This window comes from Variovorax sp. TLI9-5A (assembly GCF_056867935.1).
In genome coordinates, this window is record NZ_CP200310.1 from 169,140 (window position 1) to 281,416 (window position 112,277).

General features: G+C 67.9%; 97 protein-coding genes, 1 pseudogene and 1 riboswitch (1 of these 99 only partly in view). Of the genes and pseudogenes, 53 read left to right on the forward strand and 45 right to left on the reverse strand.

The features are described from left to right. Positions 1-20: 20 nt before the first annotated feature. The gene (locus tag AC1VNX_RS00865) at positions 21-503 is read left to right on the forward strand and encodes a GNAT family N-acetyltransferase (protein ID WP_483155047.1); all 483 of its coding nucleotides are present in this window, start codon (positions 21-23) and stop codon (positions 501-503) included. 15 nt (positions 504-518) lie between these two features. Here AC1VNX_RS00865 and AC1VNX_RS00870 read toward each other — a convergent pair whose 3' ends face one another. Next, on the reverse strand, positions 519-2,780 hold the full coding sequence (locus AC1VNX_RS00870; protein WP_483155048.1) for a heavy metal translocating P-type ATPase: 2,262 nt from the start codon (positions 2,778-2,780) through the stop codon (positions 519-521). Positions 2,781-2,936: 156 nt separating this feature from the next. On the opposite strand from AC1VNX_RS00870, the gene AC1VNX_RS00875 reads away from it, so the two are divergent. Further along, the gene (locus AC1VNX_RS00875) at positions 2,937-3,131 is read left to right on the forward strand and encodes a heavy-metal-associated domain-containing protein (protein WP_019653627.1); all 195 of its coding nucleotides are present in this window, start codon (positions 2,937-2,939) and stop codon (positions 3,129-3,131) included. After that, positions 3,128-3,529, forward strand: coding sequence for a Cu(I)-responsive transcriptional regulator (gene cueR / locus AC1VNX_RS00880; RefSeq protein WP_483155049.1), 402 nt, complete (start codon positions 3,128-3,130; stop codon positions 3,527-3,529). Before AC1VNX_RS00875 ends, cueR begins: the two co-directional genes overlap by 4 nt. A gap of 109 nt (positions 3,530-3,638) precedes the next feature. Here cueR and AC1VNX_RS00885 read toward each other — a convergent pair whose 3' ends face one another. Further along, complete coding sequence (locus AC1VNX_RS00885; protein WP_483155050.1) at positions 3,639-4,580, reverse strand: YcjF family protein; 942 nt, start codon at positions 4,578-4,580, stop codon at positions 3,639-3,641. Positions 4,581-5,147: 567 nt separating this feature from the next. Here AC1VNX_RS00885 and creB point away from each other — a divergent pair. Then, positions 5,148-5,942 (forward strand): two-component system response regulator CreB, encoded by a 795-nt coding sequence (gene creB, locus AC1VNX_RS00890; protein WP_483155051.1) that lies wholly within the window; start codon positions 5,148-5,150, stop codon positions 5,940-5,942. Next, positions 5,939-7,384 carry a two-component system sensor histidine kinase CreC gene (creC, locus tag AC1VNX_RS00895; RefSeq protein WP_483155052.1) on the forward strand — a complete coding sequence of 482 codons (1,446 nt, stop codon included), beginning with the start codon at positions 5,939-5,941 and terminating at the stop codon, positions 7,382-7,384. Before creB ends, creC begins: the two co-directional genes overlap by 4 nt. Here creC and AC1VNX_RS00900 read toward each other — a convergent pair. The 5 genes from AC1VNX_RS00900 to creD form a co-directional block, all read right to left on the reverse strand. Next, entirely contained in the window at positions 7,373-8,287 is a 915-nt protein-coding gene (locus tag AC1VNX_RS00900; RefSeq protein ID WP_483155053.1) for an acyl-CoA desaturase, read from the reverse strand. The genes creC and AC1VNX_RS00900 overlap by 12 nt on opposite strands. A 10-nt stretch (positions 8,288-8,297) precedes the next feature. Further along, positions 8,298-8,903 carry a hypothetical protein gene (locus tag AC1VNX_RS00905; protein ID WP_483155054.1) on the reverse strand — a complete coding sequence of 202 codons (606 nt, stop codon included), beginning with the start codon at positions 8,901-8,903 and terminating at the stop codon, positions 8,298-8,300. 104 nt (positions 8,904-9,007) lie between these two features. Beyond that, positions 9,008-11,416, reverse strand: coding sequence for a penicillin-binding protein 1A (locus AC1VNX_RS00910; RefSeq protein WP_483155055.1), 2,409 nt, complete (start codon positions 11,414-11,416; stop codon positions 9,008-9,010). A 17-nt stretch (positions 11,417-11,433) separates the two neighbouring features. After that, positions 11,434-12,729 carry a glycoside hydrolase family 3 N-terminal domain-containing protein gene (locus AC1VNX_RS00915; RefSeq protein ID WP_483155056.1) on the reverse strand — a complete coding sequence of 432 codons (1,296 nt, stop codon included), beginning with the start codon at positions 12,727-12,729 and terminating at the stop codon, positions 11,434-11,436. Then, positions 12,726-14,216, reverse strand: coding sequence for a cell envelope integrity protein CreD (creD, locus tag AC1VNX_RS00920; protein ID WP_483155057.1), 1,491 nt, complete (start codon positions 14,214-14,216; stop codon positions 12,726-12,728). The genes AC1VNX_RS00915 and creD overlap by 4 nt, the downstream gene beginning before the upstream one ends. Positions 14,217-14,421: 205 nt before the next feature. Between creD and AC1VNX_RS00925 the strand changes: the two genes are divergently transcribed. The 8 genes from AC1VNX_RS00925 to AC1VNX_RS00960 all read left to right on the forward strand — a co-directional run bounded on the left by AC1VNX_RS00925 (position 14,422) and on the right by AC1VNX_RS00960 (position 22,912). Then, a complete protein-coding gene (locus AC1VNX_RS00925; RefSeq protein ID WP_483155058.1) occupies positions 14,422-16,482 on the forward strand; it encodes a VIT and vWA domain-containing protein in 2,061 nt (686 codons plus the stop codon). A 25-nt stretch (positions 16,483-16,507) separates the two neighbouring features. Further along, complete coding sequence (gene xrtQ / locus AC1VNX_RS00930; RefSeq protein WP_483155059.1) at positions 16,508-17,437, forward strand: exosortase Q; 930 nt, start codon at positions 16,508-16,510, stop codon at positions 17,435-17,437. After that, the gene (locus AC1VNX_RS00935; protein WP_483155060.1) at positions 17,418-17,990 is read left to right on the forward strand and encodes a hypothetical protein; all 573 of its coding nucleotides are present in this window, start codon (positions 17,418-17,420) and stop codon (positions 17,988-17,990) included. Before xrtQ ends, AC1VNX_RS00935 begins: the two co-directional genes overlap by 20 nt. An 11-nt stretch (positions 17,991-18,001) precedes the next feature. Next, the gene (locus tag AC1VNX_RS00940) at positions 18,002-19,270 is read left to right on the forward strand and encodes a biosynthetic peptidoglycan transglycosylase (protein ID WP_483155061.1); all 1,269 of its coding nucleotides are present in this window, start codon (positions 18,002-18,004) and stop codon (positions 19,268-19,270) included. A 10-nt stretch (positions 19,271-19,280) separates the two neighbouring features. Beyond that, entirely contained in the window at positions 19,281-20,051 is a 771-nt protein-coding gene (locus AC1VNX_RS00945; protein WP_483155062.1) for a GNAT family N-acetyltransferase, read from the forward strand. A gap of 75 nt (positions 20,052-20,126) precedes the next feature. Then, entirely contained in the window at positions 20,127-21,023 is an 897-nt protein-coding gene (locus tag AC1VNX_RS00950) for a pirin family protein (protein WP_483155063.1), read from the forward strand. A 78-nt stretch (positions 21,024-21,101) separates the two neighbouring features. After that, positions 21,102-22,175 (forward strand): flavodoxin family protein, encoded by a 1,074-nt coding sequence (locus tag AC1VNX_RS00955; protein WP_483155064.1) that lies wholly within the window; start codon positions 21,102-21,104, stop codon positions 22,173-22,175. A 167-nt stretch (positions 22,176-22,342) separates the two neighbouring features. After that, positions 22,343-22,912: a Spy/CpxP family protein refolding chaperone gene (locus AC1VNX_RS00960; RefSeq protein WP_483155065.1), complete on the forward strand. Its 570-nt coding sequence runs from the start codon at positions 22,343-22,345 to the stop codon at positions 22,910-22,912. Positions 22,913-23,001: 89 nt separating this feature from the next. Here AC1VNX_RS00960 and AC1VNX_RS00965 read toward each other — a convergent pair whose 3' ends face one another. Then, positions 23,002-23,433 carry a serine/threonine protein kinase gene (locus tag AC1VNX_RS00965; RefSeq protein ID WP_483155066.1) on the reverse strand — a complete coding sequence of 144 codons (432 nt, stop codon included), beginning with the start codon at positions 23,431-23,433 and terminating at the stop codon, positions 23,002-23,004. Positions 23,434-23,662: 229 nt separating this feature from the next. Between AC1VNX_RS00965 and AC1VNX_RS00970 the strand changes: the two genes are divergently transcribed. Genes AC1VNX_RS00970 through AC1VNX_RS00980 form a run of 3 tightly spaced genes read left to right on the forward strand, consistent with a single transcriptional unit; the run spans position 23,663 to position 26,794 of the window. After that, positions 23,663-24,508: an endonuclease/exonuclease/phosphatase family protein gene (locus AC1VNX_RS00970; RefSeq protein ID WP_483161854.1), complete on the forward strand. Its 846-nt coding sequence runs from the start codon at positions 23,663-23,665 to the stop codon at positions 24,506-24,508. 11 nt (positions 24,509-24,519) lie between these two features. After that, a complete protein-coding gene (gene clsB / locus AC1VNX_RS00975) occupies positions 24,520-25,800 on the forward strand; it encodes a cardiolipin synthase ClsB (RefSeq protein ID WP_483155067.1) in 1,281 nt (426 codons plus the stop codon). A gap of 19 nt (positions 25,801-25,819) precedes the next feature. Further along, positions 25,820-26,794 (forward strand): lysylphosphatidylglycerol synthase domain-containing protein, encoded by a 975-nt coding sequence (locus AC1VNX_RS00980; protein WP_483155068.1) that lies wholly within the window; start codon positions 25,820-25,822, stop codon positions 26,792-26,794. On the opposite strand, the gene AC1VNX_RS00985 is transcribed toward AC1VNX_RS00980, so the two are convergent. Then, positions 26,791-27,369 carry an acyloxyacyl hydrolase gene (locus tag AC1VNX_RS00985; protein WP_483155069.1) on the reverse strand — a complete coding sequence of 193 codons (579 nt, stop codon included), beginning with the start codon at positions 27,367-27,369 and terminating at the stop codon, positions 26,791-26,793. The genes AC1VNX_RS00980 and AC1VNX_RS00985 overlap by 4 nt on opposite strands. Before the next feature lie 253 nt (positions 27,370-27,622). On the opposite strand from AC1VNX_RS00985, the gene AC1VNX_RS00990 reads away from it, so the two are divergent. Then, positions 27,623-28,084 carry a polyhydroxyalkanoate granule-associated phasin gene (locus AC1VNX_RS00990; RefSeq protein WP_483155070.1) on the forward strand — a complete coding sequence of 154 codons (462 nt, stop codon included), beginning with the start codon at positions 27,623-27,625 and terminating at the stop codon, positions 28,082-28,084. Positions 28,085-28,087: 3 nt separating this feature from the next. Here AC1VNX_RS00990 and AC1VNX_RS00995 read toward each other — a convergent pair whose 3' ends face one another. The 3 genes from AC1VNX_RS00995 to AC1VNX_RS01005 form a co-directional block, all read right to left on the reverse strand. Then, entirely contained in the window at positions 28,088-29,338 is a 1,251-nt protein-coding gene (locus AC1VNX_RS00995; RefSeq protein ID WP_483155071.1) for a metallophosphoesterase, read from the reverse strand. A gap of 153 nt (positions 29,339-29,491) precedes the next feature. Next, positions 29,492-29,986: a hypothetical protein gene (locus AC1VNX_RS01000; protein ID WP_483155072.1), complete on the reverse strand. Its 495-nt coding sequence runs from the start codon at positions 29,984-29,986 to the stop codon at positions 29,492-29,494. 120 nt (positions 29,987-30,106) lie between these two features. Next, complete coding sequence (locus AC1VNX_RS01005) at positions 30,107-30,625, reverse strand: hypothetical protein (RefSeq protein WP_483155073.1); 519 nt, start codon at positions 30,623-30,625, stop codon at positions 30,107-30,109. Positions 30,626-30,930: 305 nt separating this feature from the next. Between AC1VNX_RS01005 and AC1VNX_RS01010 the strand changes: the two genes are divergently transcribed. From AC1VNX_RS01010 to AC1VNX_RS01020, 3 genes are all read left to right on the forward strand, one after another. Continuing rightward, positions 30,931-31,236 carry a hypothetical protein gene (locus AC1VNX_RS01010; RefSeq protein ID WP_483155074.1) on the forward strand — a complete coding sequence of 102 codons (306 nt, stop codon included), beginning with the start codon at positions 30,931-30,933 and terminating at the stop codon, positions 31,234-31,236. Positions 31,237-31,417: 181 nt separating this feature from the next. Continuing rightward, a complete protein-coding gene (locus AC1VNX_RS01015; protein ID WP_483155075.1) occupies positions 31,418-32,017 on the forward strand; it encodes a cytochrome P460 family protein in 600 nt (199 codons plus the stop codon). A gap of 182 nt (positions 32,018-32,199) precedes the next feature. After that, positions 32,200-32,583 carry a helicase SNF2 gene (locus AC1VNX_RS01020; RefSeq protein ID WP_418119744.1) on the forward strand — a complete coding sequence of 128 codons (384 nt, stop codon included), beginning with the start codon at positions 32,200-32,202 and terminating at the stop codon, positions 32,581-32,583. Positions 32,584-32,711: 128 nt separating this feature from the next. On the opposite strand, the gene AC1VNX_RS01025 is transcribed toward AC1VNX_RS01020, so the two are convergent. After that, positions 32,712-35,573, reverse strand: a complete 2,862-nt coding sequence (locus AC1VNX_RS01025) for an ATP-binding protein (protein WP_483155076.1) — start codon at positions 35,571-35,573, stop codon at positions 32,712-32,714. Between the two features lie 298 nt (positions 35,574-35,871). Between AC1VNX_RS01025 and AC1VNX_RS01030 the strand changes: the two genes are divergently transcribed. Then, complete coding sequence (locus AC1VNX_RS01030; protein WP_483155077.1) at positions 35,872-37,173, forward strand: epoxide hydrolase family protein; 1,302 nt, start codon at positions 35,872-35,874, stop codon at positions 37,171-37,173. Positions 37,174-37,203: 30 nt separating this feature from the next. Here AC1VNX_RS01030 and AC1VNX_RS01035 read toward each other — a convergent pair whose 3' ends face one another. The 4 genes from AC1VNX_RS01035 to AC1VNX_RS01050 form a co-directional block, all read right to left on the reverse strand. Beyond that, a complete protein-coding gene (locus AC1VNX_RS01035) occupies positions 37,204-38,274 on the reverse strand; it encodes an ATP-binding protein (protein WP_483155078.1) in 1,071 nt (356 codons plus the stop codon). A 165-nt stretch (positions 38,275-38,439) separates the two neighbouring features. Next, on the reverse strand, positions 38,440-38,829 hold the full coding sequence (locus AC1VNX_RS01040; RefSeq protein WP_483155079.1) for a response regulator transcription factor: 390 nt from the start codon (positions 38,827-38,829) through the stop codon (positions 38,440-38,442). Between the two features lie 125 nt (positions 38,830-38,954). Beyond that, positions 38,955-39,602: a response regulator transcription factor gene (locus AC1VNX_RS01045; protein WP_483155080.1), complete on the reverse strand. Its 648-nt coding sequence runs from the start codon at positions 39,600-39,602 to the stop codon at positions 38,955-38,957. 41 nt (positions 39,603-39,643) lie between these two features. Next, entirely contained in the window at positions 39,644-44,827 is a 5,184-nt protein-coding gene (locus AC1VNX_RS01050) for a trifunctional serine/threonine-protein kinase/ATP-binding protein/sensor histidine kinase (protein ID WP_483155081.1), read from the reverse strand. A 348-nt stretch (positions 44,828-45,175) separates the two neighbouring features. Between AC1VNX_RS01050 and AC1VNX_RS01055 the strand changes: the two genes are divergently transcribed. Continuing rightward, on the forward strand, positions 45,176-45,988 hold the full coding sequence (locus AC1VNX_RS01055; protein ID WP_483155082.1) for an alpha/beta fold hydrolase: 813 nt from the start codon (positions 45,176-45,178) through the stop codon (positions 45,986-45,988). A 31-nt stretch (positions 45,989-46,019) separates the two neighbouring features. Here the strand turns inward: AC1VNX_RS01055 and AC1VNX_RS01060 are convergent. Next, positions 46,020-46,810: pseudogene (locus AC1VNX_RS01060) on the reverse strand (transporter substrate-binding domain-containing protein). Positions 46,811-47,113: 303 nt separating this feature from the next. Here AC1VNX_RS01060 and AC1VNX_RS01065 point away from each other — a divergent pair. After that, positions 47,114-47,335 (forward strand): hypothetical protein, encoded by a 222-nt coding sequence (locus tag AC1VNX_RS01065; protein WP_483155083.1) that lies wholly within the window; start codon positions 47,114-47,116, stop codon positions 47,333-47,335. Positions 47,336-47,353: 18 nt separating this feature from the next. Here the strand turns inward: AC1VNX_RS01065 and AC1VNX_RS01070 are convergent, their stop codons facing one another. Beyond that, on the reverse strand, positions 47,354-48,841 hold the full coding sequence (locus AC1VNX_RS01070; RefSeq protein ID WP_483155084.1) for an FAD-dependent monooxygenase: 1,488 nt from the start codon (positions 48,839-48,841) through the stop codon (positions 47,354-47,356). Beyond that, the gene (locus tag AC1VNX_RS01075; RefSeq protein WP_483155085.1) at positions 48,838-48,993 is read right to left on the reverse strand and encodes a hypothetical protein; all 156 of its coding nucleotides are present in this window, start codon (positions 48,991-48,993) and stop codon (positions 48,838-48,840) included. Before AC1VNX_RS01075 ends, AC1VNX_RS01070 begins: the two co-directional genes overlap by 4 nt. A gap of 78 nt (positions 48,994-49,071) precedes the next feature. Between AC1VNX_RS01075 and AC1VNX_RS01080 the strand changes: the two genes are divergently transcribed. Beyond that, positions 49,072-52,089, forward strand: coding sequence for a PAS domain-containing protein (locus tag AC1VNX_RS01080; RefSeq protein ID WP_483155086.1), 3,018 nt, complete (start codon positions 49,072-49,074; stop codon positions 52,087-52,089). 100 nt (positions 52,090-52,189) lie between these two features. Here the strand turns inward: AC1VNX_RS01080 and AC1VNX_RS01085 are convergent, their stop codons facing one another. From AC1VNX_RS01085 to AC1VNX_RS01105, 5 genes are all read right to left on the reverse strand, one after another. Next, positions 52,190-52,876: a GntR family transcriptional regulator gene (locus AC1VNX_RS01085; RefSeq protein WP_483155087.1), complete on the reverse strand. Its 687-nt coding sequence runs from the start codon at positions 52,874-52,876 to the stop codon at positions 52,190-52,192. A gap of 72 nt (positions 52,877-52,948) precedes the next feature. After that, complete coding sequence (gene hydA, locus AC1VNX_RS01090) at positions 52,949-54,403, reverse strand: dihydropyrimidinase (RefSeq protein ID WP_483155088.1); 1,455 nt, start codon at positions 54,401-54,403, stop codon at positions 52,949-52,951. Between the two features lie 16 nt (positions 54,404-54,419). Continuing rightward, on the reverse strand, positions 54,420-55,142 hold the full coding sequence (locus AC1VNX_RS01095; protein WP_483155089.1) for an amino acid ABC transporter permease: 723 nt from the start codon (positions 55,140-55,142) through the stop codon (positions 54,420-54,422). Positions 55,143-55,193: 51 nt separating this feature from the next. Then, positions 55,194-56,027, reverse strand: coding sequence for an ABC transporter substrate-binding protein (locus AC1VNX_RS01100; protein ID WP_483155090.1), 834 nt, complete (start codon positions 56,025-56,027; stop codon positions 55,194-55,196). 70 nt (positions 56,028-56,097) lie between these two features. Next, a complete protein-coding gene (locus tag AC1VNX_RS01105) occupies positions 56,098-56,994 on the reverse strand; it encodes a dihydrodipicolinate synthase family protein (RefSeq protein ID WP_301504725.1) in 897 nt (298 codons plus the stop codon). 108 nt (positions 56,995-57,102) lie between these two features. On the opposite strand from AC1VNX_RS01105, the gene AC1VNX_RS01110 reads away from it, so the two are divergent. The 3 genes from AC1VNX_RS01110 to AC1VNX_RS01120 are packed head-to-tail and all read left to right on the forward strand — an operon-like array spanning position 57,103 to position 62,077. Beyond that, positions 57,103-60,051, forward strand: a complete 2,949-nt coding sequence (locus tag AC1VNX_RS01110; protein WP_483155091.1) for an FAD-dependent oxidoreductase — start codon at positions 57,103-57,105, stop codon at positions 60,049-60,051. Between the two features lie 5 nt (positions 60,052-60,056). After that, on the forward strand, positions 60,057-61,304 hold the full coding sequence (locus tag AC1VNX_RS01115; protein ID WP_483155092.1) for a M20/M25/M40 family metallo-hydrolase: 1,248 nt from the start codon (positions 60,057-60,059) through the stop codon (positions 61,302-61,304). A gap of 38 nt (positions 61,305-61,342) precedes the next feature. Then, positions 61,343-62,077 (forward strand): amino acid ABC transporter ATP-binding protein, encoded by a 735-nt coding sequence (locus tag AC1VNX_RS01120; RefSeq protein ID WP_483155093.1) that lies wholly within the window; start codon positions 61,343-61,345, stop codon positions 62,075-62,077. A gap of 187 nt (positions 62,078-62,264) precedes the next feature. On the opposite strand, the gene AC1VNX_RS01125 is transcribed toward AC1VNX_RS01120, so the two are convergent. The 6 genes from AC1VNX_RS01125 to dnaA form a co-directional block, all read right to left on the reverse strand. After that, positions 62,265-62,474: an antitoxin VbhA family protein gene (locus tag AC1VNX_RS01125; protein WP_483155094.1), complete on the reverse strand. Its 210-nt coding sequence runs from the start codon at positions 62,472-62,474 to the stop codon at positions 62,265-62,267. Next, positions 62,474-62,731, reverse strand: a complete 258-nt coding sequence (locus AC1VNX_RS01130) for an AbrB/MazE/SpoVT family DNA-binding domain-containing protein (protein ID WP_483155095.1) — start codon at positions 62,729-62,731, stop codon at positions 62,474-62,476. The genes AC1VNX_RS01125 and AC1VNX_RS01130 overlap by 1 nt, the downstream gene beginning before the upstream one ends. Before the next feature lie 464 nt (positions 62,732-63,195). Then, complete coding sequence (locus AC1VNX_RS01135) at positions 63,196-63,726, reverse strand: helix-turn-helix domain-containing protein (protein ID WP_483155096.1); 531 nt, start codon at positions 63,724-63,726, stop codon at positions 63,196-63,198. Between the two features lie 260 nt (positions 63,727-63,986). Next, the gene (gene gyrB, locus AC1VNX_RS01140) at positions 63,987-66,608 is read right to left on the reverse strand and encodes a DNA topoisomerase (ATP-hydrolyzing) subunit B (protein ID WP_483155097.1); all 2,622 of its coding nucleotides are present in this window, start codon (positions 66,606-66,608) and stop codon (positions 63,987-63,989) included. Between the two features lie 134 nt (positions 66,609-66,742). Continuing rightward, positions 66,743-67,849 carry a DNA polymerase III subunit beta gene (dnaN, locus tag AC1VNX_RS01145; protein WP_125950241.1) on the reverse strand — a complete coding sequence of 369 codons (1,107 nt, stop codon included), beginning with the start codon at positions 67,847-67,849 and terminating at the stop codon, positions 66,743-66,745. A gap of 100 nt (positions 67,850-67,949) precedes the next feature. After that, positions 67,950-69,329 (reverse strand): chromosomal replication initiator protein DnaA, encoded by a 1,380-nt coding sequence (dnaA, locus tag AC1VNX_RS01150; RefSeq protein WP_483155098.1) that lies wholly within the window; start codon positions 69,327-69,329, stop codon positions 67,950-67,952. A 317-nt stretch (positions 69,330-69,646) separates the two neighbouring features. Here dnaA and rpmH point away from each other — a divergent pair, with 317 nt between their 5' ends. The 7 genes from rpmH (at position 69,647) to AC1VNX_RS01185 (ending at position 75,388) form a co-directional block, all read left to right on the forward strand. Then, the gene (rpmH, locus tag AC1VNX_RS01155) at positions 69,647-69,781 is read left to right on the forward strand and encodes a 50S ribosomal protein L34 (protein WP_007834827.1); all 135 of its coding nucleotides are present in this window, start codon (positions 69,647-69,649) and stop codon (positions 69,779-69,781) included. Between the two features lie 101 nt (positions 69,782-69,882). Continuing rightward, positions 69,883-70,296, forward strand: a complete 414-nt coding sequence (locus tag AC1VNX_RS01160) for a ribonuclease P protein component (RefSeq protein WP_483155099.1) — start codon at positions 69,883-69,885, stop codon at positions 70,294-70,296. Beyond that, positions 70,293-70,580, forward strand: a complete 288-nt coding sequence (gene yidD, locus AC1VNX_RS01165) for a membrane protein insertion efficiency factor YidD (protein WP_483155100.1) — start codon at positions 70,293-70,295, stop codon at positions 70,578-70,580. Before AC1VNX_RS01160 ends, yidD begins: the two co-directional genes overlap by 4 nt. Continuing rightward, positions 70,577-72,271, forward strand: coding sequence for a membrane protein insertase YidC (gene yidC, locus AC1VNX_RS01170; RefSeq protein ID WP_483155101.1), 1,695 nt, complete (start codon positions 70,577-70,579; stop codon positions 72,269-72,271). Before yidD ends, yidC begins: the two co-directional genes overlap by 4 nt. 75 nt (positions 72,272-72,346) lie before the next feature. Further along, a complete protein-coding gene (gene mnmE, locus AC1VNX_RS01175; protein ID WP_483155102.1) occupies positions 72,347-73,753 on the forward strand; it encodes a tRNA uridine-5-carboxymethylaminomethyl(34) synthesis GTPase MnmE in 1,407 nt (468 codons plus the stop codon). A gap of 101 nt (positions 73,754-73,854) precedes the next feature. After that, complete coding sequence (locus AC1VNX_RS01180; RefSeq protein ID WP_483155103.1) at positions 73,855-74,316, forward strand: Crp/Fnr family transcriptional regulator; 462 nt, start codon at positions 73,855-73,857, stop codon at positions 74,314-74,316. Positions 74,317-74,422: 106 nt separating this feature from the next. After that, positions 74,423-75,388 carry a zinc ribbon domain-containing protein gene (locus tag AC1VNX_RS01185; protein WP_483155104.1) on the forward strand — a complete coding sequence of 322 codons (966 nt, stop codon included), beginning with the start codon at positions 74,423-74,425 and terminating at the stop codon, positions 75,386-75,388. Between the two features lie 30 nt (positions 75,389-75,418). Here the strand turns inward: AC1VNX_RS01185 and AC1VNX_RS01190 are convergent, their stop codons facing one another. Then, the gene (locus tag AC1VNX_RS01190) at positions 75,419-77,407 is read right to left on the reverse strand and encodes a monovalent cation:proton antiporter family protein (RefSeq protein ID WP_483155105.1); all 1,989 of its coding nucleotides are present in this window, start codon (positions 77,405-77,407) and stop codon (positions 75,419-75,421) included. 130 nt (positions 77,408-77,537) lie between these two features. Here AC1VNX_RS01190 and AC1VNX_RS01195 point away from each other — a divergent pair, with 130 nt between their 5' ends. Genes AC1VNX_RS01195 through AC1VNX_RS01210 form a run of 4 tightly spaced genes read left to right on the forward strand, consistent with a single transcriptional unit; the run spans position 77,538 to position 80,549 of the window. Continuing rightward, a complete protein-coding gene (locus AC1VNX_RS01195; RefSeq protein ID WP_483155106.1) occupies positions 77,538-78,539 on the forward strand; it encodes a KpsF/GutQ family sugar-phosphate isomerase in 1,002 nt (333 codons plus the stop codon). After that, entirely contained in the window at positions 78,539-79,087 is a 549-nt protein-coding gene (locus tag AC1VNX_RS01200; protein WP_483155107.1) for a KdsC family phosphatase, read from the forward strand. Before AC1VNX_RS01195 ends, AC1VNX_RS01200 begins: the two co-directional genes overlap by 1 nt. Further along, positions 79,084-79,749 carry an LPS export ABC transporter periplasmic protein LptC gene (lptC, locus tag AC1VNX_RS01205; RefSeq protein ID WP_483155108.1) on the forward strand — a complete coding sequence of 222 codons (666 nt, stop codon included), beginning with the start codon at positions 79,084-79,086 and terminating at the stop codon, positions 79,747-79,749. Before AC1VNX_RS01200 ends, lptC begins: the two co-directional genes overlap by 4 nt. Positions 79,750-79,763: 14 nt before the next feature. After that, the gene (locus AC1VNX_RS01210) at positions 79,764-80,549 is read left to right on the forward strand and encodes an SDR family oxidoreductase (protein ID WP_483155109.1); all 786 of its coding nucleotides are present in this window, start codon (positions 79,764-79,766) and stop codon (positions 80,547-80,549) included. Between the two features lie 89 nt (positions 80,550-80,638). Here AC1VNX_RS01210 and AC1VNX_RS01215 read toward each other — a convergent pair whose 3' ends face one another. Beyond that, the gene (locus AC1VNX_RS01215) at positions 80,639-81,169 is read right to left on the reverse strand and encodes an RNA recognition motif domain-containing protein (RefSeq protein WP_483155110.1); all 531 of its coding nucleotides are present in this window, start codon (positions 81,167-81,169) and stop codon (positions 80,639-80,641) included. A gap of 272 nt (positions 81,170-81,441) precedes the next feature. Beyond that, positions 81,442-81,628, forward strand: a riboswitch (yybP-ykoY riboswitch). A gap of 8 nt (positions 81,629-81,636) precedes the next feature. Between AC1VNX_RS01215 and AC1VNX_RS01220 the strand changes: the two genes are divergently transcribed. The 4 genes from AC1VNX_RS01220 to AC1VNX_RS01235 all read left to right on the forward strand — a co-directional run bounded on the left by AC1VNX_RS01220 (position 81,637) and on the right by AC1VNX_RS01235 (position 84,794). Further along, a complete protein-coding gene (locus AC1VNX_RS01220) occupies positions 81,637-82,200 on the forward strand; it encodes a TMEM165/GDT1 family protein (protein ID WP_483155111.1) in 564 nt (187 codons plus the stop codon). Between the two features lie 236 nt (positions 82,201-82,436). Further along, positions 82,437-83,597, forward strand: a complete 1,161-nt coding sequence (gene metX / locus AC1VNX_RS01225) for a homoserine O-succinyltransferase MetX (protein WP_483155112.1) — start codon at positions 82,437-82,439, stop codon at positions 83,595-83,597. After that, on the forward strand, positions 83,594-84,184 hold the full coding sequence (gene metW / locus AC1VNX_RS01230; RefSeq protein ID WP_019653681.1) for a methionine biosynthesis protein MetW: 591 nt from the start codon (positions 83,594-83,596) through the stop codon (positions 84,182-84,184). The genes metX and metW overlap by 4 nt, the downstream gene beginning before the upstream one ends. Positions 84,185-84,206: 22 nt before the next feature. Further along, positions 84,207-84,794 carry an IMPACT family protein gene (locus tag AC1VNX_RS01235; protein WP_483155113.1) on the forward strand — a complete coding sequence of 196 codons (588 nt, stop codon included), beginning with the start codon at positions 84,207-84,209 and terminating at the stop codon, positions 84,792-84,794. On the opposite strand, the gene AC1VNX_RS01240 is transcribed toward AC1VNX_RS01235, so the two are convergent. After that, a complete protein-coding gene (locus AC1VNX_RS01240) occupies positions 84,739-85,671 on the reverse strand; it encodes an ion transporter (RefSeq protein ID WP_483155114.1) in 933 nt (310 codons plus the stop codon). The genes AC1VNX_RS01235 and AC1VNX_RS01240 overlap by 56 nt on opposite strands. A 114-nt stretch (positions 85,672-85,785) precedes the next feature. Between AC1VNX_RS01240 and AC1VNX_RS01245 the strand changes: the two genes are divergently transcribed. Next, the gene (locus tag AC1VNX_RS01245) at positions 85,786-86,307 is read left to right on the forward strand and encodes a bactofilin family protein (protein WP_483155115.1); all 522 of its coding nucleotides are present in this window, start codon (positions 85,786-85,788) and stop codon (positions 86,305-86,307) included. A 23-nt stretch (positions 86,308-86,330) separates the two neighbouring features. On the opposite strand, the gene AC1VNX_RS01250 is transcribed toward AC1VNX_RS01245, so the two are convergent. Continuing rightward, positions 86,331-87,101, reverse strand: a complete 771-nt coding sequence (locus AC1VNX_RS01250) for a DUF72 domain-containing protein (protein WP_483155116.1) — start codon at positions 87,099-87,101, stop codon at positions 86,331-86,333. A gap of 95 nt (positions 87,102-87,196) precedes the next feature. Here AC1VNX_RS01250 and AC1VNX_RS01255 point away from each other — a divergent pair, with 95 nt between their 5' ends. Together AC1VNX_RS01255 and AC1VNX_RS01260 are read left to right on the forward strand one after the other, a co-directional pair. Continuing rightward, on the forward strand, positions 87,197-88,708 hold the full coding sequence (locus AC1VNX_RS01255; protein WP_483155117.1) for a M20 family metallopeptidase: 1,512 nt from the start codon (positions 87,197-87,199) through the stop codon (positions 88,706-88,708). After that, on the forward strand, positions 88,705-89,562 hold the full coding sequence (locus tag AC1VNX_RS01260) for a lysophospholipase (RefSeq protein WP_483155118.1): 858 nt from the start codon (positions 88,705-88,707) through the stop codon (positions 89,560-89,562). The genes AC1VNX_RS01255 and AC1VNX_RS01260 overlap by 4 nt, the downstream gene beginning before the upstream one ends. On the opposite strand, the gene AC1VNX_RS01265 is transcribed toward AC1VNX_RS01260, so the two are convergent. From AC1VNX_RS01265 to AC1VNX_RS01290, 6 genes are all read right to left on the reverse strand, one after another. After that, positions 89,534-90,718, reverse strand: a complete 1,185-nt coding sequence (locus tag AC1VNX_RS01265; protein WP_483155119.1) for an MFS transporter — start codon at positions 90,716-90,718, stop codon at positions 89,534-89,536. The two genes, AC1VNX_RS01260 and AC1VNX_RS01265, sit on opposite strands and share 29 nt — an antisense overlap. Then, positions 90,715-93,654: a DUF4132 domain-containing protein gene (locus AC1VNX_RS01270; RefSeq protein ID WP_483155120.1), complete on the reverse strand. Its 2,940-nt coding sequence runs from the start codon at positions 93,652-93,654 to the stop codon at positions 90,715-90,717. The genes AC1VNX_RS01265 and AC1VNX_RS01270 overlap by 4 nt, the downstream gene beginning before the upstream one ends. Before the next feature lie 102 nt (positions 93,655-93,756). Continuing rightward, positions 93,757-94,218: a YidB family protein gene (locus AC1VNX_RS01275; RefSeq protein ID WP_483155121.1), complete on the reverse strand. Its 462-nt coding sequence runs from the start codon at positions 94,216-94,218 to the stop codon at positions 93,757-93,759. A 101-nt stretch (positions 94,219-94,319) separates the two neighbouring features. Beyond that, the gene (locus AC1VNX_RS01280; protein WP_483155122.1) at positions 94,320-95,678 is read right to left on the reverse strand and encodes a M20/M25/M40 family metallo-hydrolase; all 1,359 of its coding nucleotides are present in this window, start codon (positions 95,676-95,678) and stop codon (positions 94,320-94,322) included. Between the two features lie 116 nt (positions 95,679-95,794). Continuing rightward, a complete protein-coding gene (locus tag AC1VNX_RS01285; protein ID WP_483155123.1) occupies positions 95,795-96,508 on the reverse strand; it encodes a 16S rRNA (uracil(1498)-N(3))-methyltransferase in 714 nt (237 codons plus the stop codon). Between the two features lie 69 nt (positions 96,509-96,577). Continuing rightward, on the reverse strand, positions 96,578-97,678 hold the full coding sequence (locus AC1VNX_RS01290) for an aminoglycoside phosphotransferase family protein (RefSeq protein WP_483155124.1): 1,101 nt from the start codon (positions 97,676-97,678) through the stop codon (positions 96,578-96,580). 234 nt (positions 97,679-97,912) lie between these two features. Between AC1VNX_RS01290 and AC1VNX_RS01295 the strand changes: the two genes are divergently transcribed. Genes AC1VNX_RS01295 through rsmA form a run of 3 tightly spaced genes read left to right on the forward strand, consistent with a single transcriptional unit; the run spans position 97,913 to position 102,710 of the window. Then, complete coding sequence (locus tag AC1VNX_RS01295; protein ID WP_483155125.1) at positions 97,913-100,507, forward strand: LPS-assembly protein LptD; 2,595 nt, start codon at positions 97,913-97,915, stop codon at positions 100,505-100,507. Positions 100,508-100,528: 21 nt separating this feature from the next. Further along, entirely contained in the window at positions 100,529-101,935 is a 1,407-nt protein-coding gene (locus tag AC1VNX_RS01300) for a peptidylprolyl isomerase (RefSeq protein ID WP_483155126.1), read from the forward strand. A gap of 4 nt (positions 101,936-101,939) precedes the next feature. Next, positions 101,940-102,710, forward strand: coding sequence for a 16S rRNA (adenine(1518)-N(6)/adenine(1519)-N(6))-dimethyltransferase RsmA (rsmA, locus tag AC1VNX_RS01305; protein ID WP_483155127.1), 771 nt, complete (start codon positions 101,940-101,942; stop codon positions 102,708-102,710). Positions 102,711-102,776: 66 nt separating this feature from the next. Here the strand turns inward: rsmA and AC1VNX_RS01310 are convergent, their stop codons facing one another. The 4 genes from AC1VNX_RS01310 to AC1VNX_RS01325 form a co-directional block, all read right to left on the reverse strand. Further along, entirely contained in the window at positions 102,777-102,926 is a 150-nt protein-coding gene (locus tag AC1VNX_RS01310) for a hypothetical protein (protein ID WP_483155128.1), read from the reverse strand. A 77-nt stretch (positions 102,927-103,003) separates the two neighbouring features. Beyond that, positions 103,004-103,429, reverse strand: coding sequence for a barstar family protein (locus AC1VNX_RS01315; RefSeq protein ID WP_086011111.1), 426 nt, complete (start codon positions 103,427-103,429; stop codon positions 103,004-103,006). Positions 103,430-103,479: 50 nt separating this feature from the next. Continuing rightward, complete coding sequence (locus AC1VNX_RS01320) at positions 103,480-103,893, reverse strand: guanyl-specific ribonuclease (protein WP_483155129.1); 414 nt, start codon at positions 103,891-103,893, stop codon at positions 103,480-103,482. A 180-nt stretch (positions 103,894-104,073) separates the two neighbouring features. Further along, positions 104,074-106,422 (reverse strand): NADP-dependent malic enzyme, encoded by a 2,349-nt coding sequence (locus AC1VNX_RS01325; protein WP_483155130.1) that lies wholly within the window; start codon positions 106,420-106,422, stop codon positions 104,074-104,076. 176 nt (positions 106,423-106,598) lie between these two features. Here AC1VNX_RS01325 and AC1VNX_RS01330 point away from each other — a divergent pair, with 176 nt between their 5' ends. The 5 genes from AC1VNX_RS01330 to AC1VNX_RS01350 form a co-directional block, all read left to right on the forward strand. Beyond that, positions 106,599-107,651, forward strand: a complete 1,053-nt coding sequence (locus AC1VNX_RS01330; protein WP_093195849.1) for an SPFH domain-containing protein — start codon at positions 106,599-106,601, stop codon at positions 107,649-107,651. A gap of 123 nt (positions 107,652-107,774) precedes the next feature. Continuing rightward, positions 107,775-109,259, forward strand: coding sequence for a DUF4178 domain-containing protein (locus tag AC1VNX_RS01335; RefSeq protein ID WP_483155131.1), 1,485 nt, complete (start codon positions 107,775-107,777; stop codon positions 109,257-109,259). 51 nt (positions 109,260-109,310) lie between these two features. After that, positions 109,311-109,529: a DUF350 domain-containing protein gene (locus AC1VNX_RS01340; RefSeq protein WP_019653703.1), complete on the forward strand. Its 219-nt coding sequence runs from the start codon at positions 109,311-109,313 to the stop codon at positions 109,527-109,529. Next, complete coding sequence (locus AC1VNX_RS01345) at positions 109,526-111,082, forward strand: polyamine aminopropyltransferase (protein WP_483155132.1); 1,557 nt, start codon at positions 109,526-109,528, stop codon at positions 111,080-111,082. Before AC1VNX_RS01340 ends, AC1VNX_RS01345 begins: the two co-directional genes overlap by 4 nt. Positions 111,083-111,201: 119 nt before the next feature. Continuing rightward, positions 111,202-112,277: the 5' portion of an FAD-dependent oxidoreductase gene (locus AC1VNX_RS01350; protein WP_483155133.1), read on the forward strand. The gene runs 571 nt beyond the window's last position; the window shows 1,076 of its 1,647 coding nt (coding positions 1-1,076); the start codon lies at positions 111,202-111,204; its stop codon lies off the right edge, out of view.

The following is a 112,277-nucleotide window of genomic DNA, read 5'->3' on the forward strand; positions in this document are numbered from 1 at the left end:
ACCGTTGCGGGGCACCCATCATGCGCAGGCTGGCCACTCCCGAAGACATCGACACCGTCTTCGCCCTCTACATGCACGAGAAGGTCGTGCCCTACCTGGGCTACGACCCGATGCCGCTGGAAGACTTCAAGCAAATCTACCGGCAGCTGCTGGATGGCCGCGACTTCTTCGTCTACGAACGCGACGGCCGCATCGCCGGCTTCTACCGAGCCTCGCGCTACCCGGGCCGCGTGCGGCATGTGGCCAGCCTGGGCACACTGGCTGTCGACCCCACGCTGCATGGCCAAGGCATCGCGCTGGCGATGGTCACTGATGCGATCGAACGGCTGAAGGCGGATGGCGTCAAGCGCATCGAGCTCATCGTGGAAAGCGACAACGCACCGGCGCTGCGCTTTTACGAAAAGCTCGGCTTCGAACGCGAAGGCACGCTGCGCAGGTTCTACAAGCGCGCCTCCGACGAGCAGGCCATCGACGACCACATCATGGCGCTGCTGTTCGACTGAACCTACGAAAGAGCCTCAGGGCTTCCATCGCCGCAGCAGCAGCGCATTGGCCATCACGCTCACGCTCGACAGCGCCATCGCCGCGCCGGCCACCACCGGGCTCAGCAGGCCGAAGGCCGCGAGCGGAATGCCGGCCACGTTGTAGGCGAAGGCCCAGAACAGGTTCTGCCGGATCTTCGCCACCGTGCGGCCCGAAAGCTCGAAGGCCTGCTCGACCAGTGCGAGATCTCCGCGCATCAGCGTGATGCCGGCGGCTTCCATCGCCACGTCGGTGCCGCCGCCCGAAGGCGCCATTGCAATGCCGACGTCGGCCGCTGCCAGCGCGGGTGCATCGTTGGCGCCGTCGCCGACCATCGCGACGACATGTCCGTTGCTTCGCAGCGCCGCGACCTGCGCAGCCTTGTCGGCAGGCAGCACATCGGCGCGCACATCCCCGGCCGCGATGCCCAGTCGTGCAGCCATGGCCTGCGCAGCTCGCAGGTTGTCGCCCGAGATCATCACCACGCGCAGTCCGCGTGCACGCAGCGTGCGGATGGCTTCGGCGGCCTGCGGCTTGGGCTCGTCGGCGAAGGCGAGCAGGGCCTGCACATGCGCGGCGCCGGCTTCGTCGAAGCGCAGCAGTGCAGAGACCGTCGCGCCCTGCGATTGCAGGCGCTCCACTTCTTCGGCATCGGGCATGGCGTCGAGCTCGCGGCACCAGCGCAGGCTGGCGATGGCCCATTGAACGCCTTCGACTTCGCCACGCACGCCGCGGCCCGGCGAAGCCTGCATCGCGCCCAGCGCGGGCACATTCAGGTTGCGCTGCGCGGCAGCCGACAGCACCGCCTTGGCCAACGGATGCTCGCTGCCGCCTTGCAGGCTCGCGGAGGTGGCCAGCAGTTGGTCTTGGGAGGCAGCGACGCCGGCCACCGGCACCAGCGCCGTGAGCACCGGGCGGCCGATGGTCAGCGTGCCGGTCTTGTCGAAGGCCACGGTATCGACGCGGTGAGCGATCTCTAGAGCGCGCGCATCCTTGATCAGCACGCCATGCCGCGCCGCCACACCGGTACCCGCCATCACCGCCACCGGCGTCGCAAGGCCGAGCGCACACGGACAGGCGATGACGAGCACCGCCACCGCATGGATCAGCGCGGTCTCGATGCCGGCACCCGACACCATCCATCCCGCGAAGGTGGCCAGCGCGATCAGCAGCACCACCGGCACGAACACGGCGGCGACCTTGTCCACCAGCCGCTGGATCGGTGCCTTCGCGGCCTGCGCGTCCTCGACCAGGCGGATGATGCGCGCCAGCACGCTCTCGGCGCCGACCGCGCTCACCTCGACGACCATGCGGCCGTCGCCGTTCACCGCGCCGCCGGTCAGCGCATCGCCCGGGCCCTTGGCCACGGGCAGCGGCTCGCCGGTGAGCATCGATTCGTCGACCTCGGAATGTCCTTCGACCACCTTCGCGTCGGCCGGTACGCGCTCGCCAGGGCGTACCGCGAGACGGTCGCCCACCATCACCTCGGCCAGCGGCACATCGCTTTCCTTGCCGCGCACATCGAGCAGGTGCGCCACCTCGGGCCGCAGCTGCTGCAGCGCGCGGATCGCGGAAGTGGCCTGGCGCTTGGCGCGCGCCTCCAGCCATTTGCCGAGCAGCACCAGCGTGATCACCACCGCCGAGGCTTCGAAGTACAGGTGCGGCACCATGCCGTGGCCCGCATGCTCGCCGGTGGCGGCACGCCACCAGAGCCAGAGCGAAAGCCCGAAGGCCGCGCTGGTGCCGAGCGCCACCAGCAGGTCCATGTTGCCGGTGCGCGCCTTCACCGCATGCCAGCCCGCGCGATAGAAACGCGCGCCCAGCCAGAACTGCACCGGCGTTGCGAGCAGCAGCTGCACCCATGGCGGCAGCATCCAGTCGAGCCCGAAGAGATCGCCCAGCATCGGAGCCATCAGCGGGATCGACAACGCAAGACCGATCGCGACCGGGGCGAAGCCGGCCCAGGGCGACAGCGTGGCTTCGTCGGCGGCCTCGCTTGCGGCACGAGGCTCGTAACCTGCGGCGCGCACGGCGCGGCGCAGCCGGACATCCATGTCGCCATCACCGGACGTGCCGGACGTCACCACGCGGGCCGATTCGGTCGCGAGATTCACGCTCACGTCCTGCACGCCGGGCACGTTCTTCAGGGCACGCTCCACGCGCATGACGCAGGAGGCGCAGGTCATGCCGCCGACGGACAGGTCGAGCGTGGCGGTACCGGGGGTACCGGGGTTTTGCTGGAGCTTGAGTTTTTCCATGTGCCAAGGCTAAAGCCTCACACCATGTCAAGGTCAAGCGGAAAAATTCAGAGCCCCTGCGCTGGACATTGACATCGTGAGAGGGTTCAAACTGTGGCTTCCCCGGTCAGTCGGCCGGCCACCTCTCTTTACCAGCTACTTTCAAGGAGCAACACGATGAGCCAGAAATTCCAGGTCACGGGCATGAGCTGCGGCCACTGCGTGAACGCAGTGCAGAACGCGGTGCAAACGGTGGATCCCGAAGCGCAGGTCACGGTCGATCTGGAAACGGGCCATGTCGACGTGCTGAGCGAACAGCCGCGCAAGGACATCGTGGCCGCCATCGAGAACGCGGGGTACGCGGTTCAATGACGGCAGGCCAGGTCAGCATCGGCGAAGCGGCGCAGCGCTCAGGCGTATCGGCCCGCATGGTCCGCCACTATGAGGGCCTCGGCCTGCTGCCGGCGGTGGCGCGCACCGAGAGCGGCTACCGCCAGTACGGCGAAGCCGACATCCACACGCTGCGCTTCATCAAGCGCTCACGCGACCTCGGTTTCTCGATGGAGGAAATCGCCGAGCTGGTCGGGCTGTGGAACAACCGGCGCCGCGCCAGCTCGAGCGTGAAACGCATCGCCGAAAAGCATCTCGGCGAACTGGAGCAGCGCATCGCCGACATGCAGTCGATGCGCAGCACGCTGGCGCACCTGGTTCATTGCTGCCACGGCGACGCGCGGCCCGAGTGCCCGATCCTCGACGACCTGGCGAACTAGGTACTCCCCCAGGCTTCGCGCACTTCGTGTCTCTGCGCCAACCCCCTCGCCGGGGGCAACACCTGTGGCCCGGCGAAGCCGGTTCCACGGTGTCCCAGGAATAAGTCCTTCAAGCGCCGCGGACCAAGGACAAGACCTTGCCCGCATCAAGCGTGCGGGCCTTTTCCTGGATGGCGGGCAGATACTGCGTCTGCAGGCTCTGCCCTTCCTTCACCACGCCCGAGAAGGCATCTTTCAGCATCTGCGCCGAGAGCGTGCGACCCCCGGCGTAATAACGCTTGGCCACGTGCCCCAGCGCGTAGGTCGACGCGAAGCTCATCCCTGAACTCACAGCCTGGTTGCCCAGGCCGCGCAGCAGGCCACCGCCGACCTTGCCGAGCAAGCCGCCGAGCAGCTTGCGCCCGGCTTGCTCCAGATACTGCGAGGTCAGGCCTACGCCGACCGTCGCCAGGAAATCCTTGATGTGGCCGCTGTCGAGCTGGTAGCCATAGGCCTGGCCGATGCGGTAGACCAGCTTCATCTGCAGCGGAATGATCGCCATGGTCGAGAGCGTCTCGGGCAGCAGCTCGAGCGCGCCGTTCAGGATGGAGGCGTTGAGGATCGACTTGTCCAGCTCCGCGGTGTCGGGGCTGTTCGGCGCAGCGGGCACCGAAGCTGCTGCTGCCGTGGCGGCCACCGGCACCGCCGCGATTTCCTCCGCCTGCTGCGAAAACGCCGCCGCCGAGGCGTCCAGGCCCAACGAGGTGCGCACGTCCGCCAGGAACATCCGCTCCGCCTCCGACTGCGTGCCGTCGGCATCACAGACGCACACCGCCATCTCGTAGGCGAGCTGCCTCGATTCCATGCCCTTGAGCTCCCCCGCCACCGAAGCCAGCGACACCCGCTTCATCAGCACGTCCTGATAGAGCGTCGGCAGGTTCAGCCCGTCGGCCTGCGACAGGCCCTCCGCGATGCGCTTGATCTCGGCGCGTTCGCGCTCGTGCTTCTCGCCATCGACGAAGGCGGCCAGCAGGCTCAGGGTAACGATCGACTTTGTTTCAGAAGGTGTCATGTTCGATATTTCCGCAATTTCAATGACCCGGTGGGGTCGTGGCCGCAGGCCGAAGGTTCCGTCGGGCGTTCTCCCCACAAACCTTGGGCAACTCTGTGGATAACGTCGGCACTTCCATGTAGGGGTCTTGCAAGTCTTTGATTTCAAATGGAAATCTCTGGTTTGCCCAAAATTTCAGCAATGAATTTCTCCGGGCGAAAACCGTCTTCGCAGATTTCTGAAGGGCCGTCAAAGGACAAGTCTGGGGACATTTTTTGAACAAGGCATGGTTTATCCACAGGCCCGAAGGGTTACCCAATGTTGTCCATGTCGCGGGTACAAACCGGAAGCGCGGCTGCGCACAGTGACCGAGGTATGACAAGTGCTTGTCGCATAACGAAAAAAGCGGCATGTCCACAGAGGGGGCCGACCCTTATCTACTACTACTAATTTGAATAATAAAAACAAGAAGATAGGGAACAGGAAAAGCCGCGCCCGAAAAAAAGGCCGCGAACGGCCGCGCCGGCGCCGGACGCCGCGGACGAAACCGGTCCTCCCGGCCCTCCTCCCCCTCGCTAACATTCGCGGATGAGCTTCAAACCCCGGATCCTGATCGCCGAAGACGAGTCGGGCATCGCCGACACGCTGCAATACGTCCTGAAAAGCGACGGATTCATCCCGGTCTGGTGCGCGACGGCCGAGGAAGCCATCGCCCAGTTCGCGCAGGAGCCGCCGGCGCTGGCCATCCTGGACATCGGGCTGCCCGATCTCAATGGTTTCGAGCTCTTCAAGCGCCTGCAGGCGCTCAACCAGTCCATGGGCGGCCCGGAGGTGCCCATGGTGTTCCTGACGGCCCGCAGCGACGAAATAGACCGCGTGGTGGGCCTCGAACTGGGCGCCGACGACTACATTGCCAAACCCTTTTCTCCACGGGAGCTCGTCGCCCGGGTACGAACGATCCTGCGGCGCAGCGCCAGAAACGGCTCAGGAGCCCAGCCAGCGACCGCTGGCGCGAATCACGTGGGGGGGCATCAAATATCCGCGAACGGCGCTCCTGCAGGCTCACAGCCCCCTGCATCGCCCTTCGCGCTGGACACCGAGCGCATGCAGATCCGCTACTACGGGCGGCTGCTCGAACTCTCGCGCTACGAATACGGCCTGCTGAGATTGCTGGTGCAGCGCCCCGGCCGCGTCTTCACACGCGACGAATTGCTCGAACTCGTCTGGGACGACTCAAGCGACAGCTTCGACCGAACTGTCGACGCGCACATCAAGACCCTGCGCGCCAAGCTCAAGGCGATCGCGCCGGAAGTGGAGCCGATCCGCACGCTGCGCGGCACCGGCTATGCACTGAACGAAGAACTGCCCGCCAAGGCGTCGTGACCCGGCGCACGCGCATCTTCATCGGCATCCTGCTGATCTACACGGCGGGCATCGCCTTCCTGCTCTACCGCGTCGTCTCCGATATCGATCCGCGCTACCGCGAATCCGCCGAGGAATCGCTGGTCGAGACCTCGCAGCTCGTGGCCAGCCTGGTCGAGCAGGACGTGATCGCCGGCGCCATCAACACCGCGCGGCTCGAGCCGCTGTTCCGCACGGTCTACGCGCGCGAGTTCTCGGCGCAGATCTACAACCTGCACAAAAGCCGCGTCGAGCTGCGCGTGTACGTCACCGACCGCAACGGCCGCGTGATGTTCGATTCGCTCGGCAGGCACCTCGGCGCCGACTATTCGAAGTGGAGCGACGTGAGCCGCACGCTTGGCGGCCTGTACGGCGCGCGCACCTCGCGAGATGTCGACGGCGATCCGCGCACTTCGGTGATGTATGTGGGCGCGCCGATCCGCTGGAACAACGAGATCGTCGGCATGGTCAGCGTCGGCAAGCCGGTGCAGAGCTTTGGCCAGTTCGTGGAGGACGCACGCGGGCGCACCATCTGGGTCGGCGTGGGCTCGGCGCTGGCGCTGCTGCTGCTCACCTTGATCGTCTCGGTCTGGCTGGTGCGGCCCTTCGGCCTGATCCGCGATTACTGGACCTGGGTGCGCGCCCAGCGCAGCCTGAGCCTTTCACGCATGGCAAGGCGCGCGGTCGACGGCGTGCGCACCGGTTTCAGCGAAATGCGCGACGCGCTCACCGGCCGCAACTACGTGGCCGACTACGTCCAGACCTTCACGCATGAAGTGAAAAGCCCGCTCTCCGCCATCCGCGGCGCGGCCGAGCTGCTGCAGGAACCGTCGATGCCGCACGCCGAGCGCGAACGCTTCCTGAAGAACATCGAGCGCGAGACCCAGCGCATCCAGGAAATCGTCGACCGCATGATGGAGCTCACCGCGCTCGAAACGCGGCGCGCGCTCGATCGCACCGAACCGGTGGCATTGGCCGCGCTGATCGACGACATCGCCACCAGCGCACAGACAGCGGCAGCCAAGCGCAACATCAGGCTGCTGGTGAACATTCGCAACGAAGCACGCACCGAAGGCGACCCCTTCCTGCTGCGCCGCGCGATCAGCAACCTGCTCGACAACGCCATCGATTTTTCGCCGCGCGACAGCGAGGTGCTGCTCACGCTGGAAACGACCTCGAAGCTGGCCCGCGTGAGCGTGCGCGACCACGGCCCCGGCATTCCGGAGTACGCGCAGGAAAAAGTCTTTGAAAAGTTCTATTCACTCGCCAGGCCGCACAGCCAGAAGAAGAGCACGGGGCTGGGGCTGGCCTTCGTGAAGGAGATCGCGGCCCTGCACCACGGCCGCATCGATCTGGGCAACGCGTCGCGCGGCGGGGCGGTGGCGACGCTCACGTTGCCGCTGCTGTCCTCTTCACATCACTGAGCGGATCTCGACGAGCTCGGGACGTGGCGGCAGCGATTCCGGCAGACGCAGATCCCAGACCAGGCCGCAGCGCTCGAACAGCCTGAGCATCCACCAGCCCGGGTCCCATTCGCCAGGCGCGAGTCCCAGCCGGGCCGAGCCCGGATAGGCATGGTGGTTGTTGTGCCAGCTCTCGCCCATGGTCAGCAGCGAAGTCCACGGAATGTTGCGTCCCTGCACGGCAGCACCGCGCACTTCGTAGTTCATCTTGCCTTGGTTGTGCGCGAACCAGCCGATCAGCCAATGGCCCAGGACGCCGGCGGTGACGCGTGCGCACACGCCCCAGAAAACGAATGCCCATCCACCCCAGAGATGGAAGAGCAAGGCGATGGGCAATTGCTGGAGCATCCAGGTTCTTTCGAGCCAATGCAGGAAGCGGTCGTTCGCGACAAGAGATTCGATCCGGATGCCGGGCGGATTCGCAAGATGGAGCTCGCAGTGAAGCTGCCACCAGGCATCGGTCCAGAAACCGCGGCCGTGCCGCAGGTAGTCGTGGCAGACCGGCAGGCGTTGTGCATAGTCGCGCAACTCATGCTGGCGAAGAATGCCCAGCGGACCGGCCAGGCCGACGAGCACGCCGCAATAGATCAAGGTGCAGCGCAGCCATCGGGGGCATTGGAAGCTGTGATGAATCAGCTGGCGATGGCTGCCCAGCGAGTGGCCGAACAAGAGCACGAACGCGGTGCTCGCGACGAAGAGCGCGAGTGCATCCCACCGGAAAAAGACAAGGCCGCCAACCAGCGCGGCGGCGGCCATGCCAGAGAACCAGAACGACTTGACTGGTGAATACAGAACTTCGCCTTCGCAGACGAAATCGGCTTGCCCCGCGTGAACCCGATGGTGATCGAGACCCGTGGGCTGCATCGCAGGAAGCTCAGCGTCCGATCAGCGCGCGATAGGCTTCGCGCGTCTGCGGGCTTACCGCGCCCAGCGCCTGCAGATACTGTGTCTGGTGCTGCCCGATCATGCGGGCCGAGGCCACCGTCTTCGAGCGGCAATACCAGTGGCAGGTGTGCTGCAGCAGGAACAGCTCGGCCGACATCATGTAGGCCTTGGACTTGGGCGTGCGGCCCGCTTCGTTGCGCATCACGCCGGCGATGCCGCGTGCGTGGATGAGCAATGCCTGGCGCATGTCGAAGGTCGCCGACGGAAAGAACTGGGTGAAGAGCGGAATGGCCACCGGCAGCTTGCTCACGCGGGTGACGGGCTCGGGCATGCGCGAGAACTCAGCTGCGAAGCCGTCGACCTGGGCGGATAGTTTTTCCTCGGTGGTGTCCAGCAGTTGCCAGATCTGGCGGCGGCGCTCGGCGTCGTCTTCGCCAAGGCAGCGCATATAGCCGGAGGTGAGGCTTTCCATCAGCTTCTCGATCTGGTAGCGGCCGAGGTGGCTGGCCAGCAGCGCGATGCGCAGGCGCTGTTCTCTGGACTTGAGGATGTAGAAGCCGGCGGCGACGAGTGCTACCAGGGTGAGGATTTCCATGGATGCGGGAAGAAGGAGAAGAGAAGGCGGGGAGCAGCGCCAAGTGTAGGCACCGCGACCCGCCTTCTCTTTCAGCTCCGTGAAGAGCGTCGAAAAGCGTCCGGCTACCGGAAGAAATCGAGGATCCGGTTGCGCTCCTCCGGCGGGGGCGGCGCACCCACGGGCGCGCCGGTGAGCTGCTCGACCGGCGGCGGCGGCGTGTCGCTGTTTTCCAGGCCCAGGCTCGCCACGTTGTGGCCCGGCGTGAAGTCGTCGAAGTACCACTCGCCGTCGAGGTTCACCACGCCCTCGGGCTGGGCCGGACGCGTCACCGGCACGCCCTGCAGCGCGGTCTGCATGTAGCCGGTCCAGATCGGCAGGCTCAGGCTGCCGCCGGTCTCGCCGCGCACGCCGAGCTGGCGCGGCGTGTCGTAGCCCACCCATGCAATGCCGACCATGGTCGGCTGGAAGCCGGCGAACCAGGTGTCGAAGGAATCGTTGGTGGTGCCGGTCTTGCCGTAGAGGTCGTCTCGCTTGAGCGCCTGGTAGGCCTTGAAGCCGGTGCCGTTTCGCACCACGCTCTGCAGCAGCGAATCCATGATGAAGGCATTGCGCTGCGGAATGGCGCGGCGCGTTTCGTCGAGCACCGGCGGTTCGGTTTCCATGATGACCTTGTCGCGCAGGTCGGTGACGCGCGTGACCAGGTAAGGATTGACGCGGTAGCCGCCGTTGGCGAACACCGAGTAGCCCACCGCCATCTGCATCGGCGTGACCGAACCGGCGCCCAGGCCCATCGGCAGGTTCGCGGGCTGCTTGTCCTTGTCGAAGCCGAACTTCGTGACCCAGTCCTGTGCGTAGGGAGCGCCGATCGACTGCAGAACGCGCAGCGTGACCAGGTTCTTCGACTTCATCAGCGCGGTGCGCAGAGGCATCGGGCCTTCGTAGGTGCCCTCGAAGTTCTTCGGCTCCCAGGGTTGGCCGCCGTTGGCGCTGGCGTCGAAGTAAAGCGGTGCGTCGTTCACCACGGTGGCGGGCGTGAAGCCTTTTTCGAGCGCGGCCGAATAGATGAAGGGCTTGAAGCTCGAACCCGGCTGGCGCCAGGCCTGCGTGACATGGTTGAACTTGTTCTTGCCGTAGTCGAAACCGCCCACCAGCGCCTTGATTGCGCCGCTGCGCGGATCCATGCCGATGAAGGCGCCTTCAACCTCGGGCAGCTGCGTGATCTCCCAGGTGTTCTTCGGCGTCTTCGCCACGCGGATGACGGCGCCGCGGCGGATCTTGATGTTGGGCGGCGCCTTCGCGGCAAGGCCCGACTGCGCGGGCTTCAGGCCGTCGCCCGTGATCTGGATGGTTTCGCCGTTCGCACGCACGGCGCTGATTTCCTTCGCATTCACGTCGAGCACCACGGCCGCGATCACGTCGCCGTTGTCGGGATGCTCGGCCAGCGCGTCGTCCACGGCTTCGTCGATTTCCTTCTGCTCGGTCGGCAGGTCGACGAAGCGCTCGGGCCCGCGATAGGGCTGGCGGCGCTCGTAGTCCATGATGCCCTTGCGCAGCGACCTGTAGGCAGCGGCCTGGTCCGCAGCCACGATGGAGGTGTAGACCTTCATGCCGCTGGTGTAGATGCTGTCGCCGTACTGCGCGTACATCATCTGGCGCACGGTCTCGGCCACGTACTCGGCGTGCAGCCGGTTCGGATCGGCCGCGTCGCGCAGGTGCAGTTCTTCCTTCTTGGCTTCCGCGGCCTGTTCGGCGGTGATGAAGCCGGTTTCCTGCATGCGGTCGATCACGTACAGCTGGCGCGCCCGCGCGCGGCGCGGGTTGGCCACCGGGTTGTTGGCGCCGGGCGCCTTCGGCAGGCCGGCCAGCATCGCGGCCTCGGCGATGGTGACGTTCTGCAGCGGCTTGCCGAAGTAGGTTTCGGCGGCGGCGGCGAAACCGTAGGCGCGGTTGCCGAGGTAGATCTGGTTCAGGTAGATCTCGAGGATCTGGTCTTTCGTGAGTTGCTGCTCCAGCCGCATCGCCAGCAGGATCTCGTAGGTCTTGCGGCTCATGGTCCGCTCGGAGCTCAGATACACGTTGCGCGCCACCTGCATCGTGATGGTCGACGCGCCCTGCTTGCGGCCGCCCTTCAGGCTGGCTACGGCCGCGCGCAGGAAGCCCTTGTAGTCCACGCCACCATGGTCGTAGAAGCGCGCGTCTTCCACGGCCAGCACTGCGTCCTTCATCACCTTCGGAATGTTGGCGAAAGGCGTGAGGTTGCGGCGCTCCTCACCGAACTCGCCGATCAGCTGGCCTTCGGTCGAATAAACGCGAAGCGGCAGCTTGGGGCGGTAGTCGGAAAGCTCCGAGACATCGGGCAGCTTCGGATAGATGGCGACTACGGCGACGATGGCCGCGACCAGCACCACCAGCGCGCCGGAGCCGACAACGATGGCGCCCCAGCCGGCGATGCGCTTCCAGTTGAGGCGGGAGTTGCGAGGCGCTGCGCCGTCGTCGTCGCCGGGAGCCTTGGAGTTTGAGCGTTTGAACATGGGAAATGCCTGTTTGGCTAGCGAAAGGATTGGAGCCGCCGCGCGCTGCCGCGTTCCGGCGTCCGGAGTTCGAGCGTGCCCTGCCGCGCAGCACGCTGCGCGCAATGCATCGCGTCGAAGTACTTGTCGTGGTCGAAGGCGATAAGCAGAAGATCCACCCCGGCGTCGAGGGCACGGACGGTGGCGTCGCAAAGACCGCGGTTGTAGGCCGCGGCCATCGTGAGATCGTCGGTGACGAGCAGGCCCTGGTAGCCCCATTCGCCTCGAATCACCCGCTGCACGATTTTGCGCGAGAAAGAGACCGGATAAGCGGCGTCGAGTTCCGCAAGGATGACATGGCCCAGCATGATCGCCGCATCCGAATGTTTCGATACGTCTTGAAACGGCTTCCAGTCGTGCGCCGCGAGCCGGGCGACCGGCGTGCGCAGTTCGGCGGCGAAATGGTGGGTGTCCTCGGTCACGCCGGCCAGGCCGGGAAAGTGCTTGAGCGTGCCTCGCACACCCGCCGATTCGAGGCCCAGCTCGTAAGCGAGCGCCACCTGCGCAGTGACCGCCGGGTCGGCCGAGATGGCGCGTTCGTCGATGCGGGTGTGGAAATCCCACCGGCCCGGTGCGCGGCCGGTGCGCAGGTCGACCACCGGGCTGAAGTTGAGCGTGATGCCGAGTGCGGCGAGCGCCCTGCCCTGCTGCGCGCCGTAGGCATGGGCGCGCTGGGCGAGTTCGTCGTCGGGCAGGTCGGCATCGTCGAGAAGCGAAGCGAGCGCGGGCTGGCGTTCGACCAATGGGGACAGGCGGGAGACAGCGCCGCCTTCCTGGTCGGTCGCGACGATCAGCGGCGGCAGGCCGGCCGAATGGCGCAGCGCCTGCAGCCCTGCGATCTCGCCGCGCAGCTCTTCGGCCGTGCGACCCCTGACATTGCGGCCGGTGACGAAGATGCCGCCGATCAGCCCCTTGCGTGCCAGTTCGCGCAGCTCCTTCGCGTCGTCATAGCCGACGATGAAATGTGCGCCCACCGCCTGCGCGAGCGGGCCTTCCATCGCATTCACTTCGGCGCGGTGCTGACGCGACATCGCTTCGTTGCACAGCGCCGTGAGCACGGCCGCGATTGCCAGTCCCAGCGCCACGGGCCGCAGCCTGCCTCGTGCGAAGCGCCAAGCGATCGCGATGCTCGCAAGAAGCAAAGCCAGCAGCAGCGGCAGTTCCCACGCACGCATGAAGCGCAGGTGCGGATCCTTCAGGTGCCAGGCCCAGAACCACAGCACGGCCAGCGCCAGCCAGCCCGATGCACCGGCGATGACCCGCAGCAGCTTCATGCGGCCGTCGGCGCTTCAAGTACCGCTACGGGCGCGGCTTCGTTGCGGCGCGAGAGCGCGTACCAGTCGACCTTGCGCGTCACGAGCATCAATGTGGCCAGCATGCCGAAGATCAGCAGCGCACCCAGCAGCAGCGCATTGCTTTCCGAAGCCAGCAGGCCGTAGAGCGCGCCGTACAGCAGTGCGACGAATGCGCCGAACGACATGCCGCGGCGCCAGCCGCCCAGCACCGCGCTGAAGTACACGGCCAGCAGCGCGACGCTCGCCGAGGCGGCGCCCGCGTAGGCCATCCAGAAGGCGAACTTCTCGGACAGCGCCAGCAGCAGCAGGAAGAAGAGAGCGATCGACAGGCCCACCAGGCCGTACTGGATCGGATGCAGGCGCAGCTTGCGGAACAGCTCGAACATGAAGGCGGCCATCAGCACCAGGCCAATGAAGAGCACGCCGTACTTGCCCGCGCGCGTGCTCATCGAATAGACGTTGATGGGCTGAGCGAGCGACACGTCGAAGGTCTGCAGCGGGCCCAGGTTCCGGCGCGCCGGAACTACGGAGGCAGCTGTCGCTGCCACATCGGCGCTGCTGGCCACATCCACTGCGCCGCCCCGGCCCGAGAGGCCTGCGCGGACCTGCTCGCGCGCCGAGGTCACGAGCGAGGACACGCGCCAGTGCGCGTCGAAGCCCTGTGGCGTCACGCTGCGCTCGGCCGCGAGAAAGCGGCCGCCGAAGCTGGGGTGTGCCCAGGGCGAGCTCAGGTGCGCGGTCGTCTCCTCGGCGATGGGCGCGATGGCGAGCGTGTCCTGCCCGACCAGCCCCAGCTTCATCTCGAAGGGAATCGGCCTGCCGGCCTGCCAGGCGGCGAGCGCGGCACCGGTGACAGGTGCATGGATGCCGTTGGCGAACCAGGCATCGTCGTCAAGGCCCGGCACGCGTTGCCTGAAGCGCAGGGTTTCGCCGCCCATGCTCATGGTGGGCGAGCCGTCGAGGCCGCGCAGGTCGCTCACGTTGAAGGCGATGAGCGGCGCCTTGAACTCGATCTTCGAATCGGTCTCGCTGTGCGGCACGGCCTTCGGGTCGAAGGCGGTGAAGCCGCCGGAGAGCACTGCATCGAGCGTGTAGAAGGGGATCTTGAAGATGCCGCGATAGCGTTCCTGCGGCGCCATCGTGCCCTCGATGTGCAGCTTGTCGGGGAACACCACGTGGGCCATTTCCTTGCTGCGCGGTTCCTGGCCGATCACCTTGCCCTGCGCGTTGCGCAGCGGCTCCATCCAGCGTTCCACGTAAGGCACCAGAAGCAGCGGGCCGACCATCGTCTGGCGGCCCGCATAGGTGGCGGCGAGTTCGCTGGCAGCTTCGCGCTGGCTCTCGCCGCGGGCACGGTTGATCGAATCGATCTCCCCCAGCGGAATGCACAGGAGCAGCAACAGGAAGAGCAGGCCGGCGACCTTGGCCAGCATCGAACTCATCATGACCTTGAGCAACTGAAGCATGTTTTTCTCTCCTCGTCTGTAGCGGTGGCCGCGATGCTCGCCGCGCGACCCGAAGGCTGTGTGAAGGGGCCGGGCCGCCTCGCTTCATACAGACTTCACATAGCGGATGCGGGCGGTCGGCGACTTCAAGACGCCTTCCAACTGGCTTCTCGCGCGCTGGAGAAAGTTGCGGCCGTGCAAGTTCGCACGGACAAGGACCCCCGCCATGGATGCCCAAACCACCCCACGTCCCGGCCGCTGGCTCTGGCTCGCCACCGTGAGCCTGGCGACCGCGGGCTTCATCGCCATGGGCGTGCGCCCGGCGCACGCGCAGGAAGCGCCCGCCGGTCCGCGCCTGAAGACCGAGAGCCCCTATTTCTTCGTGAAGAGCGACGATCCCGCTGTCGACCGCCTGCCACTCAAGGGCACCGAGGTCTCGGTGAAGATCTCGGGCGTGATCGCCGACGTGACGGTCACGCAGACCTACCGCAATGAAGGCCAGCGCGCCATCGAGGCGAAGTACGTGTTCCCCGGCTCGACCAAGGCCGCGGTGAGCGGCCTCAACGTGCGGCTGGCCGACCGGCTCATCACCGCGCAGATCCGCGAGAAGCAGCAGGCGCAGATCGAGTACGACACCGCCAAGAAGGAAGGCAAGACCGCCGCGCTGCTGGAGCAGCACCTGCCCAACGTGTTCCAGATGAATGTCGCCAACATCTTGCCGGGCGACGACGTGAAGGTGGAGCTGCGCTACACCGAGCTGCTGGTGCCGCAGTCGGGCAACTACCAGTTCGTGTTCCCGACCGTCGTGGGGCCGCGCTACAACTCGCCGCAGTCGGAGAACGCACAGGCCAAGTGGGTCGCGCAGCCCACGCTGCCCGCGGGCACCGCCGCCGGCACCGGCTTCAGGCTCAAGGCCACCATCGACACGCCGATGGGCATCAAGGAGATCCGCTCCGCCACGCACACCATCGACGTGAAGAAGAGCGATGAAGACCAGCACGCCGACATCGCACTTGCTGCCGATGGCCGCCCTGCCGACAACCGCGACTTCGTGCTCGACTACCGCCTCGCGGGCGAGAAGATCGAATCAGGCCTGATGCTCTACAAGGGCCAGGGCAACAACGCCGAGAACTTCTTCCTCGCCATGGTCGAGCCGCCCAAGGCCGTGGCTGCCAGCGCCATCTCGCCGCGCGACTACATCTTCGTGGTCGACATCTCGGGCTCGATGCATGGCTTTCCGCTCGACACCGCGAAGACGGTGCTCGAACGCCTGATCGGCGGCCTGCGCCCCAGCGACACCTTCAACGTGCTGCTCTTTTCGGGCAGCAACAAGATGCTCTCGCCCAAGTCGGTGCCGGCCACGCGCGCCAACATCGAGCAGGCCTTGTCCACCATCAAGAACTACAGCGGCAGCGGCAGCACCGAACTCATTCCGGCGCTCAAGCGCGTGTACGCCGAACCCAAGGAAGAGAACGTATCGCGCACCGTGGTGGTGGTGACCGACGGCTACGTGACGGTAGAGCGCGAGGCCTTCGAGCTGGTGCGCAACAACCTGTCGAAAGCCAACGTGTTCGCCTTCGGCATCGGCTCCTCGGTGAACCGCAGCCTGATGGAAGGCATCGCGCGTGCCGGCATGGGCGAGCCCTTCATCATCACCGACCCGATCCAGGCGCCCGAGCAGGCCGCGCGCTTTCGCCGCATGGTCGAGTCGCCGGTGCTCACGAACGTGAAGGCCACCTTCGGCGGTCTCGACGTGTACGACGTGGAGCCGCAGGCGCTGCCCGACGTGCTCGGCGAGCGGCCGGTGATCGTGTTCGGCAAGTGGCGTGGCGAAGCAAAAGGCCGCGTGATCATCGAAGGCCAGAGCGCCAGCGGCCCCTACCGCCAGGAAGTGCGCATCGACGGCAACACCCGCCAGGACACGGCCGCGCTGCGCACGCTGTGGGCCCGCCACCGCATCCAGAGCCTGAGCGACCAGGAAACGCTGGAAGGCGGCACGGCCCTGAAGGACCGCATCACCGAGCTGGGCTTGAAGTACAGCCTGCTCACCCAGTACACGAGCTTCATCGCCGTCGACAAGGTGGTGCGCAACGTCGCGCCGCAGAACAGCGTGGACGTGAACCAGCCGCTGCCCCTGCCGCAAGGCGTGAGCGAGCTGGCGCTCGGCGCCGAGGTGCCGAGCACGCCCGAGCCCGAATCGCTGGGCGCCATCGCCGTCGTGCTGTCGATGCTCGCCATGCTGCGCCGCCGCGCGCGCCGCAACGACGCTCGCCGCTTCACCGCCTGATCCATCCGGAAAAAGAAAGAAAAGAATGTCCTTGGCAATGCTTGCCCACCGCCATCCGCGCATCGTGGACTGGGGCATCCACATCGACCGCACGCCGGCAGCCGGCTGGATCGGCCTGCAGTTCCTCGCGCTGATGCCCACCTGGGTGTGGATGGCCCAGCGCATGCGCGACGGCTCCGACGATCCGCTGGGACTGCTGGCATTGGTCGCGCTCGCCGCGCTGGCCTGGAGCCGCAGGCGCGAACTGCGCGCTTCGCCCCGGCTGGGCTGGCTCGCGCTGGCCGGTGCAGGCACCGTGCTCGCGACACTGCTGCGCACAGGGCTCGGCTTCATCCCAGCGCTGCCGCCGCTCGCGGCCGGACTGATCGCTGTGCTGGCTCTGGCCTGCGGGCTGCTGGCTTTCCTGCCGCGCAAGGTGGCGGCACTGCCGGTGGCCGGGCTCGCGGTGCTCGCGCTGCCGCTGCTTTCTTCGCTGCAGTTCTATGCGGGCTATCCGCTGCGCGTGGTGACGGCCGAGGTCAGCCGCTGGCTGCTGTCGCCGGGCTTCGACGTGGCGCGCGAGGGCGCGAGCCTGGCGGTCGATGGCCGGCTGGTGATCGTCGATGCGCCCTGCTCCGGCGTGCAGATGGTGTGGCTGGGCTACTTCACGGCCTGCGCGGTTGCGCTGTGGGCTTCGCGCAGCGGCCGGGACTTCACGGCGCGGCTGCCGATGGTCGGGCTTCTGGTGCTCGCCGGGAACATCGTGCGCAACAGCGTGCTGATCGCCTTCGAGGGGGCCGGCCATCCGCTCGCGCCGTTGGCGCACAACGCGCTGGGCCTCTTGGTGCTGGCCGTGGTCTGCGGCGCCATCGCCCGGCTGATGGTGCCGGCGCGTCCCGCGCCCGAACCCGCCGAACTGCCCATTCCGGGCCTGATCACCACCCAGGGAGGCCGCCATGTCGACACCGTTCTTTGAGCGCTGGTTCGCGAACCATTTCATCAACCGCATCGGCCACAAGACCGCTTTCGCGTTCGCGATGCTGCTGTGCATGCTGTGGTCGGCCACGGCGGCGCTGCGCACGCCGGCGGAACCGATGGCGCCTGCCGTCGCTTCGCACGAATGGCCCAGCGAGTGGGACGGCGCCGCGCTGCGCCCGCTGGCCCTGAGCGACGTCGAGCAGCGTTTTGCCGACCGCTTCCCCGGCGCGATCGGCCGCATGACCGACGGCACGCAGACGCTGGTGATGCGCGAGGTCAGCCAGCCCACGCGCATGCTGCATCCGGCCACCGACTGCTATCGCGCGCTGGGCTACCGCATCGAGCAGGCGCGCCTGGAACGCGACGCTCGCGAGCGCATGTGGCGCTGTTTTGTTGCGCAACGGCACGGAGCGCAAAAAATCCGCGTCTGCGAGCGCATCGTCGACGCCCGGGGCACGGCTTTCACTGACACTTCAAGCTGGTACTGGGCAGCAGCCAGCGGCCAATCGCATGGGCCGTGGCAAGCTGTCACCGTAGCGAGACCGATCTGAGAAACCTGCCTGTGAAGAAGACCCTGCGATTCGTGCTCTATGGCCTGCTGGCCTTGGTCATTACGGCCTGTGTAGCTATCTTTTTGATAGTCAAGCTGGCGCTCGCGCCGGCTCCCGGCGAATGGAGCACCACGGTGAAGGCAGGGCCGCTGAACTTCGAGATCGGCGTTCCGACGGCGGTGCGCGTGGCCACCTCGACATGGTTCGCGCCCTACCTCGACGGCCGCTCGTTCGGCACCCGCTTCGGCACCGTGCGCTTCGCCTGGAAGCCGGCCGGCGAGCTGCTGGAAATGCAGTGCGCGCCCTGCAGCGCCGAGGTGCCGGCACTGGGCACCCAGCCAATCCGCGTCGATCGCCTGGTCGCCACCGTGAAGCGCGACGGCAATACGCTCAACGGTACCTTCGAGGCCACGCCGCAGAGCAACGACGCGAGCCAGCTGCAGGGCCACTGGGACGGCAGACTCATGCCGAAGAACATCCACCTCAGCGCCAGCGTGCAGGACGCACCCATCGCCCGCTGGTACGCGGTGCTTGTGCCAGCCCTGCCCGAGCTGCAGCGCGCGCGTATCGGCGGCACGCTGGCGCTGCGCGGCCAGCTCGTGCTGCCCGAGGCCACCTTCGCGGTGCAGCCGGCCATCAGCCAGTTCACAGTGGAAGGGCTGGGCACCGAGGCCATGCTGGGCGCGCGCACCAGCTGCGGTCCCTCGGCGAAGCTGGCCAACGACAGCTGGCTGGCGCGCGCCGTCATCGCGGCCGAAGACCAGCGCTTCTTCACCCACGGCGGCTACGACCTCACGGAAATCCTCGCCTCCATCGACAACAACCAGAAGCCCGGCCAGACGCGGCGCGGCGGCAGCACGCTCACGCAGCAGCTCGCCAAGCTGCTGGTGACGGGCAGCGACCGCACGGCCGAGCGCAAGCTGCGCGAGCTGCTCTACGCGGTCGAGATGGAGCAGACGCTGGGCAAGGCCCGCATCCTGCAGCTGTACCTGGACAACGCCCCTTGGGGCGGCAATCTCTGCGGCGCCGAGGCCGCGGCGCGGCGCTACTTCAAGCGCAGCGCGCGCACGCTCGAACCTGCGCAGGCAGTGTGGCTCGCCGCCATGCTGCACAAGCCGCAGGCCGTGCTCGAACAATGGCGCCGCGACGGCCAGATCGACGCCGATCGCATCAAATGGATTGCCGAAGGCATCCGCGGGATCAGCCGCAACCAGCGCGAAGCCCTGCTCAAGAGCGTGGCATCCGCGAAATTCACGGCGCCGGAGGCCGCGACGCAATAAGAGCCAAGCAATGAACACTGCCCACCTGAGCGTTCCCGAAATCGAAGCCATCGAGCGCGCCACCATCGCGGCGGTGTCGCCCGACCTGACCGAGGAAATCGACGGCTGGCTGCTGCCTTTCGCCAGCGGCACCGTCAAGCGCGCCAAGTCGGCCGTGCCGCTGCACCGCAGCGCGGTCGATGCGGCCACGCTCGACCGCATCGAGGACCGCTACGACAGCCGCCAGGCGGCGCCCGCGCTGCGGCTGGCCGACGCGCCCTGCTTCGACGGCCTGCGCGCCGAGCTGGAGCGCAGGCACTACATGGCCGACAGTCCGACCTGCGTGCAAGTCGGCTCGGTGCAGCGCATGCGGCAGGTGGTCGCGCCGGGCGGCGCACTGGCCGATGTCGACCGTGCGCCCGACAACGCCTGGTCGGCCCTGTTCCTCGGCGAGGGCTTCGACCCGGTGGACGGCGCCCATCGCGTGCGCATGCTCTCGCGCGCCAAGGGCACGCTCTACGCCAGCGTGCGCGAAGGCGGCCGAACGGTGGCAGCCGGCGCGATGGCCTTCGGCCACGGCTGGGCCAGCGTGCACGGCATGCGCACCGACCAGGCGCAGCGCGGCCGTGGCCTTGCGGGGCGCGTGCTGGCCGGGCTGGCGCAGGCTGCGTCGCAGCAGGGCTTCGAGCGCGTTTTCCTGCAGGTCGACGCGGGCAACCACGCCGCGCTGTCGCTGTACCGCCGCGCCGGCTTCGGGACGCAGTGGAAATACAGCTACTGGCAGCGCCAGCAGTGGCCCTGAAGCTACAGGCCGTACGAGCCCTTGGCTGACAGCGCCCGGGTGGCGCGGCGCGGGCGTTAGTGCCACCATGGATGCATGACGAACGCCAATCACCACGCCAACCACCCCACCGATCCCGTCGCCACGCCGCGCGGCATCGACCACATCGTGGCCGGTGTTTCCACCAGCGATGGCGACGGCGTGAAGCTCACCCGCGTGCTGCAGCAACCCCTGCAGAAGCGGCTCGACCCGTATCTCATGCTCGACGCCTTCGGCAGCGACAACCCGGGCGACTACATCGGCGGGTTCCCCAACCATCCGCACCGCGGCTTCGAGACGGTCACGTACATGATCGCCGGCCGCATGCGGCACCGCGACAGCGCGGGCCACGAAGGACTGCTCGAGAACGGCGGCGTGCAGTGGATGACCGCCGGCCGCGGCCTCGTGCACAGCGAGCTGCCCGAGCAGGAAGAGGGGCTGATGGAAGGCTTCCAGCTCTGGCTCAACCTGCCAGCGAAAGACAAGATGCGCGAGCCCTGGTATCGCGACATCCAGAGCGCGGAGATTCCCGAATTCACCACCACCGGCGGCGCGCGCGTGCGCGTGATCGCGGGTGCGAGCCACGGCATCGAAGGCGCCGTGCGGCGCGCCCATACCGAGCCGCTCTACCTGGACATCGAGCTGTCGCCGGGCGCCGAATTCGCGCAGCCGCTGCCTCATGATCACAACGCGCTGGTCTACGTGTTCCGCGAATCGTTGTGGATCGCGGGCAGCGAGATCCCGACGCGGCGCATGGCCATCCTCGCCAACGACCCCGGCAGCGACGGCGTGGTGCTGCGCGCCGGCGCGACCAACCACAGCCCGGCACGCGCGCTGCTCATCGCCGGCAGGCCGCTCAACGAGCCCATCGCGCAGTACGGCCCCTTCGTGATGAACACGCCGGAGCAGGTCAGGCAGGCGGTGCACGACTTCCAGAACGGGAAACTGGGCTGATGCTGTAGTCGCCCGCCTACCGAAAGACGGCACCGGGCACGGGCCCCTGCCGCCGCGCGGGCGGCCTAGATTGCGCACATGCCCCCCACGATCCGGAAAGGACAGGCGCCGAAGACGCTGCAGCGCGCCGAGTTCCACGAACGCTTCATGCAGCCCTTTCAAGACCCGGCGTTCCGTGCCGAGGCCGATTCGCTGCGGCGCATCGAACTCATCGCCTGGCAGGCCTACGAGGAAGGCCGCAAGGCGCCCGTCACCCGCAAGGCCGGGCCGGGCTATGCCGACCCAGAGTACGAACTTTCGGTCGACTGGCTCGAAACCAAGGCGCGCATCGACGCCGCGCAGGCGGCCTGGGGCCAGCCGCAGACACCTTCGCGCGTGCTGCTGGTGAACGGCTCGCCGCGCAACGACGGCACCTGCCCTGGCGAAGTCTCCAAGACCTGGCGGCTGGCGCAGATCGCGCGGGAGGTGCTCAACAGCAGCGGCATCGAGACCGACCTGCTCGACCTGAGCCTGCTCACCTCCGAGTACGGCCGCCAGATCCACCCCTGCAAGGGCTGCGTCTCCACCGCCATGCCGCTGTGCCACTGGCCTTGCAGCTGCTATCCGAACCATTCGCTGCGCCAGACCGGCGACTGGATGAACGAGATCTACGAGCGCTGGGTGTCCGCGCACGGCGTGATCCTGCTCACGCCCACGCACTGGTACCAGGCATCGAGCCCGCTGAAGCTCATGATCGACCGGCTGGTGTGCGCCGACGGCGGCAACCCCGACCCCACCAGCACCCACGGCAAGAAGCCCGAGGAGGCCAAGGCGCTGGAACTGGAGGGCTGGGGCTATCCCAAGCACCTCGACGGCCGCGCCTATGGCGTGGTGGTGCATGGCGACGTGGCCGGCATCGAGAGCCTGCGGCGCAATCTCTGCGACTGGCTCGACTGGATGGGGCTGATCGAGGCCGGCACGCAGTCGCGGCTGGACCGCTACATCGGCTACTACGGGCCCTACGCCACCAGCCACGATGCGCTCGATGCCGACGCCGACGTGCAGGAGGAAGTGCGGCAGGTGGCCCGCGCCATGGCCAAGGCGGTCGCCGAGTTGCGCGCGGGCAGGCTGCAGCCGCCCGACCGCGGGCTGAAGCGGCCGCGGCCCAAGTAGGAGCAAATGAGTCAATAAATCACGCCGGAGGCGGCTTCCACAGGGCCCTGTTCATCATTCTTTACGCAAGCTCACGCCGGGCTAACGGATGCGATACAGAGCTCTTCCACACTTCGTCTCACCTGCTGCCCATCGGCGGCGGGCTTCTTCGAAAGGAAGCACTTCTCATGATTTCTCTTCGCCAACGCATCGTCTGGGCCAGCCTGCTCGGTTCGGCCGCCCTCGCCTCTTCGGGCGCCTTCGCTCAAGCGCCGGCAGCCGCTCCCTCCGCAGCCGCACCCACCGCCGCGGTGGCCCAGGCCGACAACGCCGCCGCGCCCAAGGCACAGCACAAGCGCATGGACCCGGCCCAGCGCATGGAGCGCATGAAGGAACACCGCGCCAAGCGTCTCGCCGCCCTGAAGGAAAAGCTCAAGCTCACCTCGGCACAGGAAGGCGCCTGGAGCACCTTCACCAGCGCGACGCAGCCGCCCGCCGGTCCGCGTCCGCACATGGACCGCGCCGAGTTCGCCAAGCTGACCACGCCCGAGCGCCTCGAACGCATGCAGGCCCGTCAGGCCGAACGCAGCGCGATGTTCGCCAAGCGCGCCGACGCCACGAAGACCTTCTACGCCACGCTCACGCCTGACCAGCAGAAGACCTTCGACGCCGAGACCGCCCACTTCGGCGGCCCGCGCGGTCACCATGGCCCTGATGGCGGCCACCGCGGTGCGCCCCCGGCTCCCGCCAAGAGCTGATCGATCGCCGCATTGCGGCAGCAAGAAAAAGCCCGCGACGCTTTTGCGTCGCGGGCTTTTTCTTTGGCGTACGGGATTGGCCTTCGTGCCTACTTCGGCGTCCCCGTCTTGTCCGTCGGGTTCGTCACCACGTCCGGGCGCTCGCCCTTCTGGCCGAAGCGCGGCGTCACCTTGCGCCCGGTCTGGCTGACCTCGGCACGCGACATCTCGCCGGTCGGCTGCGGCATGGCGTTGGGCTGGTGGTTCACCGTGGTCGTCATCTCGCCCTTGGGCACAGGGTTGTTGGCGTTGTTGCGGTTGTGCGCGCGGGCCTCGGCCTTCACCGACTCACGCGACAGCGGCATCGAGTTGTCGGGGCGCTGCGGCGGGTTGGCGACGCCGGCCGGCGTCATGGTGCTGGCTTCGCCGCCCACCGAGGGGTCGGGCTGGGCGGGAATGGACGTGGTCTGCGCCATGGCGATGCCCGCCGCGCCCAGCAGCGCGGCAAGAACGGTGGCGTGGAAAGCGGTCTGGTGTTTCATGGGTACTCCTTGTGGCTTGTTCCTTGAAAGGCGGGCTGCCTTTTTCCGAACCGTGAATCCACCGTAGGAGCCCTCAAATTCCGTCCGTGTGAGGGTGCGGCAGGCATGCCTGTAGGAACCGGCCGTCCGGGCACGAAGGCGGACGAAGGCGGCGGCGGGATGGCGGCGGGAAGAAGTTGGCGCGTTCCTACAGTCGGGAAGGCCGCGGCCGCGTACAACCGGCATGACGATGTCTTCCTCGCCCATCATTCCCGACGCCACAGTGCCAGATGCCGCTGATGCGGCCGATGTCGCCAACGCCAACGCCGAGGCGGCAGCGCAGGTCACGCCGACCTCGCTGAAGGTCATGACGGTGAACACCCACAAGGGCTTCACCGCGCTCAACCGCAGGTTCATCCTGCCAGAGCTGCGTGACGCGGTTCGCACCGTGGGGGCCGACGTGGTCTTCCTGCAGGAGGTGCTGGGCACGCACTCGCGCCATTCGCGCAGGGTGAACAACTGGCCCGAGGCGCCGCACTACGAATTCCTGGCCGACACCATGTGGCCGCAGTTCGCCTACGGCCGCAACGCGGTGTATCCCAAGGGCCACCACGGCAACGCGGTGCTCTCCAAATTCCCGATCGTGCATTTCCGAAACCACGACGTGTCGGTGAGCGGCCCCGAGAAGCGCGGCCTGCTGCACTGCGTGCTGCGGCTGCCGGGCCGCGTGGTCGACGTGCACGTGATCTGCACCCACCTCGGCCTGGCCGAGGCGCACCGGCAACAGCAGCTGGAGCTGCTGTGCCACATCGTGCGCGACGAGGTGCCTTCCGATGCGCCGCTCATCGTGGCCGGCGACTTCAACGACTGGCGCGGCCGCGCGCACGACATCCTCGAAAAAGGCGCCTCACTGCGCGAGGTGTTCGTGCACGCCACCGGCCGCGCGGCCCGGACCTTTCCGGCGCGCTTTCCGGTGCTGTCGCTGGACCGCATCTACGTGCGCAATGCGGGCGCGCACGCGCCCGTGGTGCTGCCGCGCCGGCCGTGGTCGCATCTGTCGGACCACGCGCCGCTGGTGGCGGACATCGACCTGTGAGCACCGCGACCATGAACGACAACAACAACGGCAACCACTGGATCGGCGGCAACCGCATCGGCCTGCTGGAGAACGGCGAGGAGTTCTTTCCGCGCGTGTTCGAGGCCATCCGCCGGGCGCGGCGCGAGGCGATCGTCGAGACCTTCATCCTGTTCGAGGACAAGGTCGGCCTGCAGCTGCATGCCGCCATGCGCGAGGCGGCGCTGCGCGGCGTGAAGGTCGACCTGATGATCGACGGCTTCGGCTCGCCCGATCTCTCGCGCGAATTCATCGAGGGCCTGACCTCGGCCGGCGTGAAGGTGCGCGTGTTCGATCCGGGCCGCCGCTTCATGGGTCAGCGGCTCAACGTGTTCCGCCGCATGCACCGCAAGATCGTGGTGATCGACGGCGAGCGCGCCTTCGTCGGCGGCATCAACTACTCGGCCGACCACCTGCTCGACTACGGCCCGATGGCCAAGCAGGACTACGCGGTGGAGCTCGAAGGACCGATCGTGGGCGAGATCCACCAGTTCGTGCTGCGCGCGATTGCTCTTGGAGGCAAGGGCGCGGGCTGGTTCCGCCGCAGGCTGCGCCAGCTGCCCGACGCGAGGCATGCGCAGTCCGCCGGCACGGCCGACGCGATGTTCGTCACGCGCGACAACAGGCGCCACACCAACGACATCGAGCGGCAGTACCGCGCCGCGATCCGCGCCGCGCGCGAGCGCATCGTGATCGCCAACGCGTATTTCTTTCCGGGCTACCGGCTCATCAAGGAGCTGCGGCGCGCTGCCCGGCGCGGTGTGGACGTGCGGCTCATCCTGCAGGGCGAGCCCGACATGCCGATCGTGAAGACCGCGGCCAGCATGCTCTATCACCACCTGCTGCACGCGGGCGTGCGCATCTACGAGTACTGCGACCGCCCGCTGCACGGCAAGGTCGCGCTCATGGACGGCAAGTGGAGCACCGTGGGCTCGAGCAACCTCGATCCGCTGAGCCTCTCGCTCAATCTCGAGGCCAACGTGGTCGTGCGCGACGAGGCCTTCAACAGCGTGCTGGCCGAGCGCATGGAGCGGCTGATGCAGTGCAGCTGCAAGCAGGTGCAGGCGGCCGACCTCGCCAGCGAATGGAGCGGCTGGAGGCTGGTGCGCAGCTTCTTCGTCTTCCACATCCTGCGCTGGTATCCGGCCCTGCTGGGCCGGCTGCCGCGCCACGTGCCGCGCCTGACGCCGGCCGAGGCTACCGATCTGGCAAGCCGGCGCGATACCGGGCGCAGCAATCCGACAGGCGGCGCCACGCAGACGGAAGCGGCCTGAGCCGAAGCAGGAGCCTTCCGTGAGCACCCTCGCCCTCTCGCGCCACAGCTGGTGGCCCTGGGCCCGCCGCGCGGCGGTGTGGGCCTTCTTCGCGCTGATCGCGTGGCTGCTCGTGCGGCAGGCGATGGGCATCGAATGGGCAGACGTGCTCGACGCGATCCGCGCGCTGCCCGCCACTTCCCTGCTCGCGGCCGGCGCGCTGGCGGCCTGCAGCTTCGCCCTCTACAGCACCTACGACCTGCTGGGGCGGCACCTCACGCGGCACCGGCTGGGCACTGCCACGGTGATGGGCGTGACCTTCATCAGCTATGCCTTCAACCTCAACCTCGGCTCGCTGGTGGGCGGCGTGGCCTTCCGCTACCGGCTCTATTCGCGGCTGGGGCTCGCCAACGACACTATCACGCGCGTGCTCGGCTTCAGCATGCTGACCAACTGGCTGGGCTACCTGGTGGTGGCCGGCGCGGCCTTCTGCTTCTGGCCGATGGCGTTGCCGCCCGAGTGGAAGATCGGCAGCGAGGGCCTGCGCATCCTCGGCGCGGCGCTGCTGCTGGTCGCGCTGGCCTACCTGGTGCTGTGCGCCATGGCGCGCGGGCATGTGTGGCGCGTGCGCGGCCATGGGCTCAAGGTGCCGGGGTTGCCGATGGCGCTGCTGCAGCTTGCGATGTCGTGCGCCAACTGGTCGCTGATGGGCGGCGTCATCTGGTTCCTGCTGCAGGGCCAGGTCGGCTATGCGCAGGTGCTCGCGGTGCTGCTGGTGGCGGCGGTGGCCGGCGTTCTCGCGCACGTGCCGGCGGGGCTCGGGGTGCTGGAAGCGGTGTTCGTGGCGCTGCTCTCGCACGAGGTGCCGCAGGCTCAGTTGCTGGGAGCGCTGCTGGCCTACCGTGGGCTGTATTACCTGCTGCCGCTGGCGGTGGCCACGCTGGTCTATCTGGTCACGGAGGCGCGGGCCAGGCGGTTGCGCGTGCCCTCGCGAGGCCGTGCAGCACCACGCTAGAAGTGATACGTGTAGCGCAGCCGCACGAAGTTCTCGCCCGGGTTGGGCTTCTTGATGCCGCCATTGGAGAAGTGCTGCAGCCGCAGCGTGAGTTCGTGCGCGCCGTGCTCGCCGAAGCTGCGCCCGATGCCGATCACCTCGGTGAACTGGAAGGCGGTGCTGAAGCTGCGGTCGGGCGTCCTGTAGACGTGATCCATCACGCTGCCGCCGACGCCGCCTTCGGCAAACCAGGGCGAGGCGCCGTGCTCGAAGCGGTAGCGCCAGGTGTAGATCGCGCCGATCTGCGCGTAGTCGTGCGGGCCGTTGCCCAGCGCCGGTGCGTGCCAGTTGCTCAGGAAGATGTCCCAGTAGGTGGTGAGCGCCCCTTCGTGCACCGGCTCGCGCGGCGACCAGGGAATGGTCATGCCCACGGTGGCCGAATTGGTGCTGCCCATTTCGCCATGCGGGGCGCGGCCCCCTTCGGCGTAGAAGCCGCGCGCGCTGTCTTCGAACGCGTGAGCCGCCGTGCCCGACAGGCCCAGAAGGGCCACCAGCAGGGCCGATCCGGCAAGGGACGCGCAGGTGTGGAATCTCATGATGCGACTCGCGAATGCACTAAGTGGAAATGAGGTGCTCATCTTCAATTTCCGCCGCATCCGGCACTCGTCCGGCACGTAATTTCCACATCGGAAAGTAGGACTTGATCAACAAAAATGCAGGTTCGATTCCGTTGTGCGCAAACCCTCGCAGCCGGCCGCGCCTATAGTGGCCCGATTCCATTTCACGCGCTCTGGCGCGGCTACTCACATGTCGTCTTCCAGTTCAGCCGCCCGCCTCTCGGGACCGCTCATGCAGCAGTGGTTCGACCTGGCGCTCAAGACCCACGAAATGCTGCTGTCGTCCGGCCTCGTGATCGGCATGCGCACCGAGCGCATGGCCCGCGCGGGGCTCGCGCCCAGCGCGGACGACCTTGCCGAGTTCCAGCTTATGGGACAGGAAAAACTCGATGCCGCGAGCGAATCGGGCATCGCGATGGCCAGGCAATGGCACAGCAGCCATTTCTCGCTCGCCAACCGGGTGCTGCAGCAATGGCTGCAGAGCACGACGGCCTTCTTCTCGCTGGCGGGCAGCGTCACGCCCGCGCAGGCGGCCGCACATGGCGATGCCTTTGTTCAATCGGCCGCGGACACGGTCGATGCGGCGAGCGAGCTGCCCGGGATCGCGGCACGCATCGCGCGCCACGGCCTGACGCCGATCCATGCCGCCGCCACTTCCAACGCGCGCCGGCTCTCGGGGCTCGAGGAATCCTGAGCTTCAGGACTTCGCCGGCACCAGCGTCAGCAGCGTGATCTCGGAAGGCGCGCCGAAGCGCTTGGGCGGGCCCCAGTAGCCGGTGCCCCGGCTCACGTAGACCCACATGTCGTGCAGGCGGTGCAGGCCGGCCGTGAAGGGCTGCTGCATCGGCACGAAAAGATTCCACGGAAAGAACTGGCCGCCGTGCGTGTGGCCCGACAGCTGCAGCTGGTAGCCGGCGGCGGCGGCCAGCGGCGCGCTGCGCGGCTGGTGCGCGAGCAGCACGCGCGTGTGCACCAGCGGCGGCGCGTCGTGCAGCGCCAGGTGCGGGTCGCTGGCGTGCGCCGCGTCGAAATGCCCGGCGGTGAAGTCGGTCACGCCAGCGAGCACCAGCGCGCTTTCGAAGAGCTCCTCGTCGGTCTGGGCGCCGCGCACGTTGCGTGTCTGCAGCACCACGTGCTCGTTGAGCAGCACCTTCAGGCCCAGCCGGCGCAGCTCGTCGATCCAGGCATGCGCGCCCGCGTAGTACTCGTGGTTGCCTGTGACCACGAAGGTGCCGTGCCGTGCGCGCAGCCCGGCCAGCGGCGCGATGTGCTCGCGCAGCTCGGGCACGCTGCCGTCGACCAGGTCGCCGGTGATCGCGATGGCGTCGGCGCCCAGGCGGTTCACCGCGTCGACGATGCGCTGGATGTAGCTGTTGCGGATCGTCGGCCCCACGTGGATGTCGCTGAGCTGCGCGATGGTGAAGCCCTCGAGCGCCTGCGGCAGGCCGCGGATCGGCACTTCCACCCGCTTCACGCTGGCCGTGCGGCGCGCGTTCAGGAAGCCGACGGCCGAGGTGGCCGTGGCCATCGCCAGCACCGCCAGCGCGCTCCACGGCAGCAGTGCGCTCCATTGCACCTGCACGCCGCCGACGGCGCCCGCGAGCCAGGCCAGCAGCAGGCCGGCGTCGCGCACCAGCGTCAGCACGAACATCGACGAGAACCAGCCCATGCTGATCAGGCCGGTCCACTTCAGCAGGTTGCCGTTTCCGGCGCCCTCGCGTCCGCCGCGGCGAGACACGAAAGGCAGGGGGATCGTCGCCGCCGACACCACCAGCGCGACGAGCGCCAACGGCCACGCGGGCGTGAGCACGGCCAGCGCGGGCAGCAGGCGCAGCGCGATATAGACGTGCAACAGCGCGGTCAGGGCGCTCAGGGGACGGATCGGCATCGGGGCAACAGGGTCGGGCTCGGCCCGGGACAAGCCATCTGCAAGGCGCATGCCGTGCATTCAAGACATCGCGAAGCGCTTCGGCCGCTATTTTTTCTATAGCGCAGCGCCTCCGGATAGCAGGCCTTGTGGCCCGACCATATCAGCAGTTCCCGGCAGTTTCAGCAAGTTGCGCGCCGGCCGGATGCGGTGCCGGCGCCCACTTGCGTCGCGCTACTGCACCGCTCGCGTGCCGGCCGAGGCCATGTCGGTGCCGGCGGGCCAGACGAAAGTCGCCTTGGCCGGCGCACCCTGCGGCACGTGCAGCTCTTGCTTGAGCACCTGGCTGCCGATGCGCGCCTCGACCTCGTAGTTGCCCGGCTCCAGCCGCGCCACCATGAAGGGGCCGCCCGACACCACGTTGTCGAGCAGCGCCGTGCCGCTGCTGTCGCGCACCGTCACGTGCACGTTGGCCGCGAAGTCGGCGCCCTTGTGGTCCTTGATCGCGAATTCGAAGGTGGCGGGCCAGCGCGGCGACACCGTCTCCATCAGCTGGGCTTCGTCGCTGCCGATGCCGCCGCTCATGTATTCGACACCGTGCGCCATGTAGATCGGCGGATTCACCGTGGCCTGGGCCGACGTAACCGCGCCGAGCAGGACGGCGCCGCAGAACATCGCGGCCGCCAGCGGCCGCATTGCGCGCAGCGAGGATGGAAAACGGGGGGTCATGGTCAGAGTCCTTTCTTTCCTTGTCGTCGTCGTGGCAAGGAGCCACGCAGCCACTGTGCAGCGCGCGGCTTAGGAAAGTCTGACCTGGGTGCCCGCTGCCCGAAGGTCAGCGGGCGGGGCTCAGCGGGCGGTGGAGGTTGTCTGCGCGAAGGTCTGCGTCTGCGGGGGCGTCACCGAGGCCATGTCGAAGTTCGACGGCCAGACGAAGGAGGCGCGCGCCGGCACGCCCGCGATCACCACCAGCGTCTGCGTCAGCGTGAGGCCGCCGAGCGTCACGTTCACGTCGTAGGCGCCCGGGTTCAGGCGCGCGAGCATGTAGGGGCTTTGCGATTCCACGTTCATCACCGGCTGCCCGGTGTACTTCTGGCGGATCTCGACCGATGCCTTGGCCGGGAAGCCGGGCTGCTGCGCGCCCTTGCCGTCGCTGATGCCCAGTTCGATGGTCGCGGCCCAGCGCGGCGACACCATTTCCATGAACGCGGCCTCGTCCCTGGCGGCGCCGCCGCACATGTATTCGATGCCCTGCGCCACCTGGATCGGCGGGTTGGTGAACGCATGGGCCGGACTCACGGCCACGAGGAATGCTGTACCGCCCAATACCAGCGCGGCCAGGGGCGGGCGGAGACGCTTAGGGTTCATTGCTGTGTGGTCCTCGATCTTGCGTGACGTGAAATCCGTCGGGGATTTTGCTTAGCAAGAGTCGGGCTAGATATAGCGTTTACGAGGAACGATCTGCGGATCGGAACTGAATGCTATTGTTTTCATAGCTGATGACGACCGTGTGACGTGGCCGCGCGCTACTTTTGCTCACAAACCTCAGGGAAACCCTGATCCGCCGTCTTTTGGGGCGCGTTCGGCAACAGGGCATGGCGAAGGCCTACAGCGGTGCGTGGCGGGCCGGGCTAAGAACGACGGCTGGAAACTGCAACGAAGGAGCTTCAGCCATGTCTTGGGAATCGACGATCAACGAATTCAGGCGAGTGGACGCGCAGCGCGCGGACTACCCCGGCGAGCACCTGGTGGTGCTGGGCGCGGGCGTGCTGCTGCTGCTCGCGGCGGGCCGCAGCCGCTCGCTCGTGGCGCGCCTCGCGGTGGGTGCGGCCGGCGGCGCGCTGATCGGCCGCGCGGCCAGCGGCACCGGCGGTGTCGCGAAGCTGACGCAGCAGCTGCAGCGCGTGCTGGAAAGGCAGTTCAGCCTCGGCTGCCCGCGCAATGGCACCGGCAACGGCAAGAGCGCCGACGTGACGTAACCTGAGGCGATGGGGGTGATCGGCGCTGCGCCGTAACGTAGTGTGTTGAGCGGCGAAGCGCGATACAGGCGCATACGCAAGGCGCGGGGACAGGGAGAAAGGCGGCAGACCATCGGCGCGCCCCGGGCGCGAGCCTGCGTTCCGTTGGGCATTCCTCTTGTCCAACCAACACCGCCGACCCATGAACAATCCCCGCACGCATCAGCCTTCCGGCACGGACGCCGCGAAGGCATCTTTTCTTTCCCTTGAAGGCACGCCGGCAAGAGTCGCCGGCATCGGCCTTCTGGCGCTCGCAGCCGCTGTGGCCACCTTCGCGGTGGTTCCCAGCGCGGCAAAGGAGACCCGCACCGCCGTCGCGACCTCGGAGGCCTCGCCGATCTACGGCGTCACTCTTCCCAAGGGCTACCGGCAGTGGCAGCTGATCGCGCCCGCCATCGAGGCGGAGCCGCTGAACGAACTGCGCGTCGTGCTCGGCAACACCAAGGCGATCAAGGCCTACGATCAGGGCACGCTGCCATTTCCCGACGGAACCGTGCTCGTCAAGCTGGCCTGGAAGCACGTGCAGTCGCCCGAGTTCGCACCCGCCTCCATTCCGGGCGCGGCCACCACCGTGCAGGTGATGGTGAAGGACTCGAAGAAATACGCCGCCACCGGCGGCTGGGGCTTCGGCCGCTTCATCAATGGCAAGCCTGCGGACCTGGCACAGCACCAGACCTGCTTTGCCTGCCATCAGTCGCTGGTGAAGAACCACGACTACGTGTTCACGCGGCTCGCGCCCTGAGGGCCGCGCCTGTCATTTTGAAATTTAGTGTTGGCGGACATGGCCGGGATACAGAGGCATACGCAAACCGGTCGCAAGGTGCTTTCGGAGCCGAACAATCGCTCCATCAGCTCGGAAAAGCACAGCGATCCGACTGACAAACCCTCTTGCCACTCGTCATCACCCAACCGAAAGGATTCATCATGAAAGCTTCCGTCCTCCTCGCCGCCGCAGCCGTCTCTTCGTTGTTCGCCTTGAGCGCGAGCGCCGAGGAATACCAGGGCGTGCTGCAGTTCCATTCCAGCGCGAGCCGCGCCGGCGTCCGGGCCGAGGCAGTCGTCGCCTCGCACAGCGCGGACCCCTATCGCGAAGGCGCTTCGGCGGACGTCGCTCCCGCGCTGCCTACCCTGGCCAAGCGCTCGGACACGCGTGCCGAAGCCGTGGCGGCTGCCCGCGCGGGCAACCTCTATGCGGACGGCGCCGACGCCGGCGTGCCGCAGGCGTTCACCAGCACGCTCGATCGTTCGACGGTGCGTGCGCAGGCACGTGCAACGGCGGCCCACGGCGTGACCGAGGGAACGCTGTAAGCGGCCACCGATGCCCATCGCATCCGCTTCCATCGTTCCTGACGCCGGGAAATCTCGATGATCTTTTCCCGGCCGCCGCCCGCCGCCCGCTTCCCGTCGAGGAAGTGCGTGGCGTGGCCGCGCCTGCCCTAATCCATCGACACATCAAGCAGCCGTTCGGCTTCCTGCAGATCCGCGGTTTCGAAACCCTCCGTGTAGTGGGCGAGCACGCCGGCCAGCAGATCTTTCCCCTCCTGCCCGCGCCCGGCTGTTTCCCAGAGACGTGCCAGATCCATCGCCACGCGCAGCTCCCAGGAGCGAGCGCCCTGCTGCCTGCTGGCCGCCAGCGCTTCGAGCAGCGATTCTTCGGCGCTCGCCATGTTCGGCGGCACGGCACCCGAGAAGGCGCGCGCCTTCACGCGAAGAAGCTCCGGGAGGTTGTAGAGGTCGCCCTTGGCATGCACCAGCGCGAGCGTGTCGTTCATCAGCTCCAGTGCCTCACCGTTCCTGCCGATGGCATTCAGGCCATCGGCGAGCGTGATGTTGAAGGACGTGGTGAGCAATTCGTAGCGTGACGCGCGCAGCTCGATCAGCGAATCCTGTATTGCCTGCACGCCCCGTGCGGCGTCGCCGCGCTTCACCGCGAGTTCGCCCTTCACGCCGCGGCCCACCGCCAGGTACGGCGTCAGCGAATGCGATTCCGCATAGGCGATGAAGCGGTCGATGTCCTGCTCGGCCCGAGCGAAGTCGCCGACCCACATGTAGACCGACACGGCCCATATCAGGGCGATGCACAGCGTCACCGGGTGATTCAGATGCCGGGCTTCCTCCACCGCGCGCTGGGCGGCGACCACGGCTTGCGTGGGATGGCCCTGCAGCCACAGGGTCCTGGCCAGCGCGATGCATGCGCGGTTGTGGAAATCGAAGCCGGTGTGGATGCTGCTGCGCTGCCGCGACACCGAGGCGCCGGCGATCGCGGCTTCCAGGAAATGCCGCGCCCGGGGCTGGTCGCCCACCAGGTGATGGCAGAGGCCCACCAGCGAATTGGCGGTCGCCTGCGCCGTCGCATCGTCGATGGATGCGGCCACGTCGGCACAGCGCCTGGCATGGCTGAGCGATTCGACGAAGTCGCCGATGCGCTCATGGAAGATCTGCAGCCGCCCCAGCAGTTCGACCTGGCTGCGCGAGTCGCCGAGCTCCTCGGCCACCTGGAGGCTGCGTTCGAGCGCATGACGCACCTCGTCGCTGTGGCCGCGCGTGAACATCTGCGAGAGGCCGACGGCCGCCTGCAGATGCATCTCGGCGGCGCTGCCGGCAAAGGCCGTGCCCAGCTCGGCGAGCGCTCGCTTCGACCAGTCGTGGCACTCTGCCAGCAGCGACATCGCCATGAAGGCAGGCACCGCCGCCAGCACCAGGGAAACGCCCAGCTCCCTGGCATCGGCACGATCGAAGCACCACGCGAGCGCGGCCCTTACGTTGCCCAGGTCGGCGAGGTCCGACGCGCGCGCCGTGTCGCGCGAGAAGGCGTCGTCCTGTTCGGCCATCTGTTCCAGGCGCTTGCGGAAATAGACCGCGTGGCGCCGCGCAGCCGAATCGGCCAGGTCCGCGCCGGCCTTCGAATGCGCGTAAGCGCGGGTGCTTTCGAGCAGCCGGTACTGGGTCGAGGCGCCGGAGCGCCGGATGGAGAGCAGCGATTTCTCCGCGAGGCTTGCGACGGCATCGACCACCTGCGCCTGCGTCAGTTCCTGGTCCGTCGCCACTTCGCGTGCCGCTTCCAGCGAGAAGTGGCCCACGAAGACCGACAGCCGGCACAGTACCAGCCGCTCCGGCATGTCGAGCAGTTCGTAGCTCCAGTCCAGCGTGGCCTGCAGGGTCTGGTGCCGGGGCTGCGCCGTGCGCTGCCCGAGCCACGAAAGCGCCAGGCGCTCGTCGAGCAGCGCGGCAGTCTGCTGCAGCCCGTAGGCGGCTACCCGCCGGGCCGCGAGTTCGATGGCGAGCGCGACGCCATCGAGCTTCCTGCAGATGCTCGCGATGACGGGTGCGTCGTCGTCGTTCAGGTCGGGCATCGCGCCGCTCGCGCCAGCCCGGTCGACGAACAGGCGCGTGGCGGGATACATGAGGATGTCGCGCGCGACGAGTCCGGGCTGGTCGGGCGGGTTGTCCAGCGGATCGAGCAGGTGGATGTGCTCCCCCTCCACGCGCAATGCCTCGCGGCTCGTGGCAAGAATGTGGATGCGCGGCGCCGCCTGGAAGATGCGCTCGGCCAGCGACGCTGCCGCCGCGATCACGTGCTCGCAGTTGTCCAGTATCAGCAGCATCCGCCTTTCCCGCAGGTAGGCGATCAGGCTGGGCACCGGGTCGGCGGAGCGCACCGACAGCCCCAGCATCGATGCGATGGCGCTCGGCACAAGGCCGGGGTCCAGCAGCATCGAAAAATCCACGAACACCACCGCTCCGCCGAATTCGCCCAGCATGTCCTGCCCCGTGCGGACCGCGACGCTCGTCTTGCCCACGCCGCCCGAGCCCACGATGGTGATGAACCTCGTCTTCGCCAACTGGGCCGGGATCGCGGCGAGGTCTTTCGCACGGCCGACGAGTTCCACCGGCTGCGCGGGAAGACCGGGCTCGACGGTGCTGGCCCCGGCCTCAGGCTGCGCCCCGGGGGCAGCTTCCGCCGGTGCGATGCGGGCGACGAAACAATAGCCGCGGCCGACGACGTTCGACAGGTATCGCGCGCCGTCCTGCCCGTCGCCGAGCGCCTGCCGCAGCATCGCGATCTGGTAGCGCAGGCTTCCGTCCGAAACGACCATGCCGGGCCAGGCCAACGCCATGAGCTCCCGCTTGCTCACGACGGTGTTGGCGTTGGCGACCAGGGCGAGAAGTACATCCATCGCCCGCCCGCCGAGATCCACCGGCACCCCGTCGCGTTCCAGCAGCCGCTGCGCGACGCGCAGGGTGAACGGCCCGAAGGAGATGGAACCAGCGGTCTTGAAGGAGTTGTCGTCACTCATGGGGGATCGGGAACTGCGGCGTGCCGCGCACGCGGCGGATTGCCGGGCCGGACGCTGTCAATCCGATCGGCCCGGCGAACCCGCCGGCCGTCCCGGCGGCGCGGGCGGACGGAGCATAACCGAGGGTCGAGGCGGAGCCTGATGAGCTTTCGGTGCGTCTTCGCGCCGGCCGATTTGTATGGTCGTGTATCGCTTCCGCCCCCCGGTACCTGCGTATGCGATTCGGCCGTTTCTTCACACATGCCGGATACATCCGCCCTCTTCAATGGAGCCGTTTCAACTACACAGAGATGCCTGAATGAACGACCTCCATCCTCTCCATCCCTCGCTTTCGCGCCGCCACCTTCTCGCCACGTCGCTCGCCTTCGGCGCCGCGTCCGCCGCCACCGGCGCCTTCGCCATGCTGCGGCCGTCCGGGGCCTCCGGTCCCGGCGACACCTCGGTGCGGCCGTTCCGTGTCAGCGTCGACCGCGAAGCGCTGGTCGATCTGCGCCGGCGGCTCGGCGCCACGCGGTGGCCGAGCGCCGAGACCGTCGCCGACGACTCGCAGGGCGTGCGGCTTGCCACGCTGCGCTCGCTGGTGCGCCACTGGTCCACCGACTACGACTGGCGCAAGGGCGAGGCGCGGCTCAACGCCATTCCGCAGTTCGTGACCACCATCGACGGCCTCGACATCCAGTTCGCGCACATCCGCTCGCGCCATGCCGACGCGATGCCGCTGATCATGACGCACGGCTGGCCGGGCTCAATCTTCGAGCTGCTCAAGGTCGTGGGCCCGTTGACCGATCCCACCGCCCACGGCGGCCGTGCGCAGGACGCGTTCCACCTCGTGCTGCCCTCGCTGCCCGGCTTCGGTTTCTCGGGCCAGCCGCAGGCCACCGGCTGGGACTCCAACCACATCGCGCGCGCCTGGGGCGTGCTGATGGCGCGGCTGGGCTACAAGCAGTTCGTCTCGCAGGGCGGCGACTGCGGCTCGGTCATCTCGCACCGCATGGCGATCCAGAAGGTGCCGGGGCTGATGGCCATCCACGTCAACATGCCGGGCACCGTGCCTGCCGAGATCGCATCGATCCTCGCTGCGGGCGGCCCCGCGCCCGCCGGCCTGTCGGCCAAGGAGCGCGCCGCCTTCGACAAGCTGGACGCCTTCTACAAAAACAGCTCGGGCTACTCCGCGATGATGGTCACGCGCCCGCAGACGCTGGGCTATGCCCTGGCCGACTCGCCCGTGGGCCAGGCCGCGTGGATCTACGACAAGTTCGCCACCTGGACCTACTCGGGCGGCGAGCCAGAACGGGTGCTGCCGCGCGACGAGATGCTCGACGACATCTCGCTGTATTGGCTGACCAACAGCGCGACCTCGGCCGCGCAGATCTACTGGGAAGACCATTCGAACAACTTCAATGCCGTCGACATCTCGCTGCCGGCTGCCGTGACGGTGTTTCCCGGCGAGATCTACCAGGCGCCACGCACCTGGGCCGACCGCGCTTACCACGACCTGATCTACTGGAACGAGGTCGACACGGGCGGTCATTTCGCCGCGTGGGAACAGCCCGCGCTGTTCAGCCAGGAAGTGCGCGCGGCGTTCAGGTCGCTGCGCTGAGCGAAGGAGACGCACGGCCGGCCGCCCGCGTCATGCGACCACGAGCGGCAGCGTGAGCCGCGCCTCGAGCCCGCCGCAGCGGCGGTTCTGCAGCTGCAGGTCGCCTTGCATCGACCGGGCCAGCCGCCTGGCGATCGCAAGGCCGAGGCCCGATCCGGCCTTGGCCTCGGAGCCGCCCTGCTGCGCGCGGACCCATGGCGCGAAAACCGCCTCCATCTGCGCCGACCGGATGCCGGGCCCCGAGTCCACCACGGCCAGCACCAGGCTCGTCGCATCGACGCGGGCGCTGACGCGCACGTCGCCGCCGTAGCGCAGCGCGTTGTCTATCAGGTTGGCGAGCACGCGGCGCAGCGCGAGCGGGCAGGCCATCACCGGTCGGCCGATGTGGCCGTCGACGGCGATCGCCTGGCCGGACTCGCGATAGTCGCGCATCAGGCTGCCGAGCAGGCCGTCGGCATCGACGCGCTGCAGCGGCTCGGCCACGCTGCGCTGCAGCCGCGCGCTGGCCACGCTGGCCTCGACCAGCTCGCGCATCTGCGCGAGATCGCGCTCCATGGCTTCGCGCAGCGAGGCGTCTTCCAGCATCTCGCAGCGCAGCCCCATGCGGGTCAGCGGCGTGCGCAGGTCGTGCGCATAGGCGGCCTGCACATCCAGATGCCCCACGTCGCGCTCGGCCTGGCGGCGGCGCACGCTGTTGATCGCACGCGCCAGCCGCACGATGGCACGCGGGCCGCTTTCGGCGAGCTCGGGCATGCCGGCGCCGCTGCCGTGCTGCTCCATCGTGCGAGCCAGGCGTGCCGCGCCCGCGCGGTGGTCCATCGCCTCCAGCCAGAGGAAGACGGCGAGCAGCATGAGGCCGACGAGCACCGACACGCACAGGATCCACCGCAGGCTGTCGTCGAGCGGGCAGGTCAGGGGCGACAGCGTCGCGGCATGGACGTTCTGCCCGACCGTGGCCACCGCGATCGCGCGCGCCGCGACCAGCGCCAGGCCGTGGGAACGGCGGCCCGGTCGCTTGGAACTCGAAACGGCCCCGTCGAGCGCTGCGGATGCGCGCGGCGGATGGAAGGAACTGATGGATGCGAGGGACTTCTTCGTCATTGGTTTTCTCCTGCTGCCGGCGCACGGGCCGGCATGGAGAGATGACATCACGCGAGGGGGAACGCGCACCATTGCATCAGCGTTTGCCGCCCCCCTACGAAGGTTTGCCCCGTTCATGCGCCGGGGTGGCGCGAGGTCCGCTCTCCCCTGCGTCTTGTCAGTGCCTCAGGCCCGTTCCAGCGCGCGGCCGATCCAGGTCTCGAGTTCGGCGGCGTCGATCGGCTTCTCGATTAGGCAGAGCGCGGGGCTCGCCTGCACGCACTCCCGCGTGCGGGCGGTGGCGAAGGCGCTGATGAAGATGACGGGCACGCGCAGGCCCTGGCGCTCCAGGCATTCGACCAGCGCGATGCCGTCCATGGCCGGCATCTGGATGTCGCAGACGAGGCAGCGCGTGCGCGCCGGAACGTCCGAGGCAAGGAAGTCGATGGCCGACTCGAACGCGCGGGCCTCCCATCCGAACGAGCGCACGAGACTGCTCGTCGCTGCGCGCACGAAGGGGTCGTCGTCGACGATGGAAACGAGTTCGATGGCTGAAGAGGACAAGGAGGAGGACAAGGAGGAAGCCCGTTCTCTACCCCGGGGGTTTCCGGTGAAGGCGCAGGAACATTCCCGCCCCTGCCCAGAGCTGCAGGATACCGGCGGCAGCGCGCGGCGCCATCATCCATAGGTATGGCACCGCCTTAGCAAGCGGCCTCCACCACACCCAGCGCTTCCATCTTGCGCACCAGTTCGGCGACGGAGCGCGAGTTCATCTTGCGCATCGCCTGGCCGCGGTGGATCTTGGCCGTGATCTCGGCGATGCCCATGCGATCGGCGATCTGCTTGTTCATCAGGCCGCCGGCGACATGCTGCACCACCTCGCACTCGCGCGGCGTGAGCGAATCCCAGCAGGCGCGCGCCGCCTGCAGCAGCCGTGCGCTCTCCAGGCGCCGCGCATCGCGCTCCAGCGCGGCGATGACCGCGTCGATCATGTCCTGGTCGCGGAAGGGCTTCGCCAGGAAGTCGACGGCCCCGGCCTTCATCGCCTTCACGGTCATGGCGATGTCGCCGTGGCCGGTCATGAACACGATCGGCAGGTGAGGCTCGCCGTGCTCCAGCAGCGCTTGCTGGAAGGCCAGGCCGCTCTGGCCGCGCAGCCGCACGTCGAGCACCAGGCAGGAAGGCCCGCCGGAGTGCGGCGCGGCCAGGAATTCTCCGGTGGTGGCGAAGGCGTGCACCGCCAGGTCGATGGAGCGCAGCAGGCTGGAAAGCGCATCGCGCACGAGCTCGTCGTCATCGACGATGAACACGCAGCGAAGGGGCGCCGGAGGCGGATCGGAAGGACGCATGAAACGAAGGGTTGGTGAGGGCATCGGGGTCGCCTGCACTTTCATCGATGGCCAGGGGCCGGCCGCGGCAGGCTGAAGACGGCGCGCATGCCCGCGGGCTCGCGCGGCCGCAGCTCGAGCGTTCCGCCATGCGCATCGAGGATGGACTTGCAGATCGCCAGTCCCATGCCCATGCCATTGGACTTGGTGGTGAACAGGGGCTTGAGCAGGTGCTGCGCTGCCTCGGGGCCGACGCCCGGCCCGCCGTCCTCCACCACGATGCGCACATGCTCGCCGTCGTGCACGCACGCCATCGACAGCGACCGCGGGCCGGGCGGCAGGGACGCCATCGACTCGGCGCCGTTCATCAACAGGTTGACCGCCACCTGCTGCAGCTGCACGCGGTCGCCGTGAACGGCCAGCGGCGTTTCCAGGCCCTTCGTCTCCAGCGTGACGCCCATGGTGTCGAGCGCCCCCGCGACCAGCGTCGCCGCCTCGCGCAGCGCCTCGCCCAGGTCGAAGGCGGCGAATTGCGGCTCCGCGTTGCGCGCCTTGGCGCGAAGGCCCTGGATGATGGCGCGGGCGCGCAGCGCGCTCCTGCTGATGTGCGCGAGCATCTCGCGGGCCTCGCCGATGTCGGGCGGGCTGCGGTCGAGCCAGCGCAGCGCGGCGCTGGCCGAGGTGTCGACCGCGGCGATCGGCTGGCCCACCTCATGCACGATGGAAGCCACCAGCTCGCCCATCGCCTTCAGGCGGGTCGCGCGCTCGAGCTCGGTGAGCGTGCTGCGCAACTGCTCCTCGGCCTGCGCGCGCTGCCGGTTCTGGTCGATCAGTTCCTCGTACAGCCGCGCGTTCTCCAGCGCGAAGGCCGCCTGCGAGGCGATCACCTCCAGCACTTCGGCCTTGGCGGGCGTGAACACGTGGGAAGCCAGGTTGTTCTCCAGGTAGAGCACGCCGACGAGCATGGCGTGCCGCATCAGCGGCACGCACAGGATCGAGCGCGGACGCCGGCGGCGGATGTAGTCGTCCTGCGCGAGCGAGGCGCTCTCGCGCGCATCGTCCACCACGATGTGCTGCTGGGTGCGCGCGACCGCGTGGACGATGGAGACTGGCAGCGCCTGCGCATCGAAGGCGACGCCCTCCTGCGCGAGCACGACGGCGCCGTCGTGCACCCGCGCCTGGGCGCGCACCTGCCACACCTCGTGCCGGAACAGCGCCAGCGTGCCGGATTCGGCGCCGGCGTTCTCGAGCGCGGTGCGAAGCAGCGTCTCGACCAGGCGGACCGGGACGATCTCGCCGGCCAGCACCGTCGAGATGCGCAGCACGGCCTGCGCATCGAGTCCCTGCATCCGCCGCGTGTTCGCGACCGGGTCCTCGATCTCGAAGAGCCCCGGATGCGCGGCCTGGAGCTGGCGCGCCCTGGCCATGGCACCCCAGCGCTGCCACGCGCCGCGCGCGTGGCGCAGGTTGCCGTGCGCGGACAGGTCGTCGCCACGGCCCGCATGGAAGGCCGCGGCACGCTCGGCTGCCAGCGCCTCGACCTGGGTGAAGCCGTGACGCCGCGCATGCGACACCGCCCGTGCATAGGCCTCCACCGCCGCGAGCGGATCGCCGTCGATGCGGCACATCTCCGCGCGCACCAGCTGGAAGCGCGCCAGGAAGTTGGCCGGACAGGCCTGGCTCCAGGCCTGCAGCTGCTTCACGTCACGCTGCAGCGCCGCTTGCTGGGCCGCATCGCGCGTGGGAAGCGCGAGCAAGGCCAGCGCGCCGTAGAACGGCAGGTCGCCGCTCTCGGCGAAGGTGCGGCCCGAGGAGGCGGAGGCCTCGGCCCGATGGCGTGCATTGATGGCCTCGGTGAGCCTTCCGCCCAGGAGCGCCGCCTGCAGCCTGTACACCCAGTAGGCGAAGTCCACCAGCGTGGCGGGTTGGCCCTCCCGGGGCGGGCTCGGCTGCTCGTCAGCATCGCCGGCAGTGCCGTCCTGCAGCTGCGCCAGCAGCACCTTCTGGGCCAGCAGCGCCTCGATCACGAGCCGGAAATTCGCGTCGCGCGCTACGGCCAGCCCGCGCTCGACCGTGTCCCGCACGTCGCCGAGGTACTCGCCCGCGAAGAGCATTCCCGTCGCCTGGTTGCGCCCGCAGTAGATCGCGAAGGTGTGGTCGCCGCTCGCCACGGCCACGTCGTAGGCGCGCCGGATGTAGTCGCGCGCCGCGCGCGCCGGCTGCGTCCACGGGACCACCATGGTGCCGAAGGTCATGTAGACCCGGCCCCGGTACTGGGCAAGGCCGCGCTCGTCCACCAGGTGCAGCGCGAGCGCGCCGAACTCCCGCGCGGCGGCGTAGTTGCCGTAGCGCACGCCGAAGACCTGCGTCATGCAGACATAGCCGTCCGCCGACGCATCGGAGTGGCCCTGCGCGATGTTCAGGCCGATCATGCGCAGCAGGATCAGGTCGACTAGGTCCTGGTCGGTGTAGAGCGCCGGCGGAATGAGGTCCGCGAAGATGTCGGTGATCGCGCGTCGCAGCGGGTCGGCCACGACGGGCAGCTGGCGCAGGGCTCCGATGCCGTGCTGGTCGATCCATGCCTGCAGCACCGCGTGCTCCCGGTCGACCGCAGAGGCGTCGGGCCGTCTCGGCATGTCGATGCCCGACTTGCGCAGGAAGGCGAGGCCCACGTCCAGCGCGCGGTCGAAGTTGCCGAGCGTGGTGTACAGCGCCGCGCGCAGGCGCGCGAGATCGGCGCCGAAGATTCCGTCTCCCGCGACTTCCTCCAGCGCCGACAGGCGTGCCTCGGCGGCTTCCAGCGCCCCGGTCATGAACTCGGCCTCGCCGCAGAGTGCGCGCGCATGCAGGCCGTCCTCGCTGGTGTCGTCCTCGCCGAGGAAGGCGAGCGCGGCGCGAAAGAAGCCGAGCGCCGAATGATGGGCGGTCGCGGCCTTCGCCTGGCGGCCGGCCTCCAGGTTGAGCCGCGCGAAGTCGCGCCGCTCCTGCGGTGCCTCGATGGCCAGGCGTGCAAGGCTGGCCTGCGCCGCGAGCGAGAACACCCGCGCGGAATCGGGCGCCTGCCGGAGCTGGCGGCGCACGATCCGCAGGTGCATGCGTGGCCGCTCCCCTGGGGGGATCGAGCCGTAGGCGGCCTCGCGGATGCGGTCGTGCCAGAAGACCCAGTCCTCGCCGTCGCGCTGGATGCTGCCTGCTTCGCGCGCGTCGTCGAGCGCCGCCTGCATGCGCCTGGCCGCATCGGTGCCGGGCTGCACTTCCATCGCGAGCGCGAGTGCTTCGCCGGAAGTTCGATGTCCGAGGCATGCCATCACGCGCAGGACGGCCTGCGTCGCCGAGGGCAGCTGCTCGAAGCGGCGCGCCATCAGGTCGCCGACGGTGTCGGCGCCCGGGTGAGACGCGAGCTGTTCGAGGCTCCAGCGCCACGAGGCGGTCTCGGCGTCGTAGGCGAGCAGCCCGTCGTCGGCCAGCAGGTGGAGCAGGTGCCGGGCGAAGAGCGGATTGCGCTCGGTCTTCCGGCCGATGAGTTCGGCCAGCTCGCCAACGACGCTCGCGTCCTGCTGCAGCGTCACCGCGATCATCTCGCGCAAGGCGCCCTCGTCCAGCGGACCGAGCTCGATTCGTACGGACTGCGTCACCTCGGCGAGCCGGCCCGCGCGCAGCGGATGGTCGGCACCGACCTCGTTGTCGCGGAAGGTTCCGACGAGCAGCAGCGCCGCATCGTCGTGCTGATGCAGCAGGCGCTCGATCACCTGCAGTGTTTCGACGTCGGCCCATTGCAGGTCGTCGAGCAGCATCACGAGCGGACGCGAGGGCGCCGCGAAGCAGGCGATGAGCCGCGCCATGCCCTGCAGCACGCGCTCGCGTTCGAGCGCCGGGGCCGCGTCCGGAGAAGCGGGGGCGGGCTGCCCGGACTGCAGGCCAAGGATGACGCCGAGCGCCGGCAGCAGGCCCGCCAGGGTCCGCTCCACCGGCTTCGCGGCGGCGGCGATCCGGCTGCGCCAGGCCGCGAATTCCTCGTTCGCGCAACCGATCACGTGCTGCAGCAGCGGATCGAGCACCTCCACCAGCAGCGCATACGGTTTGCCGCGGCGCCCCTCCTCGCTCTTGGCCGTGGCCAGCAGCGGCGTGCCCGAGCGCTGCATGCGCGCCACCGCCTCGCGCAGCAGCGTCGACTTGCCGATGCCCGAGGGGCCCGAGACCCAGGCCGCGCGCGCGCGGGCGCTGTCGGCGACCGTGCGGTAGAGCGCAAGCAGGGTCTGCAGTTCGGCATCGCGCCCCAGCACGAGGCCCATGCCGCCGGGCTTGCGCAGGTTCGAATGGGCATCGAGCGCGAAACGGGGAATGCGTCCGTGCTGGCGCAGCAGGGTCTCGCAGCGCCGCAGGTCCGCCAGCACGCCGGCAGCGTCCGCGTACCGGTGTCCCGGCGTCTTCTCCAGCAGCTTCATGACCAGCAGCGAGAGTTGTTCCGGAAGCCCCGGCACCAGCTCGCCGGGCGCAGGGGCGATCCGGGTTGCATGCGCGTGCACGCGCGCGGCGGCATCGGCGCCCTCGAGGGGGAGCCTGCCGGTCATCAGCTCATAGAGGATGCAGCCGAGCGCGTAGAGGTCGGCGCGCGCATCCACGCGCAGGTTCATGCGTGCGCCGAGTTCCGGCGCCATGTAGTTGAAGCTGTCCTCGTCCCAGGAGAGCTGGTCGTCGCCCGTGGCCTTGTTGTCCGGGTCGCCGACGGCGGCGGCCCGGCCGAAGCCGGTGAGACAGGCCCGGCCGTCCTCGCCGAGCAGCATGCGCTCGGGCGTGAGCGCGCGATGCAGCACACCGTCCGCGTGCATCGCGCCGACGGCGGCGGTGAGCCGCAGCGCGAGCGCGAGGAAGGCGCCCACGTCGGTGCACGGCGCGGCACTGCGGCGAAGCGGCTCGCCGCCGGGGTCCTTCAGGATCAGCAGGAAGCTCTCGCCATGCGGCACCAGCGCGACCGGCACCGCGGCCCATTCATCGCGAAGCGCGTGGCGCAGCGCGTACTCCCGTTGAAGCAGCGCGGCGGTGGCCGGCGTGGCCTGGCCGCGCCCGGCCACGAGCGAGGAGGTCGCGCCGTGGGCGCGTGCGCGCTCCAGGCGCGGCGTGCCCGTGCCCAGTTCGCGAAAGTCCCGGTATCGCACCGATGAGGCCCCGTGCTGCGCGGCAAAGGGAGCATCCGGCAAGACCGCCTCTGCCTCTTCCTGTCCGCCGAGTTCCTGGTGTTGCTGCATGGGTGTGGGCCTCTTGCGGCCGGCCGGGCCGCGGAATGCGTGGGCGCGGGTGGAGCCCGCCGTTGTCTTTTTTCTCTCCCCGTCTTCGGGCGCACTCGTGCGCGAATGCCATTGGAACTCCGCCGATCGCGAGATGGGCGCTGTGGCCGTTGGCTGGTGTTAGGCGTTGCTAGGCGCGGGCGTGCTGCCGCGGTTTCGGACCGGCCGCGTGAAAAGTAATGTCACTGCCCGCCCGCCGGACACAGAGGCATACAGACCGGGCCGGACTTCCTTCGCATCGCCCATAGATTTAGCGCCGTCGGCACAGGCCGATCCTGTTTCCCTCAGTTCAATCAAGGAAGAATCGTCATGAAGAAGTTCTCTCGCCGCCTCGCCGCGACCCTGATGGCCCATGCACTCGGGCTGGCCACGCTGGCGCCCCTGCACTCGTTCGCGCAGCCGGCGGATGCCGCGCCATCCGCCAAGCCCACGATCGTGCTCGTGCACGGCGCCTTCGCCGATTCCTCCAGCTGGGATGGCGTGGTGCAGCGTCTCGAGGCGCGGCACTATTCCGTGATCTCCGCCGCGAACCCCCTGCGCGGACCTGCGTTCGACGCGGCCTACGTCGCCAGCGTCGTCGATGCGGTCAAGGGGCCGGTGGTGCTGGTCGGGCACTCGTACGGCGGCTCAGTGATCTCGTCGGCCGCCAACGGCAAGCCGAACGTGAAGGCGCTGGTCTACGTGGCGGCCTTCGCGCCCGAGGCGGGCGAAACGGCGCTCGGCCTCACGGGCAAGTTCCCGGGCAGCACGCTCGGCCCGACGCTGGCACCGGCGGTGCCGCTCGCCGATGGCGGCAAGGACCTGTACATCCGGCAGGACAAGTTTCCCGCGCAGTTCGCGGCCGACGTTCCGCTGGCCAGGGCACGCCTGATGGCCGTGGGCCAGCGGCCTATCGCCGAGGCGGCGCTGAACGAGGCGGCGCAGGCTGCGGCATGGAAGTCGGTGCCGTCATGGTTCGTGTACGGCGATCGCGACAAGAACATTCCGCCGGCTGCGCTGGCCTTCATGGCGCAGCGCGCCAACGCGCAGAAGACGGTGGTGGTCAAGGGCGCCTCGCACGTCGTGATGACCTCCCAGCCCGAGGCGGTCACCAGGGTGATCGTCGAGGCGGCCGGGCATTGAGCATCGGCTTGGCGCTCCCGGGGTCGGGGATCTACTGCGGCAGCTCCCCGGCCGGGCGCTCCAGCCACTTCATGGACAACCGGTCGAGCTCGCCGCTCTTTTTCGCTTCTTCGATGATGGCGTTGACCTTCTGCCGCAACGCGTCTTCGCCCTTGGCCACGCCGATGTAGTTGGGGCTCTCCTTGAGCAGCAGCTTGTAGGTGGTGCCCAGCGCGGGGTTGCTGGCCATGATGGTGTTCGCGACGGAAGCGCCCGTGGCGATCAGTTGCGTCTGCCCGGAAACGAAGGCCGACACGGTACGGGTGTTGTCGTCGAAGCGGCGGATGTCGGTGCCGGCGGGCGCGACCTTGTTGAGCTCCTGGTCCTCGACCGAGCCGCGCGTGACCGCGATCGATTTGCCGGACAGGTCGGCGAAGCTCCTGACGTTGAGGTTCTTCGCGCCGAAGATGGCCTGGTAGAACGGCGAGTACGCTGCGGTGAAGTCGATCTGCTTTTCCCGGTCCGGGTTCTTGCCCAGGGTGGCGATGACCAGCGCGGCCTTCTTCTTCTGCAGGGTCGGAATGCGGTTGGCGCTGGTCACGGGGATCAGGTCGACCTCCACGCCGAGCTTGGCGCCGATGTAGTTGGCCATGTCGATGTCCAGGCCATGCATCTTGAAGTCGCGGTCCATCGCGCCGTAGGGCGGGAAATCGGGGGAACCGCGATCGCGATCTTCTTGTTCTTCAGGATGGTGTCCAGCGCGCTTTGCGCATGAACCGCACCGGTTGCCATGAGACCGCCGAGCGCGAGTCCGAGAACGAATTTCAATCTGCCTAGTTTCATGATGCCTGAACGATGACGAGTGGTTGTGGGTTTGATTTCAAGCGCACGGCCAACCGCCTGGCCGGGCCAGTCCCCAGCCGCACGAATCGTGCCACTGGTATACAAGGCTCGTGCACGCATTCAGAAGGCAAACGTCGTGCGCAAGCCGCGAACCAGCCCTGATTCAGGGATCGAAGCCCCATATTGGGGACGCCCCGCATCCCATGTTCCGGCGATGAAGAGATGCGGTAAATCCTTAGGCTCAGGGCAGCACGGGCACGTTGCTTTCGATGTGGCCCTCAGACCCTTATCACCATCCGAACCATGATCGAGACAGAGATGCTGCCCGACGAAGAGCTGGGCGCTCAGGCCCTGGAATGGCGCCGGCGCGCGCTGCAAGGCGACCTGCACGCCCGCGGCATCGCCCATCGGCTGGAGGCCGAGTTGCGCCGTCGCGCCGGCGTCCACCTCCCTGACTACGACACGCTGGATTTGCGGTCGCTGGAGCATCGGCGGGGAAAGCGGCCCTGGTGGAGGCCCTGGTGAAGGTGCCTCTAGCCTCTCTCAGGCGCCGAACCACCTGTTCATTGCCTGATGGAGGCCATCCGAGGCGCCATCGCCCACCCATGCCACGTAGCCATCGGGCCTGATCAGCACCGCGGTCGGCGCGGTGACCGACCCCAGCGCGGGCAGCTCCCATGGACCGTCGCATCTGCCGTGAACCAGCTTGACGCGGCCGGACCACGGCGAGACGTCGAAGCGGCCCGGCGCGCCGAGATCCAGCAGCACCGGCCGCGCATCCCGCAGCAGCGCAAACACGCGCACTGGGCCGTCGGCGGTGACCACGTCGAGGTCCGGCATGCGGCGACCGAGCAATGGATGCCCCTCGCCCAGGTCGTAGCGGATGCCGAGCCCCGACATCTCGGCCGCGATCCGTTTGCGAGGCTCCTCCATGCCGAGGAGCTCCATGACGATTTCGCGCAGGGCCTCGGTGCGATCGTCCGTGCGCTGCAGCGCGACCTGCGCCATGGTCGTGCGCAGCACGCGAGCCGCCACCGGGTGCCGCTCGGCGTGATAGGTGTCGAGCAAGCTTTCAGGCGAGACGCCCTTGATCACTTGCGCGAGCTTCCAGCCCAGATTCACTGCGTCCTGCACGCCCGTGTTCAGGCCTTGTCCGCCCACCGGGGAATGCACATGCGCGGCGTCGCCGGCGAGGAATACCCGGCCGCTGCGGTAAGCCGCGGCCTGGCGCGACATGTCGGTGAACCGCGAGATCCAGTTCAGGCGGCGGATTCCATAGTCGGTGCCGCAGGCCTCGACGAGCAATTCCCTGAGCTCGTCCAGCGTGGGTTCGCTCGCGGCGCCCGCGGTCTTCTCGGTCACCATCACGCCGACCGGACCTTCCTTGGCGAAGATGATCTTGCCGTCGCGGATCTCGTACTGCTCCCTGCTGAAGGCATGCACGCCGCGCGCGGTGCGATGGATGCCCAGCGGCGGCTCCTCGGCCATCTCGACTTCGGCGAGGATGCTGCTGGTCGTCGCGTCCCATCCGGGGAACTCGATGCCCGCAGTCTTGCGGACGAGGCTGCGGCCGCCATCGCAGCCGACCAGATAGCTCGCGCGCAGGGTCGCGCCATCGGACAGCTCGATGGTCACGCCCGCGTCGTCCTGCACGAAACCTTTCAGCTCACGGCCGCGATGGATCGGCACCGCGAGTTCGCCGATCCACTCGGCGAGGATGCGTTCGATGTGCTTCTGCCTCAGCGCCAGCCCGTAGTTGTGCCGGGTCGGAAAGTCGCTGATGTCGAGGCGCGTGACCGCGAACCCCGTGACCTGCGCCACCTGCCCTTCCGAGAGGAACCGGTCCACGATCCCGCGCTGATCGAGCACCTCCAGCGTGCGCGAACTCAGGCCACCGGCACGCGAACCGGCAAGCTCCTGGTTCGGTCGGCGCTCGACGATGGCGACATCGACACCTGCCAGCGCCAACTCGCCCGCCAGGACGAGGCCCGTCGGACCTGCTCCGACAATCGCTACCGCATGTTCCGTCATCCGTGAATCCATTCGTCTTCATTCGCAGGAGAGATCGCGGCGGCAGCCACCTTCAGCATGACGATGACTTTCGCATCGGGCATTCGCGCCTGACCTGACTCATTGTCCGTTGCTTGCGATGGGGCCATCGCGTCCCTGATGCCGTCAGGCATGCAGCCATGGAAAAGAAGGCCCGTTGCTATCATCGAATCATGCAGTCACGGCCACCCCGTGGTGGCGGAGGAAAGCGAGTGCGGCTCAAGCTGAGAACGAAGACAGCACTGCTGATCACGTCACTGGTACTCGTGCTGGTCGGCGTGACGGGTGGGTGGCAATACCGCAGCCTGTCCAGCGAGTACGTCAATCTGATGCGCGAGCAGCAGCAGGCGCTGACCGACGGCGCCGCGGCCGATCTCGACTACAAGCTCGGCATCCATCTGGCGGCCCTGGCGCGCGCGGCCCGGGAACTCGGTGTGCATGGCTTCTCGGACCCTGCGGCGCAGCAGCGCTTTCTCAGGGACCAGGACCTGCGCACGATGTTCGACAACGCCGCGCTGGCCACGCCGGACGGCGCCATCGTGGCGATCAATCCGCCCGCGGCCCGGCCTTCGAGCGTTGCCGACCGCGACTACTTCCGCCGCGTGCGCGACACGGGCAAGCCCGCGATCTCGGCGCCCTTGCTCACCAGGAGCGCGCGGCAGCCGGCGGTCATCATGGCCGTGCCCGTCGACGCAGCGGACGGCCGCCTCGCCGGCGTGCTGGGCGCGGCGCTGAACCTGCAGCGCGCCAACGTGCTCGGCGATCTCAGCCATGCCACCGTCGGCCGGGGCGGCTACTACGTGATCGTCACGCGCGGCCCGTCCCCGCAGATCGTCATGCACCCCGATGCGCGCCTGCTGCTCGAGCCCGCGAGCGCCCTCGCCTCCGGCGACGGCATCGGCACCGACATGGCCACGCATGCCGCCATCCCCAGTGCCGGCTGGGAGCTGCGCCTGATCGTGCCGGCCGGCATCGCCTATGCGCCGCTGGAACAGGCCCGGCGAAACCTGCTGCTGCAGCTGCTCTGGCTGGGTCTGGGCTGCGCGCTCCTGGTCTGGCTGGGAACCACATGGCTGATGCGCCCCCTGGAGGCGCTGAGCAACGCGATCCGCACCCTGCGCGGTTCGCCGGACAGCCAGGTGAAGCTCGACGTCGTCGCCAACGACGAGCGAGGAGACCTGGCGCGCGAGTTCGACGCGCTGATGGCCGAGCTGCGAGAGCAGCGCCTGGGGATCGCGGCGGTCACCGATGCCTCGCCGGTGGGCCTCTTCCGCTGCGACAGCGACGGTCGCATGACCTACGTGAACGACGAGTACCTGGCGATCCACGGTCTCGCACGCAAGGACGCGCCGGCGGGCTGGCTCACGCTGGTGCGCGAGGAAATCCGCGAGACGGTTCGCGAGGAGTGGGTGCGCCTCGTCAACTCGACCACGCCGCTGGCGGCCACGCGCCGGCTCCATCGCAAGGACGGCACCCGGGTGCTGGTGGCGCTGAAGAGCCGGCCCGTGCTCGCCGCCGACGGCCGCGTGCTCGGCCATGTGGGCACGGTGACCGACATCACCGAGCGCACCCGGGCCGAGCGGGCCCTTCGCACGCTGACCGCCATCTTCGACATGACGACCGACTACATCGTCCAGCTGGATGCGAAGGGGCGGCTCATCTACATGAACCCGGCCGCGCGCCTGCGCACGGGCCTGGCGCTCGACGCGCCGATCGAGCAGTTCAGCGTGGCCGACTTCAATCCGCCGGAGACCATGGAAAGGCTCGGCACCGAGATCGTGCCCACCGCCGTGCGCACGGGCATCTGGGTGGGCGAGTCGATGGTGTGGGACGCCAGGCGCCAGGCGTTCCCGGCGAGCCACATGGTGATCGCGCATCGGGACAAGCACGGCAAGGTGGAGTACTTCTCCGGCCTGATGCGCGACATCTCGGCGGCCAAGGCCGCCGAGCGGGCGCTGCGCGACAGCGAGCATCGCCTGCGCATGGTGACGGACCACCTGCCGGCGCTGATCTCCTACCTGGACCGCGACCTGCGGTTCCGGTTCGTCAACAAGGCCCACCAGGACTGGTTCGGCATCCCGACCGAACAGCTGCTGGGCATGGGCCTGTGGAAGTTCTACGGCGAGGAAGCGTGGGCCGAGATGGAGCCGCACCTGCGCGCGGCGCTGGCCGGGCGCCAGGTCACCTACGAGCGCCGGTTGAAGACGCCCGGCGGGCGCCGCGATGTCCAGGCCACGGTGGTGCCGGAGCGCGACGAGCACGGCGAGGTGATCGGCCTCTACACGCTGGACAGCGACATCACCGCGCACCACGAGGCGGAAGAAGCCCTCCAGGAGAGCGAGGCGCGCCTGCGCACGGTGGCCGATGCGCTGCCGATGCGCGTGGCCTACATCGATGCGGACGAGCGCTACCGCTTCAACAACCTGGCCTACGAGCGCGGCTTCGGGCTCTCTCGCGAGCAGATCCAGGGGCACACCGTGCAGGAGCTCCTGGGAGAGCCCGACTACCAGGCCCTGCGGCCGCACATCCGCGCGGCACTGGCCGGCGAGACCGTCACCTTCCAGAGCGAAGTCGCCAGGAGCGACAGCTACTACTGCTACGAGGCCCAGTACATCCCCCAGCCCGCGGTGAACGACGAGACCATCGTCGGCTTCCATGCCGTGATCACCGACATCACGCGGCAGAAGCTGGAAGAAAAGCGCCTCGTGAATCTTGCGCAGGTCGATCCCCTGACCGGTCTCGCCAATCGCGCGGGCTTCGAGGCGCGCCTGGCCGAAGCGATGGAGCGCGCCCGTGGTGCCGGCGCGCTGATGGCGCTGATGTACCTGGACATCGACGGATTCAAGAAGATCAACGACCAGTTCGGGCATCAGGTGGGCGACGAACTGCTGCGCGGCTTCGCGGGCAGGCTGTCGCAGGCGTTGCGCTCCGGCGATATCCGCGCGCGCCTGGGCGGCGACGAGTTCACGGTGATCATGGAAGGCCTGCCCGGTACGGATGCCGCGATTTCGGTGGCCTCCGAGCTGATCGAGGCCATGCAGGTGCCGTTCGCTCTGGAGGAGCGCACGATCCTCGTCAGGACGAGCATCGGCGTGGCCTTCTACCAGGGCGGCGATGCAACCGCTGCCGCGCTCGTCAGGCAGGCCGACGAGATGCTCTACCAGGCCAAGGGAGCAGGTCGCAACAACTTCCAGGTGGCGCCGCGTCCGATCGGAGGACAGCAGCCTTGAAAGACATGAGCATGGCGCATCCGTTGGTTTTCTCCAGGCGCACGGTGCTGGCCGCCGCGCGCAGGCTGAGCGTTGTCGTCCGTCGGCTCGCCGCCGTCTGCTACTCGATCAGCGCGCGCTTCACGTCTTCCTGCAGGCTGCGCAGGTGATCGCGCATGGCCGTGCGTGCGCGTTCGGCGTCGCGCGCGCGCAGCGCGCGGATGATCTCGCCGTGCTCGTCGTGGTTCTCCGAATGCCTGTGCAGCGGGCTGTGCAGGCGGAAGAGCCGTGCATTGACGCGAAGCTCCTCCACCAGCCGGGGGAAGACGACGTTGCCGCTGGCCCTGGCGATCAGCAGGTGAAAGCGGTCGTCGAAGTGCCAGTGCTCGGTCTCGCTGTGCTCGCCGCCGCCCAGCGTCGCGATGTCGGCCTCCAGCGCGTCGATCTCCGCGTCGGTGATCTTGCCCACCGCCAGTGCGATGGCCTCGCACTCGATGACCTCGCGCGCGCGCATGCAGTCGAAGTATTCCTTGGTGCCCAGCGCGCGCACGGCGTAGGAGCGCGCATCGCGCCGCACCAGCAGCCCCTCGCCCGCCAGCCGTACCAGCGCTTCGCGCATGGGCGTGCGCGAGATGCGCAGGTCTTCCGCCAGCCGTGCCTCCTGCAGCGGGCTGCCGGCCGAGATCTGGCGATCGAGGATGAGGGTGCGCAGCCGGTCGTAGGCCTGTTCGGCCAGGCTGGCGGAGCGCACCTCTAGGGGGGCGATCGTGATGGTGGCGGGCTGCGTGGGGCTGGGAAGGCTGGGCATGCGAGGATGGGCGAAAGCCACGAGGGCGGGTGAGCTTAGCAGGGCCGGCCAGGCGCGCTCAGGGCCATTCTTTCAGAGCCATTTGTCCAGCGGATTGCCGTCGTTGGGCGCGCGCGGCCGCAGGCACGGAAGGAACTGGCCGGAGCCAGGTTCGGCCTGGAACACGCCGTCCTGCCACACGACGCGCCCGCGCGAGACGGTCAGGCCGGGCCAGGCGCGCAGGCGCATGCCCTCGTAGGGGGTGTAGTCGGCGTCGTGGTGGAGCATGTCGTTGGACAGCAGCTTCTCCTGGCCCTCGGGGAACATGTCCCACACCACGAAGTCGGCGTCGCTGCCCACGGCGATGGTGCCCTTGCGCGGGTACAGGCCGTACAGGCGCGCCGGGTTCGTGGCGGTGAGCTCCACGAAGCGGTGGATGTCGATGCGCCCCTTGAGCACGCCTTCGCTCATGAGCAGCGGCAGGCGCGTTTCCACGCCGGGAATGCCGTTGGGGATGCGGTCGAAGGAGGCGTCGTCGCCGGCCACGCGCTTGCCGTCGCTGCCGTTCATGTTGAAGGGCGCATGGTCGGAAGAGACGATGGTGAAGAGCCCGCTCGACAGCCCGTTCCAGATGAACTGCTGGTTCGCCTTGTCGCGCGGCGGAGGGCTGCAGATGCAGCGCGCGCCGTGCATCGGGTCGTCGGGGTCGATGCCCAGGTCCTCGGCGCTCAGGAACAGGTACTGCGGGCAGGTCTCGGCGTGGATGGGCAGCCCGCGTCCGCGCGCCCAGTGGATCTGTTCGACGGCCTCGCGGCCCGAGACGTGGACGATCAGGATGGGCGTGTCGACCAGTTCGGCCAGCGCGATGGCGCGGTGCGTGGCCTCGCGCTCCACCGCCATCGGCCGCGAGCTGGAGTGGTAGCGCGGCGCGGTGAGGCCCGCGTCGAGCAGCTGCTCGGTGAGCCACGCGATGCAGTCGCTGTTCTCGGCGTGGATCATCGTCATCGCGCCGTGGCGGCGCGCGGTGGCGAGCACCTCGATGATCTGGCGGTCGTCCAGCTTCAGGTCGTCGTAGGTCATGTAGATCTTGAAGGAGGTGTAGCCCTTCTCGATCAAGGCGGGCAGCTCGCGCTGCGTCACGTCGCGCGTGGCGTCGGCCACGATGAGGTGGAAGGCGTAGTCGATCACCGCCTTGCCCTCGGCGCGGCGGTGGTAGTCGTCGACGGCCTCCTGCACGCTGCGGCCCTTCTGCTGCGCGGCGAAGGGCAGAACCGTGGTGGTGCCGCCGCAGGCCGCCGAGCGGGTGCCGGAGAGGAAGTCGTCGGCGAAGCGCGAGCCGTCGCTGGTGGGCTGGTCGAAGTGGCAGTGGCCGTCGACGCCGCCGGGCGTGACCAGCCGGCCGCGCGCGTCGATCTCGCGCGCGGCGCTGGCGTCGAGCCTCTGCGCGATGGCGCAGATGCGCCCGTCGCGCACGCCGATGTCGGCGCTGTAGCGGTCGCCGGCGGTGGCGATGTCTGCGTTGCGCAGGATCAGGTCGTAGGTGCTCATTGGGCTTTCGTCCTCTCTAGCGCTGCTCGAGCGCAGGCTCCGCAGGCACCACCGGCGCCGCGGCAGCATTGCCGTAGGCGCGGCCGTAGTGGCGCTCGATGCGGCGCTGGATGAAGTCCCAGGCGGTGGTCATGAGCAGGTAGTAGATGGCGGCAACGATGAAGAGCTCGAGCACCATGAACTTCTCCTGGATCAGCACCTGGGTGCGGCGCAGCAGCTCCTCCATCGAGATCACCGAGGTGATCGATGTGGTCTTGAGCAGGCCGTTGATGCTGTTGCCCAGCGTGGGCACGATCAGGCGCATGGCCTGCGGCAGCACGATGTAGCGCATGGTCTGCGCGCTGCTGAAGCCCACGGCGCGCGCGGCGTTGGTCTGCCCGGCGGGAATCGACTGGATGCCGCCGCGCACGATCTCGGCGAGGTAGGCCGCCTCGTTGAGGATCAGGCCCAGCAGCGCCGACTCGATCACCGAGAGCTTCAGCCCCAGCTGCGGCAGCCCCGTGAAGATGATGATGAGCTGCACCAGCAGCGGCGTGCCGCGGAACACCCAGATGTAGAAGTGCGCCGGCGCCGACAGCCAGCGGTGGCTGGACAGGCGGGCCAGGGCCAGCGCGCAGCCCACCACCAGCCCGCCCGCGATCGCCGCGAGCGTGAGCCACAGCGTGGTCACCGCGCCGCTGAGGATGTACGGATTGAACAGGTAGTCGAAGAAGCCCGACCAGCTCCAGCCTTGTCCCATGGAAGTTTCCTTCGCTTGCTTGCTCTATGGCGATGCGGAGGCGGCGCGCCGTCAGCTCGCCGGGCCCTTGACCGTCACGGCGCCGTCGGCGGCCTTCACGCCGTACTGGTCGAACAGCTTCTGGAAGCTGCCGTCGGCCTTCATGTCGTTCATGACCTTGGCCATCGCGGCGGCCAGGTCCTTGTTGCGCGCGGCCAGTGCGACCGGCGTGGGGAACAGGCCGTGCAGCACGCGCTCGAAGTCGCCGCGCTTCTGGTATTCGGCGCCGGTCGAGTCGATGGACAGGGCCACCTCGACCTGCCCGGCGCGCAGCGCCTGGAAGGCCATCGCGAAGTTCTCGAAGGTGCGGATGGTCATGCCCTTCATGCCCTTGTCGGTGAGCTGCTTGTCGAGCTCGCGCGCCTTGCGCTCCTCGAAGCCGCCGAGCTCCACGCCGATGCTCTTGCCCGAGAGGTCTTCGGGCTTGGCGATCTTCAGCGGGTTGCCCTTGGCGGCGCTGATGCTGATGGCCTGGTCTTCGTAGACCAGCATCTGCATGAGCTTGGCGCGCTCGTCGGTGAAGAAGATGCCGGTGTTGATCACGTCCCAGCGGCCGGCCTGCAGGCCGGGGATCATGGCCGAGAACTCGATGCGCACGTACTCGGGCGTGAGGCACAGGCGCTTGGCGATCTGCTCGCCCAGCTCCACGCGCATGCCCTTGAGCGCGCCGGACTGGTCGACGAACTGCATCGGCGGCAGCGTCGGGTTCACCGACATGGTCAGCGTGCCCTTCTTGACGAGGGCCGAGTCGGGCACGGGCGACTTGCAGGCCTGCTGCGCGTTCGCGGCGCCAGCGCAGGAGATGAAGAGTGCCGTTGCCGACGCGAGAGCGGGGAGCAGTTTCATGGTGTGGTCCTAGAGGAAGAGATCGAGGCGACGAGGTGGGGAAAAGGAGAACGAGGTGCCGGTGGCCGCTTCAGGCGCGGATCGAGTCCAGCAGTTCGAGGCGCGCGAGCTCGCGGCGCAGGTCGGCGGCGTCGGCATCGGGCAGCGGCAGGCGCGGGGCGCGGGGCTTGCCGACGGGCAGGCCCATCATCGACAGGCCGTCCTTGGAGGCGGCGACATAGCGGTGGCCGCCGACCCAGCGCACGATCGGCAGCATCTTCCTGTAGAGCGCGAGCGCGGCGGGCATGTCGCGCTCGTCGGCCACCAGCTCGAACAGGCGCGCCGACATCTTCGGAATGAGGTTGGAGCACACGGCCACCCAGCCTTGCGCGCCGAGCCAGAACGACTCGTAGCCCAGGATGCCGGCGAACACGGTCATGCGGTCGCCGCACAGCTCGATGATGTCGCGCACGCGGGTGACCTCGAGCGTCGACTCCTTGATGTACTTGCAGTTGTCGATGCGCGAGAGGCGCGCCACCAGTTCGGGCTTGAGGTCGACGTTGGCGGTGGCCGGGTTGTTGTAGACCATGATCGGAATGCCGATCGCCTCGCCCACCTTGCGGTAGTGCTCGAACAGCTCGTCGTCGGTGGGCGTGCTGTAGAAGGGCGGAATGATCATGACGCCGTCGGCGCCCATGTTCTCGGCCTCGCGGCTCAGCCGCACGCACTCGTCGGTCCACTCCGCGCCGGTGCCGATCAAGACCGGCACGCGTTTTGCAGCGGTGCTCACGCAGGTTTCGATCACCAGCTGGCGCTCATCGGGCGTCAGCGAGAGGAACTCACCGGTGCTCCCCAGGGGGATCAGCCCGTGGATTCCTTCCTCGATTTGCCAATTGACCAGCTTCTTGAGCGCAGGCACGTCCACGTGCTTGCCGTCGGCAGTCATGGGGGTGATGAGCACCGTATAGGTGCCGCGGAACGCTGTCATGGGCAGTCCTTGGGAAAAATTCGGGCGATTCGGTATATGTATACGTTGAGTATACGTATACAATTTGGCACGTCAACCGTAAGTTGACGTTCTTCCTTCGCACTGACCATGAGCGCCAGACTGACCCACCCTTCCATCACCCCGGCCGGGCGCCCCGTGCGCTTCTGGTACGACGGGCAGCCCGTCGAGGGCCTGGAGGGCGAAACCATCGCGGCGGCGCTGGCGGCCGGCGGCATCAAGGCGATGCGCCACACCCGCGGCGGCGAGCGCCGTGGTCTTTATTGCGGCATGGGCGCGTGCTTCGACTGCCTCGTCACCGTCGACGGGCAATCCAGCCAGCGTGCCTGCCTCACGAAGGTGGCCGATGGCCAGCAGGTGCGTTCGGCACAACCCGCCGGCACGCCCGACGACCCGCTACAGACGCTCACCCCCCAGGCCGGCGCCGAACCCGAGCGCCGGCAGGTCGACGTGCTCGTCGTCGGCGCGGGCCCGGCCGGCCTTTCGGCCGCGCTCGCCGCACGCCGCGCCGGCGCGGACGTGCTGGTGCTCGACGAGCGCCCGCAGTCCGGCGGCCAGTTCTACAAGCCGCTCGCGCCTTCGCACTCGGCGCCCTCCCCGGCCGACCGCCAGTTCGCGCAAGGCCTCGCGCTCGAGCACGATGTCCGCGCCGCCGGTGTCGCCATCGCCCAAGGCGCACAGGTCTGGGCGGCCTTCTCTCCACGCGAAGTCGCCGCGCTCATCGACGGACGAGCTTGTGTCATCAACTGCCGGCAACTCGTCATCGCCCCTGGCGCCTACGAGCGCCCCGTGCCCTTCCCCGGCTGGACCCTCCCCGGCGTGATGACCACCGGCGCCGGCCAGACGCTCGCACGCGCATACCGCGTGGCGCCCGGCCGCCGCGTGGTGATCGCCGGAAACGGACCGCTCAACCTGCAGCTCGCCGCCGAGCTCCTCGCCGGCGGCGCCGAAGTCGTCGCGGTATTGGAATCGGCCCCGCGCCCCTCGCCGAAGCAATGGCGCCATCTGCTGGCCGCGGCGCGCACGGCCCCCGACCTGCTGCTCGACGGCTGGCGCTACCTGCGAAAACTGCGCGCCCACAAGGTGCTCGTGCTGTGGGAACACGCCGTCGTTTCCGCCGAAGGCTCCACCGGATTGCACGCGGTGCAAGTAGCGCAGGTCGACGCCCAGGGCCAGGCCATGCCCACGACGGCACGCCGCCTCGAAGCCGACACGCTCTGCCTCGGCTACGGCTTCATCCCCTCCACCGAACTCGCGCGCATGCTGGGCTGCGAGCACCGCCTCGCGCCCCGCCATCTGGGCTACCTCGCAACCGTCACGCAGGAAGACGGCGCCACCAGCCTGCCCGGCGTGTACGTGGTGGGCGATGGTGCCGACCTCGGCGGCTCCCGCGTCGCGCTCGCGCGCGGCACGCTGGCCGGCACCGCCGTCGCGCGCAACCTCGGCCTGCAGGCTCCCGAGCCCGGCGAGGCGACGGAAAAACTGCACCGTGCCGAATGCTTCCAGCAGGCGCTGTGGTCGATCTACGCACCGCCGCCCGTCAACCTCTCGGCGGTGCCCGACGAAACCCTGCTGTGCCGCTGCGAGGAAATCACCTTCGGCTCGGTGCGTGAGCAGATCCGCGCCGGCAGCGACACGCTGGCCGCGCTCAAGCGCAACACCCGCCTCGGCATGGGCCGCTGCCAGGCGCGTTACTGCGGCGTCACCGCCGGCCGGCTGCTGACCGAAATGACCGGCCGGCCACCGCAGGTCGAGCAGTACTTCGCCCCGCGCCCGCCCGCCAAGCCGGTGCCGGCCGGCGCGCTCGGCTTCGAGAAACCCGAGTGGGGCGGCCACAAGCCCGCCATCACGCCCAATCTCGCGCGGCCGGTGGAACAGGCGCCGTTCGAGACCACGCTGCGCACCGACGTGCTGGTGATCGGCGCAGGCGTGCTCGGCTCCTGCCTCGGCTACTACCTGTCGAAGGCCGGCCAGGACGTGACGGTGGCCGACCGCGACGACATCAACCTGCAGGCCTCGGGCGCCAACGCCGGCAGCCTGCACGTGCAGCTTCTCTCATTCGACTTCGGCGCCAAGGCGCAGGAAGGCGGCGGTCCGGCCGCGGCCACGCTGCCGCTCGGGCCGATGTCGGTGCGCCTGTGGCAGGAGATCGAGGCCGACTGCGGCGAAGACCTCGAGATCAAGATCACCGGCGGCCTCATGGTGGCCGACAGCGAGGCCGGTATGCGTTTTCTCCGAGCCAAGGCCGCGCTGGAGCGCAGCCACGGCATCGACGCGCAGGTGATCGACGGCGCCGAGCTGCGGCGCCTTTCGCCCGCGCTGTCCGAGCAGCTGCTGGGCGCCGAGCTCTGCCCCATGGAAGGCAAGATCAATCCGCTGCGCGCCACCTACGCCGTCGCCCGGCGTGCCCAGCAGCAGGGTGCACGCATGCTGCGCGGCTGCGACGTGCAGTCCATCGAAGCGCTGCCGGGCGAAGGCGGCGGCTTCGTCGTGCGCACATCGCGCGGCAGCATCCACGCAGGGCGCGTCGTGAACGCGAGCGGTGCATGGTCGAGCGCCGTCGGCCGCATGCTGGGCGTGAACATCCCCGTCAAGGGCGCGCCGCTGCAGATGATCGTGACGGAGCCTGCGCCGCCGCTGGTCAACCACCTCGTCGCGCATGCCGACAGGCACCTGAGCCTGAAGCAGGCCGCCAGCGGCGGCCTCATCGTCGGCGGCGGCTGGACGGCCGCATTCAACGAGGACATGCGCCTGAACCGCGCCGAGCGCGAGAGCATCGAAGGCAATCTCTGGGTGGCCGGCCATGTGCTGCCGGCCGTGCGCGGGCTGCACATGGTGCGCTGCTGGGCCGGCATGAACGTGAACATCGACGGCGCGCCCATCCTCGGCGAAGTGCCGGGCCGCCCCGGCTTCTACAACGCCGTGACCTCCAACGGCTACACGCTCGCTCCCATCACCGCGCGGCTGGTCACCGACCTCATCGTGCGCGGCCGCACCGACATCGACATCAGCCCCTTCCTCATCGACCGCTTTCTCTGACCGCCATGACCGATACCACCTCCCCGCGCGACACGCTGCGCGACTTCATCGACGCGCACTTCGACGAACAGGTCCGCACCCTCGCCGAGCTGGTGCGATGCCCTTCCGACAACCCGCCCGGCGATTGCGCCCCGCACGCCGAGCTCACCGCCCGCCTGCTCGAGGCGATGGGCTTCACGGTGGAGCGCCACGAAGTACCCGCCGAATTCGCGGCCGCGCACGGCATGCGCAGCGTGACCAACCTGATCGTGCGCGAACGCTTCGGCGACGGCCCGGTGGTGGCGCTGAACGCGCACGGCGACGTGGTCCCGCCCGGCGCGGGCTGGAGCGTCGACCCCTACGGCGGCGAGGTGCGCGACGGCTGGCTCTATGGGCGCGGCGCCGCCGTGTCGAAGTCGGACTTCACCACCTACGCCTTCGCGATGCGCGCGCTCAAGCAGCTCGCGGCCTCGGGCACGCCGCTGGCCGGCAGCGTCGAGCTGCACCTGACCTACGACGAGGAAACCGGCGGCATGACGGGGCCCGAATGGATACTCTCCAAGGGCCTGAGCCGGCCCGACTTCGTGCTCTCCGCCGCCTTCTCGCACCATGTCGTCGTGGCGCACAACGGCTGCCTGCACCTCGAAGTCGTCGTGCGCGGCACCTCGGCGCATGCCGCGCGGCCCGACACCGGCCACGACGCGATCGAAGCCGCGGCCACCCTGCTGCCCGCGCTCTACCGCTACCGCGACAGCCTCGCCGGCCGCCCCTCGCTCACGCCGGGCATCACCCATCCCACGATGGTGGTGGGCCTGATCGACGGCGGCATCAACACCAACGTGGTGTCCGACGTGCTGACCCTGCGCATCGACCGGCGCATCGTGCCCGAGGAATCGCCCGAAGCCGTCGAGGCCGAACTGCGCGAGGTGATCGAGTCGGCCTGCCGCCCGCTGCCCGGCATCTCGGTGGAAATCCGCCAGATCCTGCTGGCCCGCCCTTTCGCGCCAGCGCCCGGCGCCGACGAGTTCGCCGCGCTGGTGTGCCGCGAGGCCAGCGAAGTCATGGGCAAGCCGGTCACGCCGATCGGCGTGCCGCTGTACACCGATGCGCGTCTCTACAGCGAGGCCGGCATTCCCACCGTGATGTACGGTGCCGGCCCCGAATCGCTGCTCGAAGCCAACGGGCACCGCGCCGACGAGCGCGTTCCGCTGGACGAACTGCGCAAGGCCACGCGCGTGGTCGCCAATACCCTGCACCGGCTGCTGACGCGCTGAACCGGACTGCACCGGAGAAGAAAAGAGGAAGACGCAACATGATCGAAATCAGCCACGTCGACAAGAGTTATGGCGCCTTCCAGGTGCTGACCGACTGCACCACCCAGGTCCGCAAGGGCGAGGTCGTGGTGGTCTGCGGGCCTTCGGGCTCGGGCAAGTCCACCCTCATCAAGTGCGTCAACGCGCTGGAGCCCTTCCAGCGCGGCAGCATCAGCGTCGACGGCGTGTCGGTGGGCGACCCGAAGACCGATCTCAACAAGCTGCGCGCCCGCGTGGGCATGGTGTTCCAGCACTTCGAGCTGTTTCCGCACCTCTCGATCGAGGACAACCTGTCGATCGCGCAGCTCAAGGTGCTCAAGCGCTCCGTCTCCGAAGCCCGCACCGCGTCGATGGCGCTGCTGCAGCGCGTGGGCATGCGCGCCCATGCGCACAAGTTTCCCAGTCAGCTCTCCGGCGGCCAGCAGCAGCGCGTGGCCATCGCCCGCGCGCTGGCGATGAACCCCGTCGCCATGCTGTTCGACGAGCCCACCTCCGCGCTCGACCCCGAGATGGTCAACGAGGTGCTCGACGTGATGGTCGAGCTTGCGCGCGAAGGCATGACGATGATGTGCGTCACCCACGAGATGGGCTTCGCGCGCAAGGTGGCGAATCGCGTGATCTTCATGGACCGCGGCAACATCGTCGAAGACTGCGCGAAGGAGGAGTTCTTCGGCAACCCCGCGGGCCGCTCGGACCGCGCGCGGCAGTTTCTTTCGAAGATCCTGCAGCACTGAGGCAGACACTCCAGCGGAGCGCGGCCCCAGGGCCCGGAAGAATCTGTCGGAAGACACGAAAAGTGAAAAACGCAGCGTTGATTTCAAACGCGTTTTTCAGTTTCCGTGTCGCAACGTTCTCGGAACGCGCCACCATTATTGAAAAAATCCCGCAGTCTCGCCACGAAAAGTGAAAAATTCGTGCAGCTCACGAGTGATCGTCAGGGGCGATTCCGCGCGTGGCTCGCTCAAGGCTGGCGGCAATGGCTTGCTCGTAAGTCATTCGTCCTTCGACGACCGCGTCGCAATCCGCTATGAACTCGGGTGTTGGCGCATGACCCGAGATCCGCGTGTTCGCCAACGCTTGTTCAATCGCAAGCTGCCGAGATAGCGGACCCGGAGCCATAGGTGCGCTCATCAAAATATCTCACGTCCGTAAGGAGCGAACGCCATGGCCTCTCCGCCATGCAAGGTGGGATCGAAGCGCGCCAGGAGTTCTGCTAGGGAGTCCTTCGAACGATCGACTCGCCGAACCATCACACCTCCACGGACCGCTTCAACGGTGATACGCATACCAGCAGCGAGGCCGACCGTCTCAGCAAACGGTGCGGTCAGGCGAATGGCGAGGTCGTCGTCCAGCTGTTCGACGATGCAGTTCATCTGTGCGTGGATCATAGGTTTCATGCTCCTTGAGACATTGTCGACGACCACCCTCACTGCTATCAGCTCCCTAAAGAAACCCTAGGCGCTGTGCACATACCGCGAGTGGATGATGGATCAGCTTGGGCTGGTACACCGACTTCTGGTGCTTACAGTTCTCGAGCGCGGATCGTATTCGCTGGCCAGAAAGACTTGGCGATGCTTTTGCTGATCCGAGTCTTCCTAGGTCAAGTGATCTAAAAACTTCGAACGCAGCAACACGTTCTCGCGATGAAATTCCAGAAAGTGTCGCTGGCCGGTGGAGAGGCTGCCCACGTTTTGGGGGGCGCTTGGGGTCGATCCCCATTCTTACGAGCGATTCGCCGTGCGCGACCGGCGACACGAGCACTTGCTCCCTAGGGTCAGGGATCTGTGGAATTCAACAGCCAGGATCTGTTGTTAATTGTTAATTTCATTTAACTCACTCTCAAGTGTGCGCCTTATCGGAAAAATACGTTGCCATGGGTGCAACTAATTGGCATTTCATTCAGATGAAATACCGATTTCAAGAAGGAGCTGAACATAATCTCCTCCTGTCTGGTTCGTCTCTTGAGACGGCGTACCGGATCACGGGTCGCAACATCACCCCCAGGGCGAAGTTGCAGCACATCTCGTATCACGCGTATCTGCGTAGAGGTCAGCTCGCTGAACTGGTGCCGCAGATCGTTGAGCAGCCAATAAGCTTCTTGCGGCGTGTCGTGGTCGATCACGAGCTTGCGCTGTGATGCCTGAGCCGCTTGGTTGAGCTCTTGCCGATCAGCGTCGGTCAGCCTCAGAACGGATGTCAATCGCTCCACAAACTCAGGTGTCGGAGGTCCCTTGAGGCCGACTTCCAAGGCCGAGATGTAGCTTTGCTCGTACCCGATCAGTTCGGCCAACTCTGACTGGCGGATGCCATGTCGCATTCGCAGGTCATGTAGCAAGTGGGCGAAAGGACTCATGTGACCGAGCTGGTTGCTTCTTACGAACATCAGAATAGATGCATTCTGCAAAGAAGTCAAAAAATCCAATAAAATCAACCACTTACTGATATAAATATATCAGACGCAGCGTTGATTTCGTGGGAGTCAGCAAGCACGCACCGCGTCTTCTCGGACACGCGATGGCGGAGGGTCGAGCCTCTGGTTGCCAAAAAAAGCGGCTGATTGAGCCGCTTTTTTTCACTTTCCGTGTCAGTAGTTTTTCACTTACCTGGCACAGTTTTCACTTTCCGTGTCACCCGACACGACAGCTATACGTCGATATTCGCCGCCCGCAGCGCGTTCTGCTCGATGAACTCCCGGCGCGGCTCAACCTCGTCGCCCATCAGCATCGTGAACACGCGGTCGGCCTCGATCGCATCGTCGATCTGCACTTTCAGCAGGCGGCGCACGTTCGGGTCCATGGTGGTTTCCCACAGCTGCTCGGGGTTCATCTCGCCCAGGCCCTTGTAGCGCTGGCGCGAGGTGGCGCGTTCGGCTTCGCCGATGAGCCACTTCATGGCCTGGCGGAAGTCGTCGACCTTTTCTTCCTTGGTGCGGTCGCCCTCGCCGCGCTTCACCAGCGCGCCTTCGGCGCTCAGCAGGCCGCGGAAGGTGTTGGCGGCTTCGGCGAGCGCGGCGTAGTCGGCGCCGTGCACGAAATCTTGCGTGAGCACGCTGCTCTTGACGTTGCCGTGGTGGCGGCGGCTGATGCGCAGCAGGGGCTTGTCGGTGCGGGCGTCGAACTCGCTGCTCACCTCGGCCGGCACGCCGGTCGTGTTGAGCTCGCGCAGCTTGGCCTGCAGCGCCACGGCCGAGGCCTCGGCGGCGGGCGTGGTGTCGAGGTCGAGCGCCACGCCGTCGGCGATGGCGCGCAGTGCCTCGGCGTCCATGAAGTTGCGCAGGCGCGCGATGACGGCTTCGGCCACCTGGTGCTTGCGCGCCAGTTCGGCCAGGGTGTCGCCGCTGAGCGTGGTCGAGCTGGCGCCGCCGGTCTCGATGCGCGCGTCCTTCAGCGCCACCTTGAGCAGGAAGGCGTCGAGCGCGGGGCCGTCCTTCAGGTACTGCTCTTCCTTGCCGACCTTGACCTTGTACAGCGGCGGCTGCGCGATGTAGATGTGGCCGCGCTCGACCAGCTCCGGCATCTGCCGGTAGAAGAAGGTCAGCAGCAGCGTACGGATGTGGGCGCCGTCGACGTCGGCGTCGGTCATGATGATGATGCGGTGGTAGCGCAGCTTGGCGACGTTGAAGTCGTCCGCGCCGCCGCCCGCGGTGGTCGCGCCGGCACGGCCGATGCCGGTGCCCAGCGCGGTGATCATGGTGAGAATTTCGTTGCTGGTGAGCAGCTTCTCGTAGCGGGCCTTCTCGACGTTCAGGATCTTGCCGCGCAGCGGCAGGATGGCCTGGAACTTCCGGTCGCGGCCCTGCTTGGCGGAGCCGCCGGCGGAGTCGCCCTCCACCAGGTAGACCTCGCACAGCGCCGGATCTTTCTCCTGGCAGTCGGCCAGCTTGCCGGGCAGGCCCATGCCGTCGAGCACGCCCTTGCGGCGCGTCATTTCGCGGGCCTTGCGGGCGGCTTCGCGGGCACGGGCGGCCTCGACGATCTTGCCGCAGATGATCTTGGCGTCGTTCGGGCGTTCCTGCAGGTAGTCGGTCAGCAGCTTGCCGACGATGTCTTCCACCGGCGCGCGCACTTCGCTGGACACCAGCTTGTCCTTGGTCTGGCTCGAGAACTTGGGCTCGGGCACCTTCACGCTCAGCACGCAGCACAGGCCTTCGCGCATGTCGTCGCCGGTGACTTCGACCTTCGCCTTCTTCGCGAACTCGTTCTCTTCGATGTACTTGTTGATGACGCGGGTCATCGCGGCGCGCAGGCCGGTCAGGTGGGTGCCGCCGTCACGCTGCGGGATGTTGTTGGTGAAGCAGAGAACCTGCTCGTTGTAGCCGCTGTTCCACTGCATCGCCACCTCGACGCCGATGTGCGTGCCGGGGATGCCGCCGTAGGTGTCGGCCGGGCGCTCGCCCTCGGCGTAGAACGAGTTCGGGTGCAGGACGGTCTTGCCCTTGTTGATGAACTCGACGAAGCCGCGCACGCCGCCGGCGCCGGAGAAGTCGTCCTCCTTGCCGGTGCGCTCGTCCTTCAGGCGGATGCGCACGCCGTTGTTCAGGAAGCTCAGTTCGCGCAGGCGCTTGCTGAGGATCTCGTAGTGGAAGTCCGAGTTCTCCTTGAAGATCTCGGTGTCGGGCAGGAAGTGCACCTCGGTGCCGCGCTTGTCGGTGTCGCCGATGATCTTCATGGGCGAGACTTCGACGCCGTTCACCGTCTCGAGCAGGCGGTTCTGCACGAAGCCGCGGCTGAACTCGAGCTCATGGATCTTGCCTTCGCGGCGCACCACCAGGCGCAGCATCACGCTCAGCGCGTTCACGCAGCTCACGCCCACGCCGTGCAGGCCGCCCGACACCTTGTAGCTGTTCTGGTTGAACTTGCCGCCGGCGTGCAGTTCGGTCAGCGCGATCTCGGCGGCCGAGCGCTTGGGCTCGTGCTTGTCGTCCATCTTCACGCCGGTGGGAATGCCGCGGCCGTTGTCGGTGACGCTGATCGAGTTGTCGGTGTGGATGGTCACGACGATGTCGTCGCAGTGGCCGGCCAGCGCCTCGTCGATGGAGTTGTCCACCACTTCGAACACCAGGTGGTGCAGGCCGGTGCCGTCGGAGGTATCGCCGATGTACATGCCGGGGCGCTTGCGCACGGCCTCGAGCCCTTCGAGGATCGTGATGGAGCCTTCACCGTAGCTGGTGTCCGCGGGGATGTCCTCCGGCGGCACGACCTGGACTTCGGGGGTGTAGACGGGCTCGGTGTGCGGCACTTCGGGCTTGTTTTCTTCAGCACTCATTCGGATATTCCTCTGTCTCTCACGGCATTCACGTGATTTTTCGGGCTCTCAAAAGCTCAATTCGCCGCCTCTTGAAAGCGCAAACCCGCGGAGGGCCGCGGGCTGTGTGCGCAAGGCGCTTCGGGGTCTGTCTGCTAGATACGCATCGGCATCACGACGTACTTGAAGGATGCGTTCTCGGGGATGGTCAACAAGGCCGAACTGTTGGAGTCGGCCAAGTCCAGCTTGACCATGTCCTGGTCCATGTTCGACAGCGCGTCGATCAGGTAGGTCACGTTGAAGCCGATTTCGATCGTGTCGCCACCGTAGTCGATGTCGAGTTCGTCCTGGGCTTCTTCCTGCTCGGCATTGTTCGATGCGATGCGCAGCGTGCCCGGCTCGATGTTCAGGCGCACGCCCTTGAACTTCTCGCTGGTCAGGATTGCGGTGCGCTGCAGGCTGGCCAGGAGCGGCGCGCGGCCCAGGGTGACGGTGTTCTTGTGGTTCTTGGGAATCACGCGGTTGTAGTCGGGGAACTTGCCTTCGACCAGCTTGGTGACGAACTCCATGCCGCCGAAGCTGAACTTGGCCTGGTTGTTCGCGAACTGCATCTCGATGGCGCCTTCGGCGTCGGACAAGAGGCGCTGCATTTCGAGCACGGTCTTGCGCGGCAGGATCACTTCCTGGCGCGGCACCTCGACGTCGAGCGTGGCCGACGAGAAGGCCAGGCGGTGGCCGTCGGTGGCGACCAGGCTCAGCTGCTTGCCTTCGGCAACGAACAGGATGCCGTTCAGGTAGTAGCGGATGTCGTGCACGGCCATCGCGAACGACACCTGCGAGAGCAGGTCCTTCAGCGTCTTCTGCGGCACGCTGAACACGGGGCCGAAGTTGGCGGCTTCCTGCACCAGCGGGAAGTCTTCGGCGGGCAGCGACTGCAGCGTGAAGCGGCTCTTGCCGCCCTTGAGCACCAGCTTGCTGGCGCTGGATTCGAGGCTCACGGTCTGGTCGGCCGGCATGGTGCGCAGGATGTCGATCAGCTTGCGCGCGCCGATGGTGGTGGTGAAGTTGCCTTCGTCGCCGCCGAGCTCGGCGGTGGTGCGGATCTGGATCTCGAGGTCGCTCGTGGTCAGCTGCAGCTGGCCGCCGGTCTTGCGGATCAGCACGTTCGCCAGGATCGGCAAGGTGTGGCGCCGCTCCACGATGCCCGCCACCGACTGCAGCGCGGCGAGGACCTTGTCTTGTGTTGCCTTCAAAACGATCATGTCTTCTTCCTCTTCCTATCTCTTTGAATCAGCATGTAAGGTGCCATTCTCCGCTGTCGCGGGGGGCATCCCCGATGACATCCGGCTTCTTCCCGACTGATCAGCCCTTGAGCGTCTGCTCGAGCACGTGGAGCTGCTGGTTGAGTTCGGTGAGCTGCTGGCGCTCGCCCGAGATCTTGCGCACCGCGTGCAGCACCGTCGTGTGATCGCGCCCGCCGAACAGCTCGCCGATTTCCGGCAGGCTCTTCTGCGTGAGTTCCTTGGCCAGGTACATCGCGATCTGCCGAGGCCGCGCGATGCTGGCCGGGCGTTTCTTGCTGTACATGTCGGCGACCTTGATCTTGTAGTAGTCGGCCACCGTCTTCTGGATATTCTCGACGGAGATCTGCCGATTCTGGATCGACAGCAGGTCGCGCAGCGCCTCGCGCGCCAGGGCGATCGAGATCTCCTTCTGGTTGAAGCGCGAGTACGCGAGGATCTTGCGCAGCGCGCCTTCGAGCTCGCGCACGTTGGAACGCACGTTCTTGGCGACGAAGAAGGCCACCTCTTCCGGCATTTCGGCCGATTCGGCGCGCGCCTTGTTGATCAGGATGGCCACGCGCATCTCGAGCTCGGGCGGCTCGATGGCGACCGTGAGGCCGGAGTCGAAGCGCGAAACCAGGCGCTCGTGGATGTCGGCCAGCCCCTTCGGATAGGTGTCGCTGGTCATCACGATGTGCGACTTCTTGGCCAGCAGGGCCTCGAACGCGTTGAAGAATTCTTCCTGCGTCCGATCCTTGTTGGCGAAGAACTGCACATCGTCGATCAGCAACAGGTCGAGCGAGTGGTAGCGCTCCTTGAACTCATCGAAGGTCTTGCGCTGATAGGCCTTGACCACATCCGAGACGAACTGCTCGGCGTGGATGTAGAGAACTTTGGAGTCCGCCTTGTCCGCGAGCAGCCGGTTGCCCACGGCATGCATCAGGTGGGTCTTGCCCAGGCCGACGCCGCCGTAGATGAAAAGCGGGTTGTACAGATGGCCCGGCATGCCGGCCACGTGCATCGCCGCGGCGCGGGCCATGCGGTTGGCCGTGCCCTCGACCAGGGTGTCGAAGGTGAGGCCGGAATTCAGGCGGTTCTTGAAGCCGGCGGCCGCCGGCTCCTCGCCCGGGCCGGCCACGTCGCGCGGCACGTCCGTCTCGGTCATGACGGCCACGGGCGCAGCACGCACGGGGATTTCTCGAGGAGCAAGCGCTAACTCGATGGCAACCGGCTGGCCGTACATCTTCTCGGCCATGGCGGCGATCTTGCCGGCGTACTGGGCACGGATCCAGTCGAGCTTGAACCGGTTGGCCACGAACACCGTCATGCGCGACAGGTCGTCGGCGACCTGCGCCGTCAGGGGTTTGATCCAGGTGTTGAACTGCTGCTCGGACAGCTCCTGCGCGAGCTGGTCGACGCAGGCTTGCCAGAGGCTTTCGCCGATGCCGTCAGTCGACATGAGCGTACGAAAAAGTGATGAGACCCTCGGGCATTTTTTGGTATAGGTATTGTGGATATTCTCTGCTGGAAGGCGCCGGGCATTCTAACTTGTCAAAACCTTATCCACACGCCGGCGAGTGTGTCGAAAGGCCCGCAAATCTGCTCGAAGATTGTTCCGGGCGCCAATGTTTGCGATAATTGCGGGTTTCCCTGAAAACCTCTTTGCGTCTTTCGGGGGCCATCCGAAACACGCTCGCCCGGCGCCCCGCAGGTACTTCAGGCTTTCAAACGAGAAAGCGCGAAGGGCCAGCGCGAACAGGGAATTAGGAAATCACCATGAAACGCACCTACCAAGCATCCAAAGTCCGCCGCGCCCGTACCCACGGCTTCCTGGTCCGCATGAAGACCCGCGGCGGCCGTGCCGTCATCAACGCACGCCGCGCCAAGGGCCGCAAGCGCCTGGCCGTCTGACGGCAGCCCACCTGCCGTTGCCAGCAGCCGACCCGTCAGCGCCAGCTTCATCCGCCGGGGCTTCCGGCCCGGGCAGGCATGACACAAGCGGCCCGGCTTCCATGCAGCGGCTCAAGTCCCGCGCGCAATTCCAGGCCGTCCTCGCAGGTGCCACCGTGGCGCGCACTGCTCATTTCGCATTGCACCGCTGTGCGCTCGATCTTGCATCGAGCGCACAGCCGTTGTTCGCGTCCGACGACGTCTGGCTGGGTGCCATGGTGCCCAAGCGCTGGGCGCGTCGCGCCGTCACGCGCAACGCCATCAAGCGCCAGATCTATTCGGTGAGCGCCGCATCGGGCGCGGGCCTGCCGCGTGCCGCGCACGTGGTGCGGCTGCGCGCGGGCTTCGACCGCAAGGAATTCGTGAGCGCCTCCTCGGACAAGCTCAAGGCCGCCGTGCGCGCCGAACTCCAGCAACTGCTGGCAAGGGCCGCGCGCGCTCCCGCGTCGGCCGCAGCCCCTTCCCCCTCGCCATGAAACGCCTGCTGATCGGCATCGTGAAGGCCTATCGCCTGCTGCTGAGCCCCTGGCTCGGCCAGTCGTGCCGCTTCACGCCGACCTGCTCCGTGTATTCGATCGAGGCGCTGGAGGTGCATGGCGCGCTCAAGGGCAGCTACCTCACCCTGCACCGCATCGCGCGCTGCCAGCCCTGGTGCCAGGGCGGCCACGATCCGGTTCCATCGAAATCGCAGCGTCGCACTGACAGGTCAGGATCGCTGTTTTCGTCTCTTCTCTCTTCCGACAAGAAGTCTTCGTCATGAACGATATCCGCCGCACGATACTGTGGGTGATTTTTGGTTTCTCGCTGGTGCTGCTGTGGGACCAATGGCAGGTCTTCAACGGCAACAAGCCGACCTTCCTGCCGTCGACCAAGCCGGCCGCCACGGCCGCCGCTCCCGCAACCACCACCCCCGCAGCCAGCAGCAACGGCGTGCCGGCCGCATCCGGTAGCGGCAACGCGGGGGCGGTCCCCACGCAGGCCGTCGCGGCCGCGCCGCGCGAGCAGGTCAACGTGACCACCGACCTGTTCAAGGCAACCATCGACAGCGAAGGCGCCACGGTCAACCACCTCGAGCTGCGCAAGTACGACGAAGCCGACCGCACCAAGCACGTGGTGCTGTTCGAGAACGGCTCGCCCGCCACCCGCTACGTCGCGCAGACCGGCCTGCTGAACCAGGTCGACACCGGCGAGCGCTTTCCCAACCACCTGACGCAGATGACGCCCAGGTCCGGCCCGCGCGAGATGGCCGACGGCCAGAACACGCTGGAAGTGAGCTTCGAAAGCGCCCCCGTCGGCGGCCTGAAGTACGTCAAGACCTATGTGTTCCACCGCGGCGACTACGCCATCGGCGTGCGCCACGAAGTGGTCAACACCAGCGACCAGCCGCGCGACGCGCAGCTCTACATGCAGCTGCAGCGCCATGGCACCGTGGCCGCCAGCACCATGTTCGGCACCAACACCTTCACAGGTCCGGCCGCGTACACCAACGAGAAGAAGTTCCACAAGCTCGACTTCAAGGACATCGCCAAGGGCAAGGTCGAACCGCCGCCGGCGGCCAACGACGGCTGGATCGCGATGGTGCAGCACTACTTCGTCTCGGCCTGGCTGCTCAAGGGCGACCCGGCCAGCGAGCAGCTGCGCCGCGAATTCCGCGTGAAGGACCTGGGTGACAACCAGTTCTCCATCGCCATGGTGGCCACGCTGCCGAAGATCGCGCCCGGCGCCACGCAGGTCGTGAACAGCACGCTGTTCGCCGGCCCCGAGGAAGAAAAGAAGCTCGAAGCCATCGCCCCCGGCCTCGATCTGGTGAAGGACTACGGCGTCTTCGCGATCATCTCCAAGCCCCTCTACTGGCTGCTGAACCAGCTGCACGGCCTGATCGGCAACTGGGGCTGGTCCATCGTCGCGCTGGTGGTGCTGCTGAAGGCGGCCTTCTACTGGCTCAACGCCAAGGCCTACGCCAGCATGGCCAAGATGAAGGCCATCAATCCGAAGATCATGGAAATGCGCGAGCGGCTGAAGGACAAGCCGCAGGAGATGCAGCAGGAGATGATGCGGATCTACAAGACCGAGAAGGTCAATCCGATGGGCGGCTGCTTCCCCATCGTGATCCAGATCCCGGTGTTCATCGCGCTCTACTGGGTGCTGCTGTCGTCGGTCGAGATGCGCCACGCGCCCTGGATCGGCTGGATCACCGACCTGTCGGCACCCGACCCTTGGTACATCCTGCCGATCGTGATGACGGCCACGTCGCTGTTCCAGACCTGGCTCAACCCGACGCCGCCCGATCCGATGCAGGCCAAGCTGATGTGGATCATGCCGCTCGCGTTCAGCGTGATGTTCATCTTCTTCCCGGCCGGCCTGGTGCTGTACTGGATCACGAACAACGTGCTGTCGATCGCGCAGCAGTGGTTCATCAACAAGCGCCTGGGCGTGCTCGGCACCAAGTAAGCCGGCCGACAGCTCCAAGCCATCCCACGAAGGGCCGCGTCAGCGGCCCTTTTTGCTGAAAGAATCCGCATCACCATGCTCGCCCGCACCTCCGATCCCATCGTCGCCATCGCCACCGCCTCGGGGCGCGGCGCGGTCGGCATCGTGCGCGTGTCGGGCGCCAGGCTGGCGCCGCTGGTCGACGCGATCTGCGGCCGCGCGCTCAAGCCGCGCGAGGCCACCTACCTGCCGTTTCGCGACGCGGACGGCGAGCCGGTCGACCACGGCCTGGCCATCCACTTTCCCTCGCCGAACTCCTTCACCGGCGAGGACGTGCTCGAGCTGCAGGCCCATGGCGGATCGGTCGTGCTGCAACTGCTGCTGGCGCGCTGCCTCGAGGCGGCGGCCGAGCCCGACCCGATCTCCGGCCGCCCCCGCCTGCCCGGCCTGCGCGTGGCCGAGCCCGGCGAGTTCAGCCAGCGGGCATTCCTCAACGGCAAGATCGACCTGGCGCAGGCCGAGGCTATCGCCGACCTGATCGACGCCAGCACCGAGGCGGCCGCGCGCAGCGCCGGGCGCTCGCTGTCGGGCGCCTTCTCGCGCGAGATCCATACGCTGCGCGACGCGCTGATCCACCTGCGCATGCTGGTGGAGGCCACGCTGGACTTTCCCGAGGAGGAAATCGACTTCCTGCAGAAGGCCGATGCCTCGGGGCAGCTGGCGAAGTTGCAGTCGCAGCTCGCCGCCGTGCAGCAGCGCGCGCGCCAGGGCGCTTTGCTGCGCGAGGGCATCAAGGTCGTGATCGCGGGGCAGCCCAACGCGGGCAAGAGTTCGCTGCTCAACGCGCTGGCCGGCGCGGAACTGGCCATCGTGAGCGCTGTGGCGGGCACCACGCGCGACGTGGTCTCGCAGACCATCCAGATCCACGGCGTGCCGCTGCACGTGGCCGACACCGCCGGCCTGCGCGAGAGCAGCGACGAGGTCGAGCAGATCGGCGTGGCGCGCGCCTGGGGCCAGATCGAGAGTGCCGACGCGGTGCTGTTCCTGCACGACCTGACGCGCGCGAGCCAGCCCGACTACGCCGCCGCCGACGCCGAAATCCTGGCCGGCCTGCGGCAGAAGCTGCCCGCGAGCGTGCCGGTGCTCGACGTCTGGAACAAGCAGGACGCGGCGCCCGCGGCCCACCCCGAACAGGGCATCGCCCTTTCCGCCAAGACCGGCCTGGGCATCGAAGCCCTGCGCGAGCAGCTGCTGGCCATGGCCGGCTGGCAGGCCGTGCCCGAGGGCGTGTACCTTGCACGCGCGCGCCACGTGCAGGCGCTGGCCCGGGTCGAAACGCACCTGGCGCTGGCGGCTGGCCACCTGGAGGCGCAGGCTCAGTTGCTCGACCTGCTGGCCGAGGAGCTGCGCCTGGCGCAGAACGCCCTGAACGAGATCACGGGCGAGTTCGGCGCGGACGATCTTCTGGGCGTCATCTTTTCGCGCTTCTGCATTGGTAAATAGCCACAGATAGCGGCAGGCGCCCGCGAAAAGCGTAAACACTTGTAGCCGAAGTTCGCGGCCATCGCGGATACTTCGGCTCACATGCGGGGGCCGAGAAACACATGTCAATCCAGAACTTGAGCCGCGCCATCGCGGAGAACATCAACACCGACGCGTTCGCGTTGACGTTCAACGTCCAGCAGTGGGAAACGCTGGCGGGTTACCTGCAGCCGATCGAGACCGGCGTGGGCGACGTGCTGATCGAACAGGGCACTCCCGACCGCTCCGTGTTCTTCGTCGAGAGCGGTGCCATCAGCGTGCACCGCGTCAGCAGCAAGGAACAGATGAAGCTCGCCGTGCTCACCGCGGGTTCGGTGGTCGGCGAAGGCTCGTTCTTCTCGCGGCAGCCGCACTCGGCCAACGTGGTGGTCACCGGCGCGGGCCGCGTGTGGCGGCTCACCGCGATCCGCTTCGCGGAGATGTCCAACCGCCAGCCCAACATGGCGCTGGAGATCGCGATGGCCCTCGGCGGCGTGATCTCCAAGCGCATGGCGCACCGCTCCAAGCGCGTCGCGGTGACCTGAGCAGGAAGGTCGCCTCACTCGCCCGCCGCCGGATCGATCCTACGGATGCAGGCAAGCCATTTCAGTTCAGGACCTCGAGAAGCAAGAAGTAGTCAGTAAGTAAGCCATGGCCTTGATCTGCCCGGTCTGCAGCACGGAGAACCGTGACGGCGCGAATTTCTGCAGGAGCTGCGGCATCAAGCTGTCCGCCGCGGGAGACCGGATCCCGCCGCCGCCGACCCCCGAACGCGAATGGGCCACCACGGCACCCGCCCAACTGCGTGCGCCGACCATTCCCGCCCCCCTGGAAGAGCTTCCTTCGGCGCCACCGCCGGCGCGCCAGTCGTTCTTCAGCAGGTCGCCAGCCTCCGCGCCGCTGCACAGCGACGACGAGCAGACCGTCTTCATGCTGCATGACGACGGCACGCCGCGCGTTCCCGCGCCGCCGGCCACGCCGCAGGGGCTGGAGTCGAACTGGGCGCCGTCGCCCGCGAGAGTGAAGAAACCCCGGGTCAAGATCCGCAAGCCCGCGCCGGTCGACCGGCCGCCGCGCAAGCGCGCGATCCTGCTGTGGGTGGGCCTGCTGCTGCTGGCGGTGGCGATGATCGTGGCGGGCTGGTCCGGCTACGGAACGCGCAAGGCGCCCGCGGCCGTCGAGGAGGCAGCACCGCCCGCCGCAGCACCGGCTCCCGTGGCTCCGCCGCCCGCGGCCGAGCCGCCACCACCGCCGCCCGCGGAGCCCGCCGCGGCGGATGCCCAAGCCGCCGAACAGCCGGCGCCCGCAGCCGAGACCGCACCGGCCCCCTCGGCGCCCAAGCCAGCCGCCAAACCGCGCAAGCAGGCGACCGCCGCCGCACCGGTCCCGCCCGCAGCGGAGCCCGCGCCTGCGGCTGCCGCCCCCGCCCCGCCGCCAGCTCCGGCAGCCCCGGCCGAGCCCGCCGCCATGTGCGGCGACCGCAACTTCATCGCCAAGGCGCAATGCATGGCTGCCCAGTGCCTGAAGCCCGAGTACAAGGCCCACGCGCAGTGCGAAGCGGTGCGGCGCCAGCAGCGGCTCGAGGAAGAAAAACGCAACCCGACGCTCATCAACTGAGCATCCCGGCGCAGAGCGGCTTGCCGCCGCTCAGCCTTTCTGCAGCCGATCGACGGCCATCGCCAGCGCGGCAGGCTTGCCCGAGAGCACCAGCGTGTCGCCCTCCGACAGCAGCGTGTCGTCGGCCAGCGTGCGCGGCTGGCCGTCGTGGCGGCGCAGGCTCGCGACGCGCACGCCCAGCGTGTGCAGCGCCATCGCCTGCAGCGTCTGGCCGATGGCGCGCGCGCCGGCGTCGAGCCTGAAGCTGTTGAGCCGCTCGTGGTCGATCTCGTCGGCGTTGTCGTCGTCGGCGCCGTGGAAGTAGCCGCGCAGCAGGTTGTAGCGGGCGTCGCGCTGGTCCTGCACCACGCGGATCACGCGCCGCATCGGCACGCCGACCAGCGCCAGCGCATGGCTGGCGAGCATCAGCGAACCCTCGATGGCCTCGGGCACCACCTCGGTGGCGCCTGCGGCCTGCAGCTTCTCGAGGTCATGGTCGTCCTGCGTGCGCACGATCACCGGCACGTGCGGCGCATGGGCGCGCGTGTTGGCCAGCACCTTCATCGCGCCGGGCACGTCGAGGTAGGTCACGACCACCGCGCTGGCGCGCGCCAGGCCTGCGGCCATCAGCGCCTGCAGCCGCGCCGCGTCGCCGAACACCACCGAGTCGCCGGCGGCGGCGGCCTGGCGCACGCGGTCGGGGTCCAGGTCGAGCGCCATGTACGGAATGCCCTCGCGCTCCAGGATGCGCGCCAGGTTCTGGCCGCAGCGCCCGTAGCCGCAGATGATCACGTGCTGCGCGGTGTTGATGGTCTTGCGCGCGATGGTCGTCATCTGCAGCGACTGCTGCAGCCAGTCGCTGGCCACCAGCTTTCGCACGATGGCGTTGCTGTACATGATGATGAAGGGCGTCGCGAGCATCGACAGCACCATCGACGCCAGCACCGGATTGGCCAGCCACGGCGGCAGCAGGCTGCGCTCCTGCGCCAGCGTCAGCAGCACGAAGCCGAACTCGCCGGCTTGCGCGAGGTAGAGGCCGGTGCGCAGCGACACGCCCGAGGTGGCGCCCAGCACCCGCGCCAGCACCGTCACCAGCCCAAGCTTGAAGGCCAGCGGCACCAGCAGCAGCACGCCCACCAGCAGCCAGCGTTCGACCACGATATGCCAGTCGAGCGACATGCCCACGGTGATGAAGAACAGCCCCAGCAGCACGTCGTGGAAGGGGCGGATGTCGGTCTCGACCTGGTGCTTGTATTCGGTCTCCGACACCAGCATGCCCGCGATGAAGGCGCCCAGCGCCAGGCTCAGGCCGGCCAGCTCGGTGAGCCAGGCCAGCCCGAGCGTGATCAGCAGCACGTTCAGGATGAAGAGCTCCTCGCTGCGGCGCCGCGCCACCAGCGTGAGCCACCAGCGCATCACGCGCGGGCCGCCGTAGAGCAGCACGCCGATCAGGAAGCTCGCCTTCAAGAGCGCCAGGCCCAGCGCCTTGGCCAGTGCCTCGGGCGGCGCGCCCAGCGCCGGGATCAGCACCAGCAGCGGCACCACCGCCAGATCCTGGAAGAGCAGCACGCCCATCACGCGCTTGCCGTGCTCGCTCTCGAGTTCGAGCCGCTCGGCCATCAGCTTGACCACGATGGCGGTGCTGCTCATGGTGAGCGCGCCCGACAGCGCCAGCGCGGTCTGCCAGCCCAGCTGCCATGTCGGGGGCAGCAGCAACCGGGCGATCAGCAGCGCGCCGACAGTGGCGATGGACATCGTCAGCAGCACCTGCAGCAGGCCCAGCCCGAACACGTGCTTTCGCATCGCGCGCAGCTTCGGCAGGCTGAATTCCAGCCCGATCACGAACATCAGGAACACCACGCCGAACTCGCCGAGGTGCTGGATGCCCTCGGTGTTCTGGGCCAGCGCGAAGGCGTGCGGCCCGATCAGCACGCCGGCCGACAGATAGCCCAGCATCGGCGGCAGCTTGAGGGAGCGGCACGCCACCACGCCGATCACCGCGGCCAGCAAGTACAACAGCGTGAGATCGAACGAAGACATAGGCGCCGATGCTAGAGCAAGAGCCGTGCGCGGCGCGTCCGGGAGGACACCGAGCGACGCCGGCCCGCCCACCAACGGGCGGGTACGGGGCGGGCCGTGGGGGCAAGGCTCTGGCCCGTAAAATCCGGCGATGAGCTCCCGTCCCGCCCCGGCCCCCGTGGTCGACCCCGAAGCCATCCTGGCCCGGGCACGCCTCACCTTCGACATCGAAGCCGAAGCCGTCGCCGGCCTGAAGAGCCGCGTCGGCCCCAGCTTCGTCGAGGCCGTGCGCAAGATTCTCGAAGTGCGCGGCCGCGTGGTCGTGATGGGCATGGGCAAGAGCGGCCACGTCGGCCGCAAGATCGCCGCCACCCTCGCCTCCACCGGCACGCCCGCGATGTTCGTGCACCCGGCCGAGGCCAGCCACGGCGACCTCGGCATGATCAAGGCGGTCGACCTTGTGCTCGCCATCTCCAACAGCGGCGAGGTTGACGAGCTCACCGTCATCCTGCCGGTCGTCAAGCGCCAGGGCGTGCCCCTGATCGCCATGACCGGGCGCACCGAATCCACCCTCGCCCGCCATGCCGACATCGTGATCGACGCGGGCGTGTCCAAGGAGGCCTGCCCGCTCAACCTTGCCCCCACCGCCAGCACCACCGCCCAGATGGCGATGGGCGACGCGCTGGCCGTGGCGCTGCTCGACGCGCGCGGCTTCGGCTCGGAAGACTTCGCTCGCTCGCACCCGGGCGGCGCGCTCGGGCGCAAGCTGCTCACCCACGTGAGCGATGTCATGCGCTCGGGCGAGGACGTTCCGCGCGTGGCGCCCGACGCGAATATCAGCGAGCTGATGCGCGCCATGAGCAACAAGGGCTTCGGCGCCGCGGCGGTGGTGGAGCCTGACGGCCGCGCCTCGGGCATCTTCACCGACGGCGACCTGCGCCGGCTGATCGAGGCCGGCGCCGACCTGCGCAGCCCCAAGGCGGTCGACGTCATGCACCGCAACCCGCGCACCATCCGCGTCGACGCGCTGGCGGTGGAAGCCGCCGAGCTCATGGAGCAGTGCGGCATCACCCGCCTGTTCGTGATCGACGGCGCCGGCGTGGTCGTGGGTGCGATCAACACCAACGACCTGATGCGCGCGAAGGTCATCTGATGCCCCTCGAGTTCCAGGCCGAGACATTGCTCGCCGCGCAGGACGTGCGCATCGTCTTCTTCGACATCGACGGCGTCCTGACCGACGGCGGCGTGTACTTCACCGAGCACGGCGAGACGCTCAAGCGCTTCAGCATCCTCGACGGCTACGGCCTGAAGCTGCTGCGCAAGGCGGGCATCGTGCCGGCCGTGATCACCGGGCGCGACTCCAAGCCGCTGCGCGTGCGCCTGGAAGCGCTGGGCATCGAGCACGTGCGCTACGGCACCGAGGACAAGCTGCCGGCTGCGCAGGCCATGCTCGACCAGCTCGGCTTCGGCTGGGCGCAGGCCGCTGCCATCGGCGACGACTGGCCCGACCTGCCGGTGCTCGCGCGCGCGGGCTTTGCGGCGGCACCGGCGAATGCCCACGCGGAAGTGCGCGGCATCGCGCGATACGTCACCAAGGCTCGCGGCGGCGAGGGTGCGGCGCGCGAGTTCTGCGACCTGCTGCTCACGGCCTGCGGCCAGTACCGCGTCCTGCTCGACGCTGCCCGGGGGCCCGACGCATGAGCAACGTGAAACGCGCATGGGGCATGGTGCGCGATGTTCTGGACCGCGCCACGATCTATCTGCCGATCATCCTGACGGCGGCAGTCGCGCTCGGCACCTACTGGCTGGTGCGCAACGCGCCCAAGCTGCTGGAGCCCGCTCCCAAGGTCGCGCCCACGCACGAGCCCGACTATTTCATGCGCGACTTCGTCATCAAGAACTTCCTGCCCAACGGCGATCTGCGCAGCGAGCTGCACGGCACTGAAGGCCGGCACTATCCCGACACCGACACCATCGAGGTCGACAAGGTGCGCATGCGCTCGGTGTCGCCCGAGGGGCTGGTGACGCGCGCGACGGCCGATCGCGGGTTGTCGAATTCCGACGGCAGCGAGCTGCAGCTGTTCGGCAACGCCATCGTCATCCGCGATCCGTCGGTGGGGCCGAACGGCAAGCCCACGCCGCGGCTGGAGTTCCGCGGCGACTTCCTGCATGCCTACGTCGACACCGAGCGCGTCACGTCGAACAAGCCGGTCACGCTGATCCGCGGCACCGACCAGTTCACTGGCGACACGCTGGACTACGACAACCTCACTGGCGTGGCCAATCTCAACGGCCGGGTGCGCGGCGTGCTGATCCCGTCGGCGGCAGCAGCGGCTGCTCCTGCGCCTGCAAAGAAGCGCTGAGGAAGATTCGTCGCATGGCCAACAGCTCCCCGCTCGTCTTCATCACCGGCGCTTCCAGCGGCATCGGCCAGGCGCTGGCCGCGAGCTTCTACGACGCGGGCTACCGGCTGGCGCTGGTCGCGCGGCGCACGGGAGAAATCGAAGCGTGGGCGAGCGCCCGCCAGCTGAGCGCGGACCGCTACCGGGTCTATGGCGCCGACGTGGCGCAGACCGACAGCATCATCGCCGCCGGCAACGCCTGCATCGAGCAGCAGGGGCTGCCCGACGTCGTGATCGCCAATGCCGGCATCAGCGTGGGCATCGATACGGCGGAGCGCGAAGACATCGACGTGATGGCGCGCACCTTCGCGACCAACAACGTGGGCCTGATGGCCACTTTCCATCCCTTCGTGCAGGCGATGGTCGAGCGCGGCAGCGGGAGGCTGGTGGGCATCGGCAGCGTGGCGTCCATCCGCGGACTGCCGGGGCACGGCGCGTACTGCGCGAGCAAGGCCGGCGTGGTGGCGTACTGCGAGAGCCTGCGCGGCGAGCTGCACAAGAGCGGCGTCAAGGTCGTCACCCTGTGCCCGGGCTACATCGACACGCCGCTCACCCAGGGCAACCGCTACGGCATGCCCTTTCTCATGAAGGCGGAAGACTTCGCCGCCCAGGCGCTGCGCGCCATCGAGGCCGGCACCAGCTACCGCGTGATTCCCTGGCAGATGGGCGTGGTCGCCAAGATCATGCGCATGCTGCCGAACGCCGTGCTCGACCGGGCGGTGCAGGGGCGCGAGCGGAAGAAACGAAGCGGCGAGGCCTGATCGGCCCGGCCCCCAACCGATCGCCCAAAGAAAAAGGCTCCCGAGGGAGCCTTTTGTCTGTCTGAGTGTGCTTCGGAGTGTCGCAGGGATCAGTAGCCGCTGTTGCCGCCGCCGTAACCACCGCCGCCACCGCCCGAGCGGCCACCGCCGCCGCCGCGGGGACCAGCGCCGTAGGGGCTGCGGAAACCGCCATCGCCACCACCGCCGCCGCCACCACTGCGGCCACCGCCGCCGTAGCCGCCGCCACCACCGCCGGAGCGGCCGCCACCACCGTAGCCGCCACCACCGCCGCCGTAGCCACCGCCACCACCGCCGCCATAACCACCACCGCCGCCGCCGTAGCCGCCACCACCGCTGCGCGGGGGGCGAGCTTCCATCGGGCGTGCTTCGTTGACGACGACGCTGCGGCCGCCCAGGGGCTGGCCGTTCATGCCGTTGATTGCGGCCTGTGCTTCCGCGTCACTGCCCATCTCGACGAAGCCGAAGCCCTTCGAGCGGCCGGTGTCACGTTCCATCATGACCTTGGCGCTGGTCACTGCGCCGAACTGCCCGAAGGCTTGTTCGAGATCTCCGTCGCGCACCGAGTAAGGCAGGTTGCCGACGTACAGTTTGTTGCCCATCAAGGGACTCCTATAAACACATCAAGAAAAGCGATGGAGTCCCGAAAGCATCACTCAAACGAGAGCGTCGAGTCGCGCGAAACTGACCGATCACCGAACTGCCCCCCGACCAAAATGAAGAGGGAGGCTCGTGCATTATGGGTGAAATATCCGAATTGCAAGCGGGAAATTGCTTCTTGAGGTAGCACCTGTCAAAACTATTCAAAGGCTAGTGCTTACTCTCATGATCTGGCGAGGTCCTTCGCCCTACATCCGCGCACGGATGTAGAATTCCGCCCGTCATTGGGGAGTAGCCGCCTTCCGATCTGCGAGAAGGGCCCGCGTCAACAGACTTGTCCTGTCCCACCAGGATATGGCGCGTGCAGTGAACACACCTGGCGAGACCTTTGACCGTGCAACTTCGGGAATATGGCCGAAGGTGTTGCACGGTCAATTGCGTCCTTCGGCCCAAGGAACCCCACATCATCATGGAAGCTTTTCTCGTAGCAACGGGCGTCGTCGCGCTCGCCGAAATGGGCGACAAGACCCAGCTCCTGGCCCTCCTGCTCGCCGCCCGCTTCAGGAAACCCTGGCCCATCGTCCTCGGCATCTTCGCCGCCACCGTCATCAACCACGCGCTTGCGGGCGCGGTCGGCAACTACATCACGCGCTGGCTCGGGCCCGAGGTGCTGCGCTGGATATTGGGCGGCTCCTTCATCGCGATGGCCATCTGGATGCTGATCCCCGACAAGCTCGACGACGACGATGCCCCTGGCGCCTCGAAGTTCGGCGTCTTCGGCACCACCGTGATCGCCTTCTTCCTCGCCGAGATGGGCGACAAGACCCAGATCGCCACTGTCATGCTCGCCGCCCGCTTCACGCACGACTACCTCTGGGTGGTCGTGGGCACCACGCTGGGCATGATGCTGGCCAACGCCCCCGTGGTGTGGCTCGGCGACAAGATCGTGCGGCGGGTGCCGATCAAGCTCGTGCACGGCATCTCCGCCGCGATCTTCCTGGTGCTGGGCATCGTGATGATCATCGGCTGGTAAGAAAAGAAAAAGGCGGAGCCCGGCCCCTTCCAGGAACACCGCGGAACCGGCTTTGCCGGGCCGCCGGTGTTGCCCCCTTCCCAAGGGGGTTGGCGAAGCGACACGCAGTGCGCGCAGCCTGGGGGATATACTTTGCCTTGCGCCGATTTGCTTCAGCTTGCGGGCGCTTTATAAATTCAGCTAAAGACAGGCGCGGCAGACCCGGCTCGTTTTTGGCGAGGCCGGGTTTTTCATTCATGTCGTCGTCACCACCTCTGGTCGTCACTCCGCAGTCGATGCAGTTCGCAGGCCCGCTGGCCCTGCGCAGCGGCGCATCGATCAGCGGCTACACGCTCGCCTACGAAACCTACGGCACCCTCAACGCCGAGCGCAGCAATGCCGTGCTCGTGTGCCATGCGCTCAATGCCTCGCACCACGTCGCGGGCGTCTACCAGGGCCAGGCCCGCTCCGAGGGCTGGTGGGACAACATGGTGGGCCCGGGCAAGCCGGTCGACACCGACCGCTTCTTCGTGATCGGCGTCAACAACCTCGGCTCCTGCTTCGGCTCGACCGGCCCGATGCACGTCAACCCCGCCACCGGCCGCGTCTACGGCGCCGACTTCCCGGTGGTCACGGTGGAAGACTGGGTCGACGCCCAGGCCGCCCTGCTCGACGCGCTCGGCATCGAGACGCTCGCCGCCGTCATGGGCGGCAGCCTCGGCGGCATGCAGGCGCTCTCGTGGACCTTGCAGTACCCGGATCGCGTGCGCCACGCCGTGGTGGTGGCCAGTGCGCCCAACCTCACGGCCGAGAACATCGCCTTCAACGAGGTCGCGCGCCGGGCCATCGTGACCGACCCCGATTTCCACGGCGGCCACTTCTACGAGCACGGCGTGGTGCCCAAGCGCGGCCTGCGCATCGCCCGGATGATCGGCCACATCACCTACCTCAGCGACGACGTAATGAACGCGAAGTTCGGCCGCATCCTGCGCAGCGCCGTCGAAGGCGAGGCCGCGGGGCTCGACTACCGCTACTCCACGCAGGACGTCGAGTTCCAGATCGAAAGCTACCTGCGCTACCAGGGCGACAAGTTCAGCGAGTACTTCGACGCCAACACCTACCTGCTGATCACCCGCGCGCTCGACTACTTCGACCCCGCGCGCAGCCACGGCGGCAAGCTCAGCACCGCTTTCGCGAATGCCACGGCCAAGTTCCTGCTCGTGAGCTTCAAGACCGACTGGCGCTTCTCGCCCGCGCGCAGCCGCGAACTCGTGAAGGCGCTGCTCGACAACCGCCGCAACGTGAGCTACGCCGAAATCGACGCGCCGCACGGCCACGATGCGTTCCTGCTCGACGACGTGCGCTACATGGGCGTGGTGCGCTCGTACTTCGAGCGCGTCGCCAAGGAATTCCAATGAGCGACCTCGAACACCAAAGATTGATCGCAGAGCTCGTGCCGCAAGGCTCGCGCGTGCTCGACCTCGGCTGCGGCGACGGCGCCCTGCTCGACCTGCTGCAGCGCGAGCGCGGCTGCACCGGCTACGGCGTGGAAATTGCCGACGGCAACGTGCTGCAGTGCATCCGCCGCGGCGTGGACGTGATCCAGCTGAACCTCGACGAAGGCCTGGCGATGTTCGACGACGCCTCCTTCGACGTGGTGCTGCAGATCGACACGCTGCAGCACCTGCGCAATGCCGAGGTCATGCTGCGCGAGACCGCGCGCGTGGGCCGCATCGGCATCGTCGCCTTCCCCAATTTCGCGCACTGGCCCAATCGCCTGAGCGTGGCGCGCGGGCGCATGCCGGTGACGCGGCGCCTGCCCTACCAGTGGTACGACACGCCCAACATCCGCGTCGGCACCTTCAAGGACTTCGAGGTTCTGGCCGGAAAGAACAACCTGCGCATCCTCGACGCCTTCGGCCTGCAGAACGGCCGCGACGTGCGCTGGCTGCCCAACGCGCGCGCCAGCACGGCCGTCTTCAAGTTCGAGCGCGGCGGCGGTTGAGCGCGGCGCAGCGCATCGGCCGATGAGCTTCACGCTCGCACAGCCCGTCCACAGCGAGCTGATCATCAAGAAGAGCCGCTTCATCGGCTGCGTGCAGCCGGTGGCCGACCGCGCCGCCGCGCTGGCCGTGGTCGCCGCGCTGCGCGCGGAGCATCCCGCGGCCGCGCACGTGTGCTGGGCACTCATGGCGGGCGGCCAGTCGGCCGCCAATGACGACGGCGAGCCCGGCGGCACCGCAGGCCGGCCGATGCTGGAGGTGCTGCGCCACCAGCAGGTAGAAGGCGCGCTCGCGACCGTGGTGCGCTACTTCGGCGGCGTGAAGCTGGGTGCGGGCGGCCTCGTGCGGGCCTACACCGACGCCATCGCGCAGGCCCTGCTCGGCGCCACGCTGGTGCCGCTGCTGCGCCAGCGCAGCCTGCGCTGCTCGGTGCCCTATGCGCTCGAAGGACTGGTGCGGCGCGAGCTTGCGGCGGCGGGCGCGGTGCTCGAAGGCGTGCAGCACGGCGACGACGTGGCCTTCGCCTTCTCGCTGCCGGAGCCCGAGGCCGATGTCTTCATCGCGCGCCTCGGCGATGCTGCGCAAGGGCGCGTCGCCTGGCCGAAGGAGTGAGCCTCCTTGCCGGTGCGGCGGGTGCCGGTTCGACCATCGCGAGAACGCCGCGCGGCGCCAACGGGACCGCTGCCGATTCGTCGTCGCTGCCGCGCCGAGCCATCTCGGCGGTCACGATGCCGGTCGGCACCGCGAGCACGCCCCAGCCCACCAGCATCATCACCGAGGCGATGGCGCGGCCCAGGTCGGTCTTGGGCACGAGGTCGCCGAAGCCCACGGTAGCCATCGTCGAGATCGCCCAGTAGATCGCCACCGGAATGCTGGTGAAGCCGTGCTGCGGCCCCTCGACCACGTACATCAGCGTGCCCATCACCAGCACCACCAGCATCACGAAGCCTACGAACACGGTGATCTTTCGCCGGCTCGCCGCCACCGCCGACACCAGCGCGCGGTACTCCGCCGAGTAACGCGACAGTTTGAAGATGCGGAACACGCGCAGCAGGCGCAGGATGCGCACGTCGATGAGGTAGCCCAGCCCCATCTCCGGCGCGAAGACCACGAGAAAGGTCGGCAGCAGCGCCAGCAGGTCGATCACGCCGTAGAAGCTCGTCGCGTAGCGCAGCGGCTTGTTCACGCAGCTCAGCCGCGCGATGTACTCCAGCGTGAAGAGAATGGTGAAGATCCATTCGAGCACGTTGAACACCGGGCGCCACTGCTCGCGTATGGACTGCACGCTGTCGAGGATCACCACCAGCACGCTGGCCACGATCACCGCGATCAGCGCGAGGTCGAACCACAGCCCCGCGCGCGTGTCTGCCTCGAAGATCACCGTGAAAAGAGTGCGCCGCCAGCCGTGCGCGGGCTTGTCGAAGCGCGAGTCGGTGGTGGACGACATCGCGCGCGATGCTGCGTTCCGTTCGGCGTTTGAAGAGCTCATGGCGCCACATTGTCATGCGCGCGATCGATTTATTCAGTTACGCTTCTTGCGCAATGAAGTGCCGCAGGCCGTGAGTGCGTTCTTACGATAGTCCCTTTCTTGAGGAGCTCCCCTTTGGCTACACAGTCCCCCTTCTTCGGCAAGCGCGATCGCGACACCGACTCGTTGACATCGCGCCCGGCGCCCCTCGTCGGCTCGGGCACCAACCTCTCCGGAACCCCCGTCAATCCCTCTTCGCTCACTGCACAGCAAGGCGGCCTGAACGCGGCGGCCGCAGCCCCCGTCGCCAAGGAAGGCGGAAGCAAGCTCACCGTCGGCCCCAACATCAAGCTCAAGGGCGTGGAGATCACCGACTGCGACACGCTCGTGGTCGAAGGCCTCGTCGAAGCCACCATGGACTCGCGCCTGATGCAGATCGCCGAACAGGGCGCCTTCAAGGGCTCGGCCGAAATCGACATCGCCGAGATCCGCGGCGTGTTCGACGGCAGCCTCACCGTGCGCGAGAAGCTCGTCATCCACTCGACCGGCAAGGTCACCGGCAAGATCCGCTACGGCAAGATCGTGATCGAGGAAGGCGGCCAGATCTCCGGCGAGATCAGCTTCGGCGCAAAGCCTTCCCTGCAAGCCGCTGCCTGAACGCCGGCGCCCGCGGGCGCTCCTTACGCGGCGGGCGCAACCCAGCCAAGACGCTCCAGCAAGGCACCGGCAGCCGCCGGTGCCTTTTCCTTGGCGCCGTTGATGAAGTAGACGAACACATCACGCTTCTTCGACGACGCGCCCCATCCCTGCGCGCGCTCGGCCCATGCGTCGAGGGCCTTCGGCGCGTAGCCCATCTTCAGCTTGGCGTCGGCCATCATCAGCCGCGCGTAGGCGATGTCGCCCTCGGGCTCCTCGAAGGACGGGAATTTCTCGGCGTCGGTGAACACCGTCGACACCTTGTACTTCTTCGCGAGCGCCTTGTAGGCGGGCACGATGAAGCTCTCGTGCCGCACGTCCATCACGTGCCGCAGCACGCGGCTGCCCTCCTTCTTCGGCAGCAGCGCCAGGAAGGCCTCGAAGTCCTCCGCGTCGAACTGCTTGGTCGGCATGAACTGCCACACGATGGGCCCGAGCTTGTCGCCCAGCTCGGCCACGCCGCTGTCGATGAAGCGCTTGATGGAATCGCCCGCGCCCGACAGCAGCTTGCGGTTGGTCGCGAAGCGCGAGGCCTTCATCGAGAAGACGAAGTCGTCGGGCGTGTCGTCGTGCCACTTGCGGAAGGTCTCGGGCTTGAAGGTGCTGTAGTAGGTGCCGTTGATCTCGATGGCGCTGACCTTGCGGCTCGCGTAGTTCAGCTCCTTCGCGTGCGCCAGTCCCTTGGGGTAGAAGTTGTCGCGCCAGGGCTCGTAGGTCCAGCCGCCGATGCCCACCTTGATGTTTGCCTTGCTCACGTGGCCCTCCGGGTTGAGATCGCCCGCACTCTACGCGCGGACGCTCCAGGGCGCAAAATGCGTGCTTTCTTTCGTCACCCGCGGAGAACCCACCGATGAACGCCCCCATGCACCGCGAAATGCCCGCCGGCACGCTCGACGCCGAGCGCGCCCTGTCCGACGTCACCGCCCAATGGGACGGCGACATCCTCAAGCAACTCACCGACTACATCGGCATCCCGGCCAAGTCGCCCGGCTTCGACAAGGACTGGTCGGCCAACGGCTACCTCGAGGCGGTGCTGCGCAACGCCGCCGCCTGGGTCGAGGCGCAGAAGGTCGAGGGGCTGAAGCTGGAGATCGTGCGCCTGGAGGACCGCACCCCGGTGCTGTTCTTCGAAGTGCCGGCCACCGGCACCGACATGGGCGAGACCGTGCTGATGTACGGCCACCTCGACAAGCAGCCCGAGTTCACCGGCTGGCGCAACGACCTCGGCCCCTGGACGCCCAAGTACGAGAACGGCCTGCTCTACGGCCGCGGCGGCGCCGACGACGGCTACGCGGTGTACGCCAGCATCGCCGCGCTGCAGGCGCTCAAGAGCCAGGGCGCGGCGCACCCGCGCATCGTCGGCCTGATCGAGACCTGCGAGGAAAGCGGCTCCTACGACCTGCTGCCGTATGTCGACGCGCTGCGTCCGCGCCTGGGCAACGTCGAGCTCGTGATCTGCCTCGACTCCGGCGCCGGCAACTACGACCAGCTCTGGCTCACCACCTCGCTGCGCGGCATGGCCAGCGGCACGCTCAAGGTCGAGGTGCTGACCGAGGGCATCCACTCCGGCGACGCCTCGGGCCTGGTGCCCTCCAGCTTCCGCATCATGCGGCAGGTGCTCGACCGCCTCGAAGACAGCGCCACCGGCCGCCTGCTGCCCGCGAGCTTCCACTGCGAAGTGCCGGCCGACCGCCTCGCGCAGGCCAAGGCCACCGCCGCGATCCTCGGCGAGGAGGTCTACAAGCGCTTCCCGTGGGCGCACTACGACTGCGGCGGCTCGACCATGTTCGCGCTGCCGACCACCACCGACCCGGTCGAGGCCCTGCTCAACCGCACCTGGAAGCCCACGCTGTCGGTGACCGGCGCCGAAGGCTTTCCGGCGCTGAAGGACGCGGGCAACGTGCTGCGCCCCTACACCGCGTTCAAGCTGTCGCTGCGCCTGCCCCCGCTGGTCGACGCGGCCGAGGCGGTGCAGAACCTCAAGACGCTGCTCGAGGACAACGCGCCCTACCAGGCCCGCGTGACATTCGAAAGCAACGGCGGCGCCACCGGCTGGAACGCACCCACCATCACGCCGTGGTTCGAGGACGCGCTCAACAAGGCCTCGAAGGCGCACTTCGGCGCGTCGTGCGGCTACATCGGCCAGGGCGGCACCATCCCGCTGATGAACATGCTCAGCGCCGGTTTCCCGAAGGCGCAGATGATGGTCTGCGGCGTGCTCGGCCCGAAGAGCAACGCGCACGGCCCCAATGAGTTCCTGCACGTGCCCTACGCCAAGAAGCTCACCGCGGCCGTGGCCGAAGTGATCGCCGCATTGCCGGTTGCGCATCGCGCGGCCACATCGGAGCCGGTGGCCGCTTGAGCGAGGCGCTGCCTTTGCCGCAGCGCGTTTCGCTGTCGACCCCGGACGGCGAGACGCTCGCCCTGCGCCGGCTGCCGGCGCCCGGCCCGGCCCGCGCGGTGATCGTGGTGGTCCATGGGCTCGGCGAGCATGCGGGCCGCTATCACGCGCTCGCCGAATGCCTGCACGAATGGAACTTCGCCGTATGGGCGCACGACCACTTCGGGCACGGTGAATCGACCGGTGCGCGCGGCGGCCTGCCGGGCGAACTGCGGCTGGTGGACGACCTTGCCCTAGTGATCGACGACGCGCGCCGCGAGAACCCCGGCCTGCCGCTGGTGCTGCTGGGCCACAGCCTGGGCGGGCTGGTCGCCGCGAGCGTGGTGGCGCGCGGCGTGCGGCAGGTCGATGGGCTGGTGCTTTCCTCGCCGGGGCTCGACCCGGGCCTGAGCGGCTTCCAGAAGATGCTGCTCGCGGTGCTGCCGCGCCTTGCGCCCAACCTGCGCGTGGGCAACGGGCTGGACGACAACTACCTCTCGCACGACCCGGCCGTGGTGCAGGCCTACCGCGACGATCCGCTCACGCACGACCGCATCGGCGGGCGCCTCGCGCGCTTCCTCGCGTACGAAGGCGAGACCGTGCTGCGGCAGGCCCCAAATTGGCCCGTGCCCACGCTGCTGCTCTACGCGGGCGACGACCGCCTCGTGCGGCCCGCCGCGAGCCGCGCCTTCGCATCGGCGGCGGCGTCCGGCGGCAAGGTCGAGGCGCACTGCTTCGACACGCTGTACCACGAGATCTTCAACGAGCTCGAAGCCGATCCGGTCTTCGCAGCCCTTCAGCGCTGGCTCAACCGGCGCTTTCCGCCGCCGGCCTGACGGCGCGCATGCGGCGCGCCAGCCAGAGCAGCGCCGCACCCGTCAGCGCCACCGGCACCAGCGAGCCGAAGTTCAGCAGCCGCCAGCCCTGGGTGGTCACCAACACGCCAGAGGCGAATGAAGTCAGCGCCAGCGTGGCGAACACGCAGAAGTTGAGCGCGCCCTGTGCGCGGTCGCGTTCCTCGGGCGCGTAGGCCGTGAGCGAAAGCGTGGTGCTGCCGGTGAAGAGGAAATTCCAGCCCACGCCCAGCAGGAACAGCGACACGATGAAGTGCTGCAGCTCCACGCCCGAGAGCGCAATGGCGATGCAGCCGAGGTTCAGCAGCAGCCCCGCGCCCATCACCGGCAGCGCGCCGAAGCGGCGGATCAGGTGGCCGGTGAAGAAACCCGGCGCGAACATGCCGATCACATGCCATTCGAGCACCAGCGCGGCGTCGGAGAACGGCAGGCTGCAGATCTGCATCGCGATGGGCGTCGCGGCCATCAGCAGGTTCATCACGCCGTAGCCCAGCGCGCCTGCCGCGGCCGCCACGATGAACACGGGCTGCCGCGCGATCTCCGCCAGCGAGTGCCCGCCACTTGATTCCTTGCGCGTGGGCGCGCTCGGGAATTCGATGAAGTGCATCACCGCCATCGACAGCAGCGCCACCGCGGCCAGCGCGATGTAGGCACCGGCGAAGGGCACGGCGAAAGCCTCGCGCGTGGCTTTCGCGAGGTTGGGCCCGGCCACGGCGCCGATCAGCCCGCCGGCCATCACCATCGACACCGCCTTCTCGCGCCACTCCGGCGCCGCCAGCTCGGCCGCCGCGAAGCGGTAGAGCCCGGCGTTGGCGTTGTAGTAGCCGGCGATGACCGTGGCGAAGCACAGCAGCCAGAAGTTCCTCGTGACCGCCGCGAAGCAGCACAGCAGGGCCGACACCAGCGCCACCGCCAGCCCGGTCTGGAACGAGCCGCGCCGGCCGAAGCGCTGCTGCGTGCGCGCCACCAGGCCGGTGGAGAGCGCGCCGCCGATCACGTAGCTCATCACTGGCAGCGTCGCCATCCAGCCGCGCGGCGCGATGGCCAGCCCCACCAGCCCGTTGATGGCGATGAATGTCACGTTGTTCGTCAGCAGCAGGCCCTGGCAGACGGCCAGCAGCCACAGGTTGCGGTTCATGCCGTTGTCTCCCTCACCGCGCGCTGCAGGTCGCGCTCGATCTCGCTGAAGGCGATGGCGGGCAGATCGCCCAGCGTGCGCTCGGTGCCGGTGAGCGCCACGCCGTGCACCGTCTGCAGCACCTTGCCGTCGGGGCTGTCCTGCACGAACCAGCCCTCTTCCAGCCGCAGGCAGACCTGGCCCTCGCCGGGCACGCCCTTGCTGAAGCTGTTGACCATGCCGCCGTCGCCCACCTCGCGCACCCAGCCGCGCGTTTCCAGGCCCATGAGCGCGGCGTTCGACACCACGCGGCCGGCCCACTGCGGCAGCTCGCGGCCGGCGCGCAGCGCATCGCCGAGCACGAAGGACTGGCGCGCCAGCTGCTCGAAGGGCTGCAGCAGCTCATAGTCGGCCAGCACCTGGCCCCATGCGCCCGCGAGCGACGCATCGAGCGCCGCAAAGTCCAGCGGATGCGGCAGGCCGATGCGCGCGTTCTCAGGCAGCTTCACCGGGTCGTCGTGCAGGTCGGCCAGCTCGCCTTCGGCGGTGACGCGGAAGGTGCCTTCGAGCCTGTCGGACGCATCGAACAGGCCCCACACCAGCGGCCGGCTGAACACCCGTAGCACCGGGTGGTTGGCGAAGAAGGGCATGAACTCGTCGGGGCCCCAGCGGCGCTGCGCGCACATCGCTGCCTCCAGCCGCCTGATCTGCGTGGCGGCGACGGTCTTCGCAAGCTTGCGCAGGTCCTTGAGCTGCGTGGCCGCGGCGGCGGCCTTGCCGGGGTCGTCGTTCGCGCCGGCCTTGGGCAGCGTCTTGAGCGCCTTGCCGCGCGCGTCGTGCACCACGGGCTGGAAGCTGTCGTCCATGCGCACCTCGAAGCTGCGCGGGCCGAAGTCCAGCGTGAGGCGCGCGCGGGCGTCCAGGCCGAGGTCGGGCACGGTGCGGTCGGCCAGCTGGTCGAGGCTCAGGCCGCGCTGCTCGGCCACCTCGCCGAGCATGCGGTCGGCGCGGGTGCGCAGGTCGTCGTAGCGGGTCTGGCGCGCGAGTTCGGCCAGGTGCATCAGCGCGGCGTCGCTGCCGATCTCGCCGAGCATGGCCATCGCGTCGTAGGCGCGCACGCGGTCGAGCCCGGCGCGCCACTGGCGCAGCAGCCCGTAGAGCTGGCGAGCGGTCTCGCCGTCGCCGAGGCGGCCCTGCAGCGCGAACATCCAGCGCTCCCTGGCCGGACGGCCGTTGCCGATCCACCAGGCCAGCAGCGCGCGGCCGAAGCGTGCGAGAGAGTCGGGTGCGAGCGCGTCCAGCAGCGGGGCGAGCCCCGGGTATGGCGCGTCGGGCTTGCCGAGCATCATCGCCATCAGCACGTCGGGCACCACGGCCTGCGGCAGCGCGAGGCCGCCTTTGGCCAGCATCAGCCGGGGCAGCGTCTGCAGCGGCAGCGTCTTGGGCACCACGGGCAGGCTGTCGGGCAGAACGTCTTCGGGCGCGATGGACAGCAGCTGCGCCACCGCGTCGGCCGCTTCGGCGCCGTAGGCCTGCGCCTGCGTGCGCACGGCCTCGGCATGGCCGGTGTCGTGCAGCCAGCGCAGCGCGGCCTGTGCCGATTCGTGCGCGGGGCCGGGCTCGCCCAGCGCGATGGGAACGAGGCCGCGGGCGGCGGTGTCGGGGTAGTGCTCCAGCCATGCGGCCGCTTCGCGCCGCATCCAGCGGTTGGTGTGGAAGCCCTTGGCGATCCAGCCGGCGAGCGGGTCCCATTCGATGACCGAGGCCAGCTCGAACATCGCGCGCGAGCCCTGCTTGAGGAAGCGCGGCAGCCCCGGCAGCGCGTCCGCGCCGAGGGCATGGAGGATGGGCCGCACGCGCGCCACGTCGCCCATGAAGTGATCGACGGCCGGCCCGTGCGTGAACGCCGCCACGGCCAGCGGCGCGGGCAGCTGCCAGATGTATTCGGCGACGCCCCAGCGCGTGCCGGGCAGCATGCCGAAGTCCTCGGGGCCGGCGATCTCGTGGCGGCCGGCGACGGTGTCGTCGATGAGCTCGGGGCGCAGGCCCAGCATCCACAGCGCCTTGTGCAGGTTGCCGCCCTCGCGGATGGTGTCCGGCGCATCGGGCTGGTGGCGCGGGAACTCGGTCATCCACTGGTTCGAGCGATCACGCGACACGCGCACCTCGCGCTCCAGCCAGTCGGACAGGTCGCCCGTGGCCTGCAGGTACTGCGGCGGCTGCAGGTCGGCCCAGTGCAGCCGAGCCGTCGGTGGCAGGGGCTGCAGCGCCAGCACCGGAATGACCGGCAGCGCCTGCCGGTTCTTCCACGGCGGACGGCGCAGCAGCGCGGGCCAGTCGGCGGCGGGCGCGTCGGCCACGCCGGCGGAGCCGTCTTCCTGCAGGCGCGCGAGCGTCTTGCGCTGGGCCTCGTCGCAGGAGGCTTCGAGCGGCTCCTGCCACTCGGGATTCGCCGCGAGCAGCTCCAGGATGAGCGCCGCGCCGGCCTGGTGCCGCGCAGGGTTTGCCGACAGCAGCTCGCGCAGCACGAAGAGCGGCCAGCGCGCCGCCTGCTTCACGAGCGCGTTCTTGCAGTCGATCTGCTTGACCTGCGCGACGAAGAAACGTACCACCTCCGCGTCATGGATGGCCAGCAGATCGGTGATGGCCTCCTTGTGCGGCGAGGGCTCGAAGAAGAGCTCGGCCGCGGCGGCGCCGTGCATCTCGAGCACGCGCAGGCGTGCGGCGCGCGGCGGATAGAAGCTGGAGCGGTGGCGCAGGAAGAAGTCGAGGCTGTCGGCCAGGCTGCGCTCGTCCGAGAGCGAACCGCCGCAGTGGCCGCAGGGCCGGTCGTTGAACTGCGCGAGCGCGTCGCGCATGCTCTTGGACCAACGCACCTTGCCGTCGGGTCGCGCGTCGAGGCCGCCCTCTTTCTCTTTCTTTTCTTCTTCGCCCTTCGACTTGCGACTGCCCGCCATGCCATTGCTCTCCGTTGATGCCACGGGGATTGTCGGCCAACACGCCCGGGGCAAAAAAAAGCGCCCTTGCGGGCGCCCTAACTCTGGAGAAGGCAGTCCGGCTCAGGACTGCTTGCCTTGCAGCAGACCGCTGAGCGAGCCCAGCAGGTCGTCATGGTTGCCCAGCCCCTGATCGGGGACCTTGCCGTGCGGCGTGAGCTGGTCGATGAGCGCCGGCAGCATGGTGGCCAGCATAGGCAGCAGCGTCTGCGCATTGATGCCGAGCTTGGCCGCGATGCTCGCGATGGTGTCGCTGCCCAGCGCGTTCTGCAGCTGGTCGCCCGAGACGGGCTGGTTTTCTCCCTTGCCGATCCACGAGCCGATGACGTCGCCCATGCCTGCCTGCTCGAACTTCGTGACCAGACCGCCCAGGCCGCCCACACTGCCGTTGTTGGCGAGCAGGCCGCCCAGCGCGCCGGCCAGGCCTCCCAGATCGCCCAGACCGCCAAGGCCTCCACCTTGCGGTTGCTGCTGTTGCGCAGCGCCTCCGAGCACTTGACCGAGTACCGAATCGAGCAATCCCATGACTGTTTCCTTGGTGTGTGACAGAACCGCCAGCATTGTTGAATGCTGCGGACCTTAAGCCGAAAGTGGCATGCCCACTTTCGAATTGGCAACGTGACAAATTACTTGATACGTGCCGCCCGTTTGGGGAGCAGCGCGGGAGCGACCCCCTGAACGCCCACCAGCCCGAGCACGGTGACGAGCGAATTCTGCGCGCCTTTCCATGCATCTGTCATGTCAATGGACTCGCTCAAGGAATGGAATCCCGAGGCCTTGCCGCCGCCGCCCACGACGATGGCCGGGATGCCCATCGAGATCGGCACGTTGGCATCGGTGCTGCCGCCGCGCAGCAGCGTCCTGTTGCCGAAGGCGGCGTTCGAGCGGATCGCGGCTTCGACGATCACCGAATCGGGCGGTGTGCGGCCGCCGGGCCGCTCGCCGATGAGCCGCGTGCTCACGCTCAGCGTGCTGACGTTCCAGCGCCTGTTTTCCTCGACCACGGCTTCGTCGATGGCGGCCAGGATCTTCCTCTCGGTTTCCAGCAGCGAGGCCATGTCGTCCGAACGGATGTCGATGGCCATGCGCGCATCGGGCGCGATGGTGTTGACCGAGGTGCCGCCGCTCACGGTGCCCACGGTGAAGGTCGTCTTCGGAAAGCTCGGCGTGCGGATGTCGGCGATCTTCGCGATGGCCCGGCCCATGCCGTGGATCGCGCTCGGCACCTGCCCGAAGGCGCCGAAGCTGTGCCCGCCCGGCCCCTGGAAGCTGACTTCGTGGCGATGGCTCGCGGTGCCCAGCACCAGCACCGAGCCCGGCGCCGAAGGCTCCAGCCCCACCATGCCGTCGATGTCAACGTGGTCGCGGAAGATCGCCTTCATGCCGCGCAGGTTGCCGAGCTCTTCCTCGCCCACGTTGGCGACGAACATCAGGTCGCCGACTGTCTGCACCTTGTTGTCGTTCAGCACCTTGAGCCATGAGAGCAGCACGGTGAGCCCGCGCGTGTCGTCGGCGATGCCCGGCGCGTGGAGGCGGCCGTCGCGCTCCTTCACCTTCACGTCGGTGCCGGCCGGAAACACCGTGTCGAGGTGGGCCGAGATCAGCAGCCTGGGGCCGCCGCCGATGCCCTTGCGCAACCCGACCACGTTGCCCTCGGCGTCGATCTTCGCGTTCGTCAGCCCGAAGGCCTTCATGCGGGCGAGAAAGGCTTCGGCGCGCTTCTGCTCCTTGAAGGGCGGAGCCTCGATCTCGGTGAGCATCTTCAGGTCTTCCACCGAGCGGTCGTGGTCGGCCTTCACCGCGTCCAGCAGCTTCTGAATGGTGGGCGAAGCCATCAACTGGGTGAATGCCCGGTCGACCTCGGGGCTGACCTGCGCGGGCGTCGGCGCGACGGCCTGGGGCTGGGCAAGCGCGCCCTGGGTGGCGCAAAACAGTGCGGCAAGGACCAGGGGGGCGAGGCGCAGCGGACCGGGCGGCTTGGACATGGGCGCAAAAGTCCTTCTTTTGTCTTAAATAAGTAAGGATTGTTTCCCAGCCTTTCCGCGTGCGCGTCGCGGAAAACACCCACCGGGGTGCCCGGCAGGGTCTTGTCTCTACCTGTCTAGAGACCGGCCAGGGACACCAGTGCAGCCAGCGCCGCCGTTTCGGCACGCAGCACGCGCGCGCCCAGGGTGACCGGAGCGAAGCCCCGGGCGATGGCCTGCTGTTCTTCGCTGCCGCTCAGGCCGCCTTCGGGGCCGCTCAGCACGGTCACGCCCTGCTCGCCCGGTGCCATGGCGGCGAGGCTGCGCGTGCCCTCGGCAAGGCTCAGCACCAGGCGCATGGCTGGCTCGTCTTGAGTTTCGAGCCAGCTGGCGAAAGGCTGCACGGGATGGATCACCGGCACCCGGTTGCGCCCGCATTGCTCGCAGGCCGCGACCGCGATGGCTTCCCAGTGCGCCCGCTTCTTCTCGGCGCGCTCGCCCGCCAGGCGCAGCACGCCGTGGGCCGTGGCCAGCGGCTGGATGCTCGCCACGCCGAGTTCGGTGGCCTTCTCGACCAGCCAGTCCATGCGCTCGTTGGCCGGCATGCCGACCGCGAGATGCACCGCGCGCGGCGCCTCGCGTTCCACCGGAAGATGCGCGCCGACCGTCACCGCCACGTCGCTGCGGCCCATGCGCTCGACCGTGGCCGCGTACTCGCCGCCCGCGCCGTCGAACAGCGTGAGCGCGTCGCCGGGCTGCATCCGCAGCACCTGCACATGGCGCGCGGCGCCGGCCGGCAGCACCAGGCCGGCGCCGGCGCTCAGCGGCACGGAACAGTGGAAACGCGGCATGCTATGAAATCGATAGCTGTAAACGACCGTTGCGCGGGCGTCACAGCGTGGTGCTTTTTCAGTTTCTCTTCAGACACGGCCGTAGGCGAAGCCCGTGATGGCCGAGGTGCCCTCGATCTCGTCGATCACGCGCGACAGCGGCGTCAGCTCCACATAGCGGCTGGCGGTTGCGCGGATGTAGGCGATGAAGCGCGGCGTGTCGGCCAGGTAGCGGGGCTTGCCGTCGCGCAGCGTGAGGCGCGCGAAGATGCCGGCCACCTTCAGGTGGCGCTGCAGGCCCATCCATTCGACCGCCCGGTAGAAGGCGCCGAAGTCCTCGTCGACCGGCAGGCCGGCCTTGCGCGCCGCCTGCCAGTAGCGGATGGTGACGTCGAGCACGAACTCCTCGTCCCAGCTCAGGAAGGCATCGCGCATCAGGCTGGCGATGTCGTAGGTGATGGGGCCGTGGACGGCGTCCTGGAAGTCGAGCACGCCCAGGCCCGCTGCATTCCCGACCATGAGATTGCGGGGCATGAAGTCGCGGTGCACGTAGACGGAGGGAGAGGCGAGGTTGCTCTCGACGATCAGCTTGAAGCTGCGGTCGAGCCGCTCCTTCAGCTTGCCCTCGACGGCGATGCCGCGGTGGCGGCCGATGTACCACTCGGGAAAGAGCGCCAGTTCGCGCTCCAGCAGCGCCCGGTCGTAGGGCGGCAGCACGCCTGGCCTGGAAGAAAGCTGCCAGCGGATCAGCGCGTCGATGGCCTGGTCGTAGAGCGGGCGGGCGGCCTCGGGGCGGGCCGGGTCGATCACGTCCAGCATGGTCTGGCGGCCCAGGTCGTCCAGCAGCAGGAAGCCGTTGGCCTTGTCCCATTCGAGCACCGTGGGGGCGAGCACGCCGGCCGTGGCCATCAGCCCGGCCACCTGCACGAAGGGGGCGCTGTTTTCCTTGTCCGGCGGGGCGTCCATGACGATGCGCGTGGGGGCGGCCGCGTCGGCGGTGTCGAGACGGAAGTAGCGGCGGAAGCTCGCGTCGGCCGAGGCCAGCCGTACCGTGTCGGGCAGCAACTGGTGGGCGGGCGCGACGGCGGCAAGCCAGGTCCGGAACGCTTCGGCCCGCTGTGGATCCGTCCAGGCAATGGTTTCGGCGGGGCGGCTTGGGGCCAATGCGGCCGGGGGCGGGGGTGCTGTCATGGATAATCGATTCTACAAATCCGCCTGGCGCGGCAATCCCCCTTGGCCGGCCTCCGGCCGATGCGGATCGCCTCCGGCCCCTGCAACCCGCCGGCCTGCCGCGCCGTCCCCGACGACATTTCGTTCCGAACCGATGCCTACGACCCAAAGCCCCCACGCTTGGCACCTTGTGCGCTCGCTGCTCTCCATGGGAGAGACGCCGGCTTTCCTCGGAACGGCCGGGCGGGTGGCCTGATGAGCCGACGTCGTGTCGTTGCCCCGCGTCCGCGGCGTTCGGGCCCGCCGCCACTGCCGCTGGCCCTCCTTTCGCTGGCACTCATCCATGTGCACGGCGCGTCCGCCCAGTCGGCCGGCACGCTCGACGCGCCGCTCACGCTGAAGCGCACGCCGCTGCTGACCGAAACCCTCACGCCCGCCGACCGCGGCCAGATGCCCAGCCTGGTCACCGGCGACCGCATCTCCGGGCGGCCCGACCTCGAGACCGTGGTCGAGGGCAACGCCACGCTGCGCCGCGGCGCGGTGTCCATCACCGCCGACCGGCTCGAGTACTACCAGCCCGACGACCGCGCCAAGGCTACCGGCAACGTGCGCGTCAACCAGGCCGGCAACGTGTATGAAGGCCCGGAGCTGCAGCTCAAGCTCGAGACCTTCGAGGGCTTCTTCAACAGCGTGCGCTACAAGTTCCTCGCGAACGAGGCGCACGGCGAGGCCAAGCGCATCGATTTCGTCGACGCCAACGTGTCGATCGCCCGCGAGGCCACCTACACCACCTGCCGCCGCGAGGACTTCCCCGGCTGGATGCCTGCCTGGCTGCTGACCGCGACCTCGATCACCACCGACACCGAGGAGAACGAGGGCGTGGCCAAGAACGCGCGCCTGAGCTTCATGGGCATCACCACGCCGCCCATTCCGAGCGTGAGCTTCCCGCTGTCGAACGACCGCAAGAGCGGCCTGCTACCGCCCACCATCGGCATCGACAACACCAACGGCCTGGAGATCGCGCAGCCGTACTACTGGAACATCGCGCCCAACCGCGACGCCACGTTCACGCCGACGATCATGAGCAAGCGCGGCATCAACTTCAGCAACGAGTTCCGCTACCTCGAGAAGCAATACAAGGGCGAGATCCGCCTCGACCTGATGGGCAGCGACCGGCTCGTGGGCGACCGCTACAACGAGCTGCGCACCAGCCAGCTCCAGCAACTGGCCAACGGGCAGATCACCGCCAGCAGCCTGACCAACCCGCCGAAGAACACCCGTCGCTGGGGCCTGTGGCTCACGCACCACCAGGACTTCGACGCGAAGGCGCTGGGCCTTGATTCGCTCTCGGCCAACATCACCGTCAACCGCGTGAGCGACGACGACTACTGGCGCGACTTCACGCGCACGCCCTCGCTCGCGCAGCGCCAGCTGCCGAACGAAGCTTCGCTGAACTGGAGCAAGGGCGACTGGAGCGGCATGGTCCGCACGCTCAAGTACCAGAACCTGCAATACAACCTGGCGCCGATCACGCCGTCGTACGACCGGATGCCGCAGATCACGGCCAACTACAACAAGTACGACTGGCACGGTTTCGACGTCGCGCTGAACCTGGACTACACGCGCTTCCGCGTGAACAGGCTCTCGTCGACGCAGCTCGGCTACGACGTCAACCAGCAGTCTCAGCCCGACGGCGACCGCGCCATGGCCGTGGCGACGATCAGCCGGCCTTTCATCACGCCGAGCACGTACGTAATCCCGAAGCTGATCCTGAACGCGGCTTCGTACAACTACTACCTGCCGCAGTCCGACATTCCGAAGCTCACGCTCAACGGCATGCAGTACGTGAACGGCCAGGTCTACAACCCCAGCTCGCTGTATTTCTTTCCGACTTCCAGCAACCGGGTGGTGCCGACCTTCAGCCTCGACAGCGGCCTGACCTTCGAGCGCGACGCCAGCTATTTCGGCCGCGCCTTCCGCCAGACGCTGGAGCCGCGCGCCTACTACGTCTACACGCCGTATCGCAACCAGAGCATGCTGCCGAACTACGACTCGGCGGCCAACGACTTCAGCTTCGCGACGATCTACACCGAGAACGCGTTCTCCGGTGGCGACCGCATCTCCGACACCAACGCGCTCACGCTGGGCGTGACCTCCCGCCTGATCGATCCGGACACCGGCGCCGAGGCCGCGCGCTTCGGCATCGCGCAGCGCCTGCGCTTCAGCGACCAGAAGGTCACGCTGCCGGGCGGCACGCCGGTGACCGACCGCGCGAGCGACCTGCTGCTGGGCGCCACGATCAACTGGACGCCCAAGTGGAGCCTGGACACGCTGGTCCAGTACAACCCCGACACCCGCAGGTCGGAGCGCTCGGCCATCAGCGCGCGCTACAACCCCGAGCCGTACCACAACCTGAGCGCGGCCTTCCGCTACCAGGCGCCCACCACCCCGACCGCGACCGACGGCAACAAGTCGATCGACCTGGGCTGGCAGTGGCCACTGAACGACCTGTGGGGCGACAAGGGCAAGAACCTGGGCCCCGGCAAGGGCCAGGGCGGCGGACGCTGGTATGCGGTCGGCCGGCTCAACTACAGCCTGCAGGACAAGAAACTCACCGACGGCGTGCTCGGCTTCGAGTACGACGGCTGCTGCTGGATCGGGCGCGTGGTGATGCAGCGCATCACCACCGGCCAGGTGACGGCGAACACCCGCATCATGTTCCAGCTCGAATTCGTCGGCTTCTCCAGCATCGGCTCGAGCCCCATGCAGACCCTGCGGCAGAACATCCAGCGCTACGAACCCCTGCGCCAACCGGGCGAAGCGCCGAGCCGCTTCACCAACTACGACTGAGACGACTGACTGAGCGACGCCATGAAACACATCCGTTCCATCATCACCCTGGGCTGCCTCGCGGCCATCGCCGCCACGGCGGGTGCGCAGGGCTATCGTCCCGGTACCGGCATCACGGACATCATGCGCGCCGGCCCGCGCCTTGGCCCGCCGGCGGCGCGTCCTTCCACCGCGCCTTCGGCGGCGCCGGTGCAGCGCTCGGCTGAATTCATCGTCGCGCTGGTCAACTCGGAGCCGATCACCAACACCGACGTGCAGTCGCGCGTGACGCGGCTCATCAAGGAGAACCCCGACGCCGAGCGCGTGCCCCGTGGCGAGCTCACGCGGCTGGTGCTGGAGCGCCTGATCACCGAGCGTGCGCAGCTGCAGCTCGCGAAGGAAAACGGCATCAAGGTCGACGACGTGGCCATCGACCAGGCCGAGCAGACCGTGGCGCGCCAGAACGAGATCAGTCTGGTCGAGCTGCGCCGCCGCGTGGCGGCCGAAGGCATCGCGCAGCAGGACTTCCGCAACGACCTGCGCGACCAGCTGCTGCTCACGCGCCTGCGCGACCGCGAGGTCGAATCGAAGGTCAAGGTCAGCGACGCCGAGGCCGACGAATACCTGCGCGACCAGCGCAACCAGTCCGTGAAGAACGCGGCGCTGGAGAACCTCAACCTCGCGCAGGTGCTGGTGGCCGTTCCCGAGAACGCCACCGACGCGCAGATCGCCACCGCGCAGAAGAAGGCGCAGGACCTCGCCCAGCGCGCCCGCGCCGGCGAAGACTTCGCCAAGCTGGTGCGCGAGAACTCCGATTCGCCCGACCGCGCCAACGGCGGCGCCATCGGCATGCGCAGCGCCGACCGCTACCCGTCGCTGTTCGTCGAGGCCACGCAGTCGACCGCCGTGAACGGCATCGCCGGGCCGGTGCGCTCCAGCGCCGGCTTCCACGTGCTCAAGGTGCTGGCTAAGGCCCAGATCGGCTCCGGCGACGCCACCGTCACCCAGACGCAGGTGCGTCACATCCTGCTGCTCAACGACCCCAAGCGCACCACCGCGCAGGCGGTTGCGCAGCTGGCCGAGTTCAAGCGCCGCATCCAGGCCGGCACGGCCGACTTCGCGGGCCTGGCCCGCGACAACTCGCAGGACGGCAGCGCCAAGCAGGGTGGCGACCTCGGCTGGTCGCGCCCCGGCCAGTTCGTGCCCGAGTTCGAGGAAGCCATGGACCGCCTCTCGCCGGGTCAGATCAGCGATCCGGTGGTCTCGCGCTTCGGCGTCCACCTGATCCAGGTGGTCGGCCGCCGCGATTCCAAGCTCAGCCAGTCGGAGCAGCGTGAAGCCGCGCGCGCCGCGCTGCGCGAACAGCGCGTGGAAGAAGCCTTCACCACCTGGGTGCAGGAAGTGCGCGGGCGCGCCTACGTCGAATACCGCGACCCACCGCAATCCTGAGCTGATGGCGCAGCACATCGCGAGGAAGCGGTTCGGGCAGCACTTCCTGTCCGACGGCGGGATCATCGATTCGATCGTGCGCGAGATCGCGCCGCAGCCCGGCGATGCCATGGTCGAGATCGGCCCGGGGCTCGCCGCGCTGACGCAGCCGCTGGTGGAGCGGCTGGGCCGGCTCACCGTGATCGAGCTCGACCGCGACCTGGCCAAGCGCCTGCGCGAGCATCCTCAGCTGGACGTCATCGAGTCGGACGTACTCAAGGTCGACTTCGCCGAGCTGGCCGCGAGGTTCCCGGCCGGCAAGCCGCTGCGCGTGGTGGGCAACCTGCCCTACAACATCTCCACGCCCATCCTGTTCCATCTGCTGAGCTATGCCCATCTGGTCGCCGACCAGCATTTCATGCTGCAGAAGGAAGTGATCGACCGCATGGTGGCGGGCCCCGCCACCTCCGACTACAGCCGCCTGAGCGTGATGCTGCAGTGGCGCTACGAGATGGAGAACGTGCTGTTCGTGCCGCCCGAGAGCTTCGACCCGCCGCCGCGCGTGGACAGCGCCGTGGTGCGGATGGTGCCGCTGGCGACGCCGCCGGCCGTCGACGAGAAGCGCCTGGGCGAGATCGTGCAGGTCGCCTTCAGCCAGCGCCGCAAGCTGCTGCGCCACACGCTGGGCAAGTGGCTTCAGGAACATGGCTTTTCCGGCGACTTCGACACCCAGCGGCGGGCCGAGGAAGTGCCGGTGGCCGAATATGTGGCGCTGGCCCAGGCCGTGCCCCAATGAAAAAAACGCGCCGAGGGCGCGCTTTTTTCATGTTTGCCGGCAAGCTTGCCGGCTTCTTTCTTCTCGTCAGGCGGCGGCGAGCCAGTAACCTGCGTTGAAGGGGCTGCTCATGCGCAGCGCCAGCGGCGACACGTCGACCAGCTTGTCGGTCGGCATCTTTTCGCCGGCCGGCTCGGTGGTGGCTGCTGCTGCCGTTGCGGCTGCCGCGGTGTTCACTTCGATGCCATCGAGGGTTTCAACGTTCGGTTGAGCCTCGTTCGCCCGTTCTGCTTGGCTGGTGGATGCAGAACGGGCTACAGAAAAGAATAGAAGCACCGGAACGGGACCTTGCGGTCGCCCCAGTAGTCCGAGGCGTCGCGGAAGATGTCGAGCAGCTGCTCGCGGGCTTCCTTGTCGAACTTGGCGTTGGCCGGAATCTGTTCCAGCACGATGACGAAACCCGGCTGCGGGCCCGATTTATGCAACGGGTCGGTCATGCAGTCGTACAGCGCGTCGAAATTCTTCCCGAAGTGGGCCGGGAACGTGAATTGCTGCGCGATCAGGTCGAGCACGTCCTGCTTGGTCTGGGCGTTGCCCAGGTTGGCGTACAGGAAGTGCTGGCCGGCCGCGTTGGCCGCGTCCTGCAGGTCGTTCACGCGGAACGCGCGGATCGATTGCACGATGTTCGGGCGTACGGCACGAAGGGATAAGGTCATCTCCGCTGGTCTTTCCATAGTCATCATCATTTCTTCGGGGCGCTTCGAGGCGCCGCTCAGGTCGTTTTCATCGCTCATGGCGCAATCCGTCTGAAACTCGCGTAGTGGTCCGCGGTGTACCAGCATGCCTCGGGCGCGGTGCGCTGCTCGCCGCCGCAGACGATCCGCTGTGCTCCGCGGTTGCGCGAGCCGGGCGTGGTTACCGTGTATTCACGGTAATGGCCGCGGCGGGCCGGCGGCAGCAGTCGCTCGCGATTGCCGAAGACCGTGCCGTCCTTGTCATACCGGAAGGGGCCGCCATTGAGGATGGCCTGGTAGGTCCGCTGGCCCTGCACAGGCAGGTCGGTCAGCGCAATGGTTTCCTCGGCGGACGTTTTTCCGGCGCCGAACCATCCGCGGGCCTCGGCCCCCGTCGTCAACGCCACCAGCATCAGACTGGTGAGCGCAAACTTTGTGACAGAGGACGTGATCGAGGCGTAAGCCGCCATGGGGCACCACAAGAAAAGAGCGGGGGGTCGAATCGGCGATCAACGTCGGGGTTAACCCGCAAATTCAAGCCCGCGAGTGTGCACCACGCTGGCGAAAATAGCAAGCGACTGCCCAAAGTTTGAGCAGTCGCGAGGGTATCGAATGGCTTTTCAAGTTGGCGGCCACTCTCGCCAGAGGGCTTATCTCTCGGCGTTTGCGTCGGCCACTGTCAAGGCTGTCATGTTCACGATGCGCCGAACAGTCGCGCTCGCCGTGAGAATATGCACAGGTTTGGCCGCACCAAGCAGAACCGGGCCGATCGCGATGTTGCCGCCCGCCGCCGTCTTGAGCAGGTTGTAGGAAATGTTGGCCGCGTCGATGTTCGGGAAAACCAGCAGATTGGCGTCGCCCGCCAGCGCGCTGTGCGGCATGACGACCGCGCGCTGCTTGCTGTCGAGCGCCACGTCGCCGTGCATTTCCCCGTCCACCTCGAGCCAGGGCGCCTGCACGCGCAGCAGGTCGAGCGTGCGGCGCATCTTGATGGCGCTGGGGCCGTTGCTGGTGCCGAAGTTGGAGTGCGACAGCAGCGCCGCCTTCGGCTTCAGGCCGAAGCGCATCATTTCCTCGGCCGCCATCGTGGTGATCTCGGCCAGCTCCTCGGGCGAGGGGTCGTAGTTGACGTGCGTGTCGACCAGGAACACCTGGCGGTCGGGCAGCAGCAGGCCGTTCATGCAGGCGTACACGGGCACGTCCTGGGGGGTGCTTTCGCAGCCGCCGGGACGCTTGCCGATCACCTGGTCGATGTAGTGCAGGTGATTGGCGGTGGTACCCCAGGTGCCGCAGATGAGTCCGTCGACCTCGCCCTTGTGCAGCAGCATCGAGCCGATCAGCGTCAGGCGCCGCCGCATCTCGATCTTGGCGACCTGCACCGTCACGCCCTTGCGTTCGGTCATGCGGTGGTAGGTCTGCCAGAACTCGCGGTAGCGGTGGTCCTGTTCGACGTTGACCACGTCGTAGTCCAGCTCTTCCTTCAGGCGCAGGCCGAATTTCTCGATGCGTTGGGCAATGATGGCCGGCCGGCCGATCAGCGTCGGGCGCGCCACGCCTTCGTCCACCACGATCTGGGCGGCGCGCAGCACGCGCTCTTCTTCACCCTCCGAATAGGCCACGCGCTTCTTGCTCGCGCGCCGGGCGGCGTCGAAGATGGGCTTCATCGTGGTGCCCGAGGCGTAGACGAAGCTCTGCAGCTTGTCGCGGTAGGCGTCCATGTCCTTGATGGGGCGCTGCGCCACGCCGCTTTCCTCGGCCGCCTTGGCCACGGCCGGCGCGATCTTCATCATCAGGCGCGGGTCGAAGGGCTTCGGGATCAGGTACTCGGGGCCAAAGCTCAGCTTCTCACCGACGTAGGCGGCGGCCACGCGCTCGCTCTGCTCGGCCTGCGCCAGGTCGGCGATGGCGTGCACCGCGGCGATCTCCATCTCGTCGGTGATCGTCGTCGCTCCGCAGTCCAGCGCGCCGCGGAAGATGTACGGGAAGCACAGGACGTTGTTGACCTGGTTCGGGTAGTCGGTGCGGCCGGTGGCCATGATCACGTCGTCGCGCACCGCGTGGGCGTCCTCGGGCGCGATCTCGGGGTTGGGGTTGGCCAGCGCGAAGATCACCGGGCGCCTGGCCATCTTGGCCACCATGGCGGGCTTGAGCACGCCGCCTGCCGACAGGCCCAGGAACACGTCGGCGCCCTCGATCACCTCGGCGAGCGTGCGCGCGTCGGTCTTCTGCATGTACTGGCGTTTGTCGTCGTCCATCAGCTCGGTGCGGCCTTCGTAGACCACGCCGGCCAGGTCGGTGACGAACACGTTCTCGCGCTTCAGGCCGACCTTCAGCAGCAGGTTCAGGCAGGCCAGGGCCGCGGCGCCGGCGCCCGAGGCGACCAGCTTGACTTCCTCGATCTTCTTGCCGGCCACCTTCAGGCCGTTGACCATGGCGGCAGCCACCGTGATGGCCGTGCCGTGCTGGTCGTCGTGGAAGACCGGGATCTTCATGCGCTTGCGCAGCTCGCGCTCGACGTAGAAGCAGTCGGGCGCCTTGATGTCTTCCAGGTTGACCGCGCCGAAGGTGGGCTCCAGCGAGGCGATGATGTCCACCAGCTTGGCGGGGTCCTTCTCGTCGATCTCGATGTCGAACACGTCGACGCCCGCGAACTTCTTGAAGAGCACGCCCTTGCCTTCCATCACAGGCTTGGAGGCCAGCGGGCCGATGTCGCCCAGGCCCAGCACGGCGGTGCCGTTGCTGATGACGGCCACGAGGTTGCCCCGGGAGGTGTACTTGAAGGCGTTGGCAGGGTCCTTGACGATCTCCTCGCAGGGAGCCGCCACACCCGGCGAGTAGGCCAGCGACAGGTCGCGCTGGTTGACCATCTGCTTCGTCGCCGCGATGGCGATCTTGCCGGGAACGGGAAACTCGTGGTACTCGAGGGCGGCACGGCGCAGTTCTGCGCGTTTGTCTTCGGGCGTGGGAGTCGATGAGGTCGAGGGGGTCGAATCTGACATGTGCCGTAGCTCCTGGTGGCGCTTCTTCTGGGGGCGCCGATTGTAGACCTCGTGCATGACGCCATACGCCGCATGGCCAGTGGCGCCCATGACCAATAGCACGGGTGTTTCTTCAGACCGCTGTGGCAATATGCACAGTTCGGACAAAACCTGAAAAAACCTGACGAGGAGCGACCATGGCCCTGATGGATTTCATCAAGAAGCAGTTCATCGACATCATCCAGTGGACCGAGACCGGCGACGGCACGCTGGCCTGGCGCTTCCCGATGGCGGAGATGGAAATCCAGAACGGCGCCTCGCTCACCGTGCGTGAGTCGCAGGTCGCCGTCTTCGTCAACGAAGGCAAGGTGGCCGACGTGTTCGGCCCCGGCATGTACAAGCTCACGACGCAGACGCTGCCCGTGCTCACGTACCTGAAGAACTGGGACAAGCTCTTCGAGTCCCCCTTCAAGAGCGACGTCTACTTCTTCAGCACCCGCCAGCAGGTCGACCAGAAGTGGGGCACGCCCCAGCCGATCACCATCCGCGACAAGGACTTCGGCGCCGTGCGTCTGCGCGCCTTCGGCAACTACTCCTTCCGCATCGGCGACGCCAAGGCCTTCCACACCGAGATCTCCGGCACGCGCGACATCTATTCCGTGGCCGATCTCGACGGCCAGCTGCGCGGCCTGGTGCTGCAGAACATCAGCAACGCCATCGCTTCCAGCGGCGTGCCCTTCCTCGATCTCGCGGCCAACCAGATCCAGTTCGCGCAGGCGCTCGCCGCCCAGCTGGTGCCCGAGTTCGAGAAGATCGGCATCAAGCTCGAGAACATCACGGTCCAGAACGTCTCGCTGCCCGAGGAGCTCCAGAAGATCCTCGACCAGAAGATCGGCATGGGCATGGTCGGCAACGACATGGGCAAGTTCATGCAGTACCAGACGGCGCAGGCCATTCCGAAGTTCGCCGAAGGCGCGGCCGCCGGCGGCAGCGGCATCGCGGGCGACGCCATGGGCCTGGGTGCCGGCGTGGCGCTCGGCCAGGTGCTGGCCCAGAACCTCGCGCAGGGCCTGAGCCCCAACGCGGCGGCTGCCGCGGCAGCCCAGCAGCAGCAACCGGCGGTGGCCGTGGTGAGCGCCGCAGACGTGATGACCACGCTCGAGAAGCTCGGCGAACTCAAGACGAAGGGCATCCTCACCCAGGAAGAGTTCGACGCCAAGAAGGCCGAACTGCTCAAGAAACTGGTCTAACCCCCAGGCTTCGCGCACTTCGTGTCGCTTCTCCTCCCCCTTGCAGGGGGCGATACCAGCGGCCCGGCATAGCCGGTTCCGCGGTATCTCCCGCCTCGCTCGTCGTGTCTTCAGCTGCGTGCCATGGCTGAGGAAACCGGCAACCAACGCTTCTACCGAGCGCCCTGCCCCGGCTGCGGCGCGCCGGTCGAATTCCGCTCGGCGCAATCGACGCACGCGGTCTGTCCCTACTGCCAGAGCACTGTCGTGCGCCAGGGCGAGACGCTCGCGCGCACCGGCAAGATGGCCGAGCTGTTCGACGACTTCAGCCCGCTGCAGCTGTTCGCCGCCGGCCGCATCCAGGACAAGCCCTTCACGCTGATCGGCCGGCTGCAGTACACCTACCCCGGCGGGCGCTGGACCGAATGGATCGCCGCGCTCGACGGCGATCGCACCGCCATCCTCAGCGAGGACAATGGCGCCTACGTCTTCGCGCTGCCCTTCGACCTGCAGCGCGCCGCGCCGCCGCCGGTCGACCTGCGCGTGGGCGCCACCAGCGCCTTCGCGGGCCAGAGCTACACCGTCACCTCGAACGAGCAGGTGGCGCTGACCTCGGCGCAGGGCGAGCTGCCGCACCTGCCCGAACTCGGCCGGCCCTTCGCGATGGTCGAGCTGCGCAACGACCGCGGGCTGGTGCTCAGCATCGACTACGGCACGGCCAAGCCCAGCGCCTACCTCGGCCGCTCGGTGCAGCTCGAGGACCTGCAGCTCACCGGCCTGCGCGCCGAGTCTGCCAAGGACGAAAAGGGCCGCAGCTTCAACTGCCCCAATTGCGGCTCGCCCGTCACCGTCAACCTGGCGGACAGCAAGAGCATCACCTGCGGCTCGTGCAACAGCATCATCGACTTGTCGCAAGGCATCGGCGGCGAGCTGAAGCACGCCACGCAGGACGAGCCCGTGCGCCCGCTCATCGCGCTGGGCAGCATGGGCCAGCTGCAGGGCGCGCAGTGGCAGGTGGTTGGCTTCCAGCACCGCATGGGCAGCGAGCCCGGCGACGACGAGCACTTCGGCTGGGACGAGTACCTGCTCTACAACAAGAAGCGTGGATTCAGCTTCCTGGTCGACGCCGAAGACGGCTGGAGCATGGTCAAGCCGACCACCGGCGCGCCGGTGATGGCCGAGAACGGCAGCAGCGCCACCTACCTCAACAAGCGCTACCAGCAGCAATACGCCTACAACGCCGAGACCACCTATGTGGCGGGCGAGTTCTACTGGCAGGTCGAGCGCGGGCAGAAGACCTTCAACCGCGACTTCGCCAACGGCGGCGCGCTGCTGTCGATGGAGCGCTCGACCAACGAGCTCACCTGGTCCTCGGGCAGCAAGATCGACAGCGGCGCCGTGGCCACCGCCTTCAAGCTCGACGCGCGCAAGGACATGTTCAAGCGCGCCGACGCGCTGCCCGTGAGCGCCGCCTCGGGGCTGGGCTGCGGCACCATCATCCTCATCATCGTCGTGATCATCATCCTGCTGATCATCCTGAGCACCTGCTCCAGCAGCGGCGGCTCGTCAGGCTACCGCAGCTCGGGCGGCTCGTATGGCGGCTCTTCGAGTGGCGGCGGCCACAAATGAGGACGAAGATGCGCGCGATGCTCTCTCTCACTACTACGACTGGAGGTCCCCATGGGATTTGAATGGCTGAAACCGGGCGTGGTCCTCGGATCGCTCGTGTACGCGCTGATCGGCGTCGTGATCTTCTGGCTCTGCTTTCTGATCATCGACAAGATCACGCCCTACGACCTGTGGGGCGAGATCGTCGAGAAGCAGAACGTGGCGCTGGGTCTGGTCGTGGCGGCAATGAGCCTCGGCATCAGCATCATCGTCGCAGCAGCAATACATTGAACGACGCGGCCCTGCCCGCGCGCGGCCCGGAAGCGCGGGGGCCGCAACCCGTGGAGATCGCGCTGCTCGCCAGCGTGTTCGTGGTCGCCGCCTGCGGGCTGGTCTACGAGCTCACCGCGGCCGCGCTCAGCTCCTACCTGCTGGGCGACTCGGTGCTGCAGTTCAGCACCATCATCGGCACCTACCTGTTCGCCATGGGCGTGGGCTCATGGCTCTCGCGCTACTTCGATAGGCAGCTGCCGGCGCACTTCCTTCGCATCGAACTGCTGGTCGCGCTGATCGGCGGCGCGCTGCCGGCGATCCTGTTCCTGGCCAACGCCTACGTGCCCGGCGCCTTCCGGCTGCTGCTGTACGGCCTGGTGATGGTGGTGGGCACGCTGGTGGGGCTCGAGATCCCGCTGGTGATGCGCATCCTGAAGCGCAACATCGTGCTCAAGAACCTGGTGTCGCAGGTTCTCACCTTCGACTACCTCGGTGCGCTGGCGGTGTCGGTGGCCTTCCCGCTGATCCTGGTGCCGCAGCTGGGCATGATCCGCACCGGCCTGCTGTTCGGCTTCATGAACGCGGCCGTGGCGGTGTGGGCGCTGTGGCTCTTCCGCCATGAACTGCGCCGCGTGGGCGCGCACGCCGTCGCCTGCTTTCTCGCGCTGGCCGCGCTGGTGGCCGCCTTCGCCGGCGCCAACCACATCACCACGCTGGCCGAGGACAAGTTCTACCAGGACCGCATCGTCTTCAGCGCTACCTCGCCCTACCAGCGCATCGTGGTCACGCGCGGACTGCTGGGGCACCGGCTGTTCCTCAACGGCAACCTGCAGTTCGCCGAGCGCGACGAATACCGCTACCACGAGGCGCTGGTGCATCCTGTGATGGCCGCCCAGGGCGCGCCGAAGAAGGTCGCGGTGCTCGGCGGCGGCGACGGCATGGCGGTACGCGAGATCCTCAAGTACCCGTCGGTGGAGTCGGTCACGCTGGTGGAGCTCGATCCGAACATGACAAAGCTCTTCACCGAGCATGAGACGCTGGCTGCGCTCAACGGGCATTCGCTTTCCTCGCCCAAGGTGAAGATCGTGAATACCGACGCCTTCCAGTGGCTGCAGCAGCCCGGCGACACGTTCGACGTGATCGTTGTCGACTTTCCCGATCCCACGAACTTCGCCATCGGCAAGCTCTACACCAACAGCTTCTACGCACTGCTCGAGAAGCGCCTGTCGGCCAGTGGCTACGCGGTGGTCCAGACCACTTCGCCGCTGGTGGCTCGCAAGAGCTACTGGACCGTGGCGACCACCATCGAATCGGTGGGCCTGCGCGCCACGCCGTACCACGCGCACGTGCCCAGCTTCGGCGAGTGGGGCTACATCATCGCGAGCCGCAGACCGTACCGCATGCCCGATGCGCTGCCGCCGGGCCTGCGTTTTCTCTCCCCGACCACACTGCCGCTGATGTTCGACTTTCCGCTCGACATGGCGCGCGTTCCGGCCGAAGTGAACCGGCTGTCGAACCAGGTCCTAGTCACCACTTACGAACAGGAGTGGGGCAAGGTCATGGCGCATTGAATGGCGTACTCCCCCAGGCTTCGCGCACTTCGTGTCGCTTCGCCAACCCCCTCGCCGGGGGCAACACCTGCGGCCCGGCAAAGCCGGTTCCGCGGTGTTCCTGGAAGGGGCCGGCGGGTATGAAGCGCCGTGGTTTCCTCGGGGCTGCCGCGGGCGCTGCGGGTGCCTTCGCGCTCGCGGGCTGCGAGGCCCCGCCGCCGCCCATCGAAGGCGGCTTCACCGGCATCGACGTCATGCGCGGCCATGCGATGCGCGACGGCGCTCTGAAGAGCGCTGCGCCCGCCACGGTGAAGCGCACGCGCGTGGTCATCGCCGGCGGCGGCGTGGCTGGCCTTGCCGCGGCCCGGGCGCTGCGGCTTGCGGGCGTCGACGACTTCGCGCTGCTCGAACTGGAAGACACAGCCGGCGGCAATGCGCGCGGCGGCACGGTCAACGGCATCGCCTGCCCGCTCGGCGCGCACTACCTGCCTGTGCCCGGAGACGACGCACGCGAGGTGCAGGACCTGCTCGAGGAGCTCGGCCTGCGCCGCCGCGTGGCGGGCCGCTGGGAGTACGACGAAGTCACGCTCTGCCACAGCCCGCAGGAGCGCCTGTTCCTTCACGGCGAATGGCAGGACGGCCTTCTGCCGGTGCACGGCGTGAACGAAGCCACGCTCGCGCAGTACCGCAAGTTCGCCCAGCGCATCGATGCGCTGCAGCACGCCGCGCACTTCGCGATTCCGACGCTCAGGGTCGCCATCACGCCCGAGCTGCTGGCGCTCGACGCCGTCAGCTTCCAGAGCTGGCTCGACACCGAGGGCTTCAGCGACGCGCAGCTGCGCTGGTACCTGGACTACTGCTGCCGCGACGACTACGGCGCCGGCATCGGGCAGGTGTCGGCCTGGGCCGGCATCCACTACTTCGCGAGCCGGCACGGCTTCCATGCGCCCGGCGACCCGACCGGCAGCGTCAACGATTCGAGCCCCGAGCGCGACGGCATCCTCACCTGGCCCGAGGGCAACGGCTGGCTCACGAAGCAGCTCGCCAGGCCGCTCGGCGAGCGCCTGCGCACCGGCAGCGTGGTCACGCGCATCGCCGAAGTGCGCGACGGTGTCGAGGTCGATGCGTGGGACGCGGCATCGAAATCGCTCGTGCGCTGGCAGGCCGAGCGCTGCATCGTCGCGCTGCCCGTGTTCATCGCCGCGCGGGTGGTCGA

Excerpts from the sequence above, each read along its gene's own strand:
- AC1VNX_RS00865 (WP_483155047.1), top strand. The coding sequence starts at position 21 with ATGCGCAGGCTGGCCACTCCCGAAGACATCGACACCGTCTTCGCCCTC.
- AC1VNX_RS00870 (WP_483155048.1), bottom strand. The coding sequence starts at position 2,780 with ATGGAAAAACTCAAGCTCCAGCAAAACCCCGGTACCCCCGGTACCGCC.
- AC1VNX_RS00875 (WP_019653627.1), top strand. The coding sequence starts at position 2,937 with ATGAGCCAGAAATTCCAGGTCACGGGCATGAGCTGCGGCCACTGCGTG.
- cueR (WP_483155049.1), top strand. The coding sequence starts at position 3,128 with ATGACGGCAGGCCAGGTCAGCATCGGCGAAGCGGCGCAGCGCTCAGGC.
- AC1VNX_RS00885 (WP_483155050.1), bottom strand. The coding sequence starts at position 4,580 with ATGACACCTTCTGAAACAAAGTCGATCGTTACCCTGAGCCTGCTGGCC.
- creB (WP_483155051.1), top strand. The coding sequence starts at position 5,148 with ATGAGCTTCAAACCCCGGATCCTGATCGCCGAAGACGAGTCGGGCATC.
- AC1VNX_RS00900 (WP_483155053.1), bottom strand. The coding sequence starts at position 8,287 with ATGCAGCCCACGGGTCTCGATCACCATCGGGTTCACGCGGGGCAAGCC.
- AC1VNX_RS00905 (WP_483155054.1), bottom strand. The coding sequence starts at position 8,903 with ATGGAAATCCTCACCCTGGTAGCACTCGTCGCCGCCGGCTTCTACATC.
- AC1VNX_RS00910 (WP_483155055.1), bottom strand. The coding sequence starts at position 11,416 with ATGTTCAAACGCTCAAACTCCAAGGCTCCCGGCGACGACGACGGCGCA.
- AC1VNX_RS00915 (WP_483155056.1), bottom strand. The coding sequence starts at position 12,729 with ATGAAGCTGCTGCGGGTCATCGCCGGTGCATCGGGCTGGCTGGCGCTG.
- creD (WP_483155057.1), bottom strand. The coding sequence starts at position 14,216 with ATGCTTCAGTTGCTCAAGGTCATGATGAGTTCGATGCTGGCCAAGGTC.
- AC1VNX_RS00925 (WP_483155058.1), top strand. The coding sequence starts at position 14,422 with ATGGATGCCCAAACCACCCCACGTCCCGGCCGCTGGCTCTGGCTCGCC.
- xrtQ (WP_483155059.1), top strand. The coding sequence starts at position 16,508 with ATGTCCTTGGCAATGCTTGCCCACCGCCATCCGCGCATCGTGGACTGG.
- AC1VNX_RS00935 (WP_483155060.1), top strand. The coding sequence starts at position 17,418 with ATGTCGACACCGTTCTTTGAGCGCTGGTTCGCGAACCATTTCATCAAC.
- AC1VNX_RS00945 (WP_483155062.1), top strand. The coding sequence starts at position 19,281 with ATGAACACTGCCCACCTGAGCGTTCCCGAAATCGAAGCCATCGAGCGC.
- AC1VNX_RS00950 (WP_483155063.1), top strand. The coding sequence starts at position 20,127 with ATGACGAACGCCAATCACCACGCCAACCACCCCACCGATCCCGTCGCC.
- AC1VNX_RS00955 (WP_483155064.1), top strand. The coding sequence starts at position 21,102 with ATGCCCCCCACGATCCGGAAAGGACAGGCGCCGAAGACGCTGCAGCGC.
- AC1VNX_RS00960 (WP_483155065.1), top strand. The coding sequence starts at position 22,343 with ATGATTTCTCTTCGCCAACGCATCGTCTGGGCCAGCCTGCTCGGTTCG.
- AC1VNX_RS00965 (WP_483155066.1), bottom strand. The coding sequence starts at position 23,433 with ATGAAACACCAGACCGCTTTCCACGCCACCGTTCTTGCCGCGCTGCTG.
- AC1VNX_RS00970 (WP_483161854.1), top strand. The coding sequence starts at position 23,663 with ATGTCTTCCTCGCCCATCATTCCCGACGCCACAGTGCCAGATGCCGCT.
- clsB (WP_483155067.1), top strand. The coding sequence starts at position 24,520 with ATGAACGACAACAACAACGGCAACCACTGGATCGGCGGCAACCGCATC.
- AC1VNX_RS00985 (WP_483155069.1), bottom strand. The coding sequence starts at position 27,369 with ATGAGATTCCACACCTGCGCGTCCCTTGCCGGATCGGCCCTGCTGGTG.
- AC1VNX_RS00990 (WP_483155070.1), top strand. The coding sequence starts at position 27,623 with ATGCAGCAGTGGTTCGACCTGGCGCTCAAGACCCACGAAATGCTGCTG.
- AC1VNX_RS00995 (WP_483155071.1), bottom strand. The coding sequence starts at position 29,338 with ATGCACGGCATGCGCCTTGCAGATGGCTTGTCCCGGGCCGAGCCCGAC.
- AC1VNX_RS01000 (WP_483155072.1), bottom strand. The coding sequence starts at position 29,986 with ATGACCCCCCGTTTTCCATCCTCGCTGCGCGCAATGCGGCCGCTGGCG.
- AC1VNX_RS01005 (WP_483155073.1), bottom strand. The coding sequence starts at position 30,625 with ATGAACCCTAAGCGTCTCCGCCCGCCCCTGGCCGCGCTGGTATTGGGC.
- AC1VNX_RS01010 (WP_483155074.1), top strand. The coding sequence starts at position 30,931 with ATGTCTTGGGAATCGACGATCAACGAATTCAGGCGAGTGGACGCGCAG.
- AC1VNX_RS01015 (WP_483155075.1), top strand. The coding sequence starts at position 31,418 with ATGAACAATCCCCGCACGCATCAGCCTTCCGGCACGGACGCCGCGAAG.
- AC1VNX_RS01020 (WP_418119744.1), top strand. The coding sequence starts at position 32,200 with ATGAAAGCTTCCGTCCTCCTCGCCGCCGCAGCCGTCTCTTCGTTGTTC.
- AC1VNX_RS01025 (WP_483155076.1), bottom strand. The coding sequence starts at position 35,573 with ATGAGTGACGACAACTCCTTCAAGACCGCTGGTTCCATCTCCTTCGGG.
- AC1VNX_RS01030 (WP_483155077.1), top strand. The coding sequence starts at position 35,872 with ATGAACGACCTCCATCCTCTCCATCCCTCGCTTTCGCGCCGCCACCTT.
- AC1VNX_RS01035 (WP_483155078.1), bottom strand. The coding sequence starts at position 38,274 with ATGACGAAGAAGTCCCTCGCATCCATCAGTTCCTTCCATCCGCCGCGC.
- AC1VNX_RS01045 (WP_483155080.1), bottom strand. The coding sequence starts at position 39,602 with ATGCGTCCTTCCGATCCGCCTCCGGCGCCCCTTCGCTGCGTGTTCATC.
- AC1VNX_RS01050 (WP_483155081.1), bottom strand. The coding sequence starts at position 44,827 with ATGCAGCAACACCAGGAACTCGGCGGACAGGAAGAGGCAGAGGCGGTC.
- AC1VNX_RS01055 (WP_483155082.1), top strand. The coding sequence starts at position 45,176 with ATGAAGAAGTTCTCTCGCCGCCTCGCCGCGACCCTGATGGCCCATGCA.
- AC1VNX_RS01065 (WP_483155083.1), top strand. The coding sequence starts at position 47,114 with ATGATCGAGACAGAGATGCTGCCCGACGAAGAGCTGGGCGCTCAGGCC.
- AC1VNX_RS01070 (WP_483155084.1), bottom strand. The coding sequence starts at position 48,841 with ATGACGGAACATGCGGTAGCGATTGTCGGAGCAGGTCCGACGGGCCTC.
- AC1VNX_RS01075 (WP_483155085.1), bottom strand. The coding sequence starts at position 48,993 with ATGCCTGACGGCATCAGGGACGCGATGGCCCCATCGCAAGCAACGGAC.
- AC1VNX_RS01085 (WP_483155087.1), bottom strand. The coding sequence starts at position 52,876 with ATGCCCAGCCTTCCCAGCCCCACGCAGCCCGCCACCATCACGATCGCC.
- hydA (WP_483155088.1), bottom strand. The coding sequence starts at position 54,403 with ATGAGCACCTACGACCTGATCCTGCGCAACGCAGACATCGCCACCGCC.
- AC1VNX_RS01095 (WP_483155089.1), bottom strand. The coding sequence starts at position 55,142 with ATGGGACAAGGCTGGAGCTGGTCGGGCTTCTTCGACTACCTGTTCAAT.
- AC1VNX_RS01100 (WP_483155090.1), bottom strand. The coding sequence starts at position 56,027 with ATGAAACTGCTCCCCGCTCTCGCGTCGGCAACGGCACTCTTCATCTCC.
- AC1VNX_RS01105 (WP_301504725.1), bottom strand. The coding sequence starts at position 56,994 with ATGACAGCGTTCCGCGGCACCTATACGGTGCTCATCACCCCCATGACT.
- AC1VNX_RS01110 (WP_483155091.1), top strand. The coding sequence starts at position 57,103 with ATGAGCGCCAGACTGACCCACCCTTCCATCACCCCGGCCGGGCGCCCC.
- AC1VNX_RS01115 (WP_483155092.1), top strand. The coding sequence starts at position 60,057 with ATGACCGATACCACCTCCCCGCGCGACACGCTGCGCGACTTCATCGAC.
- AC1VNX_RS01120 (WP_483155093.1), top strand. The coding sequence starts at position 61,343 with ATGATCGAAATCAGCCACGTCGACAAGAGTTATGGCGCCTTCCAGGTG.
- AC1VNX_RS01125 (WP_483155094.1), bottom strand. The coding sequence starts at position 62,474 with ATGAGCGCACCTATGGCTCCGGGTCCGCTATCTCGGCAGCTTGCGATT.
- AC1VNX_RS01130 (WP_483155095.1), bottom strand. The coding sequence starts at position 62,731 with ATGATCCACGCACAGATGAACTGCATCGTCGAACAGCTGGACGACGAC.
- AC1VNX_RS01135 (WP_483155096.1), bottom strand. The coding sequence starts at position 63,726 with ATGTTCGTAAGAAGCAACCAGCTCGGTCACATGAGTCCTTTCGCCCAC.
- gyrB (WP_483155097.1), bottom strand. The coding sequence starts at position 66,608 with ATGAGTGCTGAAGAAAACAAGCCCGAAGTGCCGCACACCGAGCCCGTC.
- dnaN (WP_125950241.1), bottom strand. The coding sequence starts at position 67,849 with ATGATCGTTTTGAAGGCAACACAAGACAAGGTCCTCGCCGCGCTGCAG.
- dnaA (WP_483155098.1), bottom strand. The coding sequence starts at position 69,329 with ATGTCGACTGACGGCATCGGCGAAAGCCTCTGGCAAGCCTGCGTCGAC.
- rpmH (WP_007834827.1), top strand. The coding sequence starts at position 69,647 with ATGAAACGCACCTACCAAGCATCCAAAGTCCGCCGCGCCCGTACCCAC.
- AC1VNX_RS01160 (WP_483155099.1), top strand. The coding sequence starts at position 69,883 with ATGCAGCGGCTCAAGTCCCGCGCGCAATTCCAGGCCGTCCTCGCAGGT.
- yidD (WP_483155100.1), top strand. The coding sequence starts at position 70,293 with ATGAAACGCCTGCTGATCGGCATCGTGAAGGCCTATCGCCTGCTGCTG.
- yidC (WP_483155101.1), top strand. The coding sequence starts at position 70,577 with ATGAACGATATCCGCCGCACGATACTGTGGGTGATTTTTGGTTTCTCG.
- mnmE (WP_483155102.1), top strand. The coding sequence starts at position 72,347 with ATGCTCGCCCGCACCTCCGATCCCATCGTCGCCATCGCCACCGCCTCG.
- AC1VNX_RS01180 (WP_483155103.1), top strand. The coding sequence starts at position 73,855 with ATGTCAATCCAGAACTTGAGCCGCGCCATCGCGGAGAACATCAACACC.
- AC1VNX_RS01185 (WP_483155104.1), top strand. The coding sequence starts at position 74,423 with ATGGCCTTGATCTGCCCGGTCTGCAGCACGGAGAACCGTGACGGCGCG.
- AC1VNX_RS01190 (WP_483155105.1), bottom strand. The coding sequence starts at position 77,407 with ATGTCTTCGTTCGATCTCACGCTGTTGTACTTGCTGGCCGCGGTGATC.
- AC1VNX_RS01195 (WP_483155106.1), top strand. The coding sequence starts at position 77,538 with ATGAGCTCCCGTCCCGCCCCGGCCCCCGTGGTCGACCCCGAAGCCATC.
- AC1VNX_RS01200 (WP_483155107.1), top strand. The coding sequence starts at position 78,539 with ATGCCCCTCGAGTTCCAGGCCGAGACATTGCTCGCCGCGCAGGACGTG.
- lptC (WP_483155108.1), top strand. The coding sequence starts at position 79,084 with ATGAGCAACGTGAAACGCGCATGGGGCATGGTGCGCGATGTTCTGGAC.
- AC1VNX_RS01210 (WP_483155109.1), top strand. The coding sequence starts at position 79,764 with ATGGCCAACAGCTCCCCGCTCGTCTTCATCACCGGCGCTTCCAGCGGC.
- AC1VNX_RS01215 (WP_483155110.1), bottom strand. The coding sequence starts at position 81,169 with ATGGGCAACAAACTGTACGTCGGCAACCTGCCTTACTCGGTGCGCGAC.
- AC1VNX_RS01220 (WP_483155111.1), top strand. The coding sequence starts at position 81,637 with ATGGAAGCTTTTCTCGTAGCAACGGGCGTCGTCGCGCTCGCCGAAATG.
- metX (WP_483155112.1), top strand. The coding sequence starts at position 82,437 with ATGTCGTCGTCACCACCTCTGGTCGTCACTCCGCAGTCGATGCAGTTC.
- metW (WP_019653681.1), top strand. The coding sequence starts at position 83,594 with ATGAGCGACCTCGAACACCAAAGATTGATCGCAGAGCTCGTGCCGCAA.
- AC1VNX_RS01235 (WP_483155113.1), top strand. The coding sequence starts at position 84,207 with ATGAGCTTCACGCTCGCACAGCCCGTCCACAGCGAGCTGATCATCAAG.
- AC1VNX_RS01240 (WP_483155114.1), bottom strand. The coding sequence starts at position 85,671 with ATGAGCTCTTCAAACGCCGAACGGAACGCAGCATCGCGCGCGATGTCG.
- AC1VNX_RS01255 (WP_483155117.1), top strand. The coding sequence starts at position 87,197 with ATGAACGCCCCCATGCACCGCGAAATGCCCGCCGGCACGCTCGACGCC.
- AC1VNX_RS01265 (WP_483155119.1), bottom strand. The coding sequence starts at position 90,718 with ATGAACCGCAACCTGTGGCTGCTGGCCGTCTGCCAGGGCCTGCTGCTG.
- AC1VNX_RS01270 (WP_483155120.1), bottom strand. The coding sequence starts at position 93,654 with ATGGCGGGCAGTCGCAAGTCGAAGGGCGAAGAAGAAAAGAAAGAGAAA.
- AC1VNX_RS01275 (WP_483155121.1), bottom strand. The coding sequence starts at position 94,218 with ATGGGATTGCTCGATTCGGTACTCGGTCAAGTGCTCGGAGGCGCTGCG.
- AC1VNX_RS01280 (WP_483155122.1), bottom strand. The coding sequence starts at position 95,678 with ATGTCCAAGCCGCCCGGTCCGCTGCGCCTCGCCCCCCTGGTCCTTGCC.
- AC1VNX_RS01285 (WP_483155123.1), bottom strand. The coding sequence starts at position 96,508 with ATGCCGCGTTTCCACTGTTCCGTGCCGCTGAGCGCCGGCGCCGGCCTG.
- AC1VNX_RS01290 (WP_483155124.1), bottom strand. The coding sequence starts at position 97,678 with ATGACAGCACCCCCGCCCCCGGCCGCATTGGCCCCAAGCCGCCCCGCC.
- AC1VNX_RS01295 (WP_483155125.1), top strand. The coding sequence starts at position 97,913 with ATGAGCCGACGTCGTGTCGTTGCCCCGCGTCCGCGGCGTTCGGGCCCG.
- AC1VNX_RS01300 (WP_483155126.1), top strand. The coding sequence starts at position 100,529 with ATGAAACACATCCGTTCCATCATCACCCTGGGCTGCCTCGCGGCCATC.
- rsmA (WP_483155127.1), top strand. The coding sequence starts at position 101,940 with ATGGCGCAGCACATCGCGAGGAAGCGGTTCGGGCAGCACTTCCTGTCC.
- AC1VNX_RS01315 (WP_086011111.1), bottom strand. The coding sequence starts at position 103,429 with ATGACTATGGAAAGACCAGCGGAGATGACCTTATCCCTTCGTGCCGTA.
- AC1VNX_RS01320 (WP_483155129.1), bottom strand. The coding sequence starts at position 103,893 with ATGGCGGCTTACGCCTCGATCACGTCCTCTGTCACAAAGTTTGCGCTC.
- AC1VNX_RS01325 (WP_483155130.1), bottom strand. The coding sequence starts at position 106,422 with ATGTCAGATTCGACCCCCTCGACCTCATCGACTCCCACGCCCGAAGAC.
- AC1VNX_RS01330 (WP_093195849.1), top strand. The coding sequence starts at position 106,599 with ATGGCCCTGATGGATTTCATCAAGAAGCAGTTCATCGACATCATCCAG.
- AC1VNX_RS01335 (WP_483155131.1), top strand. The coding sequence starts at position 107,775 with ATGGCTGAGGAAACCGGCAACCAACGCTTCTACCGAGCGCCCTGCCCC.
- AC1VNX_RS01340 (WP_019653703.1), top strand. The coding sequence starts at position 109,311 with ATGGGATTTGAATGGCTGAAACCGGGCGTGGTCCTCGGATCGCTCGTG.